Below are 85,678 nucleotides of genomic sequence, written 5' to 3'. Positions count from 1 at the left end.
CTGGCTTTTAGATCTTTTAATTTATGGGTATCGCTCATAAGTTCTACAACTTGTTTTACACCACGTTTGCGATTGCGAGAATATTTATATAACCATTTATAAACTGCCGTTGTAGACACTTCATATTCCCTGCAAATCTCGGCAACAGTGGAAATATTCTTTTCAATCTCTTGAACTTTTTTACGCTTAAAGCTTTTACTAAAATAACGATTTACTCGATTAGAAGCTTCTTTGGAAAAATCTTGTAGATTTGCCATAATACTGAGTTGTTTAAAACTCCGTAAAACGGTCAACTTATTTCAGTACCCGACAATTAAACAAATGAAAAGCTGGGACCACCCAAGGGCTAGGTTTTTTTAAGTTTTCCAATTTTTTTCTACATATTGAATAAAAGAGTATATTTTTCCTCCTAAAAGATCGTATTTCTTTCGCAGTTCTTCTATTTCAGGGATCTCATAAAGTTCATCGATCATTTCTAACTGTGAAATGCATTCAAGAAGAGAGGCGTGACTGAAAATTAAAAATTTAATGAAGTCCTGTTTATATTTTCTTCTACCATATCCTTCTACAATATTATCCTTTATACTTTTTGACGATCTTCTTACCTGACTCCCCTGCTCAAATAATTCAAACTTGGGCATTTTTAAAGAAGCCTTATGAACCTCTACAGCATAAGTAAATGCAAGATTGTATATATCCAGATCTTTGTAGCTTTTCATATCTTTTTTCTTATCAGTTCTCCGTTATCAGTTATCCAGCTTTTCGGTTGTCGTTTCTGAGCTATGGGTGGGTTTAAAAGCCAAAATCCAAGGTATCTTATAAATTTAATAAAGTTGAGCAACGCGAAGGTTTTAAATAACTCACAACTCACAACTGAAAACCCACAACAACGCAGACTCATATGATCTCAATTCTACCCGCTCAATAAAGACTTCCACATCAACTTTACCCTCTCCCAGTCGAAAGCCTCTACCTTTTCTCTGGCCGCTCGGGTTCTTTCAGATGATCGTTGAGGGTCCTGAAGAAGATTTTTTACTGCAGAGGCCATTCGATCCGGTTCATTTGGAGGAACGAGTACTCCGTCTATGTCCGCAGAAATAAGGTATGGAAGTCCGCCAACGTTTGTAGAAACCACAGGTAATCCCAAAGCCATGGCTTCAATAACACTAACGGGGGTATTGTCAATGTTAGTAGTGTTAAGAAAAATGTCATATTGTTCTGAAAGTTTTGTCCACTCCTTTTTAGACAATCGGCCGGGAAATTGCACAGGCAGGCGGTGAAGTTTTGCGTAACGAATACAATCTTTCCAGGAGTCATCCTTAACCGGTCCCACCATGCATAGTTCGGCATTGGGATAATCGGGCAACAGAAGTTCCAGCACCTTTATTGCCTGCATGGGACTGTAGATCTCTGCAAAGGCACGAACCCACAGAAGTTTTGGGCGCAGATCATGTCGTTCTTTAAAATAGTATTCCTGTAGATTAATACTATTGGGAATATATTTCACATTAAGAAAACCACTCTGCTGAAAAACAGTTTTCATAAACAGCGAGGGCGCTACATTAAAATAAGCCTTTCCAAACAGCCTTTTTGAAGCCTTAGGGGAACGTTCCATACGTGAAGGAAGTTCTCCCCCATGGAGAATAGGGATATACTTTAAATTGAACTTTTGACAAATCCTGGCCACAGCATAAGCATACCAAAAATTTTGGGTGCTGTAGGTATCAATGAGTACGTAGTCTGTGGTTTTTCTGTTTCTGAAAACGGTGAATAGCATTTCAGCCAATCGAAAGAGTTTGTTCTTTTCGGATGAGGCAGTTTTCACATTGAACCCTTCTTCTTTTAAAAGTGGAGTGAGGGTGTCGATCGAGGTGGGACTCCCTCCTTTTCCTCTCAATTCATTTCCTATGTAGAGAATATTTTTCAGAACTTGTATTAGAATTTAAGTAAAAATAATTAAATAAAGTACAAATGTCACACTGAGCCCAAGCGGAGGTTGGAAAAGTCGAAGTGCTTGCGTGTACTAATTCCTGTTTTTACTTAATTATTCCTTTTCCCGTTTTACCCCGACCCTAAAGGGAGCCGGAAAAAGAGCTCAACCTGATAAAAGTTAAAATTAGGTTTGTTCCTTGGAGCCAAAGCATGTCCAGAATTAAGAAGAAGATCAAAGTGCTACAACAAATGTCACACTAAGCCCGACCGAAGGGAGGAAAAGTCGAAGTGCTTCCATGTACTAAACCTAATCCTTACCGGTTTCGGCCTGGTTTTCACGCCCCCACGGGCACGAAAACAACTCAATCTGAGATGTGACGATTTAGTTCGTAGTACATCTCTCACATCTTAGACGCAATGAGCATGTCTATAATTGAATAATCTAATCATAATTAAATTCAGTCCAACAGAAGGAAAGAAAATTCAATTTTTACTCAAATGTCACACTGAGCCCGACCAGAGGGAGGAAAAGTCGAAGTGCTTCAGTGTATTAAACCTAATCCTAACCCGTTTCGACCATTTTTCACGCCCTCACGAGCACGAAAATAGTTTAGCCTGACAAAGGAAATATCTAAATGAAAAATTCGAGTTTCGTACCTGGAATTTAATTGAAGAATTGGTCTCTTTTCGGTTCAAATTATTCTTTTGCCCTAACTGAAAATGAGGGAGAGCCAAATTATATATTATTCAATATACCTTATTCATTATTCATTAAAAACCTCTATCCACTGTTCCTTCACAATTTCCCAGTCAAACCGACCCACTTTCTCATAAGCGGCTTGTGCGATTTGCTCACATTTTTCAGGATTTTGGAGGAGATCTTCTATGGCAGAGACCATTGTGGAGACGTCATTTTGCGGCACAAGGATACCGTCTTTTCCATTTTCAATAAGATAAGGCATTCCGCCAACATCTGTGGAGATCACCGGGAGACCCAGGGCCATGGCCTCTATGACGCTAATAGGAGTGTTATCAACATCAGTGGAATTAATGAAAAAATCATAATTTACTGAAATGGCTGCCCAATCTTTCTTTTTCATTTTCCCCGGGAATTCTACCGGTAAATTTCTCTGCGCAGCATAATTCATGCACATCTCCAGAGAACCATCCTTTTCCGGCCCCACCATACACATTTTTGCTTCAGGATGCTGCTTGTATATCTGCTCAAAAACCTTTAAAGCCATCAAAGGATTGTATCGCTCCTGAAACCTGCGGACCCATAAAAATTTCGGACCGAAAGCTTTTCTTTCCTTAAAAGGATAATTCTCAAGTGTAATCGAATTAGGGATTATTTTGGAATTTGTAAAACCGTGATCTAAAAAAATGTCATATAAAAAATGTGAGGGTGCGACATTGATCCGGGCGTTGCCAAAGAGGGACTTGGTAAGGTTTGGCGTTTTATCGAGGCGCTCCTTTAGATTCCCCCCGTGTAAGATTGGAATATAATGCAGCTTTAGCTGCTGACATAGCTTCCCAATGCTGTAGGCATAATAGAAATTCTGGGCCCCGTATGTGTCAATAAGAACAACATCAGTTTGTTTGCGGTTGGTCCAGATTAGGGAGAGCATCTCCATCAGCCTTAGTGCCTTATTATCCTTTCCCGATGCCGTTTTCACCCAGTAGCCCTCCTGCTTCAATACTTCACTAAAAAAAGAAATATAGGTAGCCGTAAAAGTGGGATTGGAAAGATTGTTACCTATATAAAGAATTCTTTTTTTCATCAACTATTTTTAACAGCACCTGCTCCTCTCATTTATTACGCCTCAATCCTTTTCTTGTTGATTGGCCTTTTTTATCATCAACGATATATAATAACGCAAGCCCATATACAAAAGCCGGTAAGGCAATTCTCATTGCCGAGTGATTAATGGTGAGGAACCAAAAGGCTAAGAACGCCAAAAAATAATAATTGTTTTTAAATTTTGTCCAAAATATAATGGGAACAAATATAAGAATTAGAATTGCGACTACTCCAAGTAGTCCATGTTCGGAGAGGAGACGACTCAGTTCATTATGAGTTGCAATTTCAATTCCAAGATTCTTTTCCCTGAATTCCTTTCCAACTCCAACTCCAATACCAAGAACAGGATGTTCATAGAAACCTTTTAGCTCTGTCACTACAAGCTCAACACGTCCTGTCGTAATATCCCCCTTTAATTGTCCCGCGGCATTTTGATTGGCATACCGGTTGTCTAAAAGACCGAACGTTTTTAAAGATGAAAAACTCCAGATAACAAAAAATGCAATTGAGATTAAAATTAATTTGAAGCGAGTTTTTATTTGCCCTTGAATGTCTTGTTTAGAATAATATACAATTACAAAAAGGATTATACAAATTACGGCTGTAAACACTCCTCCTCTTGAAAAAGTAATAAGTGCTCTATATCCCATTAAACCTAAGAGCCCAAGATCAATTAAATTAATTGATTTACTATTTATTGTAAAGAGTCGCGTTACGAGGAGGAAAGCACCCAAACCAAAAACAGTAGATATCTGATTTGGTCCGTAACCGCCGGTTGCAGCGTAGTTGCCGGACAGACTTATTATCCCCTCATGTAAAGTAGGGGTATACAAATATAGATACACCATCTGCGCCAACAATGGCACGAGGATCATTAGAAGCATCCGTTGAAAATCTCTGCTCTTAATCTTTTTGTAATAACAGTACAAGGCCGTCACTCCCAAACATACCGGACCGCTTAAGTTAAAGGCGATGAGCTTTCGAAATTCTGCTTCGTAGCTTATTGACATGGATGCGATCAAAATACCTGGAACTAAAATCAATAAATACAACCAGTAAGGCGTAGTTCTTGCCGATGTACCTTTAAAAAACATCCCAATAAGGAGAAATAATATTACACCATATTTCCCCGTCTCATAAAATAATAAAGCTCCGGTCATTCGCCAGAAAACCTCCGCCCCGGCAATATAAGCAGCAGCCATGAGAGCTTCATTATTGCGATTCTCGTTTTGAATAGTTATGAAAAGAAAATAGCCTATAACGCCCATAAAGTAAAGAGAAGAGACTCCTTCATAAACATAGATGGCAAAAGCTATCCCAAAATGTAGCAGCAAAAGCTTCAAATATTCCAGGTTCGCCAGCTTCATAGGAGTAGTGGAGGAACGGCGGGAATGTGATTCAACTGCAGACATGGCTGGGTTTGAGACTACAATAATAAGGAAATAAAGCAGGGGTTCAATGCTTAGCGGTCAATGAAAAAATCAAGCACTGTTGGTATTATAGTTTCTTCAGAGTAATTGGTTTTGATTTCCTGTAGAAGGAATTGAGCATCTTTCTTTTGAGATTCGCTGTTTTGAATGTACTCGTCAATCGCATGTGCCAGGGCCTGCGGATCCTTAGGAGGAATTAATTTTCCGCGATTACCTACTACTTCCTCACATTGCCCAACACGGGTACAGATCACCGGAATTCCGGCACGTCCATACTCGAGAAGCGATACCGGTAAACCTTCTGACGCCGAAGACAACACTCCCATATTAGCCTGCTGAAGCAAAGCCGGAATGTTTTCCTGCTCCCCATAAACCAAAACCGAATCTACCAACTTATGGTCCTGGATGAAATTTCTGATTTCTTCTGAATATTTACTCTGCTCATCTTTTCCAATTAGATGCAATGTCAAATTCGGATGGATATCTTTTATTAGCACAAAAGCTTGTAAAAGGTTCAGGTGATCCTTCTGCGGTCGAAAATTGGCCACACAAACAATTTTAAAGCTATCACCTCCTCTTAGCTTGACATTTTTTCTGGAAGTAGAAACCTCTGGAAGAAAATTCCTAAAATAACGAACACTTCCACAGTGAAGGTTTTTATGAGACCAAGTTTCAAGATCTTTATTGACAGCTATAATACCATCAAAAAACTTTGAGGCTGGTTTTAGAAAACCCGTTTTTCTTGTACTTAGTTCTCTGCCATAGTGGTCATGCCATATCAGCTTCACGCCCGGCAGACTTAGTTGAATTAACAAAGCCAAAAACCAGGAGCTGCTATGGGCCTGGATAATGTCTATCTGATTTTCTTTTACAAACTTTCGCAGCTTTTGAAATGCCTGCCGATCCAAGATATTCTTCTTGTTCAGAAACAGGTAACCTACTTCAGGAGATAGTTGGTTTTTTAGCAGACCCTCCATTCGCGTACAGCACAGAAAAGATCCATCGATCCGCTTCGCAAGGGCATTGGCGTATGTCACAGACATGCGTTCAGCGCCGCCGGGCCGTAGGCTGTCGATTAACTGTAGAATTCGCATTTTGTTTTCGGTTATTTAGGAAATCTCATTAAACTATTGTTCAACGTGCCAGGTTTAACGTTCGGGGTGCATACTCCACAAACGTTCAAGGTTTAACGTTCAAGGTGCATCCACCTCCAATTATTGTTTTTAGTCTTTTTTGAATTTGGAGCCTTTAAAGTTTGATCTATTGAGAAAATTAATAAAAGCTGTGATTTTGGCGATCTCTTTTTCGCATTTGTTGGCCAACTGTTTGAATTCTAATTCTGAAATGAGATTCTTATCTTTTGCTCGATACAATTGTGACTTTAATTCAGTACAGGAGCCACGGGAGAAACCTAAAAAATTTCGGAACTCTAGGTTTCCACCTCTTCCGAATTCTTCGGCAATATTATCCATAACAGAACCGGAACTTCTATCCATCTGGTTAAGTAAAGAATACCTTTTACCTAGTGCAGTGGTTTCAAACAGAGTTTCTACATCAGAACATATTTCGCGTGCTAATTTCCATACTTCCAGATCCTCAAAACTTTCTACTTTCCCCATATCTTCAAATTTAAATCAAAAGCACCTTGAACATTGAACGTAAAACTTTGAACTAATTCTTGTAAAGAATTCCCTTTATCGCCTCCTCAAACCTTTCCAACGTATATTGCTGACTCCATTTTTTTGCTGCTTCAGACATTCTTTTCATGCGTTCCGGATCTGCCAATAATTCCTTAATCTTTTTAATGTTTTCTGACCACTGACCACTGACCACTGACCACTCCTTTTCCCCGTCTTGGTTCTTGGTTCTAGGTTCTTGGTTCTTGTGTTCATCTAATAATATTCCCCTACTACCGTAGTTGAGCATCCACGGCACACAACTTACCGGTGTGGCGATGGGGATACAGCCAAAGAACATACCTTCGGCAATGGCTTTTGGCCAGCCTTCAGATCTTGATGGTAGGATTACAAAATGCGCTTTTTGATAGGCTGCTTTTAATTCCTCCAAAGGTCGATTTCCCTTAAAAATTACTATTCTCTCCAGTTTATTTTTAGTCACATATTCTTCCAGCTTCTGTTTTGCCGGTCCATCTCCATAAAATTCGAGTCTGGCAGGGAGCTTCTGATCTGTACTTCTTCTAATGTTCTTCAACTCCTCTATTAGCTGAATCGTCTCCAACGGTCGTTTCCCCTCCACCAGATTTCCGACGAAGAGAAAGATAAATGGTGCCGCAAATTCTTTTTTCTTTACCCTTTCAATTTCAGTTTCAGAAAAACTCGCGGTAAAGAAAGGTTTTACGTTTTCTGATTGTCCCGGCCATTCTCCGTATACCAGTATCTGCGTGTTCTGCGTTAAAAATGTATTGCTCAGAATCCATTTTTGTAGTTTATAAGTCAATGGCTGTATTGCCTGCGGATCCCAATTCCCAGCATATTTTACTGTTTTTGGCTTCGTGGGAAAAAAGATCTGACAGATACAACCAAGCACTCCGATGTTTCCGGGACAGCGTAGATGAATATGATCTGATTCTTTCATCGTCTTAAAAAGCATTACCATAATTTCGGGAATCTTTACCAGACTCAGCATGGCATCCTTAAAGCTTATAAATGAAATTGCAGGAATATTTTTGAAGGCATAATCTCGTCTTTTGTACGGATTTTCGTTATCGACGGGAGAAGTATTGATTTCAGGGGCAACAATTGTCACGTACTGCGGATACTTCAGCCATATGTTCATCTCTCTTATATATGGCCCATATGAATAATGTATTTCTTTGACTTTCTTATGAGCTATATACGTTATGAGAGAAAACTTCATTTAACTGAAAAAATTAAGAATGTCGTAAAGAGCTAATTTAAAGGTTCTTTTGTATTGAAAATTCTTTTTACCATTCAAGTTTTCGTCCCCATCATAGAATATAAAATATTCCCCATCATGTTCCTGAATGTCGAGGTGATGCATTCCCCTATTAAACCAATTAAATTTCTGTGGTCCAAGATACATCGAAACTTCTTTTTCCAATGAAACAAAATTATCCTTTGTCTCTAACCTGTAAAGGGAAATGCCTGTACCATAACCCTTAGACCGGTTCTGGAGTGGAATAAACCAATCACCCCCGGCCTTAAAGAATCTTCCGCCGGGTCTGGTTTCATTGCCTAGTCTTTGTTTATATCTCTCCACTTCCTTCCATTCCCCTTTGAGGGAGTCAGCGGTAAACATCATCTGTTTTAAATTATCATCAGCAGCGATGATTAAGTTTATTTCATCACTTAAAAGTATGGTGGGGTCTTTTAAATTATGGTTCCTGAGTAGTGTATCACTAATTTCCCACGCAAAAGGGAATTCTTTAGCTTTGTACAGCAAGACCTGATTGGAACCCTTTGTTTCAGGTAACATGTAAAATTCCTTTCTGTATTTAAATACCTGCGGATAAGACAGGTGAAAATCTTCATCCAGAACGACACCCTGGTACTCAAAATTTTTTCCATTTTCAGAAGTCAATAAAGCAATATTGGCATTATCCTTACCTTTCAATTCTACAAACAAATACCATTGCCCATCTTCTTTAAGAAAAAAAGGATCTGCGATATAAAATATTTTTTCCGGAACTAAGCTATCTATGTAGCTGTAAGAGATAACATTGCTCTCATTGATCTGGAGATCATCTAAAATATTATTTGATGTAGTGAATCCAACGGACCAGGGTCCTCCTTCCAAAGAATAAAAAGGATATCTGAAATTGAGGGAGAGCAGAATGATTAAAATTATCAAAAATCCACCCCCCAGAAATAAGAATTTTTTTTTAATCATCTATGAAATCTTAAGGATCTTCTTTAAAAGAAGTAAACTAAATAATTTATTTATTTTACTTTTTCTTCATAAGCATGCTTAAATGCATGCAACTAAACATATGTTCATCACTTTCAGCAGATATCTTCCAGTCTTGTAAATGCCATTCCTTTGCCTTGCCTAGCTTGGAATTTTGAGAAATCGGAAGAAGGTTTAAAAAACCGCTCCACTTTGCTTTACCCAATACTCCTCTTCTTTCTTTTATTTCGAAAGCTTTCTCGAATTGATAGTAAGTTGCTCTTCTGAAAGGCCATTCCCATTCTTTATCACTTTGAAAGGGCCGATAGAGCCTACGGAGTATATTAATAGAAAGACTTGTCTGGAGTGGATCATGACTAATAATTAATCCATTGGATGTTGTCTTTTCCTTTAGTTTTTCTATTAGTTCCTCAACCTCTTTAAAATGATGGAGAACTCCATAGGCATAGATCAGGTCAAAATCCTTTTCTTTAAATTCATCTGAAAGAAAATCCATTACAATAGCATTGGCATTAGGAATGTCTTTTAACCGGCTACTTAATCCGGCAATTCCTTTCTCACTTAAATCTATTCCCAAATACTGCCGGGAATGTGTAGCCAGGTACATACTTAAGGAATTTCCTGCATAACAGCCTAAATCAAGAACCTTTTTTTCTGTGAGGTCTCCAAACCAGGATACATGCAGCGCATAGATATCCTTTTCCACCTCTATCTCCTTCTTAATTCGGTTCAAAGCTCCATTACGAAAGTAGGACCATACACGAGTCGCAAGGTTCTTTTTCTTGGTATTGTAGAACTCCCCCTGTTTCTTATTTAATAACTCTCTTTTCTTCACCAGATAGTTAATATATTCTATTTAGAATACTTTAAAATTTTCGAAATCACCTTTACCGGGTCAAGATGTTGATTAAAATAATTCCTGGAATTATTTTCCAGGTGTTTCCGATATTCTTCATTTCCCGATATCTCTTTTAAAGCCTTTTTTATTTCCTCCTTTGTTGAAGTTACAAAATGCAGATGTTTTCTATTCTCCAGGGGCGCAGGGAGAACGTTATTCAGATCGGTTGAAATTATAGCTTTCCCCATTGCCAGAAATTCTGCCAGCTTCCAGCCATGACAACCCTGCACGGCTGGTGTGTTAAAAGTGACAAAGGATTTTTTAATTTTCCATATGTAAATATTCGGAGCCACTCTCTTCCCAATTGAAGACGAAAATCCAAGAGTTTTATTGTCGGAACGGGGGGCAAATCCTCCTTCAAAATCAATCTCATTTGAATCTTTACAAGCTTCAATAAAGCTTGCCCTGGAGCTATTTGTTTGCATTTCTTTTTCCCATAAAGAACTCATAAAATAGACGTAATTATCCCTAACCTTTGCATTGTTTTGATATACTTGTAGAGGTAATCGCCTGTACTGTCTCCAATAACTCGTAAAGAAATATTTTTTATCGTGTATCCTAACTCTTGATTTTAAATAATTTGTAAGAGCCATAAAGACCGTGCGCGGGAAAGACCAAATTCTTATTCCAAATCCCGGACCTACAGCCACTAATTTCTCTTTATTTTTTACAGGAAGGTTTTCTCTGTTATAATTCACCTTTCCATAAACATTACACCATTCAAGGGGAATGTCATAAATAGTAGAAGTATCCAATGCATCTATAACAATTTTGGATTCCCGGTCACTTTCTAATATTTTTGCAGCTAATATTCGGGAAGCAAAAGGAGGGAATCCAGCCATTGAGAATTTTACATTTTCTTTTCCGTACAGACGATACAATCCTTCAATATAGAAGGAATAATAGAAAACATCAACAGGAGAATATATAATCACTTTCATTTGGGCACTGGCTTTTGGAAAATCAAACTAATTAATCCTGCTTTTCTCCCAAGACATTCAAAAAGAACCTCTTTTTTTTTGGTGGAGCTTAAAATGTTACCACATCGGACGCCCAGTAATAGAACTGCAACAGCCATCCATTTAAATCTGGCCGTTAAAGAGGGATTCGGGTTTTTAACCCGCCAGACATACCAGCCGTTACGCACCACCATTTTCCCATATTTAAAACTGTTAGGTCTACCCGCTTCTTCGTGATAATGATGAACCTGAGCTGCAGTATTGACATATAGCTGCCCGTGGCGTGAAGCCCGCAGGCAAAAATCCATGTCCTCATACAGCCCATAGCCTTCAAAATATTTTGAAAAGCCTATTTTCTCCAATAAGCCTTTTTTATAGGAAGCTACTCCACCCATAAAATAATCCACAGGATAGACTTTTCCTGATGGTGGCAGAAATCCGGTTGAAAGGCCGTTGGAAAAATCTGGCATAATTCCCGGAGGTTTTGTGGAGAGCAAACCCAATCTTTTTCTCAGCAAATTTCTACTACCAAGTTTCCTGGTCCAGCCATCTATTTTGTACTCGGCATACATCGGTGAAATTTGTTTTCTTTCCCACTTCACTTCATCCAATATATATCCTCCTACTCCAATGGCATCAGGAAATTCGTAGTAGGTGTTGATCAGATTTTGAAAATAATCTTCTTCCAGAATAATATCGTCATCCAAAAAACAGATGACATCCATATTTTTCCCTGCTTTTTTCACACCATAATTTCGCTGGCGGGTCAGACCTCTATCTTCAACTTCAACTCTATAATATTTCAAGCCGGGGAGTTTGTGCTGTTGAAACAAATTACCTGTTTCATCATCGTACGAACCATCAACTACCAGAATTTCATCAGGCACCAAAATCTGTTCATATACTGAATCCAGCAACTTCATTATTGCCATAGGCCTTTGAAACGTACAGATGATAAGATTAAATTTCATTTCTTTATGAAAAATTTGATGCCAAAAAAGATTACGTTTGACGATACCGCGTCAGTCATTTATTGGTTAATCTTTCTGCCCATTCCTCACTTTTTTTCCAGTTCGTTTCCATATCACTTAAATAAGTAAAAGGATTTTTATTTTTCTGGTTTTTGAAATACTTCAAGTAAAGGGAAACCTTGAATCCTTTCATTTGCCTCGTAGTATAATATCTTTTCGCCAGCACCATAACAGTGGGAGAAGGTTTTGGTTTTGGATAGTCTTTTTCCCAGGCTAACACAGGCTTTTTCCTAAAGCCTCCAACCGGAGCCTTTAAATGCTTTATTACTATACCGGGGTGATAAATAATATCACAACCTGCTTCGCGGAGTTTCATTCCAAAATCTGCATCCTCCCCGTAGCCATGTTCAAAAATTTCCGAAAACCGGCAACTTAAAGCATAATCTGAATTCACTACAGAAGTTCCAGACCCAAATGCACCCCACTGCTTTATAGTGTGAAAGATAGATTGCTCTCCGGGTTGAAGACTATTAAGATTAATACATCCTACTCCTAATCTGTTTATTTCCAGCAAAGCCTTTTCAAGCAGATCACTTTTAATTCTAATATCATCATCGGCAAAAAAAATATAATCAGCAGTTACAGATTTCATAGCAAGATTTCTGGCATAGCAGGCCCCCGCCTTGTGAATAAAGTGATGTATGATTTCAAATGGCCATTCCTCAGTCAAAAAATCCAGCTGGGATTTCGATTCGGGGTTTGGATCCTGCTCTACTATAATGACTGAATTAGGAAGTTTGCTTTGCTTGCTCAGGTCACTTAAAAGATTCTTGACATGTTCAGCTCGAAAAAATGTGGGAATAATTACATCAATAGTACAGTGCTCAACAGGTTTATACTTCTGTTGAATATCCCCAATAGGTAGAAGCAGGTTTTTTTTGAGCCAGGATTTTTTGTTCAGGCCTTTCATAAGGGATAACAATGGAAACATGTTTTCATACCTCCAAAGACAAAAAAATAACACCCCTAACCATTCTTTTTTATAATGTTGTGAGACAAAGCTAAAGAGCATTTGTTCACCAGCATTAAATTCGATTTTACTGGATTGCCTATTCATTACAAGATGAGGGCTTGAATAACAAAGAAGACCATTTTGCTGCCCGGTTTTCGCAATAGAATTTACTAGATACCCAAAATTTTTAATGAGTTTAAAAAGTTCTCTGAACTTCAGGGCGGTCTTCCCATAAATTCCTCCTATATCTGTACTCATCCTCCAGGTTGGATAGACAACCTTATAATTTGGGTTAACAAAAGGAAGCTGATCTATATATCCAATTTGATCAGGTATAAACTGATTCTCCACAGCATAACTGGCCATGATTAACTCATGAGTGAAAGTAGTCGTGAAATCATCACCCAACTGAAGGTCCACAGTCTTGTCCCTCCAGATTATTAGTTCTTCCGGATGTTTTTGTACCAGCTCCCAAAAGGCGTTCGTCAAAGTTTTGTTTTCCAGTGACAAATCTTTACCATCTTTGGTCGCATTATGTAGTTTCTCAGCATGGCTGTGAAGCAGAAAGATCATGAGGCAATGGCTTTGGTCAAATGTACTATTTTTTACAAATCCTGTTTAGGTTAACAAGAATCTGATCAACAGCATGAAAATTTAAAACAGTTACCTCTCGGTCATACCTGGACATGTTATTCAAATTTTTCGAAAAGATCATTATCTTTCGATTCGATCAAAATCATTTGTTGGAAAAATTAAAGAATCAATCTTTAGATATAAAAGACCACGACCAGATTATGAAACCAGAAGAGAACGACCTTGTTCTAATACTTACAGGCACCATTACTCCAAATAGTCTCTCAAATCTTACAGTTAAAGATCCGGCACTTCGACGACAACAATATCTGGAAGCAATAAAATTCTATATTAATAAAACGAAGTTTAAGATGGTTTTTATTGAAAATTCGGGTGACCAGTTAGAAAACTTTCCAATACTCCCGGAGAGAATTGAATATCTCAAATTTGAATCTGCACCTGTTCATCCCGATCGCGGTATTGGTTACAAAGAACTGGAAATTATTGAATTTGCGTTTAAAACTTCAAAATTTCTAAAAGAAGTAAAAATGGCCGTGAAAATAACCGGAAGATTAAAGGTTCTTAATATTAGCAGACTTTCTGGGATTTTTTTTCAGCTCACCCAGAAAAAGTCTTGTTTAGTTTACGCTAATATATTCAAGCCAAAAAGAATGGATTCAAGATGTTTCTTTTTTACATTAGATTTTTGGCCTTATTTATTGAGTGCTGGTAGTAATATTGATCTATGGTATAACTTTGAAGCATCTTTATGGGATGCTACTTCTACATATCAGAAATGTGAAGGCAAGAGTTACGCACCCCTGACTATACCCTTGAGAATCCAGGGAATGAGTGGAAGTTTTGGAATTCAGTATAAGGATAATATTGTTTTTCACTATGCCCGCTTCATTCGTAACTTTTCCAGGAAAATTATGGGTAATAGATCAATATCTTAATTCATATTATATGCAATTCCCACCCATGAAAAGGAAACTTAAAGAAATTTTACTAAAGGTAAAACCCATTAAAAATTATGTAAAAGGCAGAAGTTCTTTCAACGATGCGCAGTTTTTAAAAGTTCAAAAAAGGAATTACTCGGAATTATCTAAAAAGCCATCAAGAACTGAGGTTTTAAATTTTTTACTTTCTCTTAAATCGGACGATACTTTTTACCTGGAAATAGGAGTCCGCAACCCTATTTATAATTTTAATTATATAAAAGCAACTAAAAAATACAGCGTAGACCCCGGATTAGAGTATGATCAAAATCCTGTAGATTTTAAAATTACAAGTGATGAGTTCTTCAGAAAACTTAGGAATGGTGAAATATTGTCCAGTGAGATCAAATTTGATGTCATTTTTATTGATGGTTTACACTTGGCAGAACAAGTTGACAGAGATATAATAAACTCATTAAACCACGTTAAAGACGATGGTTTCATTGTGCTTCATGATTGTAATCCACCTTCGGAATGGCACGCAAGGGAGTATCATAAATACTGGTTTACCCCTGCACAAGGTCTTTGGAATGGCACCACCTGGAAAGCCTTTTTTAAATGGCGCTGTAACCCTCTGGTTAATTCATGCTGCATTGAATGCTGATTGGGGAATGGGGATTTTAGCAAAACAGCATCAAATAGGCAAGCACATTGAATTTGATAATCCTTTTTATGAATTCAACATTTTGGATTTAAACAGAAAGACAAACTTAAACCTAATCGATTTTAAAACCTTTAAAGAGATCCTAATGGAATAATACATTACAAGCAAAAAATCATATTGTTTAAGTCATCAGAAGATTCAGGAAGCTTTAATTTCCATAAAAATGGATCGTATTTTAGCCGATGGCTCCAGCCAGTTTTTATAATACTCTACATTATTCTTTTGGATTTTTCTAAGGTAGCTGTCATTCCTGTGTAAGCTCTCTATCTTTTCAACCAATTCTGAGAGTTCCGAATAGACAAGATAATTTTCCCCTTCCCTAAATTCTCCGCGAAACAGATAATCATCTACAGGAGTCGTAATTACAGCAAGACCATGAGCCACATATTCTCCAAACTTCCAACTTATACTATCTTCCAACCCCGGACTAACAATTCCAATAGCTGAATTCTTAAGCAGTTTAAGATAATTTTTCTTATGATACTGTTCCCCGGAAAGAAGAAGATCAGGACTTTCCTTAGTTGAGTATTCATCTTTCTCAATCCCCCCTTGGAAGGAATCTCCAAATTTTCTAGTTAATAGCTGATTAATTTTAATCCGTTCCTGATTCATCTTTTTGCGCTCTTTTTTCTTTGAGATATTTAGATTATTATCTGGATTCCACAATCTGGTTCTAAATATTAAATTGTAATTCTCAATAGGTTGAGCTTGAAGATTCTTTAGATGTGAAGTATAGATTGAGATTTTTATATTCAGAATTTCAGAAATTTTTTGATGGTACCTTATACCGTATTTAAAATATTTCTTATTAAAGATGAGATTTCGCATAAAAATATTTTCATAGAACACAATGTAATTTAAACCATACGGAATAAGTTTATTTCTTTCTTTAAAATCCTTCCGAAGAAGCATTCTTTTAATGTAAAAATCACATTCGTTGTAGAATTTTTCTCTAATTACTGAAGTATCGGCCAGATCAAAAATCAATACTTTTCCTTCATATACGACTCTGCAGATATTGACGGGGTAATTTCTGGTTTCCAAAGAATATTCTAAATCAATTTCTCCCTGTTGATTCAGAATTTCGATTCCCGAAATGAGCTGGGTGAAATGCGGTAAGGTTGAATTGAAGTAGAATTGTACTTTAGGTGGCATAACGTGATTCCTTTATATAAAATTTTCATCCCTTTGACCTCCTAGAAATTCTATTTACCGGGCCTTGGCTTAAAGAACATTGAGAATTTGATTATGAAATAATTTTTAAATCAATTGTCATTTAATCATATCAGAAGTCAGAAATTCCCATTTTTCGCATTTCCGCGCTAATTCCTGCCCTATTACTTTTCCAAAATCTTTTGCATCTATTCCATGCCCCCTAGGCTTTTTTGATTCCAGGTCTTCAAACTTTAAAATATGCCCCCTCGGAAGATCTTTGTTCAAAGCCAAAGATTTTTCAAAGATGTTCTTTAAGTCGCTAAAACCGGAATTGTCATTTTTATTTACCGGATGACCAAATGATGTCTGAATATTCCTCACCGCCTGCACCAGCTGTTTGATCTCATTAATCTCCAGCGATGAGGAGGCGTCAGGACCGAAGCTGCTCCTGTCAAAAATCGCATGGAACTCCAGAATCTCTGCCTCCAAAGCAGCAGCGGCAATACAAGTTTCAATTCTTGCCGAATGGTCTGAATAACCAATTGGCACTCCATAACGTGTCTTTAGTTCCTCTATGACGTTAAGTCCATAGTTTTCCGGACTGGTGGGATAGGCCGTAGTACACTGCAAAATGGAATAGTTGACCTTCCGCTGTTTCAAAAAAGTCACAGCTTCATCCAAGTCTTCAAAAGAACTCATTCCCGAAGAAAGAATAACCGGTTTTCCTGTTTGGGCAATTTTCTCTAGTAACAGGAAATTATTCACTTCTCCGGAACCGATTTTATACCGCTTCACGCCCACTTTCTCCAGTAGGTCTACGGCCGCATTGCTAAACGGCGAGGCCAGAAATTCCACTCCTTTTTTGTCACATCTCTCCTTCAGCATTTGCCATTCCTCCCGTGTAAACTCCATTCGTTTCCAGTAGTCAAAGCGGGTAGCATCCTGTAAGGAAAATTTCACCCGAAAAGGCTCATGAATACTGCTTTCTGCTTCGGCTATGTGTACCTGAAACTTTGCCGCATTCACTCCTGCTTCAGAAAGCGCATCTATATATGAAAACGCCATCCCTAAACTTCCTTCGTGAGCCTGCCCGACTTCCGCTATTATAAACATGCCTAATTATTCTTTAGAATTTGCTTTACACTACTAAGGTATTCTTCCGCTATCGTTCTTTTACTGTATCTTTCGATATAAACTTCACGATTTTTGCCGGCAATTTCATAAACCTGTGACGGATCTAAACTTTTAATCCTTTCAAATTGTTCCCTGAACGATCTTTCGTCATCTGGTTCAAACCAAAAATCATTATCAGTTTCTTGAAGTCTTTCCGGCATAGCGCCTACTTTTGTACTTAATATTAGTTTCCCCGCAGCCATTGCTTCCACTCCTACCAGCGGTCCTGCTTCTGTGTAAGATGCCACTATGAAACAATGAATTTTTTTGAAAAATTCAGATACTTCTTGGTAGGCTATAGAACCTATAATTTCAATATTAGATCTATTCGCAGAGAGCATTTTAAGTTTCATACCCAGTTCCCCATCGCCAACGATATATAAGGTGTCTTTTTCATTTCCATTTTCTGAAAAATAGGAAATAAGGTTTTCTAGATTTTTTTCCGGGCTCAATCTTCCAATTACGCCGAATGCAGTGGGAATTTTATCTACACAAGGAATATCCAATAATTTATCTTCAAAGAAAGCCGTCTGGTCGATTTTAGACCAGGTTATTTCAGATAATTTTTCATGAAGCCTTTGGGCATTATGCATAGAGTGGTGTAAAAAATGAGCTACTTTATGAAGATATAAAGGAAACGTCTGATTTGAAATTTCACCTGTTGTCCTAAATATTACAGGTTTTTTCATTTTATCACAGTATTCAATAATCTCTCTGGTCCGTAGCGTCTCAAGATGAGCAATGATAAAAACCAGGTCATGGTTAGAAATATGTTCTTTTAAGATCTCGTTTTCCCTGGATTTAATAAATTTCGAGTTGAATTTGTTGTTCACATAAAAATATCGGGGGGCTTTTCTCCTGTTCTTTAGATAACTTAAAAATGAAGCGGGCCTAAGAGGCCAGTATCTTTTGTACAATAACTGTTTCAAAGAAACCATCTGTATACCATCTGCAGTTTCATAGAATTGAGAGGTGTGGGTGAGATTACCTGTAGAAAGTACGCTGACATCAAAATCCTCTTTTAAAACTGACGCAACAAATCCCGCTTCAAGCTCCCTTCCTCCAAGATCCTCTATAGGCCCTACAATTAATATTTTCTGCCTCATTGGTGATAAAAAAATTTAAACAACCTTTTTACCAGGTGTTTCCTTATAATAAAAGCTCTATGCCCGCTAGTTTTCACCTTTTTCTTTTCTAAAGGAAACGGATGATAACCTGCAAAGTCTTCCTTTTCACCTGATGGTATTTTCTCCATCCAACTTTCGATCTCATTGCCCATATGATAAGCGTAGTTATTGTAGGTGCTTAGCCTCATAAAACCTGCTTTATCAATGGGTTCATCTATGTATTTATTTTCAGAATTGCCACCTACAAGGGTTAGAGAAGGAGCCTCAGGTACTGAAGAAAAGAGTATTTCTCTCTTAAGGGTAAGGACCTGATGTCCGCTACCGATTACAGCCTTAACACCTTTTAAACTTACTACCGGCCATTCAACCTGATCATCCTTTTCATTGTTCCAGTTGATACTCGAAAGATATTTATTCTGATCCTCAAAATTCTCAGGTATTGGTTCATAGGAAAATTCCAGACGACCAAATAAAACCTCCCTCAGAACTGAACTTGTGCCATAAAATAAGCCATGCCTGAAGGAAATTGGAGAGACCGAGCCGGCCTTTTTAAAAGTTCTGAAAACTTCGCGTGTGGCTTTATCCCAATTCTTCTTGTAAAGAATATCTGCATCACTTAATGTTATTAACTCTTCCCTTACCCCTCTTGCCGCCCCAACCAACGCATCAATTTTTCCAATATTCCGGGCGTGATGAATTATAGTGTCCACTTCTTTTGAAGAATAAGCGTCTAACAGATCTTTTACTTCCCTGCATGAGCCGTTATTAACCACAGTAATAGAATACTCCCCTGTGTTCGTCCTTACGAGGGATTCAATGCAGAGTTTGAATACATCAAGAGATTTTTGGTAGTACCCTGTCAACTGTGGAATGAAAACAACTACTACTACCCGGTGATTGTTCTCCAGGGCAATTTTTTTTTGCACCTTATGTGGATTAGAGCCTATTCGCATTGACTATAACTTTTCTGCTTCAGGGAATATAACAATTGTTTCCTCCACTGCCCTCCAGTGATGATTTCATAGTCATGTTTTTTAAAAATCCTTTCCAGTTCCTCCCGGGAATAATCACTTAACCAGCCTCTCTCCAACCTATCTGCATCTGAAAGATCTTTACAGGAATAAGAGAGCACAACATAACGCATAAAAGGCTTTAGTTGCTCAAAGACCTGATCAATATTGTAAACGTACTCCAAAACTCCGCTGAAAACTGCAGTATCATATTTTGACAGATCAATTTCAACAGGTTCATTAAGGTCACAGACAATTACATCCCCGGATCTCTTATAGATATCTGAAGGAGTGTAGGAACAATTTGGCGGCAGATTCTCTTTCAGGACCATATTTCCGGCACCGAATTCAATAATATTGGAACCGGGATAAAGAAAGGTAGCCATTTTAATTGTCCGCTCATCCCACTCGGAATATAAGGCTGAAGATTTTTCCCAGCGCCTGAAATCTGATCGTTTGTTTTTTCTTAATTCCTGAGTTTTCTGCGCCTGTTGTCTGGCCCTCAGTTTCCGGACAAGATCCCTGGCCAGATTCCTGTTAACATTGAAGAAAGTTTCTAATATTTTGATTTTCAACTTAAACCTGAATTTTAAAAGTAATACGTTTCAAATCCTCTCGAATTTTAAAAGAATAGTTATGATCCCGGTAGTTGAACAGAATTTCTTTTAAGATTCTGTCATTAACCTCTTTAAGAGAACAATACGGTTGACTCTGTTTTCCAAGAAGAGTCTTAATTTTATATTTTAATGTGGAATAATAACCATCTTCATAAAATTCAGCATGAACTACTTCTCCTGCGCACGATGGTAATTCTTCTCTCAGAAAATGCTCTACCTGGGCTACAATATTTGGAATTTGAAATCGCAGGCTGGGTTTCTGAAGATCCTCCATCCTTTTGGGATCCACAATTCTCCCCATCCCTTCCTGCCTTAAGGGTTTTACCAGCTTTCTCTCCCTGTTCCTATGAAAATGCTGCTGATTGATCCTCATTACATTTTTAAGCCTGGGATTGGCAGTAAGTAGCTCATTTTCCGACCCTGAAAAACTTTTGTGCCAGTTATGATAAAAAAGAGGATCCTCATTTTTATTTTTTCTCAATCCTGCCTGCTCCAGCCGGGCAAACAGGTCTTCATCTTCAGCACCATAAAAGTGGAAGAATTCATCAAAACCGTTAATTTTTTCAAAGGCCTTTTTAGGAGCGAGAACCATTCCATTTACATCTCCACTTCGAGAGACCTTAAGCTCGCTAAAACTGTAATCTGAATTGAGCTTTTCAGATTCCTTTTGATTTAAATAACCCATTCTAAACAGGTTGAAAGCATCAGGCAATGTCAGGCGATCAAGCAGGGCTGTGGCTTCAGGATGAAAAATGAGATCTGCATCTGCTATAAATACGTATTCACCTTTGCTTTGAAGGATTCCATAATTAAGGGCTTTGCTTTTATTCCAAAGCAAATTCTCTACAGGCAGGTAAAAGTATCTTACAAAATCATAGTCCACTAAGAGATTCTCAAGTTCGACAGTTGTTTCTCTGTTACTCCCGTAATCGACGAAGATCACCTCAAAATCCTGGAATACCTGCATTTTAAGTGAATCCATACTCGATTTGATCCTTTGCAGATCACGATTCCGGAAAGCATAGATTAAACTTAAACTGCGATTCATATTTTTTCCAACTCTGTTTCAATTAAAGCATATTTTTCTAAAACTTCCTTTGTCACTTTCGTCCTTTCTAATTGAGGCTTTTTTATCTCAAAATTGTATTCAACTGCTTTTTCAATAAAATCCAGGTTATTTAAAGCCTTCAGGATAATTTGCCGAATTTCCTCAACATCTAAGGGATCCGGTATTAATAGCCCGTTTACACCATTTGTAATCCATTCCTCTGTTACTCTTCCCGGGTTAGATTGAATAGGAAATGCACCCATTATAAATGCTTCCAGCATCGTGTTAGGTGTGCCATCAGATACACTATTGCCAATATAAATGAGAGATTTCCCCATTAATTTCATCACCTCTGCCCGGCCCAATCCATTTTGAATAGAAAAATTTTTCTTTTCTCTCAGCTTGTGCTTCTCTATGTAATCTAATGTGACCTCATCGGCTCCAAATACTACGATCTGATAATCCCTCAGTTCTTCTTCAAGGCCTTCCAGCGACTGGAATACTTTAATGCATTCTCCAAAAAGCTTCTGATATCCTTTAATTAAAATGATTTTTCGCTCTCTTACAGGCAAAATATCTTCTTCAAAGTCAAAATCATATCCACCACCTCCGGGATAAGCCCCCAGGAACTCACCTCTAAAGCCATACATTTTGGCAATATCATAGTCGCGCCGACAGTCTGCAAACATGTAATTTATTCGTGGTAATACTGCCTTTATATCTCTCAGGTAGTCGGGTTCATTCTGAAAATAAAAAAGATCATTTCCCCATGCCGAATATATCCATTTAATGTGGGGATTTTTATTCATAACTTCTAAAATGGGTGCACAGGAAGAAAACAAAACGAAGCTTTGAACCACATCGGGATTGATTTCCCTGATTTTCTTTTCTACAATTTCAGAAAGCTCCCTTTCATTAAAATTTTCTAACACCTTATTTAAAAAAGGAATTCTTTTTTTTAAAGTCTGTCTGCCCGGAAAATCATATCGGCGTTTCCAGCCAATCGTCTGATCTACCCAGCCAATAATTGGAACTTCAGAACCATTATCAAAAACATCAATCCAGTGGACTTCATGATCTGAATTTCTCAACTGGTTGGTCCAGTTAAAAAAGTGGTTGGCAAACATGGATACCATCAGGATCTTCATTTCTTAACTTCTAGATTTTCCAGCACCTCTTTTAATTGTCTATGTGAGAGATACTCTTCCAAATCGGGTCTTTTCAACTCCAAACCTGCTGCATTTTTCCAATTCAAATAGAGTCTGCTGATAATATTACTTATTTTAGCAGTGTCATCAATTTCAGCCCAATAGGGATAATCCTTACCTAACAATCTCCTGGTTTCACTCAGTTCCGGTCCTAAAAGAAGAATTGGTTTGTTGGCTCTGACGCAGTGAGGAAACTTGCCCGGTAAAAAAGGACTTATCTCAGACTTAGCTTCGAGAATAACGTTTACTGCTGCTCGTTCCTGCATCTCCAGAACTGTTTCGGAGTCCAAAGATGACTGCACTACAAAATTAGTTTTTGGAAGAAGCCTTTGATACTCCTCCAGTTGCTGAGTATGTTCTTCAGTATTTCCAATAAATATTAGTTTCGAATCTTTAGAAGCCTCAGGATTCTCCTGCAGGAACTTCTGATAAGCTGCGATTAAATATTCCGGTTTTCTAGGACCCAGTAAAGTGCCTGCATGTAAAAGAATAAATTGATCAACCCGGAAAAAATCAGGGAAAGTACCTGAGACTTTACTATCACTGTCAATCTGATGTGGTATCACCACCCCTTTTTCTTCAAATCCCGGAAAGTAACTGCCCATCCACTCCATCAACAGTTTACTTGGAAAGGCACTATGAGCTGCTTTCTCGGAGACATCCCTCATAAACTCCCACTTTTTAAAGTAGCCCGGTTCCACCCAGGCAAAAGGTCGTGGATATAAGTGCATAGGGTATGGATCATGTATATAAGCCATCCATATTTTATGCCACTCAGGCATTTTTAAAAGAGCATGATGCGGGCGGAAACTTCCACCTTTACTTAGGGTTAGCACCAGATCTGGTGTAAATTCCGTTTCTTTTTTTAAGGCTGCAATAATGCTATCCCTGTCGTTGAACAAGGTAAAAGAAAAACCAAATAACTGTTCAAGAGGTTTATTTAATTGCACTTTAAAAAGGTAACGGATATAACGCTCCATGCGACTAAGAAAAAAAAGGCCGCTCCGTCTTTTCTCCCGAACGGAAACACACGGTATCCTTTCAATCTTAATGTCTTTTCTGGTGTAATGATAAACAAGCACCTGGAAACCGGCTTTTTTTAAGTTTTTAATCAGGGCCATGTTCGCTTTAGAACCACTACTATCCTCTACATCAATGGATTCTGCAACTATTAAAATTTTTTTCAAATTAATCTGTTCTTGATATTAATTTCATTCTTCTAATTCGCCTTTTCCAACCATAAACTACTTCCTGCAGCCTTAGGCATGAAAGGAATGGAAGTTATCTTTTCTGAATGACACTTACTTAGAAAGTCATTGAACATCCTAATTTTAAATTCTCCATTGTACATAAGAAAAGCATGAATATAATAAACTTCATTCCACCCAAACCCATTAAGAACCCAATCTTTAGGATATTCAAAAGGAAAATGTATATCATGAAAATGGATCAGGACACCTTTCTTAAGAATGGGAAGAACTTTTTTTAAGATAAAATGTACATCACTACCGGTTTTGACCACATGTGAACTATCAACGAACAGAATATCACCTGTTTCCAGACCTTTGAAAAGGTCCAGATTTACTGCCTGAACTTCTTCTTCAATAATTTTGACTTGCTCTTCTGCCTTACCTATTAAGTGGCGTAAACGGTTATCGGGAAATGGTTCTATAAAAGTTAGATCAATTTCATTATTAAAAAAAAGATCATTAGTGTCCATCATTAAAGCAGATGAAAAACCTGATCCGATTTCAATTATTCTTTTTGGCTTGAAATATCTTGTCATGGAAAACAAGATAAAACCATCACCAAAGGAAAAAAACGGATTATTCAAAAAGTATCGGAAGCCTTTTTCTTTGTCTACAGGAAAAGGAAAATCCTCGAAAAAACTCTTGAATTCCGCCAATAGTATCAACTGTTCTTCTGTCCTCAGATCAATTCCGGAAAGACTCTCAGGTAAGGCTGATGGCCAAATTTGATCCTGTTTTTCTCGTATTTCATCTATGAAAATTACGCTGGAATAAAAATGTCCAGCCGGAAATCGGGAGTTTGTATTTAGTCTGTGCAAGGTTCTCACATAGGGAAGTCTGTTCATCCCAGACTTAATAATGCTTTTAATTCTCTTTTTTAGCATAGCTTAAATGTACCTCAACTTATCTTAAAAGATTCCAGGAGCACTTGAACGATTTTGGCCGCAGCCCGGCCATTTCCATAAGGATTCTTCCCGGACGGGCTTGAAGAAGAACCATTTATAATTCGCTCACTCTCTTCCACTATCCGTGCAGCAGAGGTTCCGACCATAATACTAAAACCATTTTTCACACCTTCAACACGTTCTGTTTCTTCACGTGTAACGAGGACGATTTTATTAAAAGAAGGAGCTTCTTCCTGGATCCCACCAGAATCGGAAATTATAAATTTCGATTTCTGCATTAGCCACATAAGTGCAGGAAAATTAAGAGGTTTTAGTAGTACAATGTTTGCGGTAGAATCAATGTTTTTAAAAATAACTTTTTTAACCCTTGGATTGGGATGCACAGGAAAAAAGATTTGTACGTCCCCTCTGGTTCCTAAATGATTTAAGCCCTTGCACAATTCCAGTAGTCCATGTTCCAGGTTTTCTCTTCGATGTGCAGTTACCAGGATGAGGTTTAAACCCGGGTCAATTCTTTTTTGAAGATCGAGAATTTCTTTATTCTCATAACCTGATTTCAACGTAGCTTTCGCATATTGTAATGCATCTATGGATGTATTTCCGGTCAAAAAAATATCTTTTGCGGGAATGCCCTCCTTCAATAGGTTATCTTTTGCCTGTGCGGTGGGAGCGAAATGATAGGATGCTATTCGGGCAATTAGTTGTCGGTTTCCTTCTTCGGGAAAGGGAGCATTTAGATTAAAGGTTCTTAAACCTGCTTCAACATGAGCCACCTTTATGCCGGCATTAAAGGCTGCCATTGCTACGCAGAAAGCAGTCGTGGTGTCGCCCTGAACCATTACCAAATTCGGTTGCTCCCTTTCCAGAACAGCTCCAAACTCTTTAAAGATCTGCGCGCTCAGCGTATTCAGGTCTTGATTAGGCACCATCAAATTTAGGTCGATATCGGGCTGTATTGAAAAAAAATCAAGAACCTGGTCGAGCATTTCCCGGTGCTGAGCAGTCACACAAACATTAAAATCTACATCTTTTCTTTCCAGTTCCCTGACGATAGGAGCCATTTTTATTGCTTCGGGACGTGTTCCAAAGATTAGAAGTATTTTCAATTTTTCATTATTTTACCCTTAATATAAAAAATTGGCCGAAGAAAACGATAATATTTCAGGCCCCAACGATACTGTATCCTTTCCATCCTACCTGCATTTGAAGCCAAAAGAGCAGTCTGGATGATTTTCTTCGATCTTAAAGAGAATCCTTGTCTTAAAAAGAATTTTTTTAACTCGGAAGTGAACAGATTCTTTTCCTTCAGCAAATCGATAATCTCTAGAGCTGCCATTATATAGGATTCTACCCTTTCCTCCTCATTCTCCCAAAACTCAGTAGTGTTTGATCTTGAATGTTTCCGATTGTAATATAGAATCTGATCAATGGATATTCCTTCAAAACCCTCTGATAATATTCTTGTATAGCACTCCCATTCCTCCGCATACATTAAATCCTCATCAAACCTTGTGTCTTGAAAGCATTTTTGATTCCAGAGAACGGTGCAGGAGGCGAAAGGAATTTCTCCCGTCACCATTTTTTCGAGGTCACTTTTAATAAAAAGTTTTTCCTCAAATTTACCGATCTCGTCCAGGTGACTTTCAGTCCACTTTTCAACAAAAGGCTTTTTGTCGAACCTGCAAAAAAATGCATCGCTTCCTTTAAGGAGACTTACAGTCACTTTGAGATTCTCAGGGTGCAAAATATCATCGTCATCAACAAACATGATAAACTCTCCTCTGGCCAGATCCAAACCATTATTCCGGGCTCCCGGAAGACCTTTAGAGTATTGCCTTCCCCTACTTAGATACTGAAACCTCTCATCAGTTCCAATAATATTTTGTACAATTTGCTCAGTGTCATCGTGGCTCCCATCATCGATGATCAAGCATTCCCAATCTTCAAAACTTTGTCTTATGAGAGATGTTAAAGTTTCTTCAATTAAATGTCCACGGTTATAAGTGGCCATGATAATTGATACCGTAGGATCTTCCCCTTGAACTATCAATTTATTTTTCTTTTTAGGAATTTTAATGGGGCAAGGATTTGCTGCCCTAATAGAAATTCTATACCTCCAGATATTTTAAGCTTTTCTTTTTCTTGGTTTTTAATCTTTTGGAAAAGATCCCTTATCAAGAGGTCGAAATGTTGAAAGTATAAATCCCTGTGTTTAAAAATAATATGCTCAAATTTTTCGTGCTTTTGATCCTTAATTTTTGCCGTCGTAGAATTATCCCTAACCTGATAATGAAAGAGTACTTCGTCCAGAACTGCAGCACGCCCCCCTTTTTGGAGGATATTCAGGTATAATTCCCAATCTTCAAAACCGAGAATTGGAAGATTTTCTTCATACCCACCACATCTTTCCCAATCCGCTTTTCTAAAAATTGCACTTCCCAAAGCCGAATTGGAGACAAGAAAATTTGTATAGTCTCCCCCGGCAGGAGTATAGATATCTATAGGTCCTTTTTTATTAAATCTCTCAGCTTTGCAGGTGACGATTTTCACTTCGGAATCATTATCTAATATTTTTACAGCTTTTTCACAGAAATCAGATTCAAAATAATCATCAGAATCCCAATTTAAGATGTATTTCCCTGTACCTCTTTTAATACCCCTGTTGCGAGCAATGCTTTGTCCCAGATTTTCCTGAATAATCAAATGATCTACCTGATTTTCAAGGCTTAAAATCAAGTTCGCGACATTTCTATCCGATCCATCATCAACAAGGATGATTTCTTTATCCCTGAAGGTTTGCTCTTTGGCAGATTTCACAGCCATGACAACATCTGGATCATTGTAAGCAGCAATTACTATAGAAACTTTAGGCTTCATGAGATCTAATAATATTTTGGAATAACTTATCTAGCTCTTTGGCAACATTATGGGGTTCATATTTATTAATTAAATCTGATTTTACCTTAAAATTTTCCTTCTTTAATTGTATTGCTTTTAGTAGAGCAATTTTAACTGATTTTCTGCTGTAAGGGTTAAAAACAGGAAGACCAAGTTCTGTAAGTTGAGAATCAATGTTCCCCGTCTTTGGTCCAACCACGACTTTACTGAAGGTTAGTCCTAAAAAAATATTGCCAGAATTAAGCATGTCAATTCTGGGAACTAGCACTATATCTGCAGCAGCCACACGAAGTCCAAATTCTTCGTAATTTAATCTTTCATAATTAAAAAGATATTTTGGTGGTTGATATTTTTTTTTAAATCTGTTTACCAGAACATCTCTTATGTTTATGAACTTTTTTAATCTTACCCTCCCTGGAAAATCATACCGTATTTCAGAACGCATATTAGTGGCAATAAGCACTTTTTCTTTGATCTTTAATCCCTTAAAGACAGTAAGTATCAAATCGCGTTCTGTGTTAAACCGAATTTTCCCCGGGACAATAAGCACCAGTGCGTCTTGGTTAATTCCCAGTTCTTTCCTGGCAGCCTCTTTAGATCTTATTTTAAAATAGCTTCTATATAAGGGATGATAAATAATCTTATGTTGGGCTTCCGGAAATCTCTCTTCATAAAATTGCCTGCTATACTCTCCCAGATGAACAAACACATCGGCATTTTCCTCTATTAATGTAAAAAGCTTTTTAAAATTAGGAGTTAGTCCTTTAATTCTTGTAAAATCATGTTTGGTATAGATTAGAACAGAATTTTTCTTCCATTCTAGAATACATTTTTCTAAAAAAACGAGGTCCTCCTGTGTTGGCTCTAACCATCCAAAAAGAGCTTCAGGCCAGTGAATATTTACAATTTCAAATTCCTTACTATAATCGTTTAAATCACCATAGATAAAATCACTGGAAGAATGAACAGCAATTTCCTCCAGGTACGGATTTCCATCTTTTTGAAAAGGCAAAAACACTTTCATCGATTAGCATTTTTAATTATTCCGGCAAGCATACCTTTGAGCCGACTTATAAAAAATGGTTTAAAATACTTACCCCTGAACCTGTTCAAAATTTCCGAGGTTAATACAACTCTTTCATTTTCTAGCACCTCTTTATAATTTAATCCATATTTTTTAGAAAAAAGTAATTTGTTTCGGCTGGAGTAGTAATGGTATTTTTTTCCTTTTTCGCTATTAAGATTATATACTCTTGCTCTTCTATCTACCGCCAGTTTCCAATTGTGGTTTTTTGCATTTGTACACCAATCAGTTTCTTCCCAATATAGAAAATACTCTTCCGGAAAAAGGCCCAATTCCTTTAGAGCAGCCGTTCTCAACAAAATACTACTTCCATCAATATAATCTATTTCAAAATCCACTTTCTCCGGTATACTGGAAACTGGTTTTTTATGATTCTTATGAAAAGTATAAAGACCATCTGATAATTCCATTACCTCTCCATCAGAAAAAATCCTGCTTTTATCTTCCCTTGAAATGATTCTCGGCCCAACAGCCGCTAGTTCAGGATCGCTTTCCAACAGATTTAGAAGAATACATAAGGTGTCTGATTCTACCCTAATGTCAGGGTTTAAAACCCAGACAAATTCTGCTTCAGCATCCACCGCCTTTTTTATACCTATATTATTTCCAGCTGCGTATCCCAGATTTTCATAATTAAAGAGCAAGCTGTCTTGAGAAATATAATTTCGAATTACTGCCTGATCCTTATCTTTCGAATCATTGTCTATAATCAAAATATCCAGATCCTTGTATTCTAATTCTTTAAGATTGTTGTACAGAGAGACTGTTTCTTTGGAGGAATTATAATTCAGGATCACAGCATAAACTTTTCCCATTGTGATTCTTTAATCCTGCAATGCTTTCTTTGTTGCTTCCAAGTATCGAGTACCATATTTTAAGCAGGGCTCTAAATGGTTTCCTTCAGCCCATTCATTCATTGCGTTTATAAAAATAAAATTCTCTTCTTCAGAATATGGTTGAAACCTTTGTTTCAGACTCTTTAACCAATGCATAAAAAGAGATGGACTACTATTTTTGCCAATAACTCCATTTTCTCCCTTCCTTGGTGTATTGTCCCAGGAAGGAGTTACAGAACGAAACACTTTATAACCTGGAAGTTCTCGGTCTATACTTCCTTGTGCAGCTAACCTAAAGTCGGTAATTCTAGGATACTTTTTTCCTTCTGGCCAAATTGTCGGAAACGGAATTTTCTTTTTCGGCTTATTTAAATATTTCATCAGGTGGTGAGGAGAGAATTCAATACAGGCATCAAAGCCAATTTCTTCAGGATCAAAATTTCGATTAAAGCTTTCCATTGCGCATAAATACAAACCTTTAAAACCGTATTCTTCTTCAGCGATATTTCGCCAAAGCCTTAGAGTCCTTTTAATATCCGGGAAAAGATCATCTCTATAGATCACAAATACTGGTTTATCATATACTCGAATATACCTTTCATCAGGAAATACCTTTTCACAAAGCCAACGCATATGTCTTTGATCATCCTCAAAACTGTAATCTTGTTTAATTAAGATATCATTCTCCAGACCATCCCATCTTCTAGTCCAGTTCTCGTTTGCCCAACACAGCATAAATGGCATATCAGGTTTCTTTAATTGCAGTATTTCATCTATAGGCTTATCTAAGAGTCTTTTCCCATTAAACCAGTAGTGATAATAACAGAACCCATGAATACCATGATCTTTGGCAATTTTTGCCTGTGCTTCCCTCGCCTCTTGAAGTCTTAGATCATAAAAACCAAGATCTGAAGGTATGTGAGGCTGGTAATGATCCTTAAAGAGTGGTTTTGCTTTTGCAACATTTGTCCATTCTGTAAAACCTTTGCCCCACCACTCATCATTTTCCGGAATAGGATGAAATTGCGGTAAGACTATAGCTATTGTTCGTATCCTTTTCAAAATTTTTGTTTATTAATTTCTTCCTTTAATCAACCATAGTTAGGGAGCAATATTATATTATTTAATCTTATTGAAAATCCACAAAGAAAATCTTTTCCAGATAGATCTCTTCTTCTGTGACGATTGAATCGTACTATCCATATGTGCCGGATATAACTGGCAGATCATAGAATAGAAATCGGCTTTATCAAGATAATTTCCATTCCCTTTTACTGTTGTGACTTTAGGAACATTTTTAGAAATCCCTATTTGTTGCCCCTGGTGAATCCTGTATTCTATTAAATTTCTATCAATAAAAAATAATCCCTTTTGAGCTGAAGCATGTAAGCCAAGCCACGCATCATGCCAATATCCCAAGGGTACCTCAATAGGAATAACATATTTTTTTAAACTTTTATGAAAGCATACTGTAGCACCGGTAATTTTATTGTCATTATTCAAAAGATCATTAAAGGCATTATAATTATTTTTCCATGATTGACGTTTTGGTTTTTGAAATCCCCATTTATCCCACAACGTGGTGTCTAAAGAATTTGATTTTTCGTCAATCAACAGGGCATTGGTAAAAAGCAGTTTGCAATCCTCATGTTTATTAAAAAAAGAGGTCATTACCGAGATTTTATTTTTACTCCAAATATCATCGTGATCGCTCAAAAAAATGAGTTGTCCATTGGTTAAAGAAATTGCCTTTTCAAAATTTTTTATAGTCCCTATCGACCTCTCATTAAAATGTAATTTTATAATATCAGGATATTTCTGTTGATAATTCGATAAAATATCCTGTGTACCATCAGAGGAAGCATCATCGCATATAACAATTTCATCAACGGGCAGGATTTGATCCAATATGCTATTTAATTGTTCCCGAAGAAATCTTTCTCCGTTACAGGTACACAAAGCTACTGATAGGATCATGAATTTTTGCGATTTAAGAGGTCTAAAATAGGGTTTAAACTTTGAGTATACCAGAAAGAATTCAGATCAATTGACCCCTTTAAACTTGAAAATAATCCTGGAAAACAAAAAATTGATAGCCTGAGCAAGGGAATATTTGTCTACCCCCATTCCGAAAAAATAATACAACCTGTTCTTCAAGCTAATATCTTCTTTTATTAATCTATGGTACCAAAAACTTCTTACTATCCCAATCTCGCTATGAGTGGCCAAATCATAATTATAGGATTTTTGATGAAACTCAAGGGAAGCCTGAATCCATTTATTGTCAAAATTCCCAGTAGAGAAGTGGTGCATGGGAATTTTGGAGGTTACATAGTTGGTGAATTTACAAGAAACTCTCAAGGAAATATCGAGGTCATAAAAATGATAATCTTTTAATCCTTCATCAAATTTGAATTCCTTCCATCTATCTTTTCTCATTGCCAGGAAAACCCCGTCTAAAGTTTTAACCGGTTCCATATCTTTATAAACATCAGGCTTATCCTTATCACTTATAAAGTGCTTTACAAATAGACGTCTATCATCATCTATTCCCTGATCATGACCGGTTGGTAAATTAAATTTCCTGATCCCACCGGCAACACCTATAATTCCAAGTTTTTTATCCTTCAAAGAATCAATTAGAAAATTCCCCCAACCATGGGTTAAAAATTCGACATCCTCATGGATAAATAACAAATCATCATTTTTTGCTTTTTTCGCACCTTCATTATAAGCCTTACTAATTCCCATTAACCCCGGATTTCTAATTTTTACAATCTCATAATTAGCCAGCCCAATAGTTTGTTTGATGTTTGCTAGTAAATGTTGATAGTAATTTTCTCTATGAGAAGATATAATTATGGAAATCATTGTTTAACCCCGAGAATTACTTGATGATACGGCTTTATAAAAGCACTATTAATTATTTTCACATTGACATGGGAGCATAGAGTTCTAAGTAATTTAAAATCAAAAACATGATGATGCAGACACCTGTTCTTAAAATTTGACAAAGACCGGTTTTTGAATTGTACTTTCGTTCCCGCAGGTCGATCCAAACTTAAATCATGTAATTCTAAGATTTCTGGAAGATGTGTTAAATCATGTTCATCAATATCTTTCTTGAAATCCTCAATAAGATGATCAAAAGTTGTAACAGGTCTGTTATGATCAAACGTGTACCTTTTATCAGGCAGGATTAACAACATAACTCCTCCCTTTTTCAAGACTCTCAACCATTCATTAAGAGTCTTAAGTGTATTGGCACAATGTTCTAAGCAATGGCTCGAGATAAGAAAATCATACCGTTCATTAGGAATTACTTCTAAGTCACTAGCTTCACATATGTATTGATAACCACTTTTTTTATTATAATAGTGATATCCATCACTTTCTGATATTTTTCCCTCCCATATGGTTTCATTGCTAAAATTACAGCCATCTAAGCTATTTATTACTTGATAAATGGGTATTTCTTTTAAAAATATTTTACTCGGACCTCCTATTTCAATTCCATTTTTACCTTCAAAATATTCAGAATAAAGATTCTTTTGTTTGTCGGAAAAGATGTTAAATTGCTCGAGTTTCCTTTTTACCATGTACTTTACCCCGTAAAGTCCTTTTCCTCTATAGGTTTTTAAAACTGTCTGTAAGATTGGTTTAATTGTACATTGATTCGAAAATAGGGTCATACGGTTATTTTAATCTTCTCTATAACAAAATATATTAAGTTGCAAGTCCATTCCAAAATTTAATTTTCTTTGAATGAAGGGTTGTTTGGTCGTATAGGCTTCTTTAATATGATACCTAAAGCCTGCATTTCGAACAATACTTAAAATTTTATCTAGGTTTTGTTTTTTCCCAGACATGCTGTGATATTCAATAAAAAGATTATCAATGTTTTTTAATTCCTTCTCACAGTCTTTTATCACCTCATATTCCGCACCCTCAATGTCTAGTTTTAAAAAATCCACCTTCTCACCTATTAAGTACTTTTTCAAACTTGTACAAGGTACTTTTTTATAAATACCTTCGATGGATTTCTCTTCAAGCCTACCTCCTGCCCCTCCCTCAACATTAAAAGATAAAACCTCCTCACAATTCCAGACAGCTTTATTTATAAGCTGAACATCTCTATAATCAAAAGAGTCTATATTTTTTTCTAAATATTGAAAAATATCATCGTCTGCTTCAAAAGCAATAATTCTTGCATCAGGATATAATTGTTTAAAATAAATTACACTCATTCCTAAGTTAGCGCCGCAATCTATAATATATGGATTAGATCTATTCGCTTTAAATCTATACATCCCAGATTGGAATAATTCTTCGTTCCCTAAATTAAATGAAGCAATATCGTGGATGTAAAGCTTTTTACCCAAAAAAAACTTTTCAGTAGCCATAAACCTTTCAATGTGCTGCACTTGTTGCTTATTCTTTTTCAAGAAAAGTTTAATCTGATTCATAATTATTTTAAATTTCACTTTCTTCATTCCAGCAATAGGTCTAGTTTATCTTACTTAAGCTTTTAAACCAATTAGGTCGTAGAACAGAGTTGAAATTCTGATTATTTTGGAGAAAAAACTTGTTTCCAAAAGAGGAATCTGCCGAAATACTAAAAGAAAGACTTGATTTTTCAGTTGTGAATTTCTTAACGTAAGGAATAGATAAATTAAATTCTACTTCGTAATCCCCAGTAGCCAAACTGCATGGAGGAATTACAAAAGATACTTGATATGTACCAGCTTCGATTTTACTGTATTCATTATAGTCGTTATATAGGAGACCGATAAGAGGGTTGCCTACAGAAGAACTAATGGCGACACCCACAACTATATCACTAAAATTTTCTCCCAATTCAAACTTCATTAAAATTTGGATCGGCTCTGTATTTTTAAAAAATTCAACTCGATTTTCAGAGGAAATTTCCGCTTTTAATAATTTCATGCTTCCATCCCCATCTTCTCCAGACCAGGAATTTCGTCTAAAATCAGATTTGAGATATACGTTTAAGACCTCATCTACACTCCCTATTAAGGTTGTCTCTCCATTTTCGAGCAAGAGACCTCTGGTACACAAGCTTCTTACACTCGACATATTATGGCTCACAAACAACACAGTTCTGCCCTGCCCTGTTGACAGATCCTGCATTTTTCCGATGGCCTTCTTTTGAAATTCAGCATCACCTACCGCAAGCACCTCATCAACCACCAGGATCTCTGGTTCCAGGTGGGCCGCAACGGCAAAGCCCAACCGTACCGTCATCCCGCTGCTATATCTCTTAACAGGAGTATCTATATATTTTTCACAGCCGGAAAAAGCGATTATCTCATCCAACTTGGTCCTGATCTCTGTTTTAGTCATGCCTAGCACTGCTCCATTCATAAAGATGTTCTCACGACCAGTAAGTTCACCGTGAAAACCGGTCCCTACTTCCAATAAAGAAGCAATACGACCTTTGGTTTTAATCGTCCCAGTAGTTGGGGAAGTTACGCGGGATAAAAGCTTTAGGAGAGTTGACTTTCCAGCCCCGTTCTTACCAATAATACCTAGTACTTCTCCCGGTTTAACTTCAAAGTTGATATCCTTTAAAGCCCAGATATAATCCGTCGTAGCAAAAGAACTTCTATCATTTACCTCGCCTACTTTTAAAAAAGGATCTTCCTTACCCTGCACGGCATACCACCACCGCTTTAAGTCGTCACCTATAGTCCCTGTACCTACAGTCCCCAAACGGTATTGTTTTGAAATATTTTCGGCTTTTAAAATAGCACTCATAGGCTTTTGATCTACTGCACTCCAATGTACCTAAGCTTTAGGTTCTACAGTATTTTTAGTGTTCCTTAATTTGGTAACTTTAAAAAAGATTTTTAATTCTTTGTAGTCCCTTTTTTTTGTCCTCAAAATTATATCCATATTTAGAAATATCCTGCGCATAAAAATGTTCAACGAGTTTTTTTCTGGATTTATTATAAAATAAGGAGTAGTGTGGATATCTACTGGTGCTTCCGTTTATTTTAACATTAAATTTCCTCTTAAGCCCCAAGTGACCTGCAACTTTTTCAATATGAAATACAAGATCTTCAAATCGACCTATATAGTCAACAGCATAACGACCATCTTTATCAAAAAAGTCCTTCTGTGGCTTTAAATGATCTCCTTTATAGCCGGGCTTTTGGGGATAAGCAAAAATTTTTTCAAAATCACCGCGGGCTGTAATGTAATTCGTGAAGGAATCTTTAATTGCTGAGGTTCTCATTGCCCAAAGATAGTCTGAGTAACTTCTATCCCAGGGGTTTCGTACAATCGTAAATTTGTAATAGTTTTTCCATACCTCCTCAGAAACCAGTCCGGTGTTTAGCAGCTGAAATGCAGTTGCGTGCTGAAGGTAAATTTTCCTCTCCGGGCACCAGCCATAATGGATATCGTAATTTGGAGTATCCGGAAGGAGAGGTACATCTGGGTGGAAAAACTTATATATACTGGACCCTCCGGTCTTTGGAATATGAATAAAAATACACTTATATTGGTGCGAAATCATTTTATAGCTTTTACTTTCTTCTAGCCCTTCTTCATTAGATAAAGATACAACCTAATCAACTTGATCGGCCTTTCTAGTAAAAGATCGAACGATAATGACACCGCCTTTTTTACCTTTCTCTCACGTAGAAAACAAGCAAGCAATTTAAATTTACTTTTAATAGTACTTTTTTGGACCACTCTCCCGCTAGGGCTAAATGCTGCATCTTTTTTTACATTCTCAATGATTTTCAAATTTGCCCATGCAATTTTACTGGGAGTGAGTTTCATTTTTTCCGATACTCCGATCTCTCTTCTATATACAGCGGTTGGTGTCTCTATAAATCTCACCTTACTTCCATCTTTTGTTGTCCAAAGATATATTGGCCAATCTCCATAGGGACATTGATCCAGCCAGTCTGGAAAATCATCTGGTGCCGCTTTATTCCTAAAGAGAACTGTGGCCGAACAAATATAGTTTTCAAAAACAAGATCCTCAAATCCTGTTGTTCTGCTCTGCAATTTATAATCTTTTAGTAGAAATCTACCATCAGGAAAAAGAAACTGAAAGGAAGTGAAGACAATGCTGTAGTCTGGGTTTGAATCCAAAAAGTCGACCTGTTTTTGAAGCTTTAAAGGATCTGTCCAGTAGTCATCCCCATCACAAATGGCTACGTATTCCCCATTACATTCTTTATATGTCCTGATGAAGTTGTTTATTAAGCCAAGATTTCTATAAGATGGTAAAAGTTTAATTTTTTCAGGATTCGCCGCGGCATACTCTTCACAGATCTTTCTTGTCCTGTCACTACTCGCGTCTTCTCCAATAACTAACTGGTAGGTAAAACTGGTTTCCTGCATTAGGACTCCTTCAATGGCCTGAGCAATGAATTCTTCCTGGTTATAGGTGAGCATGAAAACACTTACAAGTATCTGAGTCATAATAGGAAATCATTTGGCTTTCTTCAAGAGAGCCTTCTTTAACTTCTTTTAGGCAATTAAGTCATGTGGGATTTATATTCAAGTAAGTTAGCAGTGACATTTATACAGTATCAATAAAATTCTTTTCAGTACGATTAAAAACAATTAATCCAATGAGAACTAATATTACGCAAACAATCAGCGTATATAGAAAACCGGACCAGGTAAATATCCCCGTATCAAGGATCATAAAACGGAAACCTTCAATAATTTGAGCTAAGGGATTGAATTTTACCACCCAGGCAAGGCTGGGGATATTATTACCTACTTCACTTAGCGGATATGGTACTGCAGAAATGTAAAGCAACAGGGAAGTGGCAAAACCCACCAGAACAGTTAGATCCCTGTATTTGGTCGTGAAAGCTGAAATGATCATTCCTGCCCCCAATCCCAGCAAGGCCATCATTAGTACATAAACCGGGAAAAGCAATAAATTAAGATTAGGACTCAATGAATAATCCTGCCACAAATAATACAAGTAAAAAACAACAAGAATCAGTAATTGAATTCCAAATTTGAAAAGATTAGAAATAACAGTTGTTAAAGGCATTATGGCCCGGGGGAAGTAAACTTTCCCGAAAATGCCGGCATTGTTCCTAAAAGTATTGGAGGTACCTGTAAAGCACTGACTAAAATAATTCCAGGCTGTGATCCCGGTAAGATTAAATAGAAATGGGGGAACTCCTCCGGTGGGGATATTTGCTATATTATTAAAAACAAGAGTAAATATTACAGAAGTAAATAGCGGTTGAATAAAGTACCAGAGCGGACCCAGAATTGTTTGTTTATAAACTGTGACTATATCCCGTTTTACAAAGAGAATCAACAAATCCCGGTATCGCCAAATTTCTTTAAAATTAAGATCAATCAGCTTTCGTTTCGGGGTTATTTCGTAAAGCCAATCATTGTTCTCAAGTTTGTTCACAAAAACCTCTTCGTTAATTTCTAATCCGCAGGAAAATTAAGAAGAAAAATTGGGTTTAAGCCTTTCTGTCGAAGGGGATTTTCCTTCATAGCACTAATTATTCCGTATGACTTCCTATATTTGAGCCTGGTCTAATGCCGCTGCCTTGAACAACAAAAAAATCTTTATTCTTCTTCCTGATGGTGTGGGCTTGCGCAATTTTGCCTTTACTTCTTTTGTGCAAATTGGAGAAAAACTGGGCTGGGAAGTGGTTTTTTGGAATCAAACTTCATTTGACCTAACTGAGGTTGGTTACAAGGAAATTAAACATAGCGGGAGAGCCAGAGCAAAAACAGATTTGTTAAAAAGGGCAAAATTAGAAGCCGAACTAAATTACTTCTCCAAAAAGTTTCAAGACAAGGTGTATCAGGATTACAAATTTCCTGCTTCTAGTAGCGGCCTAAAAGCCCAAATTAAAAATCAAATAGTTAATTTTCTGGTCCACCTACACACAGGTGAGAAAGGCCTGCAGCGACTAAGAAAAAAATTAAAGGCTTCAGAAAGAAAGGGAAATTTCTACCGCAACTGTAAAGAGCTTCTTGAAAAGGAAAAACCACATTTCATTTTCTGCACAAACCAACGTCCCGTGAATGCTATTGCACCCTTAACAGCGGCTCGGGACCTGGGAATACCAACCGGAAGCTTTATTTTCTCCTGGGACAACTTACCTAAAGCTACAATGGTAGTAGAAGCCGATCATTATTTTGTGTGGAGTGAATATATGAAAGAGGAGCTTTCTTCTCATTATCCTCACATCAATGAGAATACCATCCATATTTCTGGTACGCCACAATTTGAGCCTCATTACGACAACAGGCTGAGACAAACAAAAGAAGAGTTTTGCCTGGAGAATACTTTGGATCCTGAAAAAGGGTATATCTGTTTCAGCGGGGATGATGTAACCACATCTCCCTATGATCCACAATATCTGAATGACCTGGCTGAAGCAGTAAAATCATTAAACCGGCAAGGCTTTGACTTGGGAATAATTTTTAGGCGTTGCCCGGTGGATTTTTCCGATCGTTATGCCAAGGTGCTTAACGAGTATAGGGACATAATTTTTCCGGTAGCTCCAAAATGGGAAAAGAGAGGAGAAATTTGGAATACAGTGTTTCCAACCAAAGCAGATTTACAGGTACAAGTGAATACCATTTTGCATTCTGAAGCGGTTGTTAACCTCGGCTCCTCTATGGTTTTCGATTTCGCTGTATTTGAAAAGCCCTGCCTGTTTATTAATTATGATCTTAAAAACCAATTCAGCTCAGACTGGTCAGTCAAAAAAATATATAATTTCGTCCATTTCCGTTCAATGCCAACGGGTGAGGAAGTCTATTGGCTGAACACACGAGACGAAATTTCAGGTAAACTTAAACAAGCTCTTAAAAATCAGGACAAAAAAATTGAAAAGGCCGTGGAATGGTTTAAAAAAATAAATTTTCCCCCGGCTGATAAGGCTTCAGAAAGAATATGGAAAGAATTAGGTATGATTTATGAATCAGAAAATACAAGATGAAAGACTTTATTCAAAAAAATAAGTTTATCTCTTTACTTATCATCATCAGTCTGATATCATCTTTAAGAAATTTATTTTTACCCTTATTTGGTGACGAAAAGACCTATGCCAACATTGCTAATAACATAATTGTTTTTGGGCAATATTTTCATAATGGGCAACCTACCACAGTCACCCCTTCCTTACCTTTTCTAATGGCTTTATTTTACACGAAGATTGACCCCACAATTGGATTCGTCATAACAAAATTGGCTAATCTGGGTTTTATAATTCTTGGTGTAAAATTTTTATATAAGTTTCTAAAAGACCTGAACTTAAATGATCTTGTCGTAACTATAGTCCTTTTACTGACCATTGTAAATAATAATTTTGTGCTTTGGAGCACCCTTCTTTACCCCGAAAGCATTCTCTTCTGCTTTTTCTGGATTTTCATTTATTATCTGAATAAATCAAAAATTGCCCGTAGAGATATTTTATTAATAACTGCTTCCTTTCTCATCTTGATTTTGACCAGATATGTTTTTGCTGTTTTAGGTTTATTGATCATGATAAAACTTTATCCATTTCTCATGGATTTAATACGGTCTAAAAGATATAAATTGATAAGCCAATTAGCTCTTTATTTGGGCCTGATGCTAATACCCGTTTTACTTTGGTTCAAGTATGTTTACTATATTGAAAGCGAGAATGAAATTGGTTTGAGTTATTTCAATCGGTTTAAGGATAGAGAACCTTTTTACAATATTAAAGCGGGGTTAGGTTTAATAAAACATGCCGAAGTAAACAATATTAACGGTATCCCTGCTTTTATTTCTCTATTTGTTCCTATGACCGGTCTGCGGAGTTGGATATTCAGCCTCGTTTTAATAATAAGTTTTATATCCGGATTTTTAATTCAATTTAAAAATAAAAGCAACCGTTTTCTTTTTTTCGCTGTCTTATTGGTTATGGGAGGATTGGTGTTTGCCGGTACGGGCTTCAGTAGATATTGGCTATTTATGCTTCCCGCTTATATCTTAGGATTTTATTATTTTTTCCAAAAGTTAATACCAGAGAAAAAATATTTTATACAAATAGGCAAAATACTCGCTCTTATTTATGTTGTCAACGAGATACGCCTAAATTTTGTGATATTTACTGAACTTCTATAATTTAAAAATTTGAATCCGAAAAAACTTATTATATATCTTCCTGCTTTAAATGAAGAAAAAGATATTATTGAGGTTATTAAATCTCTACCTAAAAAAATATCTGGAGTCGCGGAAGTAGAGATCTTAGTAATAGATGATGGCAGCACAGATCGTACACGGGAATTATGTTTAAAGGAAAAGGTAAGTGTAGTTTCTCATGTGGTTAATCGTGGAGTTGGTCTAGCTTTTCAGACAGCAGTAAATTACGCTTTAGAAGCTGAAGCTGATATTCTTGTAAGCATAGATGCCGACGGCCAATTTGATGCCAACCAAATTAAAGATCTTGTCTTACCTATTCTTGAAAGGAAAGCAGATTTTTGTACCGGAAACCGTTTTAAACATGGAAAACCAGAGAACATGCCGTATATTAAATTTTGGGGTAATAGCCAGATTAGCAGGCTGGTAAGCTTCATAAGTGGTGTCAGAATATATGATGCCTCCTGCGGGTTCCGTGCATATTCTAGGGAAAGTTTATATAGTTTAAATGTTCAGGGAAGTTTTACTTATACCCATGAAACCATTCTTGAATTACTTCAAAAAGGTTTCCATATTAACCAGGTTGCTATTAAGGTGAAGTATTATCAGAACAGGGTTTCGCGTATTGCCAATAATCTCTGGACCTATGCCTTCCGAACCTCTCTGATCATATTTAAAACATGGAAGGATTATAAACCACTTCGCTTTTTTTTAAGCATAGCAGGAGTAGTTATTATTTTAGCTTTATTAATTGGCGGATTTGTTTTGGTACATTGGCTTCAAACCGGCATGATTACGCCGTATAAGAGTTTTGGATTTATTGCACTTTCCCTGTGTGGAATAGCGGTAATATTAACTACGTTAGCCTTTGTAGCAGATATGCTTACCAGAATTAGGATGAACCAGGAAAGAATTCTTTATTTAACCAAAAAGAATTATTTTGAAAAAAATTGATCATTCCAATTTGAGAGCCCAACCGGGTAAGGAAGATTTCAAAGGAAAGTATGAGTCAAAAAATTTCATCTCCAGGTCTTTAGTCAAAAATTATTATAGGGCAGTAAAAAGTCTGCTAGATTTAACTTCAGATGTAATCACAGCCCATGAGGTGGGAATTGGAGAGGGATATTCAACTCAAAAACTAAGGCCATGGATACCGTCCCTAAGTGGTTCGGAATTTGTACCTGAATTAATTAGAAATGCCAAACATAATAACCCAGGCGTAACTATATTTCAGGAAAGTGTTTATGATTTAAAAAAAGGGGAGAATAGTGTAGATTTGGTATTCTTCCTGGAAGTTCTTGAGCATCTTGATTATCCGGAAATAGCCCTTTCGGAAATAAAAAGGATCTCAAAAAGATATCTCATAATCGGAGTTCCAAATGAACCACTGTGGAGAATTTTAAATATTTGCAGATTTAAATATATTTCTAACCTTGGCAATACTCCCGGCCATTTAAACCATTGGTCTAAAAGCCAAATCATAGAACTAATACAAGAACATTATGGGAATGTTATTGCAGTAAAATCACCAATTCCCTGGACAATTATTCTTGCGGAAAAAACTGAAATCAGGAACTAATTATGGTAACATTTAAAAATTTCCATATATCAAAAAAATTTTTACTTCGTTACTTGGGGATTAGTTTAATTAGTTACCTGTACACACTATCGGGACTACTATTATTAGTAGAATATTTCAATTTAGATGAAATAACATCATTTATACTGGTTTACGGTAGTGCTTATGTAATCTTATATGCAGTCCAGTTAAAGTATCTATTTAATAAAAAACATAATCTAACAAAGTTAATGCGTTACCTATTTGCTATTATTAATTTTTATATAGCTGCAAATTTACTTTACAATCTTGGTTTATTTTTTGGTTTTCATTATCTCTTATCTGCCATACTGGGCATTGGAATTATCATTCCCCTGCGAATTATTGTTTACAAATATTACGTTTATAAGGATTGAGTGTTTTAAATGTTTTATTTAGTTGTAGTGCTAAGTGGTTATTTCTCGGAAAGATCTTTATTATTACTTTTTTAATAGCATTTTTTCACGAGTTAGCGGACTTGGGTTAAAGAAAATCTGATATAATACTTTAAAAATACTTTTACATCTAAATAGTAAATGTGTAAAAAAACCCTTTTCTTTCCCTAGCTTAATTTCTAATATTTTTCTTTTAAACATTTTTTTATCACTTGAAAAAATTATCAATTCTCATTCCGGCTTTTAATGAAGAATCTACAATTACAGAACTTTTAGAAAGCCTTAGAGATCTCAGTTTAGAATTTTCCCTTCAAAAAGAAATCATCATAATCAATGATTCTTCTACGGATAGTACAAAGGAGTTAATTGAAAAATTTAAAGCACTTCATCCTAACCTAAAAATTTTATTGTATAATCAGGAAGAAAACAAAGGTAAAGGAGCAGCCCTGCACAAAGCTATTCATTTATCAACGGGGGATCTCATAGTTATTCAAGATGCCGACCTGGAATACGATCCAGTCGAATATAATTTATTACTAAAACCTGTAATTTCTGGAAGAGCAGATGTGGTTTATGGGTCACGTTTTATGGGTGGTAATCCACATCGAGTTCTCTTTTTTTGGCATACTATAGGAAATAAATTTCTTACAAATTTAAACAATGCCTTTACTAATCTTAATCTTACAGATATGGAAACCTGCTACAAATTATTTAAAGCTGATATTCTAAAGAGTTTAGATTTAAAGGAAAAAAGATTTGGTTTTGAGCCTGAAGTAACAGCAAAAATTTGCAGGATACCCAAAATAAGAATTTATGAAGTTGGCATCTCCTATTACGGAAGAACCTATGAGGAAGGGAAAAAAATAAATTGGAAGGATGGTGTGAAGGCGATTTATTGTGTTTTTAGATATAATTTATTCAGATAGTGAAGAATATGGTAACAGACAAAGTGGGTAAAAACACCCTGGATGTTATTGGAGAGGCAGATCTTTTTAATAAGTGGATGTTCCAAACCATATATCCATTTTCCACTGGAAAAATATTAGAAATAGGAAGTGGCCTTGGCAATATTTCAAAATTTTATTTAAAAAATGGAGATGAAATTATGCTCACTGATCTTCGCGAAGAATACTGTTCATCTCTTCGAGATAAATTTGGCACCAACCAGAATCTACTTGGTGTTGATCAACTTAATTTAATTCATCCGGAATTTGAGCAAACTTACAGAAATCACATTGAAAGATTTGATACAGTTTTTGCTTTGAATGTAATTGAACATATTGAGGATGACAATTTAGCAATACGTAATTGCAAAAAATTATTAAAAAAAGGTGGCCATCTAATAATTTTAGTTCCTTCTTATGAGAAACTGTACAATAGATTTGATAAAGAACTAGGGCATTTTAAAAGATATACTAAAAAGACGGTCTCAAGTCTTTATACCAACAACGAAATAGAAATAATCCACAGACAATATTTCAATTTTATAGGAATTTTTGGCTGGTATATAAATGGAAGATTATTAAAAAAAGATGCGATTCCATCAAATCAAATGAAAATCTACAATCAGTTAGTGCCTTTATGGAAGAGAGCGGACCTGCTTCTGAAAAATCGGATAGGTCTATCTACAATTATAATAGGACGTAAAAATTAACCTAAATTAGGTATTAAGTGCAAATTAAGCAAATACTAAAAATTGGTTTGGGATTCATCCTGGTATTGATGTTTTCTTATAATTGGATTGTTGCAAATGAAATCAAATCAGATCCGGGATTTTCTGATGCGTTCGAATTTTTATATGTGGGTTTAAGCCTTGCAAAAACAGGGCAGTATGGATATTTTCAATCTACAAGGAAGGAAATTCTTAATGATTTTAATAACCCTGAAGTTATTAAGACAAAAACTTATATTAAAGGTGAATCAACCGCATTTAGACCACCAATTTGGCCTCTTATAATTGCAGGAATTTTTTTTGTATTTGGGTATAGCTTAACCAATATTCTAATTTTCAAATTCCTCATACACCTTTTAGGCATTTATATTTTCCACAAAACATTAAAACTTTTAAATTTTAAAGAATATCTAACAATAACAGGGACATTCTTATATGCAATAAGCCCTGCATGGCAGTTATATTCAAGGCTTTTTCTTTCAGAGCCTATTACTTATTTTTTCATAACACTTTGGATTTATTTGCTCATAAAATATATCCAGAATAAAATTAGCATTATCCCCCAAGCATGTGTAGCAGGCATAATTATTCTGTGTCACCCTTATTCACTATTTCTACCTTTTTCTGTATGGTTTATAATGTTTCTTACGCAGAAATTAAAATTAAAAGTTTTTATCATTTCTTCTGTTATTTGTATATCTATAGTTTCTCTTTGGGTTGTTCGTAATATGGTTGCCTTTAATACTCAAGAAATCATAATAACTACCTCTTCCGGTGAAGTATTGGCAAAAGGATGGAATGAAAAAGTTCCTAAAGAGCACACTAATACTCAAGGAGATCTTATAGACGTCAGAGAGTTATATTCAGAATTTGATAAAAATTTAAACAAAGATCATTTCGAAGTTGCACGTATGAAATTTTTTAAAGGTGCCACTATAAATTTTTTAAAAAATAACCCTGAACTTATATTTCCAATTATTTCTAAAAAAATTAAAAGTGCATTCAACCCTTTACCTGAAAGCAGAAAAGCGGGAATACTGGAAATTGGCAGATGGTTTTTTCAACTACTCAGTTTCTTATCAATGATTTATTTACTTCTTTGGTCAAAAAATAAATTAATAAAGTCATTAATTTTTGGTCTTATATTTTCAACTATTGGAATATCATTAATTACCTATTCCGGGTTTAGATTCAGAATGCCGCAGGTTGGATTGGAGTTGCTATTCATTATTTTCGTCCTTGATGATATCATTCAGAGAATTAAAGGTAAAATCAATCCTCAGGCGTCTGCATAAAAGACCTATTTTATATACAAAAAGCTATATTTAACACAGGACAATTTTAAAATATTTCATTCCTATAAAATCAATATTTGGTACTATAATTCAATATAATGCATCTCGCCTTCCTCACTTCAGAATACCCTCACCCCCGCACCGGCCGGGCAGCAGGGATTGGGACCAGTATTAAAAACTTGGTGACTGAACTGGTGAAGAGAGGAGCGCAAATTTCTATTTTCATATATGGTCAAAAGGAAGATGCTGTTTTCACGGAAGGAGGTATTAAACTTCATCTGATAAAACATCAGAAATATCGCCTTTTTGGATGGTATTTACACCGCAGGTTTTTACAAAATTACCTAAACAAATATATTGCTATAGATAAAATAGATGCTCTGGAGGCACCGGACTGGACAGGAATCACTGCTTTTATGAAGCTAAGATGTGCGCTGATCATTCGTTTCCATGGCAGTGATTCCTATTTCTGCAAACTGGAAAACCGGCCACAAAAGAAAAAGAACTTTTGGTTTGAAAAAACTGCTTTGGAAGGAGCTGATCATTTACTATCGGTGAGTAAATTCACTGCAGAGGAAACCCGGAAGATCTTTAAATTAAAAAAAGAAATTGAGGTTATTCCCAATTCGGTAGATGTGCATCGATTCCTTCCGCAGCATTTAAAGGTACAGCCGGGGACCATTCTTTACTTTGGAAGTCTTATCCGGAAAAAAGGGGTGCTCGAGCTTTCTGAGATCTTCAACAGGATCGTGGAGGAAAATTCTTCAGCACGGCTGAAGCTGGCAGGAAGAGATGTTCAGGACATCAACAGCGGAAGATTCACAAAAGAACTAATGCAGGAAGTATTCACTCCCGCCGCGGCAGAAAAGGTTGAATGGCTAGGCGTTCTTACTTATGAGAAGATCCTTGAGGAGATCGCCAGAGCCAAGGTTGTTGTGCTCCCATCCTTCGCCGAAGCACTTCCCATGACCTGGATCGAAGCCATGGCCATGGAAAAAGCATTAGTAACTTCAGATATTGGTTGGGCAAAGGAAGTCATGGTAAATGGAGAAACCGGGTTTATTGTTGATCCAAAAGATCATAAAACCTATTCGGAAAAAGTGCTGACTCTTATAAAAGATCCTGTTCTTGCAGAACGTATGGGAAAGGCTGCGAGGGTAAGGATATTGGAGAAATTTTCTACGGAGGTGGTGGTGGAGAAGAATTTAATATTTTACGAGTCGGTAGTCCGCAGACGGTAGATTTGTTTAGCATTTTGTGTTTACCGTATTCTGCTATTTGCTAATTGTTAATTGAATGCGGTTGTCTGTATATAATAAGCTGACTTCTGTTAAAACTCCGGTTCAAAGCTGAGGGAAGTTTCTGCTCGACTCTTAGTGCCCAACGCTTAAATTTATTTTGCTTTTCGCCCCATTTAAATAAGCGGCTAAAGCGTTCTAATGTACCAACGGGATGGATTTCCACCTCTTTAAAAAATTTTTTGCCTACTCTTTCAAAATGTGAACTGCTGAAACTTCGCTCTGGATGCGGATCGTTCTCTTTCCATTCCCTATATTTTTCTTTTTGAAATTTAGAGGGGCGGTTGCCCACTGGGATGTGCCAGCGTAATTCATCAAGAAACTTTAAATTCACGGCAGGTTCAAAAAAACGGGCTTCTCCGTCTTTCTTTAAAAGCCGGGCAGTTTCTCTTAAAAATTTCTCTTCCAGTGGAATCTCCAGGTGATGTAGAAAAGCCTTACCCACAACAAAATCAAACTGATTTCCCTTCAGATCATTCTCAATAAAATCACCCGGAATAAATTTTATAGGATATTTAAACTTGTAATTTTCGTTTAGTACTTCTATTATCCTTCCGCTGGAATCGGCAATATCATTAGCATAGACCTCAGCACCAAGGGCAGCCATAATCGCGGCATTAGTACAATCACCACAGCCCATCTCCAAAACTTTTTTCCCGGGTATTCTGTCCTTAAAATTATTTTTATAGATCGCAAACCAACTGGTTTCGGTAGTAGTAGCGGAATTTAAAAAAGAATCCAGATGGTTGATCCAGTGCAGAATATTTTTCACCTGCCCGGTTTTGTACAGGCGGTCATAATGTTCTTTGTTTTTCTGCTGATTTTCTGAATTCATCAAAAGGGTTTTACTTCTAAAAGTCCGGCTTTTAAAGCCTTCAGCTTTTCTTGGGATACCCAGCTCGGGTAATTTTGGAATAAGCTTGATATTTTATCTTCTGAAATCCCCTCGTCCACAACTTCCGCTTCGTAGGCTTCCAATCCCACAGACTCCAGGTAATCGAAATATTTAACATCGTTTCCGAAGATCTTACTAGACATTTTCACCCATACTGCCGGGATTCCGTATGCATGCGCAACTATTAATCCGTGTAATGAGGTAGAAAGAATGCGTTCACACTCCAGGATCTCTAAAGTAGTCGCCTCCACATCCATCGTGAGCAGATCCACCACATTTACTTCCTCCCTGCCGCCAAAGATCCTCTGTGCCTTTTCATAGTCATGATAATGCGGCACAATACCTAATTTATACTTGTTTTCCACCTGCGGCCGGTAATGGTCCGGTAGCAGGATGGCGGGATCTCCGTAAACTTCGGGACACCTATAGCCCAGTTTTAACAGGTAATCTCTGGTTTTCGGTCCACGAACCGCCCTAAAATCAGCTTTTTGAATATTCTGTTCATGATCTATAATACCACTTCCCCACACTATGCTGTGTTTAGATGCATGATGAATGATACTTCCTGCGGCCAAAAGATTGTCTTTAATGGTCTTATACCAGGACTGCTTTTTTGGATGAACAAACCGTGTCTCCTTTCCGCTAATTTTCTCTACCAGGTATTTCGAAAGCAGATCCCCATAATTCTCTTTCTCCCTAAAAATAAAATGCCGTTCACTCCAGTAGAATAAGGGGATTCTTTTATGGTTTTTAAAGTTCAGGGATTTGCTCAAAATTTGCGTTTTGCTGGTTTCAAATATATAGAAAACTTACTTCAGTCTCACGACGCTCATACGAACTGTCATTGCGAGACGGACGTAGTCCGATGTGGCAATCTTTCAATCGCTACCTTAAACAATCATCGTGACTAACCTACAACAGATTGCTTCAATCTTCTAATGTATCGGAAATCTTTCCCAATGACTATTTCAATAGGCAGCAGGACCACTTCTCATCAACAACATTTTTATTACTTTAGCCTAACCGAGAAACTGATCTACCTTCGCTAAAGCTGGCGGGGCAGACAAACTGACAACTGAGAACCGAGAACTGAATGAAAAGAAAGATCTGCGTCGTAGTAACTGCCCGCCCCTCCTACAGTCGGATAAAAACTGCTTTAACAGCCATTCAAAATCACCCAGATCTGAAATTACAACTGGTGATCGCGGGTTCGGCCTTGCTGGACCGATACGGGAACGCAGTAGATTTCATTGAAAAAGACGGCTTTCCAATCGCAGCTAAAGTTTTTATGGTGCTGGAGGGAGAGAATCCAACTACTATGGCAAAGACTACCGGATTGGGTGTTATGGAACTTACCAATGTTTTTTACAACCTGAAACCGGACGCAGTGATCACTATTGCCGACAGGTTTGAAACCATTGCCACTTCCATTGCGGCATCCTACCAGAATATTCCGCTAATCCATATACAGGGCGGAGAGGTGACGGGCAGCATTGATGAGAAAGTAAGGCATGCGAATACCAAACTGGCCGATCTCCACCTGGTCTGTACCGAAGATGCCCGGGAGCGGGTGATAAAATTAGGAGAAGAGCCCGGTAAGGTGATTAACTCCGGCTGCCCTTCTATTGACCTTGCAAAACAAATTACGGATTATCCTTATCTCGATTTTGATCCTTTGAAAAAATATGGCGGAGTAGGCGCCAATCTGGAATGGGAGAAAGGATATATAGTGGTGATGCAGCATCCGGTAACTACAGAATACAAGGAATCAAAAAAGCACATCATGGAAACATTAAGAGCTGTAAAAGAGCTGAATTATCCGACTTTTTGGTTCTGGCCTAATGTGGATGCCGGTTCTGATGGAACTTCTAATGGAATAAGAACGTTTAGAGAGCTAGAACAACCTCAAAACATCCATTTTTTCAAGAATATGGATCCTCTAGATTTTCTGAAACTTCTTAACAGCTCCAGAGCTTTAATAGGAAACTCGAGTGCTGGCCTAAGAGAGTGTGCTTATTTGGGACTGCCAGTTGTAAACATCGGAAATCGTCAACATAGAAGGAGTCGGGCACAGAATGTGACTGATGTTCCTTATGTTCAGCAGGCCATCTTAGAAGCCACAAAAGCTGCGATTAGTACAGAGAAATATGAAAGCTCTACTATTTACGGTAATGGAAATGCGGGAGAGAAAATTGCGGAGATACTGGCGACGGTGGAGTTGACTTATAGTAAGACGATTACTTACTAGAGTGGTCGGTTATCAGTCGTCAGTTTGTCTGCGAACCGCCATGGCGAGAGAATCCGTAGGACGAGCGTAGCAATCTGCCAATCCTTACTTCAGGCTATTATTGGGACCTACCTGCAATAGATTGCTTCGCTGCGCTCGCAATGACGGCATTAAATGAGACCCTTTTTATAAGACACTACTCCAAAAAACATATATTTGAGTGAACCAACCTCTCGACTCCGCTCGAGATGACATCACTGAACAATGAAAATCCTCGGACTCATCCCCGCTCGCGGCGGCAGTAAAGGAATTCCCGGCAAGAATATAAAAATACTACACGACAAGCCTTTGCTACAATACACTTTCGAAGCAGCTAAGAATTCAATGTTGCTTTCCAGACTTATCCTAAGTTCAGATGATGCTGAAATTATGGCAGTAGCTGAAGAGATAGGCCTGGAAGTGCCTTTTAAAAGACCTGCAAATTTAGCTGCTGATGCTACTCCTACCCTGGAAGTTGTGCAACACTCACTGAGCTTCTTTGCTCAAAAAGGGGAAAAGTTTGATGCGGTCTGTCTGCTGCAACCAACTACTCCATTTAGACGGTCTGGTTTAACAGATAAGGCCATAGAAAAATTTCAAGCTGGAAATTTCGACTCCTTGCTCTCGGTCCGGGAAGTTCCTGCGGAATATAACCCACACTGGATCTTTGAAGAAAAGCATGGACAGTTAAAAATTGCTACGGGAGAAGAAAACATCATCCCACGTCGCCAGGAGCTACCGAAGGCCTATTATCGAGACGGTGCTATTTATCTTACCAAAACTGAAGTGATCCTGGAGCAGAACTCCCTGTACGGTAAAAGAATTGGATTCGTCGACACCACAGGAGATCCTTATGTGAATATTGATACACATGTGGATTGGGAGGAAGCGGAAAAATTAGTGAAAAGTGGAAAGTGGAGTTAGGACGTTTTGTGTTTTCCGTTTGCTGTTGGTTTTTTGTTTTTTGTCTGTTGTTTGTGGAGTGAGCTTTTAGCTGTTAGCTTTTGGCTGTTGGCTTATATTTTTTTAGAGAGCCTGACCAAAGTAGTGCTACAAGAAATTAGCAAATCAAGGTTAAATACTAACCAAAAATTAACTGACTACTGCGCACTGCATACTCCAAATATGCCTAACCTGGCGCTGATACTCTAATCCCGTTTTTGGGCTCCCTTTAAGGTGAGGGGCAAAACCAAAAACGGTTTTTTTCCCTGTCGTCTTCGACCTTCTCCTTCTTTTCCCTAACGGGCAAATAAGGAGGCTCAGACTTACAGGCATAGTGTTTTCAATTACCGGATTTTTTAATTATTCCCGTTAGTTCAAATTTTTCAATAGATTTGAAAAGAAATTCATTATACAATATTCAGTATACATTATACAACAAAAAATGTGCGGAATTTCAGGTATTATCGGTCCGAACCCTATTGAAGCAGAACTTCAAAAAATGCTTCAGGCACAACATCACCGTGGGCCCGATCATACCGGCATTTATGTCGATCCAGGTTTCGCCGCTATAGGCCATAATCGTCTTGGTATTATTGACCTCTCTCCTGAAGCTAATGAACCCTTTGTCGATAACTCCGGAAGATATTTTCTCAGCTTTAATGGCGAGATCTACAATTATAAAGAGCTAAAGTCCGAATTAAACTCTCACTACAACTTCAAAACCTCATCGGATACGGAAGTACTTCTGGCGGCATATATCCGCTGGGGTAAGGAGTGCCTGATAAAATTCAACGGCATGTTTTCCTTTGCCATCTGGGATACTTCAGAAAAAAAACTCTTCGCAGCACGAGACCGCTTCGGAGTAAAACCATTTTATTATTCTGAAGTTGGAAAAAATCTCTCCTTCAGCAGTGAAATAAAGGCTCTCAAAAATGCCATTTTTGACACCTCTCCTAATTGTAAAGTCTGGGCCTCCTATTTTAGCTATGGCTCCTACGGAATGCCCGAGGAGACCTTTTATAAAAACATAAATCAATTACCCGGAGGACATTATCTTGAGTTTTCCCAGGGGAAATTAAATATTGAAAGTTGGAACAACTTTGAAAGCAGGGTCAAAAACATCCAACCAAATTTATCTTTTGAAGAGGTAAGTACTCATTATTTGGATCTTCTCAAAGACAGCATCAAGTTCCGCTTTCGTGCCGATGTGCCGATAGCTTTTAATATTAGCGGCGGAGTAGACAGCTCCCTCCTGTTGACCCTGGTCAACTTATTTGAGGACAAACAAAAGATTAATGCCTATACTTTTTACACCGGAGACGAGCGATATGACGAATTACCTTGGGTGGAACAAATGATTGCCAGCACTCAAAACCCGCTTCAAAAAGTGCTCTTTTCGGCTTCAGAAGTAGGCGCAGCTGCACATAAAATAAGCAGGCAACAGGATGAACCCTTTGGCGGCATTCCTACCCTGGCTTATTCTAAAATTTTTGAACAGGCTCAAGCAGACGGAGTGAAAGTGCTACTTGACGGACAGGGAATGGATGAACAATGGGCTGGATATGATTATTATCAGAACTCCGGTTCTACTATTCAGGGCACCGGAAAAGGCTCTCCCTTTCGGCAAAATGTTCTGGATCCTGGCTTTGCTACTTTAGCTGAAAAACCAATCTATCCACAACCTTTTGACAACGAACTCCAAAACCTGCAGTTCAGAGACCTTTTTTATACAAAGATTCCCAGAGCCTTACGTTTCAACGACCGCATCTCGATGACTTACAGTACAGAACTTCGTGAACCTCTTCTGGACTACCGTCTCGTAGAATTTGCCTTTGCACAACCAGAAAGTTATAAAATTCAAAATAGAGTTGGAAAATATTTGCTCCGCGAGATCTTGAAACCTCTGGTGCCCAAAAATATCTCCTACGCTCCCAAGCGCCCCCTCCAGACTCCTCAACGGGAATGGTTGGGTAAGGAGGTTAGACCATTTGTGGAGGAGCAGTTAAAAAGTTTGAAAAATTCAGCGGCAGCCGATTGGTTTGATCATAAGGAAATTGAAAGGGAATGGAAAAGGTATTTAGCGGGAGATAATAGGAGTAGTTTTCATGTATGGCAGTGGGTTAATGCTTCGCTGTTGCTCAGCTAGAGGAAAGTGGGAAGTGGAAAGGGGATAGTCGGTAAAAACATCAGTTCCTCTTTGACTTCAAATATCTCTGTAGACTACTTGTCATTTTTAGAATTTCCAATAACATAAGCCTGGCTTTGTTATTTTCTTCAGGAGATATAAATTTCCTCCTGAAAGCAATTGTAGAACAAGTGACACACTCCCTTACGGAATCAGCTGCCGCTTGGAGAAATCGATGAAATTGAGCATCTGTATCTCCAGAACCTTCAGAAGTATTCAGAGCAATAGAGACAGCGGCGCGGTTGAATTGAGAAGACAGACCGTATAATTCCTCCTTAGGGAATTTTGCAGTGAGGCTATATGCGTAGTCAATAAAATCCAAAGCTTTTTGATAAACCTTAAGATCTTCAAAATTAAACTTCACCTCCTCCATAATTCATTTTTCTACTTTCCACTCTCCTCTCCCCTCTCTCCACTTCTGGAGCAAAGCAAGAATTATTCAAAGTTCCGCATTATTTCTCTCCACTTCTTCTTCAGTCTACTCTTAGGAGTATCCTGCTGCCCATAACCTTTCCCGTACTGCCCATAACCATAGCCGTAACCATAGCCATACCCGTAGCCATAACCGTATCCGTATTTAGCTCTATGGACAAAGTGGTTAAGCACGAAAGAAATGTTCTTGACTTCACCTTTACTGTATTTTTCATTAATGACCTCAAGCATACCGCGTTTGGTATAATCCTGACGAATGAGGTACAAAGTGGCATCGGCGTATTTGATGAGGTTGAGCGCATCGGCAACCACACCAACGGGCGGGGTGTCCATGATGATATAGTCATAGCGCTCTTTAAGTTCGTTCATTAAAGTTTCCATCTGCTCGTTCATAAGCAGCTCTGATGGATTTGGAGGTATCGGTCCGGCAGTAATCACATCCAGGTGTGGCACCATACTTGGTTGAATGATGTTGTCAAGTGTTTCCTGTCCTATCAGGTAATTCACCACTCCCACATCATTATTGATCTTAAAATCATCAAAAATCTTTGGCTTCCTTAAATCGGCACCGAGTAGCAAGGTTTTCTTCTCGCTTAAAGCAAAGACAGTTGCCAGGTTCATTGCGCAGAATGTCTTTCCTTCCCCCGAAACTGAGGAGGTAATAAGAACTGTCTTTGAGCCTGTGACGCCCTGTTTCTTATACATGAATTGCAGACTGGACCTCAATCCTCTGAAACCTTCAGCAATGGCAGATTTTGGTTTATTAAATACTGCAAGATTGGTGTCCATTCGGCTCTTTCCGATCATTCCCAGGATAGGAATTGGAGAAAGCCGGGTCACCTCCTGTGCATTGTGCACGTTTGTATTGAGGAAAACCAGGAGGAATACAAAAGTTAAAGGAATCATACCTCCTACCATTAATGCCATGACATAGTTTAATTGTGTGTTGGGACCTATTTGTCCGCCGCCGGTATCTTTGGCGGTGTCTATCACCATCACGTCACTTACGTTAGCTGCTTTAATGAGTCCGGCCTCGCTGCGTTTTTCCAGGAACATGTTGTATGTGCGCTCACTAATGGAATATTTACGCTGGATTTTTAGCAGGTCCTGCTCTTCCTGCGGAAGTTTTTTAATTTCTGATTCGGCCAAAGAAATATTATTGTTTATATCCCGAAGCTCCTGTCTCAGCAAACTTTGCGAAGAAGCCATATTTTCCAGCAGCACATCTTTCACTGCGTTGATCTGCCGATCTATATCATTGAAAACAGGAGAGTTTTCCTGCAAAGAATATTCATACTTGCGGCGTTCTTCGGCCAAAGCTAATATACGACCTACCCCGCTCACAATACTTCCTTCAGCTATTCCCGCTACCGAGGGAGCAGGAACATCGGAATAATCACTTCGTGTTTGCAGATATTCCTGCAAAGTTTCATAATAAGCCAGTTGTCGTGCAATACTCTCCTTTCGCACATCCAGCTCTGTAAGTTTGGAGTTGAGCTGACTACTTTCTGCGGAAATATCCAGGATAGAATTTGTGTTCCTGAAATGATTGAGCTCATCTTCTACTATTTGCAGCTCCATTGCCTTCACATTCAAAGAACTATCAATAAAGCGGATGGTCTTAGTTGCAAAGAGGTTCTTTCGCTCGAGCATATTTTCACTCAGCACCCTTACAGTTCCATTGAGATAATCCACTATTTCAGGCTTGTTATCCCCGACCATAGACAGATTCAACACCGAAGCGCCCTGGGACTGAGGGTTTACAGCTACTCCGCGAAATCTTCCTACTGTACCGTCGAAATGCCTGAACTGAAAATAAAAAGGCTTATCTATAACAGGAGCATGCGAAGTAGGAACCAACTTGCCTTTAAAAAAGGGCAAATCAATAGGTTCATTTAATCCATATTCTCTTTTGAATTCCCCTTCTTCGACCACTACAGAAGAATATTCTTTGGTGGCATAATTGAAAACTGAAGCATTTCCGCCGGAAAAATGAGTGCTGAGAATAAAGGTTTCAGGACTATTGAACCGGATGGTAAAAGTATTGCCCATGACCTGATATGCAGCAGTATCGGCCACTACTTTAAAAGGAGTAAAACCATAAGCATTTACCCGCTGATATTCCCCGTCCTGCTGATATCCTATATAATATTGTAAACGCTCAACCACTTCTTCATTGTGCGACCTGGAACGAAGGATGGTCATGGCGGTATTCACCTTGTCTGAAGTCCCGCCCCAGTTAAAGGTCAGGCTTGTGTTACTGGTAAAAAATGGATTCTGGTCATCTTTAATTGAAATCGAATTTCCCAATTGGTAAACAGGCAGCTTCCTTACATTGTTGTAGTAAGCCACCCCCACGCTTATAGCTATGGAGAGGAGAATCAACTGCCAGTAGCTAAAAACTTTTAGTACAAAACCTTTAAAGTCAAAGGTGGAACCTACGTCGCTAATGTGATCTTCTTCATGTGCCATACATCACCTTGTAAAAATTAATATACTACTTATCACCAGAGCCAGTACAGATGCCGCCGTTTGGAAATTTGAAAGACCAGTTGTACCTATTCCCCATGCTTTCTGCGGAAGCGGATTTACTATGATCAGGTCATTAGGCTGAATATAATAATATGGTGACCGCATCGCATCTATTGTGGTAAGATCTATATGGTGTCTCTTCTCTCCACCCGGGTACTGTCTTACAATAACAACATCTGTTCTGTCCCCAAATTCTGAAATATCCCCCGCATTCGCAACAGCTTCCATAATAGTAACCTGTTCCTTATAGATCACCTGGCTACCCGAACCAATTTCTCCAATGGTGGTGTATCTTATCCCGGCCAGTTTAACAGTGACAAAAATATTTGCCTGCTCCGTAAAATAATTCTTTAAAAGGGCTTTTTCTATCTTCTCCCGTACTTCTTCAACAGTATAACCCAGCACATTCACTTCTCCTAAAGTCGGCACTCGTATGTTCCCATGAGCATCAACAAGAAATCCATCATAATACAGCCTTTCTTCTCCGGTAGCATTCGGATTCTGCTCTCCAATAGGATTAAACATTCCCACCACATCCTGATCTATGGCTTTCACCCTTATACTCAGTAGGTCATTCACCTGAATCCTGTATGGCTTCTGGATCCGCTCCACGGTCATTGAACTGTCTATCATATCGCCATCCTCCTGCAGGTACATCAACCTCTTTGTAGGAACACAGGAAGAAACAAACAACAGAACGCTAACAACAATAATTAATTGCCTGATACTCATTTGGGACTTATAGGTAAAGACAAATATAGTTGTTGAATGTTAATAATAAAATAATTGGGGTACTAGTTTGTTAAAAGATGTTAAAGAAGTAAGAAAGGAGAAATATGAAGATTGAATAAAAGCTATTGGCTTTTAACTCTTGGCTACTGACTCTAAAGTTAAGGGAGGCTGTTTTTATACGTTTTTTTTCTTAGGCTATATACTTATAAGGAAGATGAAAATTACCTCCCGTACTTATTATCACCTTTGATGAAGAAAACCTGCCAACTCAGCCTCCGCGCTACCTACTAAATTGTGTGCTTCCTCCCTTTTTGGGCCGGGGCAAAGAAGCACCCCATGAAAAAATCACTGCTCACTGACCATTGATCAGAGATTACTATTTTAATAACAAGCTCTGCGTCGCCTTTCATTAAGACCGGGACCGCCAATCTTAAAAATTAAACTTACAATGACCTGATTCAGACGAGCATCTTCAAAATAAGCCCTGTTAGCCCCTCCTGCTCCTCCAAAAACTCCTTTATTATCCATTTCGAGATTCTGTCTCTCTGCATTAGATAAAGAATGTTCATATCTGATATCTAAACCAAAGCGTCCGAATTCAGCTTTAGTTCCAATTTGGGCATTAATTGGAGTATTCTGTACTACGATTAAACGCTCAGTTTCCTCTCCAAAAAGTTTAGCATCCAAAACGTTAGAATATACCGGTCCGGCATATATATCCAAAGGTCCGTAAATATTGTATCCTACAAGTAGTGGAATTGTAAAAGTTTGAACACTATATTCTGTATTCTCTTCCCGAAGTGGAATGGCAAATTCCTGGGTCAGAGAATTGTAAACAACTTCGGGACGAATGAAAAAATTTCCGAAATTAACCTGGGCGAAAATACCCCCATGAAAACCAATTGCTCCCTCACCTTCTGCTATCCCATCCCAATATCCCTCACCGGAACTTTCTCCCTGGATCTCACCACCCATTGAGTAATTAATGCCTCCTTTGAGACCGTAACTAAAAGTTGTCTGTGAAAAGCTGGAAACAGTAGCAGCCAAAATTATAATCAGGCTTAACAAATATTTTTTCATAAGATTTGGATATGCGCTCAATTGGTTTACAAATAAAAAGCAAATTTCTTTATACCTCCAATAAATTTGCCTTTATCTAACGAGAAAGATAGAAATTTATTTTGTTAAGCGACGAACATAGTAGACTTAGTAAGCAGTGTGCAGTGGTGAGTTGGCAGTTATTTTCGGGGTAAATGAGAACTAGCTCCATTCCCTTGGAGAGTATGCCACCCCGACCGGCGGCCATCCCGAAACAAGTTCGGGACAGGCTCCCTCGGCAGGAGGGGACTCTTTTGAAAAATATTTCTGGTAAAGAGGATACTTGTATTTAAATTCCATCCTCCAGTCCCCACATCCTCAAATCTTCAAATCTTCAAATCACCTGATCATTGCTCATTGTTAATTGATCATTGAAAAGACTACTTTTGCCAAAAATAACTGCGTGAATTATTTATCTGTAGAAAATGTAGCTAAGGCTTACGGGGAACGGGAACTGTTCTCGAATATATCTTTCGGAATTAATGAAGGTCAGAAGGTGGGATTTGTAGCAAAGAACGGAACGGGAAAAACTTCCCTTCTGAATATCTTTTCGGGCGCCGATACTCCTGATGCCGGAAATGTGGTCTATCGGAAGGATATCACCACTGCCTTTCTTCCGCAGGAACCCAACCTGGATCCGAAGTTGACTGTAGAGCAAACTATATTTGCTTCAGATAACGAAATTCTCAAAGTTATTGAACGCTATGAAAAAGCCCTGGAGAATCCTGAAGATTCAGATGCTTATCAAAAGGCATTTGAACAGATGGAAGCGCACCAGGCCTGGGACTTTGAGTCTACTTATAAGCAGATCCTGTTTAAATTAAATCTGGAAGACATGCATGCCATTGTGGGCAGCCTGAGTGGTGGACAAAAAAAACGTCTTGCCCTTGCTTCCATGATCCTGAACAAGCCCGATCTCATCATCATGGATGAGCCAACCAACCACCTGGATCTCGACATGATCGAATGGCTGGAAGAATTTTTCCGCAAAGAAAATTTTACAATCTTTATGGTCACTCACGACCGGTATTTCCTGGAACGAGTTTGTAATGAGATCGTGGAACTGGAAGATGGAAATCTATATACCTATAAAGGTAATTACTCTTACTACCTTGACAAAAAAGAGGAAAGGGTCACTACAGAACAAACGAATACAGATAAGGCAAAGCAGCTTTTTAAAAAGGAACTGGACTGGATGCGCCGGCAGCCAAAAGCCAGGACCACCAAATCCAAATCAAGGATCGAAGATTTCCACGAAATTAAAGACCGTGCCTCCAAACGCCGCAACGATCACCAGGTGCAGCTTGAGCTTAATATGGAACGCCTGGGAAATAAGATCGTGGAATTTCACAATGTCTCAAAAAGTTTTGGGGATCTCACTTTGCTCGATAAGTTCAACTATAATTTTCAGCCGGGGGATCGTATCGGCATCATCGGAAAAAACGGAACAGGAAAATCCACTTTTCTAAACATCCTCACCGGAGGGATTGAGCCCGATGCAGGAAAGATCACCATCGGGGAAACCATTAAATTCGGCTATTATACACAGCGCGGGATTGATGTTAAGGAAGGTCAGAAGGTGATAGATGTAATTCGAGAATTCGGGGAATATATTCCGCTAAAGAAAGGTCGGCAGATCTCTGCCCAGCAACTCCTGGAGCGCTTTCTTTTCGACCGCAAAAAGCAATATGATTATGTTGAAAAGCTCAGCGGGGGAGAAAAGAAAAGGCTTTATTTATGTACTGTTTTAATTCAGAATCCCAATTTTCTTATTCTAGATGAGCCGACCAACGATCTTGACATTGTCACTTTAAACGTTCTGGAAAATTTTCTGCTCGACTTTCCCGGATGCCTGGTAGTGGTTTCTCACGACAGGTATTTTATGGACAAGATCGTGGATCACCTGTTCGTGTTCAAAGGTCAGGCAGAGGTAGAAGATTTCCCCGGAAATTATTCCGACTACCGCGAGTATGAAGCCAGTACAGAAACGCAGCCTGCAGAAAAAGCTGAAGTGTCTTCAGATAAAAAGTCGTGGAAAAAAGAAAGCAACACCTCTGCCGGACTCACCTATAACGAGCAGAAGGAATACAACAAGCTGGAAAAGGAGATCCACAACCTGGAGAAGAAAAAGGAAGAGGTGCAGAAAAAGTTCCTGCAGGACCTAAACCCTGATGAAATTGCTAAAGCTTCCATGGAGCTCAGCAAGATCGAGGACGAGATCGAGAAGAAAACCGAAAGGTGGTTTGAACTGGGAGATAAAGCCGCTGGCTAATTCAAAGTTCAAAATTAAAGGTTTAAAGTTATTTAGAGCATAGAACCCTTTCAGTGTTTGAAGAACCATTTCGTTGGGGTTGGGAGAACCCTTTCAGGGTTTGGAACCCTGAAAGGGTTGATCGAAGACGAACGTTAAAGGATTAAACTTTTACCAGATGAAAATCGAAGTTTTAGAGCCTGGAAATTATTACCACATATACAACCGTGGAAATAATGGTGATAAGATCTTTTTCGAAGATGGCAATTACACCTATTTTCTCGAACTTTATAAGAAATATATTGCTCCTGTTACCAATACTCTCGCCTGGTGCCTCATGCAAAATCATTTTCATTTCCTGGTTTATCTTAAAGAAGAAAAAGAAATAATTAAAACAGATTTAAAATACTCCACTAAATCTGAAAGTTCTGCTACAGATCATTCCCGCCAGTTCAGCCATTTGTTTAACTCTTATACTCAGGCAGTAAATAAAAAATATTCCCGCACTGGAAGTCTATTTGAAAAGCCATTCAAGCGCAAAAAAATTTCTTCTGAAGATTATTTGAAGAATTTAATCTATTACATCCACAACAACCCTGTTCATCATTCAGTCGCTGAAATTATTTCTTCGTATCCATGGACCTCATACCAGGATTTTTTTAACGAAAAAGAAAGTTTGATTCAAAAAAAGGAAGTTTTAGAATTGTTTGGTGACTTTGAAAACTTTGAAAATTACCATCAAAAAGAACACACGATTGAACCCTTTCAGGGTTTGGAACCCTGAAAGGGTTGAACAAAGATGCACATTGTCTTCGCTTACATAAAATTCCTTCTCCGCTCCACCAACCAACATGGGGTGCATTCGCCGTTTGTTTATAGCCTGGTGACTAAATGCTTTTATGACAGGAAGAAATATCCATCTTATGCCCTTCTGAAAGAACACCGTAAGTCTCTGCTGAAGGACAAAAAGACAATACAGATTACAGATTTTGGTGCGGGAAGTAAAGTCTTTAAAACGGACACACGTAAGGTGTCAAAAATGGCAAAAAATGCCGGAATTTCTCCCAAACGCGCCCGACTGTTAAACCGACTGGTGAGATATCTTGAAGTAGATAGGGCAGTTGAACTGGGTACTTCTTTAGGGCTGGGCACAGCAGCCATTGCAGCCGGAAATATGGTGAAGATCACGACGATTGAGGGCTGTCCTGAAACTGCGAAAATTGCTGGAGAAAAATTTAAAGAGTTCGGATTTGATAATATTCAGCTGAAGGTCGGGAAGTTTGAAGAATTTTTAGGGGAAAAGAGGATTCAAAATTCAAGATTTAAGATTCAAGATTCAAAAATTGCTTCAACTGACAACAGACAACCGACAACAGGCAACAGGCAACAGGCAATTCATAACTCTGAACTCCTAACTCAGAACTTCGACCTACTATTTATCGACGGCCACCATCAAAAAGAAGCCACTCTTTCTTACTTTGAAAAATTACTTCCGCTAATACATAATGATTCAGTTATGATCTTCGACGATATTCACTGGTCCAAAGGAATGGAAGCAGCCTGGGAAGAGATCAAAGCAAATCCAAAGGTGACTGTCTCTATTGACACTTTTCAATGGGGCTTGGTTTTCTTCAGAAGAGAACAGGAGAAGGAACATTTTGTAATTCGGATATGATTCAGTTAGCAGCATGCAGTCTTAAGTAGGCAGTTATTTTTTTTAGAGCAATTGGCCGTTAGCTTTTGGCCGTTATCATTTTTCCTTTATACAAACTTCAGTCAAGCTAAATATGCCGCTCCTCTGGAGCTCTTAATATTCACTTCTTATCTTCATCTATAAATTCTACGCTCCTCCGGAGCTCGATTTTCCCTCAACTTTGCCCTAGCTTACGATAGATTCTATTCTATCTGAAATGTCACCCTGAGCCAGTGACTGGAAGGAGCACCGGTCGAAGGGCTTCTACGTATATATGATTCTTCTTCTTAGAGTAAACTACGTCCACATCGGCTTCGACCATATTTCCCCACCCTCCCGGTGGAGGAAATAGCTCAGACACTCTATAATCAATTGGTATTTGGTGCTTGTAATTTGGAATTTTTTTACCGTTAATTGAAGAATTGTAACAAACTCCCCTACCTTGCGTCTAATCTTTTGAATTCACATTAGCTTATGAGCAGCGTTATAAAGATCAGGCAGATTACCCGGGACTTTCACCTGGGACATGAAATTGTAAAAGTTCTAAAAGGTATCGATCTCGATATTGAAAAAGGAGAATATGTAGCTTTTATGGGGCCGTCGGGATCGGGAAAATCCACCCTTATGAACATCCTGGGATGCCTGGACACTCCTACTTCGGGCCAGTATATTCTCAACGGGAAGGATGTGAGCCAAATGAGCGACGATGAACTGGCCGAGATCCGGAATAAAGAAATAGGCTTCGTATTTCAGACGTTCAACCTACTCCCGAGAACCACTGCCCTGGAAAACGTGGCTTTACCAATGATTTACGCTGGTGCAACCAAGAGTCAGCGGAAAGAACGTGCCGAGAAGGTACTTGCCGATGTTGGCCTGGCCGATAGAATGGATCACAAGCCCAATCAACTTTCCGGAGGACAACGTCAAAGAGTAGCTGTAGGTAGAGCGCTTGTCAATAAACCGTCGATCATTCTTGCCGATGAGCCTACCGGAAACCTGGATTCTAAAACTTCTGTAGAAATTATGAATCTTTTTGATGAAATCCACGCTTCAGGAAATACCGTGATCCTGGTAACACATGAGGAAGACATCGCCCGTCATGCACATAGAATTATACGACTCCGCGACGGAATGATAGAAAGTGATGAACGGAAAGAAGTGAATTTGGAAGTACGAAGTTAGAGGTACGAAGTTAGAAGTACAGAATTGAAGGTTAGAAATTCGCAATACTCCTCCTGCTTCACCACAACAGTTATTGGTAACTTGCATCTAGTTAAAGTCTAAATTCAATAGTAATACCCTTCATACCTGTCAAAAATGTCATTTTTAGATAACGATATCCTCCTCTATATCATTCTCATTTTAGTCTTTGTGGGATTCTTTTTATGGAACCGAAAACAGACTAAAAATAACCGGGATATCAGGAAAAATAAGAGCTTCAGGAATCGTTATAATGAGAGAAAAGAAAAAGGAAAATAGCTGCCAGGCCTAACGAATTAACAATTCTTAAGTAAAAGTGAATTAAATATTTTGCTACATTATCATCTGAAAAACAGGTGTTATGGAAGATTTTTGGACCAATGAACTCTTTTTATACCTTGCCCTTCTTTGCGTTTGTGTTTCTTTCATCCTGTGGTTGAGAAGTCGAAAAAGAAGAAAAAAAGAACTCGAATGGAGACGTTCTCTTGGTGATAAGATTCGGGGGAAATTCAGTAGAAAAAACAGATCGAAACCTTTGAAATAAACCCCTGGGATTTCAAATAGAGGTCAATCCGGGGGTTTCCGATTCCTATTACTTCATAAGTAAAATCTCTTAATATCATAATACCTCCACTTTCAGCCAAAGAATTACCTGAGCCATCTGTAAATTTACTTTCCAGAAATGCCATTTTAAAAGCTTTATTTATTTCAGTTTTTAAGCCCTTTTAATTTTCTTATTTTAGGCTCCCTTCCGCAAAGGAGATTTAAAACAAATAAAATGAAAATTTATACCAAGACCGGAGACAAAGGCACTACTGCATTATTTGGCGGCACCCGTGTTCCCAAACATCATATTCGCATTGACAGCTACGGCACTGTTGATGAACTTAATTCAAATTTAGGTCTCCTGCGCGACCAGCAGGTTGATAAGCACAGTGGGGAGATCCTTATAAGAATACAGGACCGGCTGTTCACCATTGGTTCCACCCTGGCTACCGATCCTGAAAAGGCAGTCCTCAAAAACGGAAAACAGCGCCTTGAGATCCCAAAAATATCTCAGGAGGACATTGAACTTCTCGAACAGGAAATGGACAGAATGAATGAGACCCTGCCGCCCATGACACATTTTGTGCTTCCGGGGGGGCATCAAACCGTGTCAGTTTGTCACGTAGCCCGCTGTGTATGCCGCCGCGCCGAACGTTTGGCCACCGCCCTGTATGAAATTGAACCTTTTGAAGAGCAGGTGCTGCAATACCTCAACCGCCTAAGTGACTACCTTTTTGTGCTGGCACGAAAGTTGTCTCATGATCTACAGGCAAAGGAAATTCAATGGATTCCGCAGAAAGAATCTTAAGATTTATCCCGGCCAATTTTCTACTTAAACCCTTTATTTTTAAAGGATTTAGCTTGTGAGAAAAACGTTCTTAAAATTAATGATAAAAAGATGATTTTTTTCTTGACTTTCTCGTCAAAAAAATTATTTTTGCAAAAATTTAAACCGATTAACCGATGTATTGGACATTAGAATTAGCATCCTATTTAAGCGATGCGCCATGGCCCGCCACAAAAGATGAGTTAATTGATTACGCCATCAGGACGGGTGCGCCGCTGGAGGTTGTCGAAAACTTGCAGGCAATTGAAGATGAAGGGGATTCCTATGATTCAATAGAGGAAATCTGGCCAGATTACCCTACAGATGAGGATTACCTCTGGAATGAAGATGAATATTAAAAGCACACTTAAATAACAGCAGAAAAAAGTCTCAAAATTGAGGCTTTTTTTTTGCTTAACTTTGACATATTAAAACCACAAAAACATATGAGTTTTTTAGATACCGTATTGAAAGTTTTTGTCGGCGACAAGTCTAAGAAGGACATAAAGGAAATTCAGCCTATAGTCAATAAGATCCTCGCTCTCGAAAAAGAATATGAAGCCCTTAGCCTGGATGAACTCCGTGCAAAGACCGCAGCTTTCAAGACAAAAATAAAAGATGCCCTGAAGGAGGTGAATGAACAGATCACCAATTTAAATGCTGAAGCTGATGCATCTGAAGACATTTCCCGCAAAGAAGATATCTACGCCGAAATTGACGCTTTAAAAGAAAAATCCTATGAGGTCTCTGAAAATGTTCTCAATGAGATCCTGCCCGAAGCTTTTGCAACCGTTAAGGAAACTGCCAAGCGTTTTAAAGAAAATTCCGAATTAAAAGTAACGGCATCTGCTTTCGACCGCGAGCTTTCTGCCGAAAAAGATTATGTGAGCCTCGATGGAGACCATGCAATCTGGAGGAATTCCTGGGATGCAGCCGGGAAACCTATTACCTGGGATATGGTACACTACGATGTACAGCTTATTGGTGGAGTTGCTATGCATCAGGGTAAGATCGCCGAGATGCAAACGGGTGAAGGTAAAACTCTTGTTGCCACCCTTCCCATGTACCTAAACGCCCTTACCGGCAATGGCGTGCACCTGGTTACTGTAAACGATTACCTGGCCAAGCGTGACAGCGCCTGGATGGCTCCTATTTTTCAGTTCCATGGGCTTACCATAGATTGTATTGATTACCACAGGCCAAATTCAGCTGCGCGACGTAAAGCCTATAATGCTGATATCACCTACGGAACCAACAACGAGTTCGGGTTTGATTACCTGCGGGATAACATGTCGCATTCGCCCGATGATCTTGTACAGCGGCCTCATAACTACGCAATTGTGGATGAGGTGGATTCGGTACTGGTCGATGATGCGAGAACGCCCCTTATTATTTCGGGACCAATTCCGAAGGGAGATGTACACGAATTTGATCAGCTGAAACCGGCTATTGCCAACATAGTTGAAGTACAGAGAAAATATCTTACGGGGGTTCTTGCTGAAGCTAAAAAACTTATTGCCTCCGGAAATACCGAAGAAGGCGGACTGCAATTACTGCGGGTTTACCGCGGACTTCCAAAGAACAAAGCACTTATTAAATACCTGAGTGAAGAAGGGATCAAAGCTCTTCTTCAAAAAACAGAGAACAAATACATGGCCGACAACAACCGGGAGATGCCGATTGTTGATGCCGAATTGTATTTTGTGATCGAAGAGAAAAATAACCAGATTGACCTTTCAGATAAGGGGATTGAATTCCTTTCAGGTAAAGATGACCCGGATTTCTTTGTAATGCCCGAAATTGGGATGGAGATCGCTAAAATCGAAAAAGAAGGTCTTTCTAAAGAAGAAGAAGCCGAAAAGAAAGAAGAACTTTTCCGTGACTACAGCGTAAAAAGTGAGCGCATCCACACAATGCGTCAATTGCTGAAGGCTTACACTTTGTTTGAAAAAGACACCGAGTATGTGGTGATGGATAACAAGGTGAAGATCGTAGATGAACAGACCGGCCGTATCATGGAAGGTCGTCGTTACAGCGACGGTTTACACCAGGCGATTGAAGCGAAGGAAAACGTAAAGATTGAGGATGCGACCCAGACATTTGCGACGGTAACCCTTCAGAATTACTTCAGGATGTACAATAAACTGTCCGGTATGACAGGTACTGCAGTGACGGAGGCCGGGGAATTATGGGAGATCTATAAACTCGATGTGGTAGAAATTCCAACGAATCGCCCTATTGCAAGAAAAGACAAAGAAGACCTCGTTTACAAAACAAAACGCGAAAAATATAACGCTGTTATCGATCACGTGACCGAACTTTCCAGAGCAGGAAGACCGGTGTTGATAGGTACAACTTCCGTAGAAATTTCAGAATTACTCAGCCGGATGCTTAAAATCCGTAATGTACCGCACAACGTACTTAACGCGAAACTACACAAAAAAGAAGCCGATATTGTTGCCGAAGCCGGTAACTCGGGTGTTGTGACTATTGCGACCAACATGGCCGGTCGTGGTACAGATATTAAACTTTCACCTGAAGTGAAGGAAGCAGGCGGTCTTGCCATTGTCGGTACAGAACGTCACGATTCCAGAAGGGTTGACAGGCAGTTAAGAGGTCGTGCAGGACGCCAGGGAGATCCCGGTAGTTCACAATTCTATGTATCGCTTGAAGATAACCTGATGCGCCTTTTTGGTTCAGAAAAAATTGCAAAATTAATGGACCGTATGGGTCTGGAAGAAGGAGAAGTAATTCAGCACTCCATGATCTCCAAATCCATTGAACGCGCTCAGAAAAAGGTGGAAGAGAACAACTTCGGGGTACGTAAAAGGCTTTTGGAGTATGATGATGTAATGAATGCCCAACGTGAGGTAGTTTACAAGCGCCGTTATCATGCTTTGTTCGGAGACAGATTGCGTGTGGATATCTCCAACATGATCTATGATACTGCTGAAGGTATTGCTGAAACTAATAAGTTAGCCAGTGATTATAAGAACTTTGAGTTTGAGTTAATCCGTTATTTCTCCATGAGCTCTCCCTTGACTGAAGAAGAGTTCGATAAAATGGATTTCCTGAAGATTGCCAAAGTTATTTATAAGGCTGCATACGAACATTATCTTGAGAAGATGAAGCGCAATGCCGAAGCTGCTTATCCTGTGATCAAACAGGTTTGGGAAGATAAAGGCAACAGTTTTGAAAGAATCGCTGTACCATTTACCGATGGAGTTAAAACACTTCAAGTGGTAACGAACCTGGAAAAAGCTTATGAAAGTGAAGGGAAACAGTTAGTAACCGACTTTGAGAAGAATATAAGTTTGGCGATCATTGATGATGCCTGGAAGACTCACCTTAGAAAGATGGATGAGCTTAAGCAAAGTGTACAGTTAGCTGTACATGAGCAAAAAGATCCATTATTGATTTATAAGTTCGAAGCTTTCGAATTGTTCAAGGTAATGCTAGACCAGGTAAACAAAGATGTGATCTCTTTCCTTTTCAAGGGAGAACTCCCTGCTCCAAACCCTGCGCAAATAAGGGAAGCAAAGCAAACAAGGAAAAGAGAAAGTGTTGAAACTTCAAAAGAAGAGATCCCGAATATGGACGAAAGAGCTGCACAGAGCAGGGCCGCAGGGCAAACTCAGCAACGTCGCCCGCAGGTGACTGAAACCATTACGAGGGAGCGTCCAAAAATTGGCCGTAACGACAAAGTGACGATCAAAAATGTAATGACAGGAGAGAATAAAAACATGAAATTTAAACAAGCAATCCCACTGCTAGACAAAGGCGACTGGGTACTTGTTGATGAGTAGTGGTCAGTAAAATGATATCTTAGATTTAATCTAAAAAGCCTGAAAAGCAGATTGTTTTTCAGGCTTTTTGGTTTTAAACAGGTATTTCGTCATTCTGAATTTATTTCAGAATCTCTTCAATTCCAATCACAGAAAAATAGAAACTAATTTCTTTTAAACTTATCCGGATTTACAGAACCTGAAACAAGTTCAGGTTGACGGACATAAAATTACATATTAAATATGTCAGAATCTCTTCGAATGTAATCGAAGAAGAAGGAAAACTGAAACTTCTGAAGCTTCAGAATAGTTGACGGGCACCAGTATTTTAGCAGTTTCTTATTTTCCTTATGCAGTCCAAAGATGCATTTTTTCCTATTTTTATATAATCAACCTTTCCATTATGAGCAAATATCGCATAGAAATTAAGTGGGCTATTATATTTTCCGTGATTATGATCCTGTGGATGCTGGGGGAGAAAATTCTGGGGCTGCACGATAAATATATAGCCGACCATTCTTTCTACACCAGCTTTTTTGCAATAGTGGCCATTGGAATTTATCTACTTGCCCTTTATGATAAACGAAAAAAATACCACAATGGTTTTATGAGCTGGCAGGAAGGATTTAAATCGGGAGCCATTATAACCCTCGGGATTGTGATCCTGTCCCCGTTCATACAGCTGTTGATAAGCCAGGTTATTACTCCAGATTACTTCAGGAATATCACCGAATATTCTATAGAAGCAGGTGAAATGAACAGGGAAGAAGCCGAAATTTATTTTAGTCTTAGGAATTATATCATGCAAAGTATGGTTTGGGCCGCAATTACAGGTTTAATAACTGCAGCTATTGCTGCCCTTATTCTTCGCCGTAAAGTTCCAAACCCTAATCAGGTGAAAGGAACGACACCTTACAGGTAAAAAAACGCTTTTCTAAAATTCCCATGGAAGATGGTTTAAGCAGGAGGTAAAGAAGTTAAAATTTATATCCCTAAAAAAAGATCCTTCAAAAATGCCATTTTTGACAAGCCATTTTAACAGGTCTTTGGCAGCAAAAGCAGCCTCTGATGCTTATCTTAAAGGAACTAAACATTAAGATAAAAAATGAAGATAGAAGACAACGAAAAAAAGATCAAACTGGCAGAAGACCAGGGAAAAGCATATTCTGCAGCCCTGGATTACATGAAAGAAATGGACAACCATGCCGAGAAGGAAGTGGATGATTACATCATAAGCTTAGCTTCCGAAGAAGCTGAAGGAACATATCAGCTTCAGCAGGGAAAACTGGAATGGAAAACACCAAAAGAGGGATTTAATACGCATCTCGAGATTGTGGTGAGGGATAAAAAAGACAAACGTTTTATTCCAGGATTGAAGATCCACGGAAAAGTTCTGAATGACGAGGGAAAAGAGATTATAGATACTGATTTCCCCTTCCTGTGGCATCCTTTTTTGCTCCATTACGGTGCCTTTTTCAGGATTCCTAAGGAAGGTAAATATAAAGTTCAGTTGGAAATTCCTGCCCCTCAATTCCACAGGCATGACGAGATCAAAGGGAAAAGATATGAGAAGGATGTGAAGGTCGAGATAGAAATCGAGATGGAAGTCGGCAGGGAACCACACGGTCCCGAATAATCTCAAGCCAAAATAGCGTCCAATGCAGGAAAGCCAACTCCACTCCCGTCAAAAATTGCTCTTTTTCAATAAAGATTATATTTCTGAATTCGTTTACGGAGGCATTGATGGTGCAATTACCACTTTTGCTGTAGTTGCAGGATCTGAAGGTGCTAACCTGGGCATACAGGTAGTTGTTATTCTGGGTCTTGCCAACCTCATTGCCGACGGTTTTTCTATGAGCGTGGGTAATTTTTTTTCCACAAAGGCCGAGAGAGATACCTTTGATCGTCACAAGCAGGTGGAATATTGGGAAATTGAGCACCTGCGGGATAAAGAAATACAGGAAATACGGGAGATTTATGCCGCAAAGGGATTTAAAGGTGATCTATTGGAACAAGTTGTGGAAGTAATTACCGCCGATAAGGATGTGTGGGTAGATACTATGATGAAGGAGGAACTGGAGATGGTGAAAAGCGACAAAGCACCTTATAAAACGGCAGGAATGACTTTCTTTAGTTTTATAATTGTTGGATCGGTACCGCTACTCTCCTATGTCTTTACGGGTACAGGTTCTGTCATTCGGGAAGATCTTTTTCTTTACTCCTGCATATTGACAGCTGTAGCTCTTTCAATTGTGGGAAGTCTTAAAAGTATAGTGACCGAAAAGAATGTCATTATTGGTATTTTTGAAACACTTGTTCTGGGAGGCTTAGCAGCTTTTCTCGCATATTTTGTTGGGGATGTACTGGAAAAAATGTTCCTATAAAAAAGAAAACTTTCTGTAAGCCAGTTTCTTAACGAATTATATTTCCTTCTTAAATTTTACTGAATATTCTATTAAAAATCAGTGTTTTAACGATTGATTAGTAGATTATAGTTTACTTCTGTGATTATCTTCGAACATATAAAACAACAATTATGGAAGATCGTTACTCTAAATTTAAGAAGTTGAACTGGCTGCTAACGGAGAGTTTTGAAGCAGAACGTACCTATTACAATGCGGGCGAGGATGTACAGCAAGTAGAGTTGAAACGATTCTTCAACTACGAGTCTGTAAACCGGAACCGCTTTAGCTACGAAATATCCGAACAATTAGTACAGGCGGAAATTGAACCTGCCAAAGAATGGGCTCACAAAGGTAATCTTGATCGCGACTGGCGGGAAGAAAGAAAAGCCCTGATAAAGACCAAACCTTTGAAGCTATTGAAAAAATGCAGAAAAAAGGATGAGGAGAATCTCGAGATTTACACAGAAATTCTGGAAAATAAGGTACTTCCCAAAGAAGTTCTTAAGATCCTTAAAAAGCAAAAAGAGACCATTGAAAGTGCTGTTGAGAAATGCCTCAAATACGAATCCGGGGAAGAAGCTCTGAATCCTTCAAACCGGCCAAAAGTGCGTAAACTGAAGGCTATGTAATTTCCAGCCAATAAATCTTTTTAGAAGCCCCTTTTTGGGGCTTTTTATATTGCTGTTCCCTAAATCAGATATTCCAGGGCAGTTGATGAATTAAAATGCGAAGGACCACAACCGGTTCCCCATTCCGAGGTAGGATGATCGTGAATGGGTTCGGGTGTCCAGACTGCACTTAAATTCTATTTAAAATCGGTAATCAGGCTTCAACCCTACTTTTCTATCTCCTATCCGGAAAAGACCAGGCCTGACAAATCCTGTTTCGGCTCGGAAGTTGTTTACTAACAGAGTATGAAGAATACCATTAGAAATAGTTTTCTGGGAGTAATTATTGTTTTAGGGGCTATTATGCTCACATACATTATCTATAAAAATAATACTAAAGCTTTTAGCCCGGAAGACACAGTGGAATTTAGCAGTGGCGATCTCCAACTGGAAGTTTTCTACAACCGTCCCTATAAAAAGAACAGGCAAATCTTTGGCGGACTCGTGCCTTACAATGAAGTCTGGAGAACCGGCGCAAATGAAGCTACCACTTTCTATACTTCAAAAGATATTCTTGTGGACGGCTCCCTTTTGCCGGCAGGCACTTATACACTTTGGACTATTCCACAGGAAGAATCCTGGAAAATTATTTTCAATTCCGAAATGTATCCATGGGGCATAACAGCCGATAAACTTCCTTCCCGTGTTGCCGAATATGATGTGCTAACTCTGGAGGTCCCGGTAAGAACCCTTAAGAATCCCCTGGAGCAGTTCACAATTTTCTTTGAAGAACAGCAGGATCTCATCAACTTTAATTTGGCCTGGGATCAAACCCTGGTGCGCGTCCCCATAAAAGATCCTGAGACAATTGAGCAGATAAAGGCTTCTTGAAAACAGCATGGGGGAACCTTCTTTACTCCCTACAGGACTATGAGCCATACGTCTTTTTTGGCTCTCGGAATTTTTATAATAGTTTATGTAATTCCCAACCATGGCCCGTAGGGGCTGCAGCTAGGTAAAGTTAAGATATTGGGAAGTCAACAAGTCCCTACCGCGACTTTCTACATTCCTCGTTCGCTCCTACCTATCTACAATCCCTACGGGATTAGGACTTCAGAATCTTCCGGAACACGTAAAAGTTATTAATATAAATTTTGTAGACTCCAGTCTTCTAATATATCTTCAGCAACAAATTAGGGTCGGGACTATTCTCAAGGTAGAAATCCAGTTCTTTTCTACTGGCCACACCCGGATAGTCCCCGTGCTTTCCCTGCATATCCAGAATAATCTGAAAATGTAAGTGCGGGGCATAATTTCCGTTTTCTGAAGGGTCTCCCAGAGCAGCGATCTGTTCACCCTGCTTTACCTTTTTCTCGGTTTCAAGATTTAGCAGAGATAATCTTTGAAGATGTCCGTAAAGCGTATAAAACCTTTTCCCTTCCGCTTCGTGCTCAAGAATAATTGTAGGTCCGTAATCTCCAAAGTTGTCATTGTTCCGAAAGCTGTGAATCTTCCCGTCTAAAACGGCAAGTACAGCAGTTCCCGCCGGCGCCCAGATATCAAGACCAATATGCCGGTTTCTGACTTGTTCTTCATCTTCCGTAGAAGAAAATAATTCACTGCGCTTGTAGAGTCCGCGGTGTTCCTTGTAACCGCCATAGGCAACTTTTCCTTTCTGCTTCCGAAGAAAAGAATCCAGGTATTCCTGAAAAGCATTTGGGGAATTTAACTGAGATTGGGACAATTCGCTATTGCTAACCGAAAGATCCATATGTCTATACTGTTGAAAAGAAAAACCGGAATCAATTACAGGTGTAAATCCTGCAGTGAGACCGGTTAAAAAATTATGATGCGGCATTTACTTTTTTGCTCAAAAATATATTACTTCAACACAACATCACTAAATCTTGCCTGAATATTTATTGAAGCGTTTGCATTTTGGCTGCCGTTGTAGCCTTTCAGTTTTTGATTATCATATGAGTTACTCGAAGTAAACTTAAGACCTTTTGGATAACCAACTTCACTATTGGTGCCATTATAAGCGAAATTGAAGGAACTCTCAGGGAGATCGAGGATCAAATCTGAATTTTCCAACATGATGTCCAGGTTCTTAAATCCGGAAGATAGTTTATCGATCTTAAGTTCTCCAAACGTGCCGGCAAGAATTCCGGTTTCCCCCAATTCCTTTAAATACACACTACTGGAATTAGAATCAAGCTTCAGGCTTTCGGCTTTCTCGATCTTCAGGTCCTGCACATAAGCAGCATTGAGTACTCCGTACTTCCAGTTCTTGATCATCACAGGAGTATAGGCTACCTTGAAATTTGTGTTCTTTCCGGCTATTTCTGCGGCATCGAACCTTGAGTGGGATACTTCTCCTCTAAGATTATTGGTTGTACCCGCAAGCTTCACTTCCCCGTGACGCACATTCAGTTTAAGCTGTCCGTTCCTGGGCATCTTAACTTTCAAGACCTTTTTTGAGGAAATCTCATCATTAATAATCATAATCTTAGGTCCTGAAGTCCCATTTCGTTCACCTGCTTCCTTTTCAAAGTTCTCGGCCCATGTTTCCATTTCTTTCCCAAATTCCTCGCCCCACTTTTCCATATCTTTTCCAAAACTTTCTCCCCAGGCTTCCATTTTTTTCCCGAAATCCTCACCCCATGCTTCCATTTGCATTTCATTCTTTTTCCAGAGAGCAGAATCCTTTTCAAATTTCTGAGCCCATTCTTCCATTGCTTTCTCAAAATCTTTTCCAAAATTCTGTTCCATTTTTTCTTCAAATTTCTCCATGTATTTTTCTCCATCTTTTTGGTACTGCTCGTAATCAAAATTGATCTCTCCTATACTGGCATAGAATTCTGGTGGCAATGGATTTCCGGATAAACTTTCGAGCATAGGCCCCATCATTTGTGTTAGGGGAGCGATCATTTCGGGCAACTTTGCCAGTGGTGCCTGTAGTGCGGTCATATTGAAATCGCCGGGACCTCCGGGTGCGGCTGCCGAATTTATCTCAACTTCTGAAGCAGATGCATCCACATTTAGTTTCCAGTTTTGCAGAGCTTTGTTCTTGTCCTCTTCCCCACCTTCAAGATATGCCGACACCTGTACTTCATTTCTATCCCAGTATTCGACATTTACCAGGGTGTGACGGGCATCAATATTCACCGTTACATCTTTATTCGTCTTAAAGGTTTTATTTAGTTTACTCGTCTGCGCCAGCGTTGCAGTTGCACAGAGCAATGCTATAATTGCGGTATTAAGCCTCGTAATTTTCATTTTCTTTTATTTTAGATTCTTTAATATCCCTGATTTTATTCTTCACTTTATATAATAATTCCAATCTAAGCTGCAGGTTCGAGATCAAAGCCTCTAAACTGCTTTCGGTAAGGCCGGTTTCACTGATCTCGGAATTTAATTTTTTATACTCCCGGTCAAGTCCCTCCAGTTGTTTCATAAAAGAATCTACCAGCGCCTTGTTTGAATCGTTCACTTCCAGTTTTGCCAACTCTATGTTGAGACTGGCGAGGTAAAAGTTCTCGATTTTCCTGAATTCGGGAGATTCGTCGCTAAGCTGATATTCCTTTGTTACCGGAATCTCCTCGCTACTCTCCGACTCTACCTCGACAGGTGCATTAGTCACCTGACTTCCACTGAAACCTTCGTTTTGATTGAGAAAGAAAAATCCAATTCCCAATACTATTACCAGCACGGCAGCTATTTTGAGAAAGAAAAAATTCCTGTTTAAAGATTTTTCCTGCTTTTCCTGCGGAAAATTTTCTTCCAGTCTTGCCTCGAATCTCTTTTGATGTCCTTTTGGGGGTTTGGAAGGCAACGATCTGTCTTCCTGCAACATCTTTCTAATATCCTGTGCCATGTCTTTTTACTTTTAGTTCTTCTTGTAATTTTTTCTTTCCACGGTGCACCAGTGTTCTGGAAGCCACCTGAGATATATCCAATATTTCTGAAATCTCCTCGTGATCATATCCTTCTATTAGATACAACATAAGCGGATATCGATATTTCTCCGGAAGTTCCTCCATTGTTCTTTTGACTTCTTCCAATCCAATTCCGTCATCAACATTCCAGTTATCCTCCTCGTCTGCCGTGCCCAGGATTTGTTCATTGATCGCAACCAGTTCCAGCTTACGCGCTTTGAGCTTATCCAGGCATTTATTTATGACGATCCGTTTCAGCCAGGCCCCGAAGGACACCTCCCCGGTGAATTGTGCCAGTTTTTCAAAAGCTTTAATAAAAGCCTCCTGCATGGCATCTTCAGCTTCAAACGGATCATTGATGAACCTTTGAGCCACATAGTACATACCGTCGCAATACTTATTGTAGAGCTTGAGCTGCGCCCTGCGGTCATTCTGTTTGCAAGCCTCTATTAATTGATGTTGTATCAAAATAACTTCAGTTTGGTTGGGTTTCACTTTAAAGACGACAAGATTTATGTCGTGTTGCAAAAAAGAAAATAAAAGTAGATTTTTTTTCTTAAGAGGTGTCCAATATGCCATTTTTCGGAGGTATGGCTGCGGAAGGATATCAGTGATCAGGGATTGGGGATTGGGGATTGGGGATTAGAATTGAATTAACTTCCTGCCGAAAATAAGATCCCTCGTCACATCCTTCCCTACCGGTTGGGACGCTCTGTCGGGATGACAACGGAATTGACTTCGACCTTTCGTCGCTTCTCAGGGCAAACCTTTCACCTGCGCTGGCTCAGTCTGACATTACGGAAAAAAAGGTGTTAAAAATGGCTTTTTTGAGAGGTACTATTACCTGTCTTTTCGAACAAGCCTTTCAGCGACTGAGAAATTTTTAAAGTGGTCGGTGGACGGGATCTATTTTCCGTTGCTGGTTCTCTGTTGTTCAATTTTCCTGCGGAAGTCTGTTGTCATTTTCGAAGAAGCTTTTTCAGCGACTGAGAAATCTCTTCCCGACTTCCTGAATCTTCTCTGCCGAAAAAAAATAAGATCCCTCGTCACATCCTTCCTTACCGGGCAGGACGCTCTGTCGGGATGACAAATGGAAATATTCGTACTTCTTAAATTCTAAAATCTAATTTTTTTTTGTTCAAGCAGCTTCAGGATCTTGTCCTCCACTTCAGCTGAATCCCATTTTTGGCCGATTTGAGGAATTTGCATCACCTCATCCATGATTGTTGCCTGTTGGTCCCCTATTTTTAAAGCTTCAGCATAAGGCGCTTCAGAAAATGTGACCCGGGAATAAACCGGGATCCATTTTTCAGGATGTTTCACGGCAAATTTTTTCTCGATCTTCTTCCGCAGTAAAAAGTCCTCATCGGCAGTTTTGCTGCTCATCTCAAGAAAATTCCGGTAGCTAAGCTCCGCAATTGCATCGGCATTTGGCTTCCTAAGAGCCTGATAATGCGCAAAAATCTGCTCCCAGTCATCACCAAATTGCGATTCCAGACGACTGAGTTCAGAAATATCCTCAAAGCCTGCATTCATACCTTGTCCGTAAAAGGGCACAATGGCATGGGCAGCGTCCCCCACCAAAGCGATCTTGTCATAATAGGTCCATGGGTAACATTTCACTGTCACAAGGGCACTGGTGGGGTTCTTAAAGAAATCACGGGTAAGATTGGAGATCTCATCTTTAATATCGGGAAAAAATTCGCTGAAAAAATTTTCGGCTTCGGCTTCAGAAGAAATAGATTCAAAGGAATTTTTACCCTCAAAAGGCAGAAAAAGCGTGCAGGTAAAGCTGCCGTCAAGGTTGGGCATGGCGATCAACATAAACCTGCCGCGTGGCCAAATGTGGAAAGAGTGTTTGTCGAGCTTATGGGAACCATCGGCATTGGCCGGAATTCGCAGCTCCTTATAACCAACATCCACAAAGTGCTGTGAATAATTAAATCTGCTTTGCCTCTGCATTTTATGACGGACACGGGAAAAGGCGCCATCGGCCCCAAAAATGAGGTCATAATCATACTCCTCCCAGCCCCCTTTTTCAGATTCGCCGGTGTAGAGTTTGGCTTCAGTAAGATCCACATCCCAAACCTTTTCCTCAAAACGGAACTCGGCCCCGGCAGCCTCGGCCAGATCAATCATTTTGCGGTTCAGAACTCCTCGTGAAATGGAAAAAATAGCCTCACCTTCCTTTCCATAATTTTGAAAATAAACCGGGCTGCTGTTAACATGCATGGCCCGCCGGTAGAGCGGTATTGCCAACTTCCTCACCTCTTCTTCAATTCCTACTTCCCGCAAAGCTTTCCACCCGCGGTGAGACATAGCGAGATTGATGGAGCGACCCGAGAATTCCACCTTCCGCACATCGGGTCTTCGATCAAAAACCGTTACGGAATGTCCTTTTTGTCTAAGATGAAGAGCAAGTAAAGAGCCTACCAGGCCGGTACCTACTATAGCAATATTTTTTTTGTGCTGCATGTTGCCTGCGAAAATACTACTTTTTTCCAGTAATGAGTAGTGGGTATTGAGTGGTTAGAACGGAGTGATGAAGTGATGAAGTGACGATGTGATGAAGTGATGAAGTGACGAAGTGAAGGAGTGACGGAGTGATGAAGTGATGAAGTGATGAAGTGATGAAGTGACGGAGTGATGAAGTGACGGAGTGAAGGAGTGACGGAGTGATCAAATGACGAAGTGATGAAATCAACTTGTAGGAGCATTGGCTGACAGTTGGCTGTTGGCTAATAGTGGAGGATCACCGCAGCTATCATTGATTTTATGGATCCCCTCTTAACCTCCTCCAGAGAAGAGGGAATAGATCAGGTTTTATCTTAAATTTTTAATGCTGAATTCAAAATCCTTCCTATGTGACGTGCCCGTTAAACCTCCGTTAAAATCGAACCAACAGCTAAAAGCTTTCGTACATTTATTTGATAATCATGCATAGATATATTTAAAAATCTGCAGATCATTTATAATCAGAATGACTAACCAGCAACCATACGGTTGCACAAATTTTCAGTTATGAGAGATTTAGTTTGGCTTATTATTGTTTTACTGATTATTGGGTGGTTAATAGGCTATTTCGCCTTTCCCGACCTTGGCAGTATTATCCACATCCTGATCGTGATCGCCGTGATCCTGGTCATTTATAAATTATTGACAGGAAGGAGTCTTTAAGCAGGATAGTTTAAGGACCATAAATAAGAGGCTGCCCCGGTAAATACCGACAAGAATTTTTTGAATCTGCCCTAGGGAATTGATTTTATTTTCTTATCTGTATTTGGGGTGGTCTCTCCCATTTAGGGAAGTTAGATTTACGAAGGTAGAAGTACGAATTGGTTATGAATTATGAGTTCAAATCCGTTGCGAAATACGGGTTCTTCTGTCATTCCGGCACAGCATTTTCTTTCGAGAGAAAGGGAGTCCGACCATGGATCTTTCAATTCATTTGTTAACCTTTAACTGTTAGCTTTTGGCCATTAGCTTTAATTATATCCTCGTTACGTATTGCAAGTCCGCACCAGCGTGGCATAATCGTTTAGGCTAAACCAATCAAGTCTTGGCTCTAGTCTCTTGGTTCTTGAGTCTAAGAGTTACAATCATGAAATAAGATAAAAATATAATAACATGTGGAATTTAAAAGGACAAACCGCCGTAATTACCGGCGGCTCGAAAGGAATTGGACGGGCAACCGTAGCTGAATTTCTGAAACTGGGAGCAGAAGTGCTTTATACCGGAAGAAATGCCGACGATATCCTCAAGATAGAGGATGAACTTTCTGCTGAAGGACACGCTGTAAAAGGCATTGTAGCCGACGTATCCAAGCCCAAAGATCGCCGCAAGATCGTTACGTGGACCGAAAATAACTGGAAGGCGGTGACTATATTGGTCAACAATGCAGGGATCAACATCAGGAAAAAAGCCATGGATTATTCTGATGAAGAATATCGAAAAGTGCTGGAGATCAATCTATTTTCTCCTTTCCTCCTTGCCAGGGATTTATATCCGCTCCTGAAAAAATCCAATAATGGAAAGATCATTAATGTTGCATCGGCTGCGGCAACCCAGGATGTGGGAACGGGAACTCCTTATGCAATGTCAAAAGCAGGTCTTCTCCAGCAAACACGAAGCCTGGCAGTGGAATGGGCAAGAGATAACATCCGCGTGAATGCCGTTTCTCCCTGGTACACCCGCACTCCGCTGACGGATTCAGTACTGCAGGGAGAACGAAAAGAATATATTCTGCGACGGACTCCCCTCCACCGCATCGCCGAACCTGAAGAAATAGCTTCAGTAATTGCCTTTTTAGCCATGGACAAATCCTCATTTATCACCGGACAAACCATTGTTGCCGACGGAGGAATGAGTGTGAAAGCACTTTGAAGTTAAAGTTACGAAGTGGGAAGTACGAAATTGGTCATTTGTACGTCCCTGATATAGGTTGACCACTAAAATCAACTTATATGAAATCAAACATTCGTTTACTAAAGAAGCACAGGCGTTATTCCGTAGAGTTCAAGAAACAGATTGTAGCAGACTTTGAAAGTGGAGAATATAGTGTTCCTCAACTTGAGAAGCTGCATGGTGTAACTAATCAGTCGATTTATAATTGGATTTATAAATTTTCTACCTTTAACGAGAAAGGTTTTAGAGTCGTAGAAATGAAAGACAGTAGCAGTACAAAATTGCAAGAGCTGGAGGCCAAAAATAAAGAACTGGAGGCAGCCTTAGGACGTAAGCAGATACAGCTGGATTATCTGGAGAAGATGGTTGAACTAGCCAAGACAGAACTCAATATTGACATTAAAAAAAACTACAGCACCCCACAATCAACTGGTTCAGGAAAAACAAAGAAAAAGTGAATTATTCCATGAATCAATTCTATGAAGGTGTCGGGATCAGTAAACAAGCTGTACATCAATACGCACGAAGGCAAACTTTGTTTGATCATCGCTTGATGGAGTTAATGTCTGAAGCCGATGATATTCGTAGAGATCATCCTGGTTGTGGGGTGGAGAAAATGTTCTATACCCTAAAGCCTGATTTTATTGGAAGAGACCGATTTGTAGAGACTTTTATGCAATTGGGTTATCGTCTGAAAAGAAAAAGAAATTACAGACGCACTACTACTGCCGGTAAGATATACTATCCAAATAAAATTAAAGGTTTAGAAATCAATGCACCTTCGGTGGTATGGCAAAGTGATATCACTTACTACCGGGTAAAAGATAAATTCTATTATGCCGTGTTTATTATAGATGTCTACACAAAGAAAATAGTAGGTTATGAGGTCTCTGATCATATGAGAGGAACAGCAAACCTGAAGGCTCTAAGAATGGCTCTAAAAGAAAACAAAGCTCCTAAGATCCACCACTCAGATCGAGGAAGCCAGTATACTTATAAATCCTACACAGATCTTTTAAAATCCCATACAACAACAATCAGTATGGCTTTAAGTGCTCAGGACAATGCTTATGCCGAAAGGATCAACAGAACAATAAAAGAAGAATATCTGGACCATTGGAAACCAAAAACCTTTAGCCAACTCAAAAGCCAGGTGAATAGAGCAGTAAAGAACTACAACAACAAAAGATCACATGATCATTTGAAGAAAAAGAATCCTGAAGAGTTCATTAGTTATTGGTCAACCCTTAAACCGGAAGAACGACCAATTATTACTATTTTTGATAATGAAAATTAATATCTAAAACCGGTCAACACTAATCAGGGAAGTTCAGAAAAAGTAGTGAATATTCTAAGAAACCTAACCTCAAATTAACCATTCACCGATTAACCAATCCCCAATTAACTAATCCCCAGTTAACAAATCTCTAATTAACTAATAACCATGTGGAATCTAAAAGGACAAACAGCTGTGATCACCGGCGGCTCAAAAGGAATTGGGCGTGCAACCGTATCTGAATTTCTCAAATTGGGAGCAGAAGTACTTTACACAGGAAGAAATGCCGACGATATACTTGAAGTAGAGGATGAATTGTCTGCTGAAGGACATACAGTAAAAGGCATTGTGGCCGACGTGGCAAATCCCGAAGATCGCCGTAAGATCTTTACGTGGACCGAAAATAACTGGAAGGCGGTGACAATACTGGTTAATAATGCCGGGATCAACATCAGGAAAAAAGCAATGGATTATTCTGAAGAAGAATATCGGAAAGTTCTGGAGATCAATCTATTTTCTCCTTTCCTCCTTGCCAGGGAATTATATCCCCTTCTGAAAAAATCCAACAATGGAAAGATCATTAATGTTGCGTCGGCTGCGGCGACCCAGGATGTGGGCACGGGAACTCCGTACGCGATGTCAAAAGCAGGTCTTCTCCAGCAAACCCGAAGCCTGGCAGTGGAATGGGCAAGAGATAACATCCGCGTGAATGCCGTTTCTCCCTGGTACACCCGCACTCCGTTGACAGATTCGGTGCTGCAGGGGGATCGCAAGGAGATGATCCTGCGGCGGACTCCCCTCCACCGCATCGCCGAACCTGAAGAAATTGCTTCAGTAATCGCCTTTTTGGCTATGGACAGATCTTCCTTTATAACAGGACAAACCATTGTTGCCGACGGAGGAATGAGCGTGAAAGCCCTTTGAAATTAGAATTACGAAGTGGGAAGTACGAGTTTGGTCATTATTAAAAAGCAGTTACCGGTTCTATAGAGCTTTTGGCTGTTAGCTATTAGCTGTTAGCTTTCCCGATTGTCACGCTGAGCCCGACCGGGGGGAGAATTAGTCGAAGCGTCATCATTTGAGCTGTTGGCTGCTAGTTGTTAGCCTTGGGCTGTCCCGATTGTCACGCTGAGCCCGACCAGAGGGAGGATTAGTCGAAGCGTTCTTATTTGAGCTGTTGGCTATTAGCCTTTGGCTTTCCTGATTGTCACGCTGAGCCCGAGCGAAGAGAGGATTAGTCGAAGCGTCATCATTGAAGCTATTGGCTGCTAGTTGTTAGCCTTGGGCTGTCCCGATTGTCACGCTGAGCCCGACCGGAGGGAGGATTAGTCGAAGCGTTATTTTAACTGTTACAGCTTTAGGATCACGAGTTTTATTATCACCGGGCACTGTTTTGTCATCTCGACAGAGCACGGAACCCTTTTTTTTTCCCTCACCCTAAAGGGAACCAAAAAAGTTAATGAACTTCGCAAGACATAAATTTTTCCTCTGCGCCCTTCGCACCACCTTTGCGGTCTCTGCGAGATCAAAATTTACTTCGCTAAATTAATTCTTTTTAATTCTTTCCTTACTTTTATAGTCGTTACTAACCATCTACCATGAAAAAAATCAATTTCCTATTCCTCCTCATCCTTATCACCTCCTGCGCTCCGCAACCAGAACAAACTATTGTTCAAAAAATTGCTGAAGCAAATGGTATCGAAAATTTTGATGATGTAAAAGAACTCCGCTACACCTTCAATGTAAGAGTAAATGACACTATTAGAACCAGCAGAGCCTGGACCTGGCGGCCACAGGAGAATACAGCTGCTTTGAGAATGCCGGACAGTACCATCACCTACAATTACGAAACTGAAGCTTACCTGAATGAGGAAATAGATCAGCGGTTCATCAATGACCAATACTGGCTGCTGTTTCCTTTTCACCTGGTATGGGATGAGATGGAATGGAAGCATACAATAGAGGCTTCAGCACCAATAAGCGGAGAAGAAATGCAAAAGGTAACCGTCACCTATCCCGACGGAGCCGGTTACACTCCGGGGGATGTTTATGAGATCTACTTTGGAAATGATCACATGATCCAGGAGTGGGTCTATCTATCTGGTGGCAGCAGGAATAATCCCTTCGCTACAACCTGGGAAGATTATGATGTGCATGAAGGAATAGCGATCTCGAAAATGCACAAAAATGTCGATGGGAGTTTTGAGTTGTTTTTTACGGATGTTAGTGTTGTGACGGAGTGACGAAGTGAAAAAGTTGACGCATGCGGGTTGCGTGTTTTTTTCCTGTTCCGGTTGCCTGCATTAAAGAAGCTATTGGCTATCGGCCTTTGGCTCCGTAGGTACTATTTTGCCTGTTGCCGCTCACCTGCTTTCTCACCATTCCTTCTAAGAATAACCATTTTTAATCCCCTCCCCCGGAGGGAGCCTGTCCCGAACCTGTTTCGGGATGGCCGCAGGTCGGGGTGGGAAGAGCACTATCAACCTTTTATTCGTTTTTTCCAGTTTTGTCCTAATCCTATCCCGACGGATCGGGAGGAACCAGGAAAAGCTTCCAACCTTCTGATCAATTAATGAGGGAAGAGTGACGGAGTAAATAAGTTAAAATGTTGTCGGTTGCGGGTTCCTATGTCGTCTCGTGAGAGAAATTCTTCAGGCAGACAAAGAGTGCATGGGAGATATTTCCTATTTATGGCTTTTGGCACTAGCCATAACTCCATTCACTTTCCAACCCTCAAAAGGTTTGGAAAAGCAGTTAAAATATTGCTTATCTTTGAGTAAATACTTTGGTTATGGATATTAAAGCCACAAAACTGGAACTAATGCAGCTCCTACTTCAAACAGATAAAGAAAGCGTTTTAAGTAAAGTGAGGTCTGTTTTAGAAGAAGAGACGGGAGATTGGTGGGACGATCTCGGTAAAGAAGAGAGAGAGGAAATCTATGTAGGATTAGTACAAGCTGACATAGGAGAGGTGATAGATCATGAAGAGGTCAGGAAAAAATTTGATAAATGGCTCCAAAAGTAGTTTGGACTCATCAGGCTTTAATTGGACTGGAAAATGTTTTAGGATATCTTGAAGAAAAATGGACAGTGAAATAAATTCTTCAACTTAAATTGAAAATTGAGAAAATTTTAAAACAGGTGCAAAATCAGCCCGAGTTATTCCCTAGATCGATTAAATTTAAAGGTTTGCGAAGAGCTGTAGTTGACAAAAATAATTATTTGATCTACAGGTGGAATTCAACTGAGAATATAATCTTCATTATCAATTTCCGTGGCACGAAACAAAAACCACTTTATTAATTTTTAATCTGAGAAATTTTTAGTTCCGACTTTAGGTAAATTTTTCTTTCATACAGGTTACGATTCCCACAACTTTTTTTGCTTTTACATTTACTTCTCATTTCCAGCTAATATTTATTGACCCTTAGCCATTTTGTTGGCTTTGCCAGGGAACTTTTTGAGCGACCGCGGCAATCTTTTCCTGGCAAATGGAGATATTCTCTTCTCCTTTTCCCGTTTTACCTCTACCCTATCCCTACGTATCGGGAGGAGCCGGGAAAAGCAGTTGAATAAAATTCCGGTTCTACTCAAGGTGCCGCACTCCTTATTTTGATTTCTAAATTCGTATTTCAAAAGCCCGAATTTTTGAATTCTCCAGACAGCTTCTAAAACCTACAGACTTAAAAATTATTCAAAGAGAACACTACCTATGTAAAACTGCGCACCGGACACTTTAAAAAAAAAGTCCTAACTCTTAATCCATGATTCTAAAAAATTAAGCTTCAAATCCACCAATTTTCAAATTTCTAAATCAGCTTTTTTTCTTACATTTGTGTTAACACGGGTGTCAAATCCCATTCTTTCCCGGCACTTCGTGCACTCCCTACCAGCGGAAAGCAAAAATTTACAAGAAATAAATTTCTATGAACTGGTACGCTTTGTACACAAAACCCCGCTGGGAGAAAAAGGTAGCGAGAGATCTGGAGCAACAAGGTATTGAAACCTATTGTCCGGAGATCACGGAGGTTCGCCAATGGAGCGACCGCAAGAAAAAAGTCACCACTCCCCTTTTCAAATCTTACGTCTTTGTACATCTTGAAGATAAGGACCGGGCAAGGGTTTTCAACACCACCGGAGTAGTGCAGTACCTCTTCTGGTTAGGAAAACCTGCCGTTATAAGAGATGAGGAGATCAACACCATCAAGTCGTGGCTGGAAGACGAACGAGTTGAAGAAATTGAGGTTAATCATCTTACTCCCGGCGACAAACTTACTATCGCCAATGGAAGCTTTAAAGGCAAAGAAGCCGTTATAGAGAAGATCGGCAACAAACGCCTCCGACTCATCCTCAAGGATCTTGGAGTTGTAGTGAACGTGAAGGTCTCAGAAGCTTTGGAGAATTGAAAAGGGATTAGGGATTAGGGATTAGGGATTAGTGATTAGTGATTAGTGATTAGTGATTAGTGATTAGTGATTAGTGATTAGTGATTAGTGATTAGTGATTAGTGATTAGTGATTAGTGAAAATAAAAAAAATACAATTAACCATTCCCTGATTAACCAATTAACTAATCCCCGTCAGTTCGAGTGGCTTTCTAACTGCAGCGCAGGTAGGAAGATGTATCGAGAACAAATATTCCCCAATTAACCATTCCCAATTAACCAATCCCCCGTCAGTTCGAGTGGCTTTTCAACTGCAGCGCAGGTGAGAAAATGTATCGAGAACAACCAATCCCCATTTAACCAATCCCCAATCAACCATTCCCCGTCAGTTCGAGTGGCTTTCCAACTGCAGCGCAGGTGGGAAGATGTATCGAGAACAACCA

Annotated in this window: 83 protein-coding genes; 35 read left to right on the top strand and 48 right to left on the bottom strand. The window is 38.9% G+C overall.

The genetic code is table 11. The annotated features are described in order from the left end of the window. From H148_RS0114330 to H148_RS0114265, 13 genes are all read right to left on the bottom strand, one after another. Positions 1 to 257, bottom strand: a 257-nt coding sequence (locus tag H148_RS0114330; protein WP_037325299.1) for a transposase, incomplete at its 3' end; no start/stop codon positions are given. A gap of 99 nt (positions 258 to 356) precedes the next feature. Continuing rightward, positions 357 to 719, bottom strand: coding sequence for a four helix bundle protein (locus tag H148_RS0114325; protein ID WP_029035410.1), 363 nt, complete (start codon positions 717 to 719; stop codon positions 357 to 359). A 194-nt stretch (positions 720 to 913) separates the two neighbouring features. Beyond that, a complete protein-coding gene (locus H148_RS0114315; RefSeq protein WP_245583434.1) occupies positions 914 to 1,897 on the bottom strand; it encodes a glycosyltransferase family 4 protein in 984 nt (327 codons plus the stop codon). A gap of 799 nt (positions 1,898 to 2,696) precedes the next feature. Continuing rightward, positions 2,697 to 3,713 (bottom strand): glycosyltransferase family 4 protein, encoded by a 1,017-nt coding sequence (locus H148_RS0114310; RefSeq protein ID WP_029035407.1) that lies wholly within the window; start codon positions 3,711 to 3,713, stop codon positions 2,697 to 2,699. A gap of 28 nt (positions 3,714 to 3,741) precedes the next feature. Further along, on the bottom strand, positions 3,742 to 5,145 hold the full coding sequence (locus tag H148_RS18035; RefSeq protein WP_083961682.1) for an O-antigen ligase family protein: 1,404 nt from the start codon (positions 5,143 to 5,145) through the stop codon (positions 3,742 to 3,744). Positions 5,146 to 5,195: 50 nt separating this feature from the next. Then, on the bottom strand, positions 5,196 to 6,257 hold the full coding sequence (locus tag H148_RS0114300) for a glycosyltransferase (protein ID WP_029035406.1): 1,062 nt from the start codon (positions 6,255 to 6,257) through the stop codon (positions 5,196 to 5,198). A gap of 129 nt (positions 6,258 to 6,386) precedes the next feature. Then, positions 6,387 to 6,782: a four helix bundle protein gene (locus H148_RS0114295; RefSeq protein WP_029035405.1), complete on the bottom strand. Its 396-nt coding sequence runs from the start codon at positions 6,780 to 6,782 to the stop codon at positions 6,387 to 6,389. 52 nt (positions 6,783 to 6,834) lie between these two features. Continuing rightward, a complete protein-coding gene (locus H148_RS0114290; protein WP_245583433.1) occupies positions 6,835 to 7,959 on the bottom strand; it encodes a glycosyltransferase family 4 protein in 1,125 nt (374 codons plus the stop codon). A gap of 81 nt (positions 7,960 to 8,040) precedes the next feature. After that, positions 8,041 to 9,033, bottom strand: coding sequence for a glucosamine inositolphosphorylceramide transferase family protein (locus H148_RS18405; protein WP_029035403.1), 993 nt, complete (start codon positions 9,031 to 9,033; stop codon positions 8,041 to 8,043). Between the two features lie 55 nt (positions 9,034 to 9,088). After that, positions 9,089 to 9,886 carry a class I SAM-dependent methyltransferase gene (locus H148_RS0114280; RefSeq protein WP_037325293.1) on the bottom strand — a complete coding sequence of 266 codons (798 nt, stop codon included), beginning with the start codon at positions 9,884 to 9,886 and terminating at the stop codon, positions 9,089 to 9,091. Between the two features lie 17 nt (positions 9,887 to 9,903). Beyond that, entirely contained in the window at positions 9,904 to 10,890 is a 987-nt protein-coding gene (locus tag H148_RS0114275; RefSeq protein ID WP_029035401.1) for a glycosyltransferase, read from the bottom strand. After that, on the bottom strand, positions 10,887 to 11,879 hold the full coding sequence (locus tag H148_RS0114270; RefSeq protein ID WP_029035400.1) for a glycosyltransferase family 2 protein: 993 nt from the start codon (positions 11,877 to 11,879) through the stop codon (positions 10,887 to 10,889). Before H148_RS0114270 ends, H148_RS0114275 begins: the two co-directional genes overlap by 4 nt. Positions 11,880 to 11,934: 55 nt before the next feature. After that, positions 11,935 to 13,464, bottom strand: a complete 1,530-nt coding sequence (locus H148_RS0114265; RefSeq protein WP_029035399.1) for a glycosyltransferase family 2 protein — start codon at positions 13,462 to 13,464, stop codon at positions 11,935 to 11,937. A gap of 170 nt (positions 13,465 to 13,634) precedes the next feature. Here H148_RS0114265 and H148_RS0114255 point away from each other — a divergent pair, with 170 nt between their 5' ends. Beyond that, a complete protein-coding gene (locus H148_RS0114255) occupies positions 13,635 to 14,420 on the top strand; it encodes a hypothetical protein (protein ID WP_156877261.1) in 786 nt (261 codons plus the stop codon). A 25-nt stretch (positions 14,421 to 14,445) separates the two neighbouring features. Further along, positions 14,446 to 15,066, top strand: a complete 621-nt coding sequence (locus H148_RS18400) for a class I SAM-dependent methyltransferase (protein ID WP_211222993.1) — start codon at positions 14,446 to 14,448, stop codon at positions 15,064 to 15,066. A 198-nt stretch (positions 15,067 to 15,264) separates the two neighbouring features. On the opposite strand, the gene H148_RS0114245 is transcribed toward H148_RS18400, so the two are convergent. The 9 genes from H148_RS0114245 to H148_RS18705 form a co-directional block, all read right to left on the bottom strand. After that, positions 15,265 to 16,281, bottom strand: a complete 1,017-nt coding sequence (locus H148_RS0114245) for a glycosyltransferase (protein WP_029035397.1) — start codon at positions 16,279 to 16,281, stop codon at positions 15,265 to 15,267. Positions 16,282 to 16,398: 117 nt separating this feature from the next. Next, positions 16,399 to 17,394 (bottom strand): N-acetylneuraminate synthase family protein, encoded by a 996-nt coding sequence (locus H148_RS0114240; protein ID WP_029035396.1) that lies wholly within the window; start codon positions 17,392 to 17,394, stop codon positions 16,399 to 16,401. 2 nt (positions 17,395 to 17,396) lie between these two features. Next, entirely contained in the window at positions 17,397 to 18,560 is a 1,164-nt protein-coding gene (locus H148_RS0114235) for a glycosyltransferase family 4 protein (protein ID WP_029035395.1), read from the bottom strand. Then, positions 18,557 to 19,534, bottom strand: a complete 978-nt coding sequence (locus H148_RS0114230; RefSeq protein ID WP_029035394.1) for a glycosyltransferase family A protein — start codon at positions 19,532 to 19,534, stop codon at positions 18,557 to 18,559. The genes H148_RS0114235 and H148_RS0114230 overlap by 4 nt, the downstream gene beginning before the upstream one ends. Then, entirely contained in the window at positions 19,525 to 20,166 is a 642-nt protein-coding gene (locus H148_RS18020) for a methyltransferase domain-containing protein (RefSeq protein WP_051286500.1), read from the bottom strand. The genes H148_RS0114230 and H148_RS18020 overlap by 10 nt, the downstream gene beginning before the upstream one ends. A gap of 1 nt (position 20,167) precedes the next feature. Beyond that, positions 20,168 to 21,256, bottom strand: coding sequence for a glycosyltransferase family 2 protein (locus H148_RS0114220; protein ID WP_029035393.1), 1,089 nt, complete (start codon positions 21,254 to 21,256; stop codon positions 20,168 to 20,170). Further along, complete coding sequence (locus tag H148_RS0114215) at positions 21,253 to 22,404, bottom strand: glycosyltransferase (protein ID WP_029035392.1); 1,152 nt, start codon at positions 22,402 to 22,404, stop codon at positions 21,253 to 21,255. The genes H148_RS0114220 and H148_RS0114215 overlap by 4 nt, the downstream gene beginning before the upstream one ends. Continuing rightward, complete coding sequence (locus tag H148_RS0114210; RefSeq protein ID WP_245583432.1) at positions 22,401 to 23,651, bottom strand: glycosyltransferase family protein; 1,251 nt, start codon at positions 23,649 to 23,651, stop codon at positions 22,401 to 22,403. Before H148_RS0114210 ends, H148_RS0114215 begins: the two co-directional genes overlap by 4 nt. A gap of 32 nt (positions 23,652 to 23,683) precedes the next feature. Continuing rightward, positions 23,684 to 24,187 carry a class I SAM-dependent methyltransferase gene (locus tag H148_RS18705; protein WP_169578577.1) on the bottom strand — a complete coding sequence of 168 codons (504 nt, stop codon included), beginning with the start codon at positions 24,185 to 24,187 and terminating at the stop codon, positions 23,684 to 23,686. Between H148_RS18705 and H148_RS18700 the strand changes: the two genes are divergently transcribed. After that, complete coding sequence (locus tag H148_RS18700; RefSeq protein ID WP_169578575.1) at positions 24,177 to 24,443, top strand: hypothetical protein; 267 nt, start codon at positions 24,177 to 24,179, stop codon at positions 24,441 to 24,443. The two genes, H148_RS18705 and H148_RS18700, sit on opposite strands and share 11 nt — an antisense overlap. 169 nt (positions 24,444 to 24,612) lie before the next feature. Here H148_RS18700 and wecB read toward each other — a convergent pair whose 3' ends face one another. The 14 genes from wecB to H148_RS0114135 all read right to left on the bottom strand — a co-directional run bounded on the left by wecB (position 24,613) and on the right by H148_RS0114135 (position 37,862). After that, the gene (gene wecB, locus H148_RS0114200; protein WP_029035389.1) at positions 24,613 to 25,725 is read right to left on the bottom strand and encodes a non-hydrolyzing UDP-N-acetylglucosamine 2-epimerase; all 1,113 of its coding nucleotides are present in this window, start codon (positions 25,723 to 25,725) and stop codon (positions 24,613 to 24,615) included. Further along, entirely contained in the window at positions 25,722 to 26,669 is a 948-nt protein-coding gene (locus tag H148_RS18015; RefSeq protein ID WP_051286497.1) for a glycosyltransferase family 2 protein, read from the bottom strand. The genes wecB and H148_RS18015 overlap by 4 nt, the downstream gene beginning before the upstream one ends. Next, positions 26,666 to 27,496 carry a glycosyltransferase family 2 protein gene (locus H148_RS0114190; protein WP_037325288.1) on the bottom strand — a complete coding sequence of 277 codons (831 nt, stop codon included), beginning with the start codon at positions 27,494 to 27,496 and terminating at the stop codon, positions 26,666 to 26,668. Before H148_RS0114190 ends, H148_RS18015 begins: the two co-directional genes overlap by 4 nt. Next, entirely contained in the window at positions 27,486 to 28,541 is a 1,056-nt protein-coding gene (locus tag H148_RS0114185; RefSeq protein WP_029035387.1) for a hypothetical protein, read from the bottom strand. The genes H148_RS0114190 and H148_RS0114185 overlap by 11 nt, the downstream gene beginning before the upstream one ends. Then, positions 28,538 to 29,416: a glycosyltransferase family 2 protein gene (locus H148_RS0114180; RefSeq protein ID WP_029035386.1), complete on the bottom strand. Its 879-nt coding sequence runs from the start codon at positions 29,414 to 29,416 to the stop codon at positions 28,538 to 28,540. Before H148_RS0114180 ends, H148_RS0114185 begins: the two co-directional genes overlap by 4 nt. A gap of 9 nt (positions 29,417 to 29,425) precedes the next feature. Next, positions 29,426 to 30,499 carry a glycosyltransferase WbsX family protein gene (locus H148_RS0114175; protein ID WP_029035385.1) on the bottom strand — a complete coding sequence of 358 codons (1,074 nt, stop codon included), beginning with the start codon at positions 30,497 to 30,499 and terminating at the stop codon, positions 29,426 to 29,428. A gap of 57 nt (positions 30,500 to 30,556) precedes the next feature. Then, complete coding sequence (locus H148_RS18010) at positions 30,557 to 31,414, bottom strand: glycosyltransferase family 2 protein (protein WP_051286495.1); 858 nt, start codon at positions 31,412 to 31,414, stop codon at positions 30,557 to 30,559. Between the two features lie 66 nt (positions 31,415 to 31,480). Further along, positions 31,481 to 32,308 (bottom strand): glycosyltransferase, encoded by an 828-nt coding sequence (locus H148_RS18005; RefSeq protein WP_051286493.1) that lies wholly within the window; start codon positions 32,306 to 32,308, stop codon positions 31,481 to 31,483. Further along, on the bottom strand, positions 32,305 to 33,129 hold the full coding sequence (locus H148_RS0114160) for a methyltransferase domain-containing protein (RefSeq protein ID WP_051286491.1): 825 nt from the start codon (positions 33,127 to 33,129) through the stop codon (positions 32,305 to 32,307). Before H148_RS0114160 ends, H148_RS18005 begins: the two co-directional genes overlap by 4 nt. 9 nt (positions 33,130 to 33,138) lie before the next feature. Further along, entirely contained in the window at positions 33,139 to 33,903 is a 765-nt protein-coding gene (locus H148_RS0114155; protein WP_211222992.1) for an FkbM family methyltransferase, read from the bottom strand. A 40-nt stretch (positions 33,904 to 33,943) separates the two neighbouring features. Next, a complete protein-coding gene (locus H148_RS0114150; protein ID WP_029035382.1) occupies positions 33,944 to 35,215 on the bottom strand; it encodes an ABC transporter ATP-binding protein in 1,272 nt (423 codons plus the stop codon). 79 nt (positions 35,216 to 35,294) lie between these two features. After that, entirely contained in the window at positions 35,295 to 35,978 is a 684-nt protein-coding gene (locus H148_RS18395; RefSeq protein ID WP_029035381.1) for a sulfotransferase family 2 domain-containing protein, read from the bottom strand. 20 nt (positions 35,979 to 35,998) lie between these two features. Continuing rightward, entirely contained in the window at positions 35,999 to 36,898 is a 900-nt protein-coding gene (locus H148_RS0114140; RefSeq protein ID WP_029035380.1) for a glycosyltransferase, read from the bottom strand. Between the two features lie 100 nt (positions 36,899 to 36,998). Beyond that, the gene (locus tag H148_RS0114135; protein ID WP_029035379.1) at positions 36,999 to 37,862 is read right to left on the bottom strand and encodes an ABC transporter permease; all 864 of its coding nucleotides are present in this window, start codon (positions 37,860 to 37,862) and stop codon (positions 36,999 to 37,001) included. Between the two features lie 145 nt (positions 37,863 to 38,007). Between H148_RS0114135 and H148_RS17995 the strand changes: the two genes are divergently transcribed. From H148_RS17995 to H148_RS0114085, 8 genes are all read left to right on the top strand, one after another. After that, the gene (locus H148_RS17995; protein WP_037325283.1) at positions 38,008 to 39,414 is read left to right on the top strand and encodes a glycosyltransferase family 28 protein; all 1,407 of its coding nucleotides are present in this window, start codon (positions 38,008 to 38,010) and stop codon (positions 39,412 to 39,414) included. Next, positions 39,411 to 40,565 carry a hypothetical protein gene (locus H148_RS0114125; RefSeq protein ID WP_029035378.1) on the top strand — a complete coding sequence of 385 codons (1,155 nt, stop codon included), beginning with the start codon at positions 39,411 to 39,413 and terminating at the stop codon, positions 40,563 to 40,565. The genes H148_RS17995 and H148_RS0114125 overlap by 4 nt, the downstream gene beginning before the upstream one ends. A gap of 9 nt (positions 40,566 to 40,574) precedes the next feature. Beyond that, positions 40,575 to 41,534 (top strand): glycosyltransferase family 2 protein, encoded by a 960-nt coding sequence (locus tag H148_RS0114120; protein WP_029035377.1) that lies wholly within the window; start codon positions 40,575 to 40,577, stop codon positions 41,532 to 41,534. After that, positions 41,521 to 42,159, top strand: a complete 639-nt coding sequence (locus H148_RS17990; protein ID WP_051286488.1) for a class I SAM-dependent methyltransferase — start codon at positions 41,521 to 41,523, stop codon at positions 42,157 to 42,159. Before H148_RS0114120 ends, H148_RS17990 begins: the two co-directional genes overlap by 14 nt. Positions 42,160 to 42,784: 625 nt before the next feature. Beyond that, positions 42,785 to 43,498 (top strand): glycosyltransferase family 2 protein, encoded by a 714-nt coding sequence (locus H148_RS0114100; protein WP_029035376.1) that lies wholly within the window; start codon positions 42,785 to 42,787, stop codon positions 43,496 to 43,498. Positions 43,499 to 43,506: 8 nt separating this feature from the next. Next, entirely contained in the window at positions 43,507 to 44,226 is a 720-nt protein-coding gene (locus H148_RS0114095; protein ID WP_029035375.1) for a class I SAM-dependent methyltransferase, read from the top strand. A gap of 17 nt (positions 44,227 to 44,243) precedes the next feature. Further along, positions 44,244 to 45,539, top strand: coding sequence for a glycosyltransferase family protein (locus H148_RS0114090; protein ID WP_156877260.1), 1,296 nt, complete (start codon positions 44,244 to 44,246; stop codon positions 45,537 to 45,539). Between the two features lie 98 nt (positions 45,540 to 45,637). Further along, entirely contained in the window at positions 45,638 to 46,780 is a 1,143-nt protein-coding gene (locus H148_RS0114085; protein ID WP_029035373.1) for a glycosyltransferase family 4 protein, read from the top strand. Between the two features lie 40 nt (positions 46,781 to 46,820). Here H148_RS0114085 and H148_RS17980 read toward each other — a convergent pair whose 3' ends face one another. Together H148_RS17980 and H148_RS0114075 are read right to left on the bottom strand one after the other, a co-directional pair. Continuing rightward, a complete protein-coding gene (locus tag H148_RS17980; RefSeq protein WP_037325275.1) occupies positions 46,821 to 47,672 on the bottom strand; it encodes a class I SAM-dependent methyltransferase in 852 nt (283 codons plus the stop codon). Then, the gene (locus H148_RS0114075) at positions 47,672 to 48,505 is read right to left on the bottom strand and encodes a polysaccharide pyruvyl transferase family protein (RefSeq protein WP_245583431.1); all 834 of its coding nucleotides are present in this window, start codon (positions 48,503 to 48,505) and stop codon (positions 47,672 to 47,674) included. The genes H148_RS17980 and H148_RS0114075 overlap by 1 nt, the downstream gene beginning before the upstream one ends. A gap of 320 nt (positions 48,506 to 48,825) precedes the next feature. Here H148_RS0114075 and neuC point away from each other — a divergent pair, with 320 nt between their 5' ends. The 3 genes from neuC to asnB all read left to right on the top strand — a co-directional run bounded on the left by neuC (position 48,826) and on the right by asnB (position 53,086). Beyond that, positions 48,826 to 49,980, top strand: coding sequence for a UDP-N-acetylglucosamine 2-epimerase (neuC, locus tag H148_RS0114070; protein ID WP_029035371.1), 1,155 nt, complete (start codon positions 48,826 to 48,828; stop codon positions 49,978 to 49,980). Between the two features lie 243 nt (positions 49,981 to 50,223). Further along, entirely contained in the window at positions 50,224 to 50,922 is a 699-nt protein-coding gene (locus H148_RS0114065) for an acylneuraminate cytidylyltransferase family protein (protein ID WP_029035370.1), read from the top strand. A gap of 460 nt (positions 50,923 to 51,382) precedes the next feature. Continuing rightward, positions 51,383 to 53,086: an asparagine synthase (glutamine-hydrolyzing) gene (gene asnB, locus H148_RS0114060; RefSeq protein ID WP_029035369.1), complete on the top strand. Its 1,704-nt coding sequence runs from the start codon at positions 51,383 to 51,385 to the stop codon at positions 53,084 to 53,086. A gap of 40 nt (positions 53,087 to 53,126) precedes the next feature. On the opposite strand, the gene H148_RS0114055 is transcribed toward asnB, so the two are convergent. The 4 genes from H148_RS0114055 to H148_RS0114040 form a co-directional block, all read right to left on the bottom strand. Further along, positions 53,127 to 53,498, bottom strand: coding sequence for a four helix bundle protein (locus H148_RS0114055; RefSeq protein WP_029035368.1), 372 nt, complete (start codon positions 53,496 to 53,498; stop codon positions 53,127 to 53,129). A 62-nt stretch (positions 53,499 to 53,560) separates the two neighbouring features. Further along, positions 53,561 to 56,029 carry an exopolysaccharide transport family protein gene (locus H148_RS0114050; protein ID WP_029035367.1) on the bottom strand — a complete coding sequence of 823 codons (2,469 nt, stop codon included), beginning with the start codon at positions 56,027 to 56,029 and terminating at the stop codon, positions 53,561 to 53,563. Positions 56,030 to 56,032: 3 nt separating this feature from the next. Continuing rightward, positions 56,033 to 56,821, bottom strand: a complete 789-nt coding sequence (locus H148_RS0114045) for a polysaccharide biosynthesis/export family protein (protein ID WP_029035366.1) — start codon at positions 56,819 to 56,821, stop codon at positions 56,033 to 56,035. A gap of 381 nt (positions 56,822 to 57,202) precedes the next feature. Then, positions 57,203 to 57,901 carry an outer membrane beta-barrel protein gene (locus tag H148_RS0114040; protein ID WP_029035365.1) on the bottom strand — a complete coding sequence of 233 codons (699 nt, stop codon included), beginning with the start codon at positions 57,899 to 57,901 and terminating at the stop codon, positions 57,203 to 57,205. A 421-nt stretch (positions 57,902 to 58,322) separates the two neighbouring features. Between H148_RS0114040 and H148_RS0114030 the strand changes: the two genes are divergently transcribed. From H148_RS0114030 to H148_RS0113965, 13 genes are all read left to right on the top strand, one after another. Then, the gene (locus H148_RS0114030; RefSeq protein ID WP_029035364.1) at positions 58,323 to 60,191 is read left to right on the top strand and encodes an ABC-F family ATP-binding cassette domain-containing protein; all 1,869 of its coding nucleotides are present in this window, start codon (positions 58,323 to 58,325) and stop codon (positions 60,189 to 60,191) included. A 157-nt stretch (positions 60,192 to 60,348) separates the two neighbouring features. Further along, the gene (locus H148_RS0114025) at positions 60,349 to 60,954 is read left to right on the top strand and encodes a transposase (protein WP_029035363.1); all 606 of its coding nucleotides are present in this window, start codon (positions 60,349 to 60,351) and stop codon (positions 60,952 to 60,954) included. 15 nt (positions 60,955 to 60,969) lie between these two features. Then, positions 60,970 to 61,845: an O-methyltransferase gene (locus tag H148_RS0114020; RefSeq protein WP_029035362.1), complete on the top strand. Its 876-nt coding sequence runs from the start codon at positions 60,970 to 60,972 to the stop codon at positions 61,843 to 61,845. Positions 61,846 to 62,337: 492 nt separating this feature from the next. Continuing rightward, positions 62,338 to 63,045, top strand: coding sequence for an ABC transporter ATP-binding protein (locus H148_RS0114015; RefSeq protein WP_029035361.1), 708 nt, complete (start codon positions 62,338 to 62,340; stop codon positions 63,043 to 63,045). Positions 63,046 to 63,180: 135 nt separating this feature from the next. Then, positions 63,181 to 63,342: a hypothetical protein gene (locus H148_RS18695; RefSeq protein WP_169578573.1), complete on the top strand. Its 162-nt coding sequence runs from the start codon at positions 63,181 to 63,183 to the stop codon at positions 63,340 to 63,342. Positions 63,343 to 63,841: 499 nt separating this feature from the next. Beyond that, on the top strand, positions 63,842 to 64,417 hold the full coding sequence (locus tag H148_RS0114000) for a cob(I)yrinic acid a,c-diamide adenosyltransferase (protein WP_029035359.1): 576 nt from the start codon (positions 63,842 to 63,844) through the stop codon (positions 64,415 to 64,417). Between the two features lie 155 nt (positions 64,418 to 64,572). Then, positions 64,573 to 64,794, top strand: a complete 222-nt coding sequence (locus H148_RS0113995; RefSeq protein WP_008272287.1) for a DUF2795 domain-containing protein — start codon at positions 64,573 to 64,575, stop codon at positions 64,792 to 64,794. An 87-nt stretch (positions 64,795 to 64,881) separates the two neighbouring features. After that, entirely contained in the window at positions 64,882 to 68,241 is a 3,360-nt protein-coding gene (gene secA, locus H148_RS0113990) for a preprotein translocase subunit SecA (protein ID WP_029035358.1), read from the top strand. A 382-nt stretch (positions 68,242 to 68,623) separates the two neighbouring features. After that, complete coding sequence (locus H148_RS17975) at positions 68,624 to 69,142, top strand: DUF4199 domain-containing protein (protein WP_051286486.1); 519 nt, start codon at positions 68,624 to 68,626, stop codon at positions 69,140 to 69,142. 183 nt (positions 69,143 to 69,325) lie between these two features. Beyond that, the gene (locus tag H148_RS0113980) at positions 69,326 to 69,856 is read left to right on the top strand and encodes an iron transporter (RefSeq protein ID WP_029035357.1); all 531 of its coding nucleotides are present in this window, start codon (positions 69,326 to 69,328) and stop codon (positions 69,854 to 69,856) included. Positions 69,857 to 69,878: 22 nt separating this feature from the next. Further along, positions 69,879 to 70,604, top strand: a complete 726-nt coding sequence (locus H148_RS0113975) for a VIT1/CCC1 transporter family protein (RefSeq protein ID WP_029035356.1) — start codon at positions 69,879 to 69,881, stop codon at positions 70,602 to 70,604. Between the two features lie 152 nt (positions 70,605 to 70,756). Continuing rightward, positions 70,757 to 71,254, top strand: a complete 498-nt coding sequence (locus H148_RS0113970) for a DUF2383 domain-containing protein (RefSeq protein WP_029035355.1) — start codon at positions 70,757 to 70,759, stop codon at positions 71,252 to 71,254. A gap of 285 nt (positions 71,255 to 71,539) precedes the next feature. Next, entirely contained in the window at positions 71,540 to 72,124 is a 585-nt protein-coding gene (locus tag H148_RS0113965; protein ID WP_037325265.1) for a DUF2911 domain-containing protein, read from the top strand. A gap of 280 nt (positions 72,125 to 72,404) precedes the next feature. Here H148_RS0113965 and H148_RS0113960 read toward each other — a convergent pair whose 3' ends face one another. The 5 genes from H148_RS0113960 to H148_RS0113940 all read right to left on the bottom strand — a co-directional run bounded on the left by H148_RS0113960 (position 72,405) and on the right by H148_RS0113940 (position 77,646). Beyond that, on the bottom strand, positions 72,405 to 73,091 hold the full coding sequence (locus tag H148_RS0113960; RefSeq protein ID WP_029035353.1) for a peptidoglycan DD-metalloendopeptidase family protein: 687 nt from the start codon (positions 73,089 to 73,091) through the stop codon (positions 72,405 to 72,407). A gap of 23 nt (positions 73,092 to 73,114) precedes the next feature. Continuing rightward, the gene (locus H148_RS0113955; RefSeq protein ID WP_029035352.1) at positions 73,115 to 74,512 is read right to left on the bottom strand and encodes a YggN family protein; all 1,398 of its coding nucleotides are present in this window, start codon (positions 74,510 to 74,512) and stop codon (positions 73,115 to 73,117) included. Continuing rightward, on the bottom strand, positions 74,493 to 75,110 hold the full coding sequence (locus H148_RS0113950) for a hypothetical protein (protein WP_029035351.1): 618 nt from the start codon (positions 75,108 to 75,110) through the stop codon (positions 74,493 to 74,495). The genes H148_RS0113955 and H148_RS0113950 overlap by 20 nt, the downstream gene beginning before the upstream one ends. Then, on the bottom strand, positions 75,094 to 75,639 hold the full coding sequence (locus H148_RS0113945; protein ID WP_037325359.1) for an RNA polymerase sigma factor: 546 nt from the start codon (positions 75,637 to 75,639) through the stop codon (positions 75,094 to 75,096). Before H148_RS0113945 ends, H148_RS0113950 begins: the two co-directional genes overlap by 17 nt. Before the next feature lie 648 nt (positions 75,640 to 76,287). After that, the gene (locus tag H148_RS0113940; RefSeq protein ID WP_037325262.1) at positions 76,288 to 77,646 is read right to left on the bottom strand and encodes an FAD-dependent oxidoreductase; all 1,359 of its coding nucleotides are present in this window, start codon (positions 77,644 to 77,646) and stop codon (positions 76,288 to 76,290) included. Between the two features lie 546 nt (positions 77,647 to 78,192). Here H148_RS0113940 and H148_RS18640 point away from each other — a divergent pair. From H148_RS18640 to H148_RS0113895, 8 genes are all read left to right on the top strand, one after another. Then, entirely contained in the window at positions 78,193 to 78,348 is a 156-nt protein-coding gene (locus H148_RS18640) for a lmo0937 family membrane protein (protein ID WP_029035348.1), read from the top strand. A 450-nt stretch (positions 78,349 to 78,798) separates the two neighbouring features. After that, positions 78,799 to 79,554 carry an SDR family oxidoreductase gene (locus tag H148_RS0113930; protein ID WP_029035347.1) on the top strand — a complete coding sequence of 252 codons (756 nt, stop codon included), beginning with the start codon at positions 78,799 to 78,801 and terminating at the stop codon, positions 79,552 to 79,554. A gap of 80 nt (positions 79,555 to 79,634) precedes the next feature. After that, positions 79,635 to 80,033: a transposase gene (locus H148_RS0113925; protein ID WP_029035346.1), complete on the top strand. Its 399-nt coding sequence runs from the start codon at positions 79,635 to 79,637 to the stop codon at positions 80,031 to 80,033. An 8-nt stretch (positions 80,034 to 80,041) separates the two neighbouring features. Then, positions 80,042 to 80,872: an IS3 family transposase gene (locus H148_RS0113920; RefSeq protein WP_083961679.1), complete on the top strand. Its 831-nt coding sequence runs from the start codon at positions 80,042 to 80,044 to the stop codon at positions 80,870 to 80,872. 147 nt (positions 80,873 to 81,019) lie between these two features. Next, positions 81,020 to 81,775: an SDR family oxidoreductase gene (locus H148_RS0113915; protein ID WP_037325259.1), complete on the top strand. Its 756-nt coding sequence runs from the start codon at positions 81,020 to 81,022 to the stop codon at positions 81,773 to 81,775. A gap of 674 nt (positions 81,776 to 82,449) precedes the next feature. Further along, on the top strand, positions 82,450 to 83,094 hold the full coding sequence (locus H148_RS0113910) for a hypothetical protein (protein ID WP_029035343.1): 645 nt from the start codon (positions 82,450 to 82,452) through the stop codon (positions 83,092 to 83,094). 548 nt (positions 83,095 to 83,642) lie between these two features. Further along, positions 83,643 to 83,876 (top strand): hypothetical protein, encoded by a 234-nt coding sequence (locus H148_RS0113905; RefSeq protein WP_029035342.1) that lies wholly within the window; start codon positions 83,643 to 83,645, stop codon positions 83,874 to 83,876. A 901-nt stretch (positions 83,877 to 84,777) separates the two neighbouring features. Then, a complete protein-coding gene (locus H148_RS0113895) occupies positions 84,778 to 85,257 on the top strand; it encodes a UpxY family transcription antiterminator (RefSeq protein WP_029035341.1) in 480 nt (159 codons plus the stop codon). Positions 85,258 to 85,496: 239 nt separating this feature from the next. Here the strand turns inward: H148_RS0113895 and H148_RS18690 are convergent. After that, the coding region (locus H148_RS18690; RefSeq protein WP_169578571.1) for a hypothetical protein at positions 85,497 to 85,678 on the bottom strand (182 nt) is incomplete at its 5' end.

It is taken from the genome of Salinimicrobium terrae DSM 17865, assembly GCF_000424665.1.
Lineage (GTDB): Bacteria > Bacteroidota > Bacteroidia > Flavobacteriales > Flavobacteriaceae > Salinimicrobium > Salinimicrobium terrae.
This window is presented reverse-complemented; position numbering and strand designations above follow the sequence as displayed.

What these genes read in the sequence shown, in the direction of transcription:
- H148_RS0114310 (WP_029035407.1), bottom strand. Translation starts at nt 3,713, where the DNA reads ATGAAAAAAAGAATTCTTTATATAGGTAACAATCTTTCCAATCCCACT.
- H148_RS17980 (WP_037325275.1), bottom strand. Translation starts at nt 47,672, where the DNA reads ATGAATTCAGAAAATCAGCAGAAAAACAAAGAACATTATGACCGCCTG.
- H148_RS0114040 (WP_029035365.1), bottom strand. Translation starts at nt 57,901, where the DNA reads ATGAAAAAATATTTGTTAAGCCTGATTATAATTTTGGCTGCTACTGTT.
- H148_RS18405 (WP_029035403.1), bottom strand. Translation starts at nt 9,033, where the DNA reads ATGATTAAAAAAAAATTCTTATTTCTGGGGGGTGGATTTTTGATAATT.
- H148_RS0114050 (WP_029035367.1), bottom strand. Translation starts at nt 56,029, where the DNA reads ATGGCACATGAAGAAGATCACATTAGCGACGTAGGTTCCACCTTTGAC.
- H148_RS18035 (WP_083961682.1), bottom strand. Translation starts at nt 5,145, where the DNA reads ATGTCTGCAGTTGAATCACATTCCCGCCGTTCCTCCACTACTCCTATG.
- H148_RS0114235 (WP_029035395.1), bottom strand. Translation starts at nt 18,560, where the DNA reads ATGAGGCAGAAAATATTAATTGTAGGGCCTATAGAGGATCTTGGAGGA.
- H148_RS18395 (WP_029035381.1), bottom strand. Translation starts at nt 35,978, where the DNA reads ATGATTTCGCACCAATATAAGTGTATTTTTATTCATATTCCAAAGACC.
- H148_RS0113925 (WP_029035346.1), top strand. Translation starts at nt 79,635, where the DNA reads ATGAAATCAAACATTCGTTTACTAAAGAAGCACAGGCGTTATTCCGTA.
- H148_RS0114270 (WP_029035400.1), bottom strand. Translation starts at nt 11,879, where the DNA reads ATGAAATTTAATCTTATCATCTGTACGTTTCAAAGGCCTATGGCAATA.
- H148_RS0114045 (WP_029035366.1), bottom strand. Translation starts at nt 56,821, where the DNA reads ATGAGTATCAGGCAATTAATTATTGTTGTTAGCGTTCTGTTGTTTGTT.
- asnB (WP_029035369.1), top strand. Translation starts at nt 51,383, where the DNA reads ATGTGCGGAATTTCAGGTATTATCGGTCCGAACCCTATTGAAGCAGAA.
- H148_RS0113895 (WP_029035341.1), top strand. Translation starts at nt 84,778, where the DNA reads ATGAACTGGTACGCTTTGTACACAAAACCCCGCTGGGAGAAAAAGGTA.
- H148_RS0114190 (WP_037325288.1), bottom strand. Translation starts at nt 27,496, where the DNA reads ATGAAGCCTAAAGTTTCTATAGTAATTGCTGCTTACAATGATCCAGAT.
- H148_RS18705 (WP_169578577.1), bottom strand. Translation starts at nt 24,187, where the DNA reads ATGATGGACACTAATGATCTTTTTTTTAATAATGAAATTGATCTAACT.
- H148_RS0114275 (WP_029035401.1), bottom strand. Translation starts at nt 10,890, where the DNA reads ATGAAAGTGATTATATATTCTCCTGTTGATGTTTTCTATTATTCCTTC.
- H148_RS0113980 (WP_029035357.1), top strand. Translation starts at nt 69,326, where the DNA reads ATGAAGATAGAAGACAACGAAAAAAAGATCAAACTGGCAGAAGACCAG.
- H148_RS0114025 (WP_029035363.1), top strand. Translation starts at nt 60,349, where the DNA reads ATGAAAATCGAAGTTTTAGAGCCTGGAAATTATTACCACATATACAAC.
- H148_RS0113915 (WP_037325259.1), top strand. Translation starts at nt 81,020, where the DNA reads ATGTGGAATCTAAAAGGACAAACAGCTGTGATCACCGGCGGCTCAAAA.
- H148_RS0113975 (WP_029035356.1), top strand. Translation starts at nt 69,879, where the DNA reads ATGCAGGAAAGCCAACTCCACTCCCGTCAAAAATTGCTCTTTTTCAAT.
- H148_RS0114085 (WP_029035373.1), top strand. Translation starts at nt 45,638, where the DNA reads ATGCATCTCGCCTTCCTCACTTCAGAATACCCTCACCCCCGCACCGGC.
- H148_RS0114155 (WP_211222992.1), bottom strand. Translation starts at nt 33,903, where the DNA reads ATGAATCAGATTAAACTTTTCTTGAAAAAGAATAAGCAACAAGTGCAG.
- H148_RS0114015 (WP_029035361.1), top strand. Translation starts at nt 62,338, where the DNA reads ATGAGCAGCGTTATAAAGATCAGGCAGATTACCCGGGACTTTCACCTG.
- H148_RS0113940 (WP_037325262.1), bottom strand. Translation starts at nt 77,646, where the DNA reads ATGCAGCACAAAAAAAATATTGCTATAGTAGGTACCGGCCTGGTAGGC.
- H148_RS17975 (WP_051286486.1), top strand. Translation starts at nt 68,624, where the DNA reads ATGAGCAAATATCGCATAGAAATTAAGTGGGCTATTATATTTTCCGTG.
- H148_RS0114245 (WP_029035397.1), bottom strand. Translation starts at nt 16,281, where the DNA reads ATGCCACCTAAAGTACAATTCTACTTCAATTCAACCTTACCGCATTTC.
- H148_RS0113960 (WP_029035353.1), bottom strand. Translation starts at nt 73,091, where the DNA reads ATGCCGCATCATAATTTTTTAACCGGTCTCACTGCAGGATTTACACCT.
- H148_RS0113950 (WP_029035351.1), bottom strand. Translation starts at nt 75,110, where the DNA reads ATGGCACAGGATATTAGAAAGATGTTGCAGGAAGACAGATCGTTGCCT.
- H148_RS18005 (WP_051286493.1), bottom strand. Translation starts at nt 32,308, where the DNA reads ATGATTTCCATAATTATATCTTCTCATAGAGAAAATTACTATCAACAT.
- H148_RS0114230 (WP_029035394.1), bottom strand. Translation starts at nt 19,534, where the DNA reads ATGCGAATAGGCTCTAATCCACATAAGGTGCAAAAAAAAATTGCCCTG.
- H148_RS18400 (WP_211222993.1), top strand. Translation starts at nt 14,446, where the DNA reads ATGAAAAGGAAACTTAAAGAAATTTTACTAAAGGTAAAACCCATTAAA.
- H148_RS0114000 (WP_029035359.1), top strand. Translation starts at nt 63,842, where the DNA reads ATGAAAATTTATACCAAGACCGGAGACAAAGGCACTACTGCATTATTT.
- H148_RS0113930 (WP_029035347.1), top strand. Translation starts at nt 78,799, where the DNA reads ATGTGGAATTTAAAAGGACAAACCGCCGTAATTACCGGCGGCTCGAAA.
- neuC (WP_029035371.1), top strand. Translation starts at nt 48,826, where the DNA reads ATGAAAAGAAAGATCTGCGTCGTAGTAACTGCCCGCCCCTCCTACAGT.
- H148_RS0114290 (WP_245583433.1), bottom strand. Translation starts at nt 7,959, where the DNA reads ATGAACATATGGCTGAAGTATCCGCAGTACGTGACAATTGTTGCCCCT.
- H148_RS0114160 (WP_051286491.1), bottom strand. Translation starts at nt 33,129, where the DNA reads ATGACCCTATTTTCGAATCAATGTACAATTAAACCAATCTTACAGACA.
- H148_RS0113905 (WP_029035342.1), top strand. Translation starts at nt 83,643, where the DNA reads ATGGATATTAAAGCCACAAAACTGGAACTAATGCAGCTCCTACTTCAA.
- H148_RS0114055 (WP_029035368.1), bottom strand. Translation starts at nt 53,498, where the DNA reads ATGGAGGAGGTGAAGTTTAATTTTGAAGATCTTAAGGTTTATCAAAAA.
- H148_RS18695 (WP_169578573.1), top strand. Translation starts at nt 63,181, where the DNA reads ATGTCATTTTTAGATAACGATATCCTCCTCTATATCATTCTCATTTTA.
- H148_RS0114300 (WP_029035406.1), bottom strand. Translation starts at nt 6,257, where the DNA reads ATGCGAATTCTACAGTTAATCGACAGCCTACGGCCCGGCGGCGCTGAA.
- H148_RS0114125 (WP_029035378.1), top strand. Translation starts at nt 39,411, where the DNA reads ATGAAAGACTTTATTCAAAAAAATAAGTTTATCTCTTTACTTATCATC.
- H148_RS18640 (WP_029035348.1), top strand. Translation starts at nt 78,193, where the DNA reads ATGAGAGATTTAGTTTGGCTTATTATTGTTTTACTGATTATTGGGTGG.
- H148_RS0113920 (WP_083961679.1), top strand. Translation starts at nt 80,042, where the DNA reads ATGAATCAATTCTATGAAGGTGTCGGGATCAGTAAACAAGCTGTACAT.
- H148_RS0114095 (WP_029035375.1), top strand. Translation starts at nt 43,507, where the DNA reads ATGGTAACAGACAAAGTGGGTAAAAACACCCTGGATGTTATTGGAGAG.
- H148_RS0114220 (WP_029035393.1), bottom strand. Translation starts at nt 21,256, where the DNA reads ATGAATCGCAGTTTAAGTTTAATCTATGCTTTCCGGAATCGTGATCTG.
- H148_RS0114185 (WP_029035387.1), bottom strand. Translation starts at nt 28,541, where the DNA reads ATGAAAGTGTTTTTGCCTTTTCAAAAAGATGGAAATCCGTACCTGGAG.
- H148_RS0114215 (WP_029035392.1), bottom strand. Translation starts at nt 22,404, where the DNA reads ATGAAGATCCTGATGGTATCCATGTTTGCCAACCACTTTTTTAACTGG.
- H148_RS0113965 (WP_037325265.1), top strand. Translation starts at nt 71,540, where the DNA reads ATGAAGAATACCATTAGAAATAGTTTTCTGGGAGTAATTATTGTTTTA.
- H148_RS0114140 (WP_029035380.1), bottom strand. Translation starts at nt 36,898, where the DNA reads ATGACTCAGATACTTGTAAGTGTTTTCATGCTCACCTATAACCAGGAA.
- H148_RS0114325 (WP_029035410.1), bottom strand. Translation starts at nt 719, where the DNA reads ATGAAAAGCTACAAAGATCTGGATATATACAATCTTGCATTTACTTAT.
- H148_RS0113910 (WP_029035343.1), top strand. Translation starts at nt 82,450, where the DNA reads ATGAAAAAAATCAATTTCCTATTCCTCCTCATCCTTATCACCTCCTGC.
- H148_RS0114265 (WP_029035399.1), bottom strand. Translation starts at nt 13,464, where the DNA reads ATGATCTTTCTGCTTCACAGCCATGCTGAGAAACTACATAATGCGACC.
- H148_RS18010 (WP_051286495.1), bottom strand. Translation starts at nt 31,414, where the DNA reads ATGATCCTATCAGTAGCTTTGTGTACCTGTAACGGAGAAAGATTTCTT.
- H148_RS0114240 (WP_029035396.1), bottom strand. Translation starts at nt 17,394, where the DNA reads ATGTTTATAATAGCGGAAGTCGGGCAGGCTCACGAAGGAAGTTTAGGG.
- H148_RS0113955 (WP_029035352.1), bottom strand. Translation starts at nt 74,512, where the DNA reads ATGAAAATTACGAGGCTTAATACCGCAATTATAGCATTGCTCTGTGCA.
- H148_RS0114150 (WP_029035382.1), bottom strand. Translation starts at nt 35,215, where the DNA reads ATGAGTGCTATTTTAAAAGCCGAAAATATTTCAAAACAATACCGTTTG.
- H148_RS0114295 (WP_029035405.1), bottom strand. Translation starts at nt 6,782, where the DNA reads ATGGGGAAAGTAGAAAGTTTTGAGGATCTGGAAGTATGGAAATTAGCA.
- H148_RS0113995 (WP_008272287.1), top strand. Translation starts at nt 64,573, where the DNA reads ATGTATTGGACATTAGAATTAGCATCCTATTTAAGCGATGCGCCATGG.
- H148_RS0113970 (WP_029035355.1), top strand. Translation starts at nt 70,757, where the DNA reads ATGGAAGATCGTTACTCTAAATTTAAGAAGTTGAACTGGCTGCTAACG.
- H148_RS0114180 (WP_029035386.1), bottom strand. Translation starts at nt 29,416, where the DNA reads ATGGGAAAAGTTTATGCTGTGATCCTGAATTATAATTCCTCCAAAGAA.
- H148_RS0114020 (WP_029035362.1), top strand. Translation starts at nt 60,970, where the DNA reads ATGCACATTGTCTTCGCTTACATAAAATTCCTTCTCCGCTCCACCAAC.
- H148_RS0114065 (WP_029035370.1), top strand. Translation starts at nt 50,224, where the DNA reads ATGAAAATCCTCGGACTCATCCCCGCTCGCGGCGGCAGTAAAGGAATT.
- secA (WP_029035358.1), top strand. Translation starts at nt 64,882, where the DNA reads ATGAGTTTTTTAGATACCGTATTGAAAGTTTTTGTCGGCGACAAGTCT.